The following is a 115343-nucleotide window of genomic DNA, read 5'->3' on the forward strand; positions in this document are numbered from 1 at the left end:
CAGGATAGGACAATCTGGGCGCAGTGGCGGACCCAGCCGCTATATACTTGGCCTCACGCCCGCCGTCGGCGGGGACTTTCGGGGAGATATCGTATGTCCAGTCTCATCGGCTTGCTCGTCGCTATCGTGCTCGTTGGCGTTCCCGTCTGGCGCATTCTGACCCGGCTGGGCTTTTCACCGTGGTTCACGGTGCTGGCCTTCATTCCGGTGGTCAACATCATTTCTCTCTGGCTGCTCTCCTACGCCAACTGGCCCCAGCGCTCGTCCTCCTGAGCGCGCGGATCGCCGACTTCAGCGATCTGACTTAAATGGCCTGACTTCGATGGCCTGATTTCGGCCAGACAACACCCTGACTGCCGCGCGAGCGGCAGTTCTTTTTGCAAGATGCCGCACCTCACTGGCGAATAACGCGTATCACGCGAGTCGACGCTCGCCCGTGGTGCAGTGCGGTACGGTAGAATATTCGGCAAATTCCGAACACTGGACTGGCATGAGCACAGAGCTGACAGCGGCATCCAATTTCATCCGCAACATCATTGACGAAGACAACCGCTCGGGCAAATGGGGCCAGCGCGTCGAGACGCGCTTCCCGCCGGAGCCGAACGGCTACCTCCACATCGGTCACGCCAAGGCGATCTGCGTGAACTTCGGCATGGCGCGCGACTACGATGGCGTGTGCCATCTGCGCTTTGACGACACCAACCCCGAGAAGGAAGAGACCGAATACGTCGACTCCATCATCGAGATGGTGAAGTGGCTGGGCTTCAGCTACGACACCCCGGGCAAGGAACACCTGTACTTCGCCAGCGACTACTTCGAAACGCTCTATCAGGGCGCCGAGACGCTGATTCAGCGCGGCAAGGCCTACGTCGACAGCCAGAGCTTCGAGGACATGCGCGCCAATCGCGGCTCGCTGACCGAGCCGGGCAAGGATTCGCCGTTCCGCAATCGCACCGTCGAAGAGAATCTCGACCTGTTCCGCCGCATGCGCGCGGGCGAGTTCGCCGACGGCACGCACGTGCTGCGCGCCAAGATCGACATGGCGTCGCCGAACATCAATCTGCGCGATCCGGCCATCTACCGCATTCGTCACGCCCATCACCACCGTACGGGCGACGCGTGGTGCATCTATCCGATGTACACCTATGCGCACCCGCTCGAAGATGCCATCGAGAACATCACGCACAGCCTGTGCACGCTGGAATTCGAAGATCAGCGTCCGTTCTACGACTGGGTGCTCGGCGAGTTGGCCGACGCGGGCATGTTCACGCGCCCGATGCCGCAACAGATCGAATTCGCGCGTCTGCAACTGACCTACGCGATCACCAGCAAGCGCAAGCTGCGCCAACTGGTCGACGAAAAACACGTCGACGGCTGGGACGATCCGCGCATGCCCACCCTCGTCGGCCTGCGCCGTCGTGGCTTCTCGCCGGAAAGCCTGCAATTGTTCTGCGATCGCATTGGCGTAGCCAAGTCGGCCTCGTGGATCGACATGAGCATTCTCGAAGGGGCGTTGCGTGACGACCTCGACCCGAAGGCGCCGCGCGCCACGGCCGTGCTCGACCCGCTCAAGCTCATCATCGACAACTATCCGGAAGGCCAGCAGGAAGACTGCCACGCCCCTGTGCACCCGCACTTCCCGGAGCGAGGCATGCGCACGTTCCCGATCTCGCGCGAGCTGTGGATCGAGCGCGAAGACTTCCAGGCCGAGCCGGTCAAGGGCTTCTTCCGCCTGTTCCCGGGCAACAAGGTGCGTCTGCGCTACGGCTACGTCGTCGAATGCACGGGCTTCGACACCGATGCCGACGGCAACGTGACTGCCGTGCACTGCAACTACTTTGAAGACAGCCGTTCGGGCACCCCGGGCGCTGACAACTACAAGGTCAAGGGCAACATCCACTGGGTGAGTGCACTGCATGCGCTGGGTGCCGAAGTGCGCATCTATGATCGTCTGTTCATCGATCCGAACCCGGATGCCGGCGATAAGAACTTCCTCGACGCGATCAACCCGAACGCCAAGCGCGTGACGCAAGCCTATGTCGAACCGGGGCTGCTGAACGTGGCGCCGGAAGACCGCGTGCAGTTCGAGCGCCACGGCTACTTTGTGGCCGATCGTCACGACTCGGCACCCGGCAAGCCGGTGTTCAACCGGATCGTGTCGCTCAAGGACAGCTGGGCCGTCAAGCCGGCCAAGGGCGGCGGCAAGTAAGTTCGCTGAACGCCACTCGTTTCAAGCAAAACCCGCGTCGTCGTACGCGGGTTTTGTGTTTTTGGGCCCGATATTCCTGAACACCTGATACGGACTATAACGAACGGATGCGCTGCGGGCGGGGCGTTCGGCGTAAGCTCGCGCCAATCGTCCAATGGCTGGCGCAGTTCAGTGCAATTCGCCGGATTTCGCGGCGGCTTGCTGCCCCTCCTCGCTGGCCAATGACATCGCACTCATCGCACGAGCCGCCGCATGCCACCGTCCCGCTCACCGTCGTTTCCCGTGCCGCTTTCTGCGCCGCCTTCTCCGGCCGCGCCTATGGCCGAGTCACGCGCCCTCGCCGCATACCGCTGGCTGGTTGCCGAACTCCACGGTCTGACGGCCAACTTCGCGCAGATTTACTTCATTCCGTCAGCAGGCATCGGCCTGCTGCTGTTTGCCGTACTCATGCTTGCCGATCGTCCGGCTGCGCTCGCGGGGCTGGCGGCCAGTGTGGGTGCGTCGCTCGTCGCGCTGGTCCTGCGTTTGCCGCGTGACGCCCGGCGCAGCGGTTTGTTCGGCTACAACGCCGCGTTGACGGGCATCGCGTTCGGCGCCCTGTGGCAACCCGACCTCACGTCGGCCGTGTGGCTGTCGGTGTGCGTGTGCCTGACGGTCATCGCATCCGCCGAACTCGTCCGCCACCGACTGCCGGCACTCACCGGCCCCTTCGTCGCCGTCATGGCCCTGTCGTGGGCGATGCAGCCGTGGCTCGGGCTGCTGCCGCGCACGGGGGCACTCGCCTGCGATACGGGCACGCCGGGCTTCGTCTTCTGTTCGGTCGGTCAGGTCGTGTTCGTCGCCCCGCTGGTACTCGGCTTGCTCACTTGGTACGTACTGGCCCTGTGGAACGCCCGTGCGACGGTCTGGGCGCTGGCTGCGGGCGTGGTGGTATGGCTGGGCATCGCGCTACTGGCGCAGCATTGGCCCGCGTTGGCAGGGCAAGCGGGCGGCATCGGCGTGAATGGGTTTCTGGCGGCACTCGGGCTGGGCGTCTTCCATCGCCGCCCGGGAGTGCGTCTGGCGGGGGCTGCCCTTGCCGGCTTGTTCTGTATTGTTCTGGGTGCCCTGCTGGGGCCACTCGGCTGGCCGTATTTCACGCTGCCGTTCAACCTTGCGGTGTGGACGTTGCTCGCCGTCACGCGGGCCGGCAGCCCTTCGCCCCGACACCCTCGGCCCCACGACGCTGAAGCCTCCCTGCGGCCTTGAGCGCAGGCAAAAAAAAGCCCGAAACCGTAAGGTTCCGGGCACTCGCATGTCGCTAACCCCGTGATTCGAAGCTGCCATCTATGCGGCAAAGGTGTTTAGCTTCCCCGTAGTGTGGTTTTGGCCTGCCCTCGCTCGTATTCCGAGCACTTCCATCCGTCTTGCTCTGCTTCCTCCCTGACACCGGAGGCAATGGCAAACGCCCCCCGACGTTTCCGCTCGCTACCGAAGCCCAGACCTCTTTCGTGTCTTACCTGTATCAACGGATAAGCGTGAAGAAAGTTGACCGGGGTATACGCGAATATATGAGGAAATATACGTAAATTCGACTGCGTGTGTTCGGCGCCGGCCTCATTCAGCCGCATCAGTCGGCCGCCACATCCTCCGCATTGCCCTCCGACGTCGCAGGCGTTTTGACCACGGCATAGCGTGCGAGCGTTTCCTTGCGCGCCACATCGTGCGCCACGCGCGGCTGAGGGTAGTCGCGGCCAAGTTCGACTTTGGCGAGCGCCAGCACTGGCGCGTCGACGCGCCAGGGCGCATGAATGGCCTTGTCGGACAGGTTGGCCAGTTCCGGCACGTATTTACGGATAAAGCGCCCCTGTGGATCGAATTTCTCCGACTGTGTCACCGGGTTGAAGATGCGGAAGTAAGGCTGCGCGTCGCACCCCGTCGAGGCGGCCCACTGCCAGCCGCCGTTGTTCGCGGCCAGATCGAAATCATTGAGCGCCAGCGCGAAATAAGCCTCGCCGCGTCGCCAGTCGATCCCCAGATCCTTCACCAAAAAGCTCGCCACGACCATGCGCAAACGGTTATGCATGTACCCCGTCTGGTTGATCTGACGCATCGCGGCATCCACCAGCGGATAGCCCGTGCGCCCCTCGCACCACGCCTCGAAATCGTCGTCCGCCGCCGGCCCCGTCGCCCATTGAATCGCGTCATAGGCGGGCTTGAACGCGTTGCCGACCACTTCCGGATGGTGATGCAGGATCATGAAGTAGAACTCACGCCAGATCAGCTCGCTCAGCCATGTCTGTGCGCCCGCCCCGGCATCGCCGCCCCGGAGCATGGCGGCGTGCGCTTCGCGGGCGAGCGTGCGGATGGAAACGGTGCCGAAGCGCAGATGCACGGAGAGATAGCTCGGCCCGCGTACCGCCGGATAGTCACGGCGTTCGCGGTAATGCGCCATGCGCGGCAGGAAGTCGTCGAGCAGTTGCCGAGCACCGGCCTCGCCCGCCGGGATCGCCATGCGGCGCTCAGCAGGCACGTCGAAGCCCAGTTCGGCCAGCGACGGGATCTCGGTGGTTGCCTCCGACGCCGCTTCCCCGGAAATCGCCCCGGGTGCCGCCAGCCGGTGCATGTCGGCGCGACGGCCATGGGGCGCGAGATCGACAGGTCGCACCTGCTTGAGCCACGCCCGCTGGTAAGGCGTGAAGACGCTGTAGGGCTCGCCCTGCGCCGTCAGCACCTCATTCATCTCGAAGACGACCTGATCCTTGACGTGCTCGAAGCCAATGTCCGCGTCGTCCAGCAACCGGCTGACCTGACGGTCGCGCGTCACGGCGTCCGGCTCATAGTCTCGTCCTGCGAATACCACCTGTACGCCAAGTGTCTGCGCCAGTGACGGAATCACGTCGACCGGGTCACCGTGACGCACGATCAGTGCCCCGCCAGCGGCTTCAACGCTTTGCGACAGCGCCGCGACGCTCTCATGGATGAATGCCACCCGCCGGTCATCGCGCGGCAGTCCCGACAGAATCGCCGTGTCGAACACGAACACGACATAAACCTGTCCGCACGTCGCCAAGGCTTGCGCCAGCGTCGCGTTGTCGGTGCAGCGCAAGTCTCGCCGCAACCACACCAGTCCCTTTTGAAATTCAGTCATGTCAGATCGGCGCGACACTCTCGTGCCGGTATCGGTTTGGTCCGTCAAATCCCGTACCATAGCGGCATCGCGGACTTTATGCCATCGGCGTCGATTACCTCATGTCTCGGACGTTTCCGACTTTGGCCTGCGCTCGCGCGGGCCGGCTTGCTGCCTTCCCCTCTGCCCTCCTCCTTGTCGCCAGCTTGCTCGCCGGCTGCGCCACGCCATCGAAAGCACCGCCAGCGGGGTCAAAGGCCACCCAGCCTGCTCCCGATGCCGCCACCTTGCGTGAGCGCCATCTGGCCGCCGCCAACGCGGCCGCAGATCAGTACCGGACTTGTTTGTACGGACACGTCGCGCGCTACGTCAATCTGGTGCCCGATCCGGTTCGGCTTGCCGACGAAGCGGCCGTCGAATGTGCGCCTATCACCGAGCGATTCCGGCGCGAGCGGCAGGCCGCCATCGTGACCTACACGACGGCCACCGACGCAGCACAACAAGCCGACGCCGCGACAGCTACGCTACAGGCCGACGGCCAACGCGTGGCGCGGGCCCGTGCCACGGAGTTACGTGCACTTCAGTGATGGGACTCGGGAGGGTGCCGGGTCATCGGGCTTGGCCACCGGTCTGAGCCACGTTGAAATGGCAAACGCCAATCAGCGGAAGGCACCCCCAAACAGCCGTTCGTTGCCGCTACCCGCCGCATAAGCGTTCTCCCGAGCGTGCTTTCCCTAATCGGGCAAGCCCCGATTGGCGAACGGTACTCGGTTGACCAAAATGAAATCGCCCTCTTACGTCCTTTTGGGGGTACTGCGACAACGTCATTTGCCCGCTTCGGCGGGCATTTTTCTTCGGTATCCGCAGGAATTTGTCCGCCGCATCCTTTGCAAGGGGGGCGCGATGTGCATCTTTTCCAGACGTCAGATGGAAGTCACTTGCCGTCGGGCCCACGCGGCGCCGACGCGTCCCCGGCAGCCGCCTCCGGCGATGGATCGTCGTGGCCCAGCCAGCGGTGTGCGAGGGCTTCGATTCGCCCGCCGACCGCCAGCACGATAAGCAGCAGCACCATCGCCACGAGTGCGATGTGCCAGCGCCCCAGCCCGCAGATGATGCCGATGCCGGTCGTACTCCAGAGCGCGGCCGCCGTGGTGAAGCCATGCACGTTGGCACTGCGCCCCGAGCGCACGATGCACCCCGCACCCAGAAAACCGATACCCGCAACGATGCCTTGCACGACGCGCCCCACCGACGATGCGTCCGTCGCTACGTCAGAACCGGGGAACGGCACCACGGCCAGCACGAACAGCGCCGAGCCAAACGAGACGATGGCGAGCGTGCGCAACCCCACCGATTTGTGATGCAAGTTGCGATTGAGTCCGACCAGACCGCCCAACAACAAGGCGGCCGTGAGCCGCAACGTCACTTCGATGATCTCCGTCATCCGCTTTCTCCCTACCCGCGTACGCAAGTGTGATGCCGCATTATGGCGCGCTTATGCGCTTGCTGCGTCCCCTGAGTTCACCGAGTTCGCCGCGCCTTCTGCGTGACCTGCATTTCCGGTGCTCCCGGCATTCGCCTCCTGCACCGTGACAGGCACATCGTCCCAGTCGTCGAACAATCGCAGCTGACGCGCTGCCTGCGCTTCCAACAGACGCACACCGACACCCATCAGACGCACCGGGCGACGACGGCGCCCCACCGCTTCGGCGAGTAGCTGGCGGCATTGCTTGGCGTCGACACCAAGCGCTCCCGCCTCAGCGGTCGTACGAGAAAAATCTGCGAAACGCACCTTGACGAAAACTTTGGCAATGGCGACCGGTTCGCCGCGTCGTGCGCGTGCAATCCGCTCGTGCAACTGGCGCATCAGCGGCTCGAATGCCGCCTCGCAATCGGCCAGCGTCCGAAGGTCGCGCGTGTAGGTCGTTTCCACGCTGATCGATTTTCGCTCCCGGTCAGGCGTCACTTCCCGCGTATCGATACCCCGGCAGCGCTCATGCAGACGCTGACCAAACACGCCGAAACGCTCGGTCAGCTCCGTGAGCGAGTGGTTGCGAAGATCGCCGCAGGAATCCACGCCAAGCGCACGCAGTTTCTCGGCCGTGACCTTCCCGACACCGAACAGGCGCTCGACCGGCAGCGCGGCAACAAAGGCGTCGATCTCGGCCGGGCGCACCACGAACATGCCGTCCGGCTTGCGCCAGTCGCTGGCAATCTTCGCAATGAATTTATTCGGGGCTACGCCAGCGGACACCGTCAGCCCGACCTCCGCCGAGATGCGCGCCCGAATCTCGCGGGCGATCAACGTGGCAGACCCCTCGCATCGCTCGCTATCCGTGACGTCCAGATAAGCCTCGTCAAGCGAGAGCGGTTCGACCAGATCGGTGTAATCGCGGTAGATCGCCATGATGCGTTGCGACGCTTCGCGATACCGCTCCATCGTCGGCGCAATGATGCGCAGATCGGGGCAAAGCTTGACCGCCTGTGCCGACGGCATGGCGGAGCGCACGCCGAACGCGCGAGCCTCGTAGTTGCAGGTGGCGATGACACCGCGCTGATCGGGCTGCCCGCCCACCGCCAATGGAATGCCCCGCAACGACGGATCGTCACGCATCTCGACCGAGGCATAGAAGCAATCGGCGTCGCAGTGGATGATTTTGCGTGTGAGGGGCAGCATGGATAAGGGCAGAAAACACTGTGCAAATATACAGCATTCGCCTATTTATCGCAGCCTATGAGGCACATCTCCGAGATGCCACTGCCAACCACCGCTACCTCACCGGCAGGAACTGAAGAAACTGCGCACCGAGCAGGTTTTGCACATAGCCGATGCCTGCCCGCCGGTACTTCTCGTCAAGCATCTCGGCGAGCAGATCCAGCCGGCCGATGATCTTGCCGAATTCACGCTCGAAGCTCACGTTGGTCACATCGGCCACTTCATTAGCGAGCAGCAGCGGCCGTCCGGCCAGATCGCGACGGCTGGCCAGCAGCCACGCGGCGATTTCCACATTGCGCGCGGCGTTGTAGATACGCTGCGCATCGAGACCGTCGCTCAGATAGAACACCGTGCTGCCGCCGTGCGCCGTGATGATCGTGTCCGACAAGCTGAAGACGAAGGCGGCCACGCGATCGCCATCAAACGCCGGATCGAGGGAGCGCGACAGCGCCCTGACGTCACGCAAGTCTTTCAACTCAGCCAGATTGCGCCGCCCTTCGACCGCCGCACGCAGTTGCGCCATCGCTTGCGCTTGCGTGGCGGCACCGCTCTTGCGCCATTCGCGCGGGTTGCGCTTGTAGAGCTTGTCGGCCAGCAGGTAGAGACTCTCGAGATTGGCCCGCATGCCGAGGGTCGCCATACGGTTGATGTCGGTCTGCGCAAGGTCGGCCGTCGTCATTGACGTGGAGCGCACCTTGCCGTGATCGACAGGGGACTCCTGATACGACGCGCAGGCGCCACACAGCGAGGTCATCGCAACGACGCAGGCCAGGCGACGTGTCTTGCGCAGGGTGTCGAAGTCAGGCAATCGAATCATGGGCGGGTTGTGATCGGCAAGCGACGACTCTACGCGATCAATGGACGGTGTTGCGCCACGACGCTACGGAATTTTGTGACATTCGGTAACGCCATCGCCTCAGGCCCTCAGCACATCCGCCGCCCCGGCAAACAACGGATGCGCCATCGCCTCTTCGAGTCTCAGCACCGGTGTGACACAGCAATCGGCGTTCGCAAACCGAGCCGTCCAGTCAGCTTGCGACGCGCTTGCAAACACCGCCGCCAACTCGGCCTGCAAGGCGCGGGCATCGTCGCCGCCGACCGGCTGCCCGAGCATCCAGTGCCGGTCTCTCCATCCGGGGCGATCCAGCACGTCACACAACGTCTGCCAGAATTTGAGTTCGAGTGCGCCAACCGCCATGTACCGCCCGTCCTTCGTGCGATACACCTGATAGCACGGCACGCCGCCATTGAGCAGGTCTTCACCCGCACGCGCAGCGCGCCCCTGTCGATGCACCGCCACGGCCGGTACCAGATTGGCGCGAAAGACTTCGTGCGTCATCGACACGTCGAGCCACCGCCCACGCCCGGTCCGTAGTGCAGCAAAAAGCGCTGCCAGCACCGCTTCGACGCAGGCCTGCGCACCGCCGAACAAATCGCCGATCTGGAAGTTCGGCACGATCGGCGCATCGCTCGCATCACATAGCTGATCGAGCACACCTGCGTAACCGATGTAGTTGATGTCGTGACCCGCTGCCTGCGCCAGCGGTCCCTGCTGTCCGTAACCGCTGATCGACGCCATCACGAGCGATGGGCGATGTTTGGCAAGCGTCTCAAAGCCAAACCCGAGCCGGTCCATCACGCCGGGACGAAAGCCTTCAAGCAGCACGTCGGCGCGTGCCACGTGTTCGAGAAACACCGCGCGATCGGCGGCTTGCTTGAGATCGAGCCGCTCCACCGATTTGCCGCGATTGAGCAACCGCCAGAACGCACTGGGCGGTGCCTCTCCCTCGCGCAGCATCATCTCGCGGGCATAGTCACCCGCGCCGGTGTCTTCGATCTTGATGACGTGCGCGCCCATCTCTGCGAGACGCAGGCCGGCCAGCGGACCGGGGAGCAAACGGGTGAGATCCAGTACGGTAACGCCGGCCAGCGGCGCATCTTGAGAGGCGGTCATGGGGTAGCGACAGTAGGGTTATCGGGCGACGATCCGGCCAACGCACGACGCGACGATCCACACATCAACGCGTCCGCACGTCGGTAGTCTGGCGTATCAGCCTATCGGCACGTCGGCACGTCGGCAACTCGGCGTATCGGCATATCGCCAAGTGTCGAAAAGCAACTGCCTGCTACCGTATCGCGCCTCACCCTCCGCCCGCAACCAGACGAACCCTCATTCGCCCTCGGACTTGTCTGAATTCGTCGCCGTGCTGCCGACTGTCGATGCCATCCCGCCGCTGGCATCAGCGGTGGCTGACCTCGTCGCCTGTCCGTCCGAATGCCCGTCATGCCCCTCATCTCCGGGAGCGCCCGACGGCCACGCAATCACGCCCTCCGCCAGCAAGCGGGCAATCTGCACGTCGCGATATCCGATCTCGCGCAGAATCTCGCCGGTGTGCTCGCCGACCGCAGGCAATGGCATGCGCGCCGGCAGCCGCTGCCCCGCCATGGTGATTGGCAGCAGAGGCACGGCTGTGTGCTCACCGTCATCGGTGGTCAACTCGCCCAGGCCGCCGCTCGCTTGCAGATGCGGGTCGTCGAACAACGCCTGCGGCGTGACGATGGGCGCGAACGGCAAGCCGTGGCGCTCGAACGCGGCCGACAGGTAATCGGCGTCGTAGCCCTGCACCATCTCGCGCAGCAGTGGCATCAGCCAGTCGCGCGCGAGCACACGGTCATTGTTGGTGGCGAGCCTCACATCGTCGGCCAGATCGCTGCGCCCGAAGACGTCGCAGAAAATGCGCCACTGCGTATCGCTCACCACCGCCAGAAAGATCTGCACGCCATCGCGCGCCGTAAATACGTCGTAGATGCCCCATGCCGAGACGCGTGCCGGCATCGGCGCTGGCGCCACGCCCGTGACGGCGTACTGCTGCATGTGCTGCGCCGCGAGCAAGACGCAGTTCTCGAAGAGCGCGCCCTGCACTTCCTGACCACGCCCCGTGGTCTTGCGCTCGTAAAGCGCCGCGAGCGCCGCCAGTGCGCCGAACACACCACCCATGATGTCGTTCACCGATGCACCAGCGCGTAACGGCTGCCCGGGCGGCCCCGTCATATACGCCAGTCCGGCCATCATCTGCACGACTTCGTCGAGTGCCGTGCGCGCGGCGTACGGTCCCGGCAGAAACCCCTTGAGCGAGACATAGACCAGCGCGGGGTTGAGCCGCGCGAGCGTGGCATAGTCGAGCCCGATCTGCCGCATGCGTCCCGGTTTGAAGTTTTCTGTCACCACGTCGGCCGTGCCCACGAGCCGCAGCATCAACTCCCGCCCTTCCGGACGCGTGACATCGACGGCCAGACTGCGCTTGTTGCGGTTGAACGTGCGAAAGAACCCCGCACCAGTGCCGAGCAGCCGGCGTGTGGCGTCACCGCTTACCGGCTCGATCTTGATGACGTCGGCGCCGAGATCGCCCAGCACCATGCCGCACGTCGGGCCCATCACCATATGAGAGAACTCCACCACGCGGATGCCTTGCAGTGGCATTGGCGTCGCGCGAACGGCATCCTGCATGTGCTGCCTCCTCTACTGCGCCGCACATCGCCGGACAACCGGGCCATGCGGGGCGCCTTGTCTAGCGCGCGGGTAAGTGCCCGCCTGCCGGATGGTTCGACGCGAGGCGCGCGGGCGGTACGCCGCGGGCGTTGCGTTGCAATTGATCGAAGCCGACGATGTAGCCCGCCAGCGCGCTCGCCGCAACGGTCGCCGGACTGCCGAGCCACATCTGGCCGGGGCCCGAGCGTCCCGGGAAATTCCGATTCTGTGCGCTGATCACCACGTCGCTTGCGTTGCTCGACGCCCCGGGGCCTGCGTTCACGCAAGCGCCGCAACCGGGCGACAACAACGTGACACCGGCCGCTTCGAACACTCGGGTGTAGCCCTGCGACTCGCACCACGTGCGCACGTCCTCGCTGCCGTATTGCAGGTAGAACCGCACGCCGTCGGCCACATGCATGCCACGCGACAATCCCCAGGCGAGCACGTCGTGACAAGCACGCAGATCGTCTCGCTTGCTGCCGGTGCACGAGCCGCCATAGGCGATGTCGATGCGCACGGGCGCCGCCAGCGCGTTGAGGGCGACGCCGTTGCCCGGATCGCCAGGGCTGGCCACCATCGCGCCCACGCGTGCGCAGTCGATCTCGATGACGTGGGCATATGACGCCTGCGCGTCGTTCGTCATCCACGGTTCGAGCGCCATCGCCGACCCGCGCCGTTCGTTCAGATACCGGACCGTCTCGGCGTCGGGCACCACAAGGCCCGTGAGGCCGCCGATCTCGGCCACCATGTTGGTCAGCGTCGCGCGCTCGTCGGTCGACAGATGCGCCACCGCTTCGCCTGCAAACTCGATGATCTGGCCAATAGCACGGCCGTCGCGGATGTAGGGCAGATGCAGCACGTGCAGTGCGAGATCCTTGGCGCCCACACCGGCCGGCAACTGCGCGCGAAGCTGCACAAGGCATGTGCCCGGCACAACCAGCCGTGCATCGCCCGTGAGCCACGCATTGGCCATTTCCGTCGCTCCGACACCGAAAGCAAACGCGCCGATGGCACCGCAGTGCGGCGTGTGCGAATCGGTGCCGACAATCACCTGCCCCGGCAACGCATAGCGCTCCAGCATGATGGCGTGGCAAATGCCTTCGGAGCCACCCCCGGGTATGCGGCCGTGCAGACGCAATTGATGTTTCGCGCAGAAGTCGCGTTGCACCGCACCGAGTTGATGCGCGGCCTCAATCAGCGCCGGCGGCCGATTGCCGCCCGTCATCGCGTCGAGATGCGTCAAGTGATCTTCAAAGCAGAGAATCGATGCCGGGTCGTGCAGCGACGGCGTATCGGCACCGGCCCCCTCGAATGCGTGATGCAGAAAACTCACGGCCATCGGCGTGACGTATTCGTGGGAAAAGCGCCAGTCGGCGGGCACGAAGACGGCGTCCCCCGCGCGAACACGCGCAACACCCAGCGCACGGGCGATGATCTTCTCGCCATACGTCATGGGGCCCGGCGCATGCGCGGGGCGCGGCGGCACGACCTCTCCTGCCAGCCGCCGCCGTGTGTAGCCGAACAACCCGCCGCTACGCACGATGGCTTCGCCAAGCACGTCGCAGTCTTCCAGAAACGCCTCGACGGGAAGCTCTTCCCCCGCGAGCAGACGCTCGACAAGCGATTGATCGGTCGACGTCAGCAAGCCCAGGTTCTGGCAATTCTGCGCATAAATGCGCTCCAGACTGTCGGCAATCACGAGCCGGATGCCCGCGCACCACTCGGCAAACGGACTCGCTTCACGCGACGACCCCTTGCCCCGCCGCGTGCCGGAGACCGACAACGCAAAGCCACCCGAGCGCACCGATTTCGGCTTGACGGGGAAAACGCCCGTCGGATCGGCATCGCCATCACTGCATCGCAATCCGACATAAACGTAGTCACCCAGCGTGTCGTCGAAAGTGAGACACGCCCACGCCGGGGTCATTTCGTCGGTGGAAATCTGGTCACGCAGCGTGCCGGCGTCGGCGCGCGTCAGATCCTCGCCCGCCAATTGCCGCGTCATCGCCTCGGCGCTGTCGCTCAACCAAAGCACACGTCCGGTCAGTCGCACAGTGGTTTGCATGTGATCGCTCCTGGAATGTTCCCGCATCGGGTCACCCGTTCGGATCGCAAGTTCCGTGCCCAAATCGGGCCTCGGAGACGTAGCGGCGGCTGAATTTCGAGGGCATGACGTCTAAACGCGCGTTCGTCAGGGGTACTGGCGATTCGCCTGCGTGGCAAAAGTGTTGGTCCAGGTATCGCCGAGACGAATCTGCGCCGGCTTGACCTCCGGCGTGAACGACGCCAGCGCACGCAACGCGGTGGCAGGACCATCGGCCGGCATCAGGCCGTCGGGCGAAAACGCTTCGCGGCAGTTCGCGAAAGCCTTCAGGTAAAGCGTCTTGTCCCCCAGCAGATAAGGTTCCGGCACGGTCTTGAGCAGTTCGGCCGCCGACGCGTGTTGCAGCCACTTGTCGGCACGTACGATGGCGTTGGCCAGCGCCTGAACCGTGCGGGGGTTCTTCTGGATGAAGCTTTGCGGCGCATACATCACGGCCGCCGGCATCGGTCCGCCGAACATGGCACGCGTGCCTGCCTGCGTGCGCGTGTCGATCAGTACCTTGATGTCGCCCGACTCCTGAAGCAGCGTCATCATCGGATCGACGTTGGACACCGCGTCGACTTGCCCGCCGCGCGCGGCCGCCACCACGGTGGCATTGGTACCGACACCGACGATGGACACGTCAGACGGCTTGAGGCCCGCCTTGGCGAGCGCCACATTGACCAGCATGTGCGTGCTGGAGCCGGGGGCACTCACGCCGATGCGCATGCCCTTCAGATCCTTCACGGACTTGACGTCGTTGTTGTGGCTTTTCACGACGCCAAGCACCAGTTGGGGTGCAGCGCCAAGTACAACGAACGATTGATACGTCAGCCCCTTGGTCTGCATCAGCAAGGTATGTTCGAAGGCCCCGGTGCCGATGTCGGCACTGCCGCCCACGACCGCCTGCAACGCTTTGGAGCCGCCCGCGAAATCGTCAATGGTGACGTCAAGCCCCTCGTCCTTGAAGTAGCCAAGTTGCTCGGCGATGGTCAGGGGCAGGTAATAGAGCCCGGGCTTGCCGCCCACGGCGATGGTGATCTTGGGTTTTTCCAGCGGCTGGGCCGGTGCGGCGCGCGCCGTACTGCTCAGGCTCAACGCTATGAGGCCGAGTGCCATCAGGGCAAGCACAAGCACCAGACGGCCCACTACATCGCGCACGCGGCGCGCTTCACTTTGTGTCATCGCGAGTCTCCTCCCGTGGGATCGGGACGCAGGCGCGCTCCGGCTCGTCGGCCAGAATCGCTATCGGCTCCCAGAGCATCCGCCGCCAGGGTGGCGGCGACAAGATGTGTTTCGGCATGCCAGACATCGCCGTTCACGATGTCTCTGTACTCCCGCGCGCGCAGAGGTGATCCACCAGCATGCGTGACGCCACCGGCAACGCGTCGTAACGCCGAACGCACACGATTAGCCGCCGTTGCGCCCAGCTGTCGGTGAGCGGCACCACGCGCAGCGCTTCGCCGTCCGGTACCTGCGAGTAGACGCCCACCGCCTCGCGCGGCGCCACGGCCATGCCGAGGTTGGCGCGCACCATGCGGCACACGGCCTCGAACGTCGATACGTGAATGCGGAATTTGACAGTCTTGCCCTGCTCGGCCGCGATGCGCCGCAGGACGGTGTACATGGCGCTATCGGGATGCACGCCGATGTGGTCGAAGTCGAGCGTTTCGGTGAAGGCCAGCTGGCTGGCATTGGCGAGCGAATGCTCCCGATGCAGGACGGCCACGATCTGGTCGTGCCGGTAGGGGAAGACTTCGACGTCGCGCGTGTCGACAGCGTCCCAGCAGATGCCGATGTCGGTCGCCCCTTCTGCCACGCCGCGCACCACCTGCGCGCTGGTGTGCTCTTCGAGATCGACCTTCACGCCCTCGTGGCGGCGCAGGAACGCGCCGAGTTCATCGGGCAACGTCTCGACGATGGACGACACATTGGCAAAGATGCGAATGTGGCCGCGCACACCGCTGGTGTATTCGGACAAGTCGCCCTGCATCTTCTCGAGGCTGCGCAGCACATTGCGCGCGTGGTGAAGCAGCGCTTCGCCGGCCGGCGTGGCGCGCACCCCCCACTTGTGCCGTTGCAGCAGCGCGGAGCCAACCAGCGACTCCAGATCGTTGATGCGCTTGCTGACCGCCGATGGGGCGATGAACTCGCGCTCGGCGGCGCGGGCAATGCTGCTTTCCTCGCAAACGGCAACGAACAGACGCAGCGACACCAGATCGATCCGCCAAAGCGCCATGCCAGTCTCCCGAAGGCACTGCATTGACCGCGATTGTGCGACGCAAGGGGTAAAAACGCCACTTCGATACCGCTTTCCCCCGGTTCGCCGGTACATGAAAACAACACTGAAGCCCCGCTGCGACGCCTTGCACTGAGTTGACGGTTGCGGCGCGAAACGGTGAGTCGGGGGGATGGAAGGTACGGCAAGACGCCAGGTTGCGAGAGTCCGCCGGACGCCCAAGCGTCCGTCTCGGTAAGCCGGTGCCGGTCCCTCCCAGGCGCCGCTAACGCATCGCTCCGGACACCAGAACGGCACTCCAGCCGCCGTCTGCCGTGTTGAACGATGCCTCAGGCGGCGGTGCCGACGCCATGGCCATGAACAGCCAACATTTGCAAATGACGATCGCAATCATTTTGTTGACGCTCAGTCTCCCCGGTAACGTTGCCGGGTCTGATTCGACTATAGTGCGGCGCTATCGCAGCGGCAACTGTTAAACGTTTCAGTATTTTTCAAGCACGCCGGGCGATCGCCCTGGCCAGCACCAGCACCGGCAGCAAGCCGACGGCCACGAGCGTGAGGGCCGGCACGGCGGCCTCGGCCAGCCGTTCGTCGGCGGCCAGATGACTCGTGACCACGGCGAGCGTGTCCATATTGAAGGGCCGCAGCGCCAGCGTGGCGGGCAGCTCTTTCATGACGTCGACAAAGACGAGCAGCGCGGCCGTCAGCACACTGCCGCGCAGCAACGGCAGATGCACGCGCCGCAGCATGGCCCAGCCGCCCACGCCGAGACTGCGCGAACTGGCGTCGAGATTGGGGGAAATTCTGGCGAAGCCTGCGTCCACACTTTGCAAGGCGGCGGGCAGGAATCGCACGAGATAGGCATAGATCAGCACGCCGGCCGTGCCCGCCAGCACCAGACCGTCTGCACCGAACAGGTCGCCAAGCCAGGTGTCTACCCGCAGCACGGGTGTGAGGATACCGAGTGCGATCACCGCGCCCGGAATCGCATAGCCCACGCCGACGAGGCGTACCGCCGCCCGCGTGGCCCGGCCCGGGGCCTGCCGCTGCGCGTAGCCGAGCACGATCGCGAAGACGCTCGCCACCAACGCCGCCGCGCCCGCCAGCCGCACGGTGTTGTAGACCCATTCTCCATAGCGCGACCACGGCACCTGATCGAGTTCCGAGACCGCCAGCCGAAGCATGATGACCGCCGGGAGAAGGAAACCGATGACCAGCGGCAACACGCAGACGAGGGTGGCCAGCCAGCCGCGTCCGCCCCTGAGCACCGTGCGGCGCGCCGTAGTCGGTGCCCGGCCCGGAGCCCCGTAGTAGCGCAGGCGTGCGCGGCCGCGCGCCTCCAGCATCAGCAGTACCAGCACGGCGGCCAGCAGACAGACCGAAAGCTGCGCGGCGGCAACGCGGTCGCCCATCGACAGCCACGCACGATAAATGCCGGTCGTGAACGTGGGCACCCCGAAGTAGGCGACGGCACCGTAGTCGGCGAGCGTCTCCATGAGGACGAGGGCCACGGCCGCCACCAGCGCCGGCCGCGCCAGCGGCAACGCCACGCGCCAGAACGCCTGCCACGGGGTGCAGCCCAGCGTGCGGGCCGCTTCGAGGAAGCGCTGGCTATGGTCGAGGAACGCCGTGCGCGCCAGCAGATACACATAGGGATAGAACGCCCCGGCGAAGACCCACGCCGCGCCGTACCACGAGCGGATCTCGGGGAATGCGCTCAGGCGGTCGACGCCCAGCGCCCGACGCAGCGCCGTTTGCACCGGGCCGGAAAACTGGAGGAAGTCGGTATAGGCGTAGGCCGTGACGTAGGCCGGCATGGCGAGCGGCAGAATCAGCGCCCATGCCAGCACACGCCGCCCGGGGAACGCGTAGTGCACGACGAGCCACGCACTCGACACGCCCATCACCAGCACGCCGACGGCCACGGCCAGCGAAATGCGCAGCGAATTCAGCGCGTACTCGGGCAAGACCGTGTCGAGCATGTGCAACAGGATGGCCCGCGTGTTGGCATCCCCGGCGCCCAGCGCGGCCACGATGCCGAACATCGGGACGAGGACGACCAGCGCCGGCAGCCAGGCGGCGAGCTGCCATACCCCTTTGCCGTGGCCCAGACGCAGACGTGCGACGCGCGGTGCACTCGGGGCCTCGTCAACGATGGCAGTCGATACCGCAGCGGATGCCGCAGCCCCGTCAATCGAACGGTTCTCCCGGTCGGCAGTCGGCCCGTGGGTGCGTTGGGCGAGGTCGGAAGCGGCGCGCGGCGGGGGCGTCGAGGGCATCGGCAAATCGAATTCAGTGGGTCGGTTGACGGATCAATCGGAACGTATGGGACACGTGGCACGGTCAGCACAGATGCCGATGCCCGCCCCGTGAGGGAACCGGCAGACGTTCACCGGTCTAAACGTGCTGTAAATTATACGCATTCGCAATCGCGTCTCTGACGCCCGGGTTGGCGGAAAGTGCCCGGCACGCATGGGGCGCGATTTCGGCTTGATGATTTGCCCGGACGATTTGCCCCGATAATTTGCCCGGATAACTGGCGTCGCGATTGTCTGCGCGTCTGTGTTGTTTTCCTCCTGAGCCCCTCGCCCTTCATGTCTCTGCCCTACCTGCTGCTCGATCACATCACCGTCACGTACGACACCGCCGGCCATGCCCACACGGCCGTGCGTGATCTGTCGCTGTCGCTTGCGCGTGGAGAAATCGGCTGCCTGCTCGGCCCGTCGGGCTGCGGCAAGACCACGGTGCTGCGCGCCGTGTGCGGATTCGAGCCGCTGGGCGGCGGACGTATCGTGCTCGACGGCCACGAAGTCGCCAACGCGCAGGCCAGCGAACCTCCTGAACGCCGGCACGTCGGTGTGGTGTTTCAGGATTACGCGTTGTTCCCGCATCTGAACGTGGCCCAGAACATCGGTTTCGGGCTGGGACGCATGCCGCGTGGCGAGCGAAATTCGCGGGTGGAAGACCTCGCCGAGCGCGTCGGCCTTGCCGGGGCGTTACGCAAGTATCCGCACGAGCTCTCTGGCGGCCAGCAGCAGCGTGTGGCGCTCGCCCGCGCACTCGCGCCTTCGCCAGCCCTGCTGCTGCTCGACGAGCCATTCTCGAATCTGGATCTCGACTTGCGCGAACGCCTTGCCGTGGAAGTGCGCGAAATCATTCGCGCCAGTGGTGCCACGGCCATTCTCGTCACGCACGATCAGCACGAAGCCTTCGCCATGGCCGACCGGATCGGGGTGATGCACGCGGGCGCCATTGCACAATGGTCACCGGCCCGTGCGTTGTGGCAGACACCCGCCAACCGCGTGGTGGCCGACTTTATCGGTCGCGGCACGCTGGTACCGGGGTCGTTTCGACAGCATGGCGGGAATAGTGAGCGCGGTGAGCATGGCGAGGCGGGCAGCATCGCTCTCGAAATCGGAGAAATCGCCACCACGCCTGCGCTGGCGGCGCAGTTGCAGCGTTCGGCATCGGGAGAAACGCCGTTTGCCGTCGATGTGCTGTTGCGGGCCGACGACATTACGCACGACCCGGCGAGTCCGTTCGAGGCCACGCTCGTGCGGCGGGCGTTTCGCGGGGCCGATCAGCTCTATACCCTGCGCCTCGCCTCGGGGCATGAAATCATCGCCCGCGTCGATGGCGATCTGACCCATGAACCGGGCGAGCGCGTGGGCCTGCGGCTCACCGTGCGGCACCCGGTGGCGTTTGCGGCGACCACTTCGGGGACACCGTCACCCGGAGGCTGGTAAAATCCGCCAAAACGGATGGACTTATGAAACAGTACCTCGACTTCATGCGCCATGTGCTCGACCATGGCACCGAAAAGACCGATCGCACCGGCACGGGCACGCGCTCGGTCTTCGGCTATCAGATGCGCTTCGACTTGCAGGCCGGGTTCCCGCTCGTCACGACCAAAAAGGTGCACACCAAGTCCATCGTGCACGAACTGCTGTGGTTCCTTCAGGGCAGCACGAACGTGCGCTACCTTCAGGAAAACGGTGTGTCGATCTGGAATGAATGGGCCGATGCGGACGGTGAGCTTGGCCCCGTCTACGGCGCCCAATGGCGCTCGTGGCCGACGCCGGACGGCAGTCACATCGACCAGATCACCCAGTTGGTCGACCAGATTCGCAAGAACCCCGACTCGCGCCGCCTGATCGTCTCGGCGTGGAACGTGAGCGAGATTCCGCGCATGGCGCTGCCGCCCTGCCACGCGTTCTTCCAGTTCTATGTGGCGGACGGCAAGCTGTCGTGTCAGTTGTATCAACGCAGTGCCGATATCTTCCTCGGCGTGCCGTTCAACATTGCGAGCTATGCGTTGCTCACGCACATGATGGCGCAGCAGACCGGGCTGGAAGTCGGCGACTTTATCTGGACCGGTGGCGATTGCCATCTGTACAACAATCACCTCGAACAGGTGCGCACGCAGCTCGCCCGCGAACCGTTCCCGCTGCCGAAGCTCGAAATCTCGCGCAAGCCGGACTCCATCTTCGATTACCGCTACGAAGATTTTCATATCGTCGGATACGAAGCGCATCCGCATATCAAGGCACCGGTGGCCGTATGACTTTGTTGACACTGGTGGTAGCCCGCGCCGAGAACGGCGTGATCGGGCGCGACAATCAATTGCCGTGGCGCCTGCCGGAAGATCTCGCGCACTTCAAACGCACCACGCTCGGCAAGCCGGTCGTGATGGGCCGCAAGACGTACGATTCGATCGGCCGTCCGTTGCCGGGACGCCGCAACATCGTGGTGTCGCGCAATGCCGACCTGAAGATCGAGGGTTGCGAGGTGGCAGGATCGCTGATCGACGCGATGCGGCTGTGTGTCGGTGCGGAAGAGATTTGTCTGATTGGCGGCGCGCAGTTGTATGCCGAGGCGCTGCCGAGCGCCGACAAGGTGATCGTCACGGAAATCGCGAAGGCGTTCGACGGTGACGCGCACTTCCCGGCGTTGGCCGCCGGGCAATGGCGCGAGACGGCGCGTGAAACGCACCACTCGCCGGCACCGAATGACTTCAACTACGCATTCGTGACCTACGAGCGGGTTTGACGCGGGCGTTGGTGCCTCTGTTTGACGCCACTCCCCTTATCGGTTCATCGCTTCACTGCTTCATCGCCCCATTCAGCCATCACGCGCTAAGGTTGCCGCGCTGCGCGTCGATGGCTGGGTTGGCGGCACTTCCCTCGCTCCCAGTACTCCCTGAATTGCCCGCGCTGTCGTCAACGCGTACCGCTATATGAATGCGGTCGCGTCCGAGACGTTTTGCCGCATAGAGCGCCCCGTCGGCCTGCGCGATCAGGCGCTCCGGCGTGTCACTGGCGTCGTTCGCTTTCGGCACGTGGGTCGCGCAACCGACACTCACCGTCACATAACCGAGCGGGCCGGGGCCGGGTCGCGCCAGCGCACGAACACTCTCTGTCACGCGCGTCGCCACGAACTGCGCACCGTTCACGTCGGTGTCCGGCAACACGATCACGAACTCCTCGCCGCCATAGCGCGCCACCAGATCCGTCGGGCGATGGGTCGCCCGCATGAGCGCCACGGCCACATTTTCCAGACACTCGTCGCCTACCGGGTGACCGTACAGATCGTTGTATTTCTTGAAGTGATCGACGTCGACCATCAGTAGCGACAACGGCCGTGCGGTACGGCGGGCCAATTCGAAATCGTGGGGAAACCGTTCGTTGAAATAACGACGGTTGAAGATGCCGGTCAGCGCGTCTCGATTGCTGTATTCGATCAGGCGCAGGTGCGCACGCGTCAACTCGCGATAGAGCCGCGTCACTTCCCATACCAATACACAAACGAGCAGTCCCGGTGCCGACATGCTGAACAAGCGCGCCAGATACCAGCCCAGCGAGAAGCGCACCGTGCTCATCAGACTGAGGAGCGTATCGGTCACGCAGGCGAGCACGGCAAGGGCTACCCATACGTCGAGCACCGTGCGCAGGCGCCCCAACGACAGCACGCCGCCAAGCGCCGCCAGATTCAGCAGCAGCAGGACGAACGCGGCACCGCTATCGGAGAAATCGCCGGGAGCGGTCGCCGGGGCCAGCGCCGGCGGCAGCGGTACGGCAAGGGCCGTCAGACACAGCAGCGCCGCCACGATGAGCGGCAGGCCGACGAACATCCATGTGGCCCGCCCGGGCGGCGGTAACTGCGTGATCGACTGCGGTGTGAACAGACGCCGCGAGACCATCGCGACGAGCACCAAAATGGGGAAACCGGCGTGCCAGAACACCCAGATCCAGCCGGACGTGCTCGGGCGGGCGCCGAACAGGCCCTGCGGCGAAAACAGCCCCGGATAGGTCAGCAACTGCATGGCCACGGTGAGTGCGGCGAAGGCGTAGGCACCTGCCAGCAACCCGTAGACGGGCAAGCGGCTGACTTGGAATTGTGCGGCGAGGAGAAACGAGACGATAGTGGCCGTCGTGAAGACGGTCAGCCCGCACATCGGCAGGAACGGCGCCACGGCCGGCAACGGCGACGTCGCCTGCGGGGCAGTGAGCACGAGTGCGCAGAGAATGACGAGCGCCAGACAGCCAGCGAACGCTAGTTGCGCACGCGACGCACGCTCCATGAGAAAGCCGTCCATGAATGTCCTTTCTGCCCGTTTTCACGCAGCATGCACCAATTCTGGTTGGCTGCCAATTGGCACACAGGCAATCGCCTTTCCTTACCCTTAGCGGCACGGCACGCGATCCGTTACCCGTCGCCGCCCTCGCTCCCGTCAGCGCCGAACAATATGAAAACGGCATCGACGGCGGGTGTTTCACCCACCGTCGATGCCGCTGACGTGGCCATCCAACCGACGACGAGAGATCGACGTCATATCGGTGCCACCCGAGCATGGGGGACGGGGCAAACGCCCCATGCCCCGTGCCCCGTCGCATCAACCGCCCAAATACGCCTCCAGCACACGCGGGTTGTTGAGCAGATTGCGACCGGTGTCGTCGAGCACAACCTTACCGGTCTCAAGCACGTAGCCGTGTTGCGCGATCTTCAGCGCCTGACGCACGTTCTGCTCCACAAGGAAGATTGTCAGCCCGTCGGCGTTGATTTCCTTGAGCGTGTTGAAAATGCCCTGCACGATGATCGGCGCCAGCCCCATCGACGGCTCGTCGAGCAGCAGCAACCGCGGACGCGCCATCAACGCACGGCCGATCGCCAGCATCTGCTGCTCGCCGCCCGACAAGTTGCCGGCCATCTGCTCAAGGCGCTCCGACAGACGCGGGAATCGCTCCAGCACCTTGTCGAAGTCCGCCTTGATGTTCTGCCGGTCGCGGCGCGTGTACGCCCCGAGCTCAAGGTTCTCGCGCACCGACATCGTCGTGAGCGTGGCACGGCCTTCGGCCACCTGCACCAGCCCGCGCTGCACGATCTTGTTCGGGGCCAGACCACCGATGTCCTCGCCTTCGAACACAATCGTGCCGCCTTGCTTCTTGATCAGACCGGACAGCGCGAGCAACGTCGTCGACTTGCCCGCCCCGTTGGCGCCCACGAGCGAGGTGATCTCGTGTTCGCGCAACGAGAAATCGACGCCCTTCACGGCCTCGATGTGCCCATAGCCCACCTTCAGGCCCTTCACTTCGAGCAATGCGCTCATACCTTGTCCTCCCCGCTGGCTGCGAGTGCGGCGATATCTTCATCGTCATCGCGGCCCAGATAAGCCTCGATCACTTGCGGGTTGTTCTTGATCTCGTCCGGGTTGCCTTCGGCGATGATGCGGCCGAAGTTCAGCACCGCGATACGCTCGCACAGGCCCATCACGAAACGCATGTCGTGCTCGATCATGAAGATCGTGTAACCGCGCGCCTTGATGTTCTCGATCTCGCTCATGAGATCGACCTTTTCACCCGTGTTCATGCCGGCCACCGGCTCGTCGAGCAGCAACAGCTTCGGCTCGGTTGCCAGCGCGCGGGCAAGTTCGAGCTTGCGCTGATCGCCGTACGACAGGTTGTCGGCGATGTCGTACGCCTTGTGATCGAGCTTCACCCACGAGAGCAACTCGTGCGCACGTTCGCGCGAGCGCTTCTCCATATCGCGAAAGCCCGGCAGCGAGAGCAGCAACCCGGCCGGTCCGTACGTGAGATGGCGGTGCATCCCCACCACCACGTTCTCGATCAGCGTCATCTCCTTGAAGATGCGGATGTTCTGGAACGTGCGGGCAATGCCGCGTTGCGTGATCTTGTGCGGCTTCTGCCCCACCAGACTCTCGCCGTTGAACGTGATGCTGCCGCCGGTCGGCTGCAACAGGCCGGTGATCAGGTTGAACACCGTCGTCTTGCCGGCGCCGTTCGGTCCGATCAACCCGAAGATGGTGCCCTGTGGCACCTCGATATTCACGTCCTGCAATACGTGCAGGCCGCCGAATCGCTTGGAAATATTAGTCAGCTTGAGCATGTCGTATCCCCTGTCCGCTTACGTGGAAGAGGCCGAACGCGTCTTGCCGGCGCGGAACCACCGGCGAAAACGTGTCGGGTCCCAGATGCCCTTGGGCAGGAACAACACGATCAGCACCAGAATCAGCCCGTTGACCACAAGACGGAAATCGTTGAACGCGCGCAGCATCTCCGGCAACAGCGTCAGGATCGTGCTGCCGAGCACCGGGCCCACGAGACCGTTGATACCGCCGAGAATTGCCATCGTCAGAATCTCCACGCCACGATCGAAGCCGTACTCGTTCGGGCCGATGAAGAACGTCAGATGCGCATTGAGTGCACCGGCCAGACCCGCCAGCACGGCACCCAGCACGAACGCCAGCATCTTGTAACCGGTGACGTTGATGCCCATGAGGCCCGCCGCCGTCTCGTCTTCCTTGATGGCTTCGAACGCACGGCCGATCTTGGAGCGGCGCAGACGCCACAGCACGGCCAGCGTGATCACCACGGCGCCGGCCACATGCCACCACTGCGTGAGTTGCGGGATGCCGTTCAGGCCGAGCGCGCCGCCGGTCAGGTCTTCGGTGTTCAGGATCAGCACACGCACGACTTCGCCGAAGCCGAGCGTGGCCATCGCCAGATACACACCCGACAGGCGCAGCGTCGGCTTGCCGATGATGAACGCGACGAGTGCCGGTGCGGCCATGCCACCGGCGAGCGACACCGCGAAAGGCATCTCGTAGTTCATCGTCAACAGTGCCGCCGTGTAAGCGCCAATGCCCATGAACGCCGCATTCGCCATCGCGAGCATGCCGCACGAGAGCGTGAGGTAAATCGACAGCGCCAGCAGCGCATTGGTGCCCAACGTCAGCACCAAATTGCTGTACACCGCCCAGAAATTATTGAACCAGTCCATTGCGCCCCCGTAATTACGCTTTGCGTTCGAGCACTTTGCCGAACAACCCCTGCGGACGCACCAACAGGATCAGGAACAACAAGCCGAACGCCACGGCGTCGCGCATGTTCGAGCCGATATAGGCCACCGACATCACCTCGGCAAACCCGAGGAACAGGCCACCGATCATCGCGCCGCGAATGTCGCCCATGCCGCCCAGAATGATCACCGCGATGCCCTTGTGCAGCATCGGCTGGCCCATCAGCGGGAACACCGCGTTCGAGTACAGCCCGATCAGCACGCCGGCCATACCGCCCAGCCCGGCTGCCGCAAACGACGTCGCGAGGAACAGGCCTTCGACGTTGATGCCCAGCAGGTAAGCGGCCTTCGGCGACTCGGCAATCGCGCGCAACGCGCGGCCCAGTTGCGTCTTCTTGATCGTGGTGATGAGCAGCGCCATCAGTGCGAACGAGACGAAGATGATCACCAGTTCCAGCACGGTCATGTGCACGCCGGCCACCGTGAGGGTGTCTTGCGGAACCAATTCGTACGGGAAGCGCAGGTTCTCTGCACCGAAGATGCCCTGAATACCGTTGTTGAGCAGAATGCCCACGCCGATGGTGGCGATCATCGGAATCAGGTGAGGCGCACCGCGCTTGCGCAGCGGCTTGAGCACGAGCACGTCGATGAGCAGCCCGAGCAGACCGCTGACGATCACCGCCGTGATGATGGCCGCCCACAGCGGCAGATGCAGACGTGCGACAGCCTGAAGGGCGGCGTACGCGCCGACCATGAAGACCGCGCCGTGCGAGAGATTGATGACGCCGAGAATGCCGAACACGAGTGTGAACCCGAGCGCGAACAAGGCGTACACGCACCCGAGGGAGAGCGCGTTGACGAGTTGCTGTTCCAGCATGGTGTGTATTCCAGCCTGAGGGACGAAGACGCCTGCCGAGAGGGGGCGCGGCATGCGCCAGAAACGCCGATGGGCGTAGCGCCTTTCGGCCCTACGCCCATGCGGACTTCTTCAAGTACTGCCGGGCTGCTTACTTCTCGATGACGTACTTGCTGCCCTTCGTCACGCTGACGATCGGCGCTTGTTTTGCGTCATAGCCAGCCGGCTTGCCGTTCTTGCCCATTGCCTGGCGGAACGCGAAAGCACCGGTCGCGCCTTCGTGCGTCACGCTCGGCAGCGCGTCGCGCAGTGCCTTGCGGTCGGCGTCCAGATTGCCCGAGATCTTCACGTTCTTGAGCGCGCCAGCGGCGATGTACATGGCGTCGTAGGCTTGCGCAGCGAACTGGTCCGGCGACACCGAGTACTTGGCCTTGTAGGCTGCGATGAACTTGGTGTTGGCCGGCGTGTTGTTCTCGATCGACCACGGGCTACCCACCCACAGGCCATCCGAGCTGCCCTTGGCCAAATCGAACACCTTGACCGAGTTCATGCCGTTGCCGCCGATGAACGGCACGTTGATACCCAGTTGACGGGCCTGCACCATGATCGGCGCGCCTTCAGCGATCAGTGCCGACAGCACGATGGCGTCCGGGTTGCTGGCCTTGATCTTCGTGAGCTGCGCCTTGAAGTCCACGTCGCCCTTGGCGAACGTCTCGGTCGTCGTGACCGGGATCTTCAGGTCTTCCAGCGCCTTCTTGAAGTTGTCGTAGCCGCTCTTGGTGAACACGTCGTCGTTGCCGTACAGCACCGCGACCTTCTTGATGCCCGCGTGCTTGGCCGCGACCTTGATGGTCTCCGGCAGCACGTCGGCTTCGGTCACCGAGTTACGGAAGATGAAATCGCCGATCGACGTGATGCCGTCAGCCGTGTTCGACGTGCCGAAGGCGACCGTCTTGCCGGCTTGCGCGATCGGATCGGCAGCCTGTGCCGAGTTCGACAGCGTGGGGCCGAACACCATCAGCACCTTGTCCTGGAAGATCAGCTTCTTGAAAACGTTGATCGCTTCTTCCTTCTTGCCTTGCTCGTCTTCGACTTGCAGTACAAGTTTGTTGCCATTGACGCCGCCGGCGGCATTGATCTCGTCAGCCGCGAGCTGGAAACCGTTCTTGATGGCCGCGCCATATTGCGCAGCGCCGCCCGACAGTGCTTCGGCCACGCCGATCTTCAGATCGGCTGCGTGGGCCGCAGCCACCATCCCCGTGGCGACAAGTGCAGCCAGCAACTTGGTCATGGTGCTTTTCATGAGTGCTCTTCCTCCAATACCTAGTCTCTAGTTATGAGAAGGCGCGCCTTGTGAGCGCGCCCATTACCCTAACTACCGTATTCGTTCTTAAACCATGGCTTAAGAAAACCCCTAAGGATAACGCAAACTATCGCGAACGGACACGGCAATTGGGTTTTTGCCCCGTCCTGGCGCATAAATGCAACGCGTTTGTGGCGCCAGAATGAGATTTCGCAGCATCAATGACCGGCAATGGTCATTTGTTCAATCAGGATTGACCCCACCTCTTTGGTGCCACGCACGAGCGTGTCGGCACCGATGGCGACGATCTGACGGAACATGTCGTTCAGGTTGCCGGCCAGCGTGATTTCTTCCACCGGGTACTGGATTTCGCCGTTCTCCACCCAGAAACCCGACGCGCCACGCGAATAATCGCCCGTCACGTAGTTCACGCCCTGCCCCATCAGTTCCGTGACCAGCAGGCCCGTGCCGAGCTTACGGAGCATGGCGCGGAAATCGTCGGCCGGCGCGGTGAGCTTGCTATACATCCGCAGGTTGTGCGAGCCGCCGGCGTTACCGGTCGTCTGCATACCGAGCTTGCGTGCCGAGTACGTCGAGAGGAAGTAACCTTGCACCACCCCATCGGTGACCACGTCGCGGGCGCGGGTTTTCACACCCTCTTCGTCGTACGGGGCACTGCCCATCGCGCGCGGCACGTGCGGGTCTTCATGAATACCCACGTGATCGGCAAACACCGGCTTGCCCAGCGTGTCGACGAGGAACGTGGCTTTGCGATACAACGCGCCACCGCTCACGCCCTGCACGAAGGCGCCCAGCAGACCGGCGGCGAGCGGTGCCTCGAACAGCACTGCGCACTTGCGGGTCGAGAGCTTGCGAGCATGCAGGCGCGCCAACGCACGTTCGGCGGCGTAACGGCCCACGGCTTCCGGCGACGCCAGATCTTCGGCGGCGCGCTTGGACGTGTACCAGTCGTCACGTTGCATGTGGCTGCCGGAGCCCGCAATCGGCGAGACCGACAGATAGTGACGCGAATACGGGTAACCCGACAGGAACCCGCGCGTAGTGCCGAGCAGGAACTGGGAATGCTGCGCCGAAACGCTCGCCCCTTCCGAGTTGCGGATGAGCGGGCTCACGTCGAGCGCGCTCTTTTCCGCGCGGCGAGCGAGTTCGACGGCGTCGTCAGCCGTGATGCGCCACGGATGGAATAGCGACAGGTCCTGCGGGTGTGTTTCGAGCAGTTCTGCCTCGGCGAGGCCCGCACAGTCGTCTTCTGCGGTGAATCGGGCGATATTGAAAGCGGCGTCGACCGTGTCGTGCAGCGCTTTGCGCGAGAAGTCCGAGGTGCTGGCATTGCCACGGCGCTGGCCGATGAACACCGACACGCCGACGAGCTTGTCGCGATTGCGCTCGATGGTCTCGACCTTGCCGCGCCGCACCGAGACCGACAGGCCGTCGCCCTCGGAAATCTCGGCGGCCGCGTCGGTAGCGCCTAGCGAACGGGCGTATTGCAGTACGTCGCTGACGATTTCCTTGAGTTGATCCTGGGTATGCGTGAAGTGCTGGGTCGCTTGGGACATCGGCGCGATTGGGTCAGTAGCTGAATAGGAACCGCCATCTTAGCGCGACTTCCGTACCGTCGTACGAGGGGGTTGCAACTATTTGGACGGCGTGAGCCGCGTTACAATAGCGCCCATGACGCACAATCACCGCAATAACCAACCCGCCGAGTCCGAACTTCTCTACGAAGGTCCGAGTAAATCCCAGCGCAAGCGCGAGTCGCACGCGTTGCAGGATCTTGGCGCAGAACTGGTCAACCTGTCCAAAGACGCGCTGGCGCGCGTCCCCATGTCCGAAAAACTCGATCAAGCCGTGCGCGACTGCCGCAAGATCACTGCGCATGAGGGCCGCCGCCGTCAGATGCAGTACGTCGGCAAGGTCATGCGCTCGCTCGATGAGTCTGAAGTCGAAGCTATCCAGCGCGCCCTCGACGTGATCAATGGCGTGTCGAAAGCCGAAACCGCCAAGCTGCACGCCCTTGAGCGCTGGCGCGATCGCCTGCTCGCCAAGGACGAGGCGCTGACGGAACTGCTCGCCCAGCACCCGGACGTCGATGGCCAGCACCTTCGCACCCTCATTCGCAACGCCCGCCGCGAGCAAGCCGCACAAAAGCCGCCCAAGGCCTTCCGCGAGCTGTTTCAAGCGCTCAAGGATTTGCTGTCCAGCAGCGCGGACAGCAGCGACAAGTCGGACGACGCCGATGACGATCTGCCGGAATTCCCGGTGCGTGAGGACGATCGATGATCACGCGCGCGCATCCGGATGAGCTGCGCGTCGGGCTGGTCTCGATCAGCGACCGCGCCAGTCAGGGCACGTATGAAGATCAGGGCATTCCGGCATTGCAGGCCTGGCTCGGCAGCGCCCTGACGTCGCCGTGGGTGGCCGAGACGCGCCTGATTCCCGATGACGCCGATGGCATCACTGCCACATTGATCGAACTCATCGACACGATGCAGTGCGATCTGGTGCTCACCACCGGCGGCACCGGCCCGGCACGTCGCGATGTGACGCCCGAGGCGACGCTGCGTGCCGGCACGAAAGAGATGCCGGGTTTTGGCGAGCAGATGCGCCAGATCAGCCTGCGCTTCGTGCCGACGGCGATTCTGTCGCGTCAGGTCGCCGTGATCCGCGAAACACCGGCGCACGCCGCGCTCATCATCAATCTGCCGGGTCAGCCGAAGTCGATCAAAGAGACGCTGGAAGGTCTGCGCGATGCCGACGGCAAGTCGATCGTGCCGGGCATTTTTGCCGCCGTGCCGTATTGCATCGACCTGATCGGCGGGCCGTACATCGAAACCGATGAGGCCGTTTGCAAGGCGTTCCGCCCGAAAACCGCCATTCGCGCGCCGAAGCCGGCCTGAGCCGGCCCGCGTCGGCTTGCGTCGACATGGGGCTGCGACGGATTCTCCTCACCGTTCCAACGGAAAACACGATAAAAAAACGCCAGCATTTCGCTGGCGTTTTTGTTTGGCCGTGTGACTGAGATGGATCAGGCAGCCGCGTCGCTACCGGGCACGGTCGTTTTCAGGAAATGTTCGCGGTAGTACACGAGTTCGTCGATCGACTCATGAATATCGGCCAGCGCGGTATGCGCCGCGCGCTTGCTGAAACCCTTGTACACCGTGGGCTCCCAGCGGCGGCACAGCTCCTTGAGCGTGCTGACGTCGAGATTGCGGTAATGGAAGAAGGCTTCCAGCTTGGGCATGTAACGCGCCATGAAGCGGCGATCCTGGCAGATCGAATTGCCACACATCGGCGACTTGTTGGGCGGCACGTACTGCGACAGGAACTCAATCAATTGCAATTCTGCCGAAGCTTCATCGATCAGTGACGCCTTGACGCGATCGATCAGCCCCGAGCGGCCATGGGTGCCCTTGTTCCAGTCGTCCATACCGTCGAGCACGGCGTCGGACTGATGGATCGCGAAAACCGGGCCTTCGATGCGACGCGTCAGTGCCGAATCGGTCACAACGACGGCGACTTCGATGATACGGTCGCTATCCGGCTGCAAACCGGTCATTTCCATATCGAGCCAGACCAGATTGAACTCGGCACGCGCGAGCGTCTTTTCGCCTTCGGCAGATGCGGAATTTTGGGACGGAATGGCAGACATGATCGGAAGACTCTTTAAAACGCGTCGGTTGGCGACCGGTAAGGCGCCTGGCCGGTCGAAAGAACTTATAATTCTCGCATACTTCAGTTTCCTCTTAGGCGCATGTTCACTTATCTCTTCGTGATCTTCCTGCTGGCCATGGTCATGACCAAGTTGTGGCTGGCGGCCCGTCAGATCCGCCACGTGGTCGCCCATCGTGCCGCTGTCCCCGAGCGTTTCGCCGGCACGATCACGCTGACCGATCACCAGCGCGCGGCCGACTATACGGTCGCCCGCACGCGGCTCGGCATGGCCGAAATCTTCGCGCAGGCCGTGCTGCTGGTCGCACTGACGCTGCTCGGCGGCCTGAACCTCCTGCATATCGGCATCACCGAGTGGCTGGGCGACGGTTATCTGGCCCAGATCTCGCTGATCGGCGCCGTGCTGCTCATCTCCGGCCTCGTCGATCTGCCGTTCACGTACGTGCGCCAGTTCGTGATCGAGCAACGGTTCGGCTTCAATCGCATGTCGATCGGGCTGTTCATCGTCGATCTGATCAAGGGCACCGCCGTTGGCGTCGTGCTGGGTCTGCCGCTGCTCTTCGTCGTGCTGTGGCTGATGGAGCGCGCCGGGCCGCTGTGGTGGCTGTACACCTGGGTCGTGTGGGTTGCCTTCAACCTGTTCGTGCAGTTCATCTTCCCGCACGTCATCGCGCCGATGTTCAACAAGTTCGAACCGCTGGCGGACGTCTCGCTGGCCGAACGCATCGAAGGATTGATGAAGCGCTGCGGTTTCGCCGCACGTGGACTGTTCGTCATGGACGGCTCCAAGCGCTCGGCCCACGGCAATGCCTACTTCAGCGGGTTCGGACGTGCCAAGCGGATCGTCTTCTTCGACACGCTGATCGAGCGCCTCTCGCCTGCGGAAATCGAAGCCGTGCTTGCCCACGAGTTGGGGCACTTCAAGCGCCGCCATATCACCAAGCGTCTCGTCGTCGCCTTCGCCCTCTCGCTCGCGTTCCTGGCCCTGCTCGGCTGGCTCACCGGCCGCACATGGTTCTACACCGATCTGGGGGTGATGCCGTCGATGATGGGCAGCAACAACGCCCTCGCGCTGGTGCTCTTCTTCCTGGTGTTGCCCGTGTTCGGCTTCTTCGCGAGCCCGTTGAGCAGCCTCACGTCGCGCAAGCACGAGTTCGAAGCCGATGCGTTCGCCGCCAGCCAGACACAAGCCAGCGACCTCATCAACGCGTTGGTGAAGCTGTATCAGGACAATGCGTCGACGCTCACGCCCGATCCGGTCTACACCGCGTTCTACTATTCACACCCGCCCGCCTCGCAGCGCATCGACCGACTGCTGGGGCACGCATGAAGCGCGGCGCAAAAGTGAAGGCGGCCCTGCCCGCCACGACCGCAGAAGCCCGCCGACTCGGCCGGGTCGCCGCCGCCCACGGCCGACACTACGTGGTCGAAGCCGACGATGGCGAGACGGTGCTGTGCTTCCCCCGGGGGAAAAAGAGCGAGATTGCCGTGGGCGATGAAGTGGCTTGGGCACGCACGGGCGATCAGGGTGTGATCGAAGAAATTCTGCCGCGCCGTAATCTGCTCTACCGTTCGGATCAGTTCAAAAGCAAGCTGTTCGCGTCGAACATCGATCAGTTGGTGATCATGCTCGGCACCGAACCGTATTTCAGTGAAGACCTGCTCGGCCGGGCACTGGTGGCCGCCGAGGCCAACGAACTGCACCCGCTCGTCGTGCTCAACAAGACAGACGTCGCCGCCGCATTGCCGGCGGCACGCGAGCGTCTCGCGCCCTACCGGGCGTTGGGCTATGAAGTGCTGGAGTTGTCGGTACGCGCCGATCCGGAGGCCGCCCAAGCGATGCTGCTGCCGCGACTGGCGCACAAGGCTTCGCTGCTGCTGGGGCAGTCGGGGATGGGCAAGTCGAGCCTGGTGAACCTGCTGGTCCCCAACGCCGCTGCGGCCACGCGTGAAATTTCGACGGTGCTCAATTCCGGCAAACATACGACGACGTTCACGCGGATTTTCCATCTCCCCGACGGTGGCCTGCTGATCGACTCGCCGGGGTTTCAGGAATTCGGCCTGCACCACCTCAAGGAGGGCGTGCTCGAGCGTGCGTTTCCGGAATTCCGTCCGTTGCTCACCGGTTGCCGCTTCTACAACTGCCACCACCTGAAAGAGCCCGGTTGCGCCATTCTCGCGGCTGTTGCCGATGGCCGAATCTCCCAGCAACGCCATGCCCTGTATGCCCAACTCGTGCATGAGTCGGAGCAGGAAGTGCCCTATTGAGTCGGGCAACTGACTCGATGCCGAGAAATGAAAAACCCCGCCGAAGCGGGGTTTTTTCACGGATAGCCGTTCGTCCGCAGTTCGCCCGCAGTTCTCCTCAACCGAGCCAGACGGCGAGCGTCAGCAGCAAGAGCAACAGCATCCACAGCAAGACAGCACGCCACACCAATCCGACAGCAGCCTGAAGCGTACGTGGCGTGCATTCGCCACCGACGGGCAGCACGGCATCATCACCTTGATTGAGCGCATCGATGCTCGAGACCTCTGCCAACGGGCCGGTCAACCGGGCGCCCAAGGCACCACTGCCTGCGGCCAGCAAAATACCCTCATTCTCGTTCGGCCACTGCTTGGCGTAGTGGCGCCAGGCGTAGATGGCGTCTTCGAAATTACCGACGATGGCAAAGCCGATGGCCGTCATGCGGGCCGGCACCCAATCGATCACATAGAAGGCTTTACGGGCAAACGCGCCAAATGCCGGGCTGCGGTCCGGGGCAGGCTCGGTCCAGCGGCGTGACAGATATTCCGCCAACCGGTACAGCACGGCGCCTGCGGGGCCGATCGGGATGAGGAACCAGAAGAACACGCCGAATACGTGGCGGTGCGATGCAATCACGGCGTGCAGCAACGTATGACGCACGATCTCGTCGACCGGCATGTCGACCGTGTCGATACCGATCCACTGGCGGAGAATTTCGCGCGCTTCGTTGACGTTGTCGTTGTTGAGCGCGACGTGAATGTCGGTGAAGTAGTGGCTGAACTGGCGAAAGCCCATCGTCAGGTAGACGATCAGCACGTTCCACGCAAAGCCCAGCAGGATGTTCACCCGCATGAGCAGGTAATAGACCACGCCGACCACCAGCACGAACGGCACCACCACGACCAGCCACGCCAGCACGCCATGACGCGGTTGACCCGCGTCGAACGATTGGGAGGTGTGCGTCGCGTGGGAGCGAATCAGGTTGTAGATCGGGTTTTGCGTGGAGAGCGCACGCACCTGCTCGAGGATCAGCGCGAGGAGTACCGAAAAGAATGTCATGCGTGCGATCGGGTCACCGGACGGAATGACGTAACGATAGCACAGCTTCTCGCGAATGCCCGTGCCATGCGCCTTCGCGACGCATTCGAACTGCGTTTCACACAAGCGAATTGCGCAACTTTGGTCCGAGTACGTCAGGCGCGCAGCAGTTGATAGAAATTTCGCAGCATGCCGGCCGTCGCGCCCCAGATGAAATACTCGCCGCCGGCCGGTCTCGGATACGGCATCGCGTAAAAGCGTCGTTCACCGACTTGATAGTTGAAGACCCGAATCTGGTGATGCGCCGGGTTCATCAAAAAATCGAGCGGGACTTCGAAGATCTCATCGACCTCACCCGCGTCGGCCACGAGTTCGATCGACGGCCTGACCAAGCCGACGACAGGCGCAACACGAAACCCGGTGCCGGTAACGTAGTCCGGCAATCGCCCGATCACTTCGACGGCGCCGGAGTCGAGCCCGATCTCTTCACGCGACTCGCGCAATGCCGTCGCGATCGGCGTCGGATCATCCGGCTCACGACTCCCGCCGGGGAAACTGACTTGCCCGGCGTGGGTGCTCAGGTGTTGCGTGCGCTGGGTGAGCAGCACCGTCAGGCCCTGCGGACGCATGACCAGCGGCACCAGCACGGCGGCAGCACGTGGCGTAAAAAGCGCAGGGGAGACAACTTCGATAGCACCCGCATCGGGTGTCCAGACTGGCGGGCTGGCGAGACGGTCACGCAGGGCCATGGGGGTCAGTCGCTCAGCCGGCACCGCAGCCTCCCCCTCGCCTGTCGAGACGATGGGCAATGCTTCAGGATGCAGGATAAGAGGTGGCGCCACGTAGGCCTTTGAGGGACGTATAACGTTGCTATTTTACCGGGGAAGCGTCGACCGCGTATGCGCGAAGAAAAATCCGATTCTCTGCGCAATTCGAGCGATTCGACCGTGGTGATGTGCTGCCACATACGAAAAAAGCACCCCAAGGGGTGCTTTTTCCATACGACTTTTGCTGTGCCCGGCCACGAGGTCGCCAGGCACGGCAGCGTCCGACTTACTGCGCAGCGACGGTCTTGCTCTTGTACGTGAGCTTTTCCTTGATACGTGCCGACTTGCCCGAACGCTCACGCAGGTAGTACAGCTTGGCGCGACGAACGTCACCACGACGCTTGACTTCGATGCTGGCGATCAGCGGCGAGTACGTCTGGAACGTACGCTCAACGCCTTCACCCGACGAAATCTTGCGAACGATGAAGGCCGAGTTCAGGCCACGGTTACGCTTGGCGATCACGACGCCTTCGTAAGCCTGCACACGCTTGCGCGTGCCTTCAACAACGTTCACGTTGACGATCACGGTGTCGCCCGGGGCGAATTCGGGAATCGTCTTCGACGCGGTCAAACGCGCGATTTCTTCTTGCTCGATCTGTGCGATCAGATTCATTTACCACTCCTTGTGCCATCGTATCGGCGTTCTACCGGCAAGCCGGCCCCGACAGAGGATGGGTTCAAACCGAATGCCGCCCCCATGGCGACACCCGTTGCCTACTTCGCCGACGAATCGGCGGCGAGGCTTGCCAGCCATGCCTCATCGGCACGACTGAGCAATCCGTTGGCACGCGCGCTCTCGATCATATCGGGGCGCTTGCGCCAGGTATTGGTCAACGCCTCGCGGCGCCGCCACTTCTCAATCTCGGCGTGGTGCCCGCCCAACAGGACGTCGGGCACGCGCACACCTTCGTATTCTTCAGGCCGCGTGTAGTGCGGGCAGTCGAGCAAGCCATTCACAAAACTGTCCTGCTCGGCCGATTGCGAATCGTTCAGTGCGCCCGGCAGCAGCCGGATTAGCGAATCCATCAGTGCCATCGCCGGCAGCTCACCGCCCGACAGCACGAAGTCGCCAACGCTGACCTCTTCATCCACCACACGATCGACCAGACGCTGATCGATGGCTTCGTAACGGCCGCACAACAAGATCAGACCCTGCTCCTGCTCGCGCAACTCGGTCACCCGGCGATGCGTGAGCGGCTTGCCTTGCGGCGACATCAACAGCACGCGTCCACGCGCCACACCGGCTTCGGTCTGCGCAGCTTTCGCCGCAGCGATCGCGTCTTCCAGCGGCTTGGCGAGCATGACCATGCCCGGCCCGCCACCGTACGGACGATCGTCGATCGTGCGATAGCTGTTGTGCGTGAAATCACGCGGATTCCAAAACCGCAGGTCGTAACGCGACTGCTTGAGTGCCCGGCTGGTAACGCCCCAGTCGGTCAGTGCCCGAAACATCTCGGGAAATAGCGTGACGACGTCAAACTGCATCAGGCCGGTTCCGTCCAGAGTTGCCCGGGTCAAAACGGCCCCGGGCGGTCATTCGGTCATCTCAGTAGTCGAGACCCCAATCGGCCACAATGCGCCCCGCCTCGGTATCGACGGTCTGCACATACTGGCCAACAAAGGGAATCAGGCGCTCGGCAGTTTTTGCCGGTTTGCCATCAGCCGCCGGCACGTCGTAGGCCACTCGCAACACGGTATGTACCCCGTTATCGAGCAAACCGACAACCTTGCCGAGCGATTCGTCCTGGAGATTCGTTACCTGAGCGCCAATAAGGTCGACCCAGTAAAACTCGTCTTCGTCTGCCGTCGGAAACGCACTGCGCGGCACCCACACCTGAAAGCCCTTGAGGGCTTCGGCGGAGGTACGGCTGTCGCTGCCGCGCAAGTGCGCTACAACAGTGCCGGAGTGTCCCCGGCTTTGCAGCACTTCGGCCGTGCGGAAGGTCGTATCACCGGGACGCTGGAGATACCAGGTGTCGGCGGTCAACAAACCTTCACCATCGCCCCCGTGCGGCTGCACCTTGATCCAGCCTTGAATCCCGTAAGCGTCGCCAATATAGCCAAGCTCGACAAGATCGTCGGGGACTTCGGTAGCAGGCGCGAGCACCTGCGCCGCGTCCGTGCCAGCGGCACTTCGCGCGTCAGCACCGATTTTCAGCGGTACCCGCGCACCTGCGGGTCGAACGGAACGAACCATGCCAATCCAACGTTAAGACGAACACACGGCGATGCCTGTCCCGAATCGCTCCGGAACAGGCATCGCCGTTCAATTCTTATGCCGCCAGAAAACCGACAGCAATGCGTACTGCTTGATCAGCAAAAGCTTAGGCAGCAGCCTTCGGAGCTTGCTTGATCAGGCGAGCCACGGTCGGCGACAGTTGTGCGCCAACGCCTTGCCAGTAGGTCAGACGGTCTTGAGCGATGCGCAGACCTTCCGTGCCTTCAGCGGCGACCGGGTTGTAAAAGCCAATACGTTCGATGAAACGGCCATCGCGACGATTACGCGAATCGGTAGCAACGATGTTGTAGAACGGGCGCTTCTTCGCGCCGCCGCGAGCCAGGCGGATAACGACCATAATAAATCCTTGAATCCAGAAGTGTTCGGACAGAAAACGCGTGATTATAGCGCAAAAACCTCGTCAAAACAAACACATCCCCGGGAACCGTCGAGAGCGGGCCGCGCGTCGCCCGTGTTGTGTTGCGCATTGGACACCGCCGAGGCGCCATGTTGCTGGTCTACAATGTGCGCATCCTGTGCGAGAAGCGAGTCCGGCATGCGACGATTTCCCGATGGATGGCAGCCCTCTTTGCGCCGGCAACGGCCTGTGAAGACCGCCCCGACACCCACCTTATCGACCTTACCCATCTTATTCGCCCGGCCCACCATATTCGCCCGGCGCATCAGACTCAGCCAGTTCCCCCGGTTCGCGCAGCACCTCCTTTACCTGCTGGCCGGCCTGCTGGCGATGACACCGGCCTTCGCCAAGGCGCGCGACGCCCTCCCCATCGAACAACTTGTCCTGCCTCCGGGTTTCTATGTCGAAGTCCTGTCCGATCAGGTGCCCGGTGCACGCGGCATGGTACTCGGCCCCAAAGGCACGTTGTTTGTCGGCAGCCGTGGCGAAGGTAATGTCTACGCGATCACCCTCGACCCATCGCGCGCCTATGCGGCCAAAGTGCGAACCGTGGCGTCGGGCCTGAACATGCCGGTCGGCGTCGCGATGCGCGACGGTGCGCTATATATATCAGCGGTCTCGCGCATCCTGCGGCTCGACAACATCGAAGATCGCCTCGACAACCCCGGCCAGCCTGCCGTTGTCTACGCCAAACTCCCGTCCGAAACCCACCATGGCTGGCGTTACATTGCCTTCGGCCCGGACCAGCGCCTGTATGTTGGCGTCGGCGCACCATGCAACGTCTGCAAACGCGATGAAAGCCGGTACGCCATGATCGGCAGCATGCGGCCCGACGGCAGCGACTGGCGCGTTGTCGCGCGAGGCGTGCGCAACACGGTCGGCTTCGACTGGCAACCGGGCACGAATACGTTGTGGTTCACCGACAACGGCCGCGACATGATGGGCGATGATGTTCCCGACGACAAACTCAACCGCCTTACGCGCGCCGGCGAGCATTTCGGCTTCCCCTACTGCCACGCCGGCAACGTCGCCGATCCTGAGTTTGGTCGCGAGAAATCGTGCACAACATTCACACCGCCCATGGCCAAGCTCGGCGCGCACGTCGCGGCACTCGGCATGCGCTTCTATACAGGCAAGCAGTTCCCGGAAGACTATCGCGGCAATATTTTCATCGCGGAGCATGGCTCCTGGAACCGGTCGCGCAAAGTCGGCTACCGCGTCATGCGGGTCGTGCTCGATGCCAAAAGCAACGTCGTGAAGCAGGAAGTTTTCGCGCAGGGCTGGCTCGGTGCCGACGAGTCTGTCTGGGGCCGCCCGGTTGACCTGCTGACGCTCCCCGATGGCTCACTGCTCATCAGCGATGATCATGCAGGCGCCATCTATCGCATTACGTACCGCAAACCGTAAGGGGCTGCGATGACGCATCAACATCGTTTGACGCTCACACCCAGTCAACGCTTCCCGGTCAGGGAAGGAACTGACCTCGGCCACTATCTGTCAACATCCCATGGTATTCACGGCACCGCCCGGGCGTTTCACCCCGTGCCCCGCGCGACGCTTGCGCCGTCCCTGCCCTCTCCCTCACTCCGCCCATTCAAAATCATGACCCAACGCCTACCCTCCTCATTTGCCTCATATCTCGCCATGTTGCTCGTGCCCGCCGCGATGTTGGCCGGCTGTGCCGCCCCCTCAGGCGGCGGCGCCACGCCTCCGACGACCGGTGACAGCAACGTGACGGCAGCCGCGACAACACCGGCCGATATCCTCGGCACTTGGCAGTTGGTCCGTTGGGAAGGCGCCAATGACATTCCGAGCTTGCCGGAAGGTCGCGTGATCAATCTCACGTTCAACGACAAGGGCGCGTTCTCCGGCACCGGCGGATGCAATCGTATTTTCGGCCAGTACACGGTCGGTCCAGCCAACGGACAGGTGAGCCTGAAAGCGCCGGCAGCGACCCGCATGGCTTGCCCGGACTCGATGGCGTTTGAAGACCGCTATCTCAAGACGCTGCCGCGCGTCGCGCGCTTCGAGCGCCGCGACACCCAACTGATTCTGAGTGCGCCGGGCGGCGAGACGCTGACGTATGCATCGCAGACCTTGCTCAATCGCCCGGTTGCCGGGACCACTGGCGCGTCCAAGACGGAAGATCGCGTGCTCGATGTCGACTCGCAAATGGCAGACTGTGTTGGCGTTGGGCCGCGCAAGTGCCTTCGTGTGCGCACGGCCGACGATTCCGGCAAAGCCCCGTGGGAACTCTGGTACGCGCACATCGATGGCTTCGACTGGAAGCCCGGCGTAGAATACCGCGTGAAAATTCACGGCGAGCCTGTCGACAATCCGCCCGCCGACGCTTCGAGCATGCGCTGGACGCTGGTCGAAGTCATTCGTCAAACGCCCACCCGATAACCGTCCCTGATGAGCGCTCTCACCTATAAATCCAAAACCCTGACCGCCGGCCTGGCGATGCTGTTCGGCACGCTCGGTCTGCACCGCTTCTATCTGTATGGCCTGCGCGACCCGTTTGGCTGGGCGCACATCGTGGGCTCGGCCTGCGGCGTGGCGGGGTGGGGTTTGTTGGTGACGAGCGATCTCGGTTCCACCGCAGGCTGGGTGCTGACGATTCTGGGGGCTATCTCCCTGTTCTCGGCGTTTCTCTCGGCCATCGTCTACGGGCTTCGTCCTGACGAGCGCTGGGACCAGCAGTTCAACCCGGGGGCGACGATCCGTTCGCGTTCGGGCTGGACTGCGGTCATCATCGTGAGCGTGTCGCTCTTCGTTGGCGCCATGCTCATGATGGTAGGTTTCGCTGTCGCGTTTCAGACGTACTTCGAGACGCACGACACGCCCAACCGCCTGTCGCAGTAACCGCATCCGCTTCGGCGCGTCAGCACGATGAACTCCTCCCCCCCGAATGATCGACGGCCAACGCTGGGCTTCATCGGCGCTGGCCGCGTCGCGAAAGCCCTGTCGACCGCGGCGGCGCATGCGGGATACGAAGTGACCGCTGTCGCGAGCCGCAACGCCGGCACCGCACAAGCCCTCGCGGCCCAATTTCCGCAGTGCAACGCTATCGCCGCCGACGACGCGCGTGGTGTGAATGCTGTTTTCGATCACGCTGACCTCGTTTTCCTGACGGTGCCCGACGACGCGCTTGCGTCCTGCGCAGCGACGCTCTCGCCTGCCGACAACCAAGCCCTCGTTCATTGCAGCGGCGCCTCGGAAGTCGAGTTGCTGCGGCCCGCAGCGAAGCACGGCGCGCATATCGGCGGCTTCCATCCGCTGTTCCTTTTTGCCGGACTCGCCGACGACGCCACGCGCATGGCCGGCAGCGCCATCACCGTCGAAGCCGACCCCGCACTCGCGACGACCCTGCGTGTGCTGGCCAGCGCCATCGGCTGCCGCCCGCTGGAAATTCCGGCCGGGGAACGCATGCGATATCACGCAGGCGCCAACTACGCGGCGAGCTTCCTGCTCTGTCTGCTGGAAGAAGCGACGGAACTCTGGCGGGCTATCGGCATGCCCGAGAACGATGCCAAAGAGGCAATGTGGCCGCTCGTCATGGGCACCCTCAATGCCGCGCGTGAGCGTGGACTTTCGGGTGCACTTGCAGGCCCCGTCTCTCGCGGCGACGCCGGCATCGTGACCCGCCACACCGAGGCGCTCGCCAGCATGGGCGGCAATCACGCCACGCTGTACTCGTTGCTGACGCTTCGTGCGATTCGGCTCGCGCGGCAGCGCCCCAACGCGGACGACGCCGCGCTCGACGCCATCGCCCGCGCCATCGCCCCCTACGTGCCGCCGGTCTCGCCGGTCGCCCCCAAAGACACGCCGTAGGCCTATCCATCTGGCCCACGCCTGCGCCCAGTCGACCATTAGCGCCCCGCCCCATCCGCAGTTAGTCATCTTCGCCCCTCCGCCAAATACTGTATAAAAACACAGTATAATGACAAGCATTCCCTATGGATTCCCGTCAACAGGAATCCGGACTGCAAGCAAGGAGACTGGCCATGGCTTCTTCATTCGCGCCGCCCCCGGCCCGCCGAGGCCGAGGCGCTGTCGCCAACCTGGAATCGCGCTTTTCCGAGTTCCGGAGAGAGGCAGACGAGACCCGCCATGAATCGGACATGGCCCATGAAACCGAGGTCAAGTTCGTTACGCAGGTCGCGCTGGAAACGGCCCGTACGATCATCTCGCGCAACACTTCGTCCGACATCCCCTTCGACCGCTCCATCAACCCGTATCGTGGCTGCGAGCACGGCTGCACCTACTGTTTCGCGCGGCCGACTCATGCCTATCTCGGACTCTCGCCGGGCCTCGACTTCGAAACGCGCCTGTATGCCAAGACCAACGCCGCCGAGCGGCTTGACGCCGAATTGCGCAAGCGGGGTTATCAACCGGCGTTGCTGGCGCTCGGTGCGAACACCGACCCGTATCAGCCGATCGAGCGCGAGTACCGGATTACGCGCAGCGTGCTTGAAGTGCTGGAGCGTTTCGGCCATCCGGTCGGTATTACGACGAAATCGGCGCTGGTGACTCGCGACATCGACATCCTGTCGCGCATGGCGCAACGCGGGCTCGCGCGCGTATTCATTTCAGTGGGAACGCTCGACGCAGACATCGCCCGCAAGATGGAGCCGCGGGCCAACACGCCACCGAAACGCATCGAAGCGATTCACAAGCTCACGCAGGCCGGCATCCCGACCGGGGTCATCGTCGCGCCGATCGTGCCGGCGCTCACCGATTTCGACATCGAGCGGGTATTGACGACGGCCGCCGAGGCCGGGGCCACTTACGCCGGATACACCATGCTGCGTTTGCCGCGCGAGGTGCATGACGTTTTCGTCGAATGGCTGGAGGTGAACTATCCGATGCGCGCCCGCCACGTGATGAGCCTGATCGAGCAGGTCCGTGACGGCAAACACAACAGTGCAGAGTTCGGCACGCGAATGCGCGGGACCGGGCTGCATGCCGAACTCATCCGGCAGCGCTTTCTTCTGGCCGCCCGTAAGCTCGGGCTCAATCAGGCGCGCCCGCCGCTTCGCAACGACCACTTCAAGGTGCCTGAACTTCCTGAGCCGCACGGTGCCGCTGACGGCACCACCCAAGGCACCGCGATGAGACGAGGTCGGCCACGGCAAACCGACCCCGCGACGGCCGACACCCCAAACGGGACCGTCAACCCGCAAATGCCGCTTTTTTAAGCCACCGTACCGCTCACGCTTTTCACTCTTCGACGTTAACCGTGAGCGTCTCTTTGATTTCTTCCATTACGACGTAACTCTTCGACTGCACGGCGCCCGGCAATTGCAGCAGGATGTCGCCGAGCAATTTCCGGTATTCGGACATTTCACGAATGCGCGCCTTGATCAGATAGTCGAAGTCGCCCGAGATGAGATGACACTCCATGACCTCGGGAATACGCAGCACTTCGCGACGAAACTGATCGAACATGTTCCCCGATTTGTGATCGAGCGTGATCTCGACGAAGACCAGCAGCGCCGCGCCCAGCGCCGCCGGATTCACGCGCGCGAAGTAGCCCATGATCACGCCGTCGCGCTCCATGCGTTTCACCCGCTCGATGCACGGCGTGATCGACAGCCCCACCTGCTCCGACAGGTCTTTCATCGACATTCGACCGTCTTGCTGAAGCAACGTGAGGATGCGCCGGTCAAGCCGGTCCAGCGTCCGAATCGATTGCTGCTGCATTCGCATGATTTTTTCCTGTATTCAACCGATATTCATTAACTAAACCTAGCTATCCGAGAATAGCATGCCATTAATTACTGCATAACTACGGATTTACAGGAGTCCACGCAATGAAGGTCATCGTTCTCGGCAGCGGCGTCATCGGCGTTACCAGCGCCTACTACCTGGCAAAGGCCGGGCACGACGTCACGGTGCTTGATCGTCAGGTTGGCCCTGCGCTCGAGACCAGCTTCGGCAACGCCGGCCAGATTTCGCCGGGCTACGCCTCGCCCTGGGCTGCCCCGGGCATTCCGACCAAGGCCATCAAGTGGCTGTTCCAGAAGCACGCCCCGTTGGCGATTCGTCCGGACGGCTCGCTCTCGCAGCTGAAGTGGCTCTATCAGATGCTGCGCAACTGCACGCCGGAGCGTTACACCGTCAACAAGGAACGCATGGTGCGCATTGCGGAATACAGCCGCGATTGCTTCCGTGCCCTGCGCGCCGAGACGGGTATCTCCTATGAAGGCCGTCAAGCCGGCACGCTGCAACTGTTCCGTACCGACGAGCAACTCGCCAACGCCGCACGTGACATCGCCGTGCTGGAAGAAGCCGGCGTGCCGTTCGAACTGCTCGACCGCACGGCCCTCGCCAGCGCCGAACCGGCCTTGGCTGCCGTCGCGCACAAGCTCACGGGCGGTCTGCGCCTGCCGAATGACGAGACTGGCGATTGCCAGCTCTTCACGACGCGTCTGGCCGCGATGGCCGAAGCGCTCGGCGTGAAATTCCGCTACGACATGCCGATCGACGGCCTGCACGTGGTCGGCGACAAGATCGAAGGTGTGGTGTGCGCCGGCATGATGCAACGCGCCGACGCCTACGTTGTCGCGCTCGGTTCTTACTCGACGCCGTTCCTGCGTGGCATCGTCGACATTCCGGTCTATCCGCTCAAGGGCTATTCGATCACGGTACCGATCGTCGATGCCGAACGCGCACCGGTCTCGACCGTGCTCGACGAAACCTACAAGATCGCCGTCACGCGTTTCGACGATCGCATTCGCGTCGGCGGCATGGCCGAAGTCGTGGGCTACAACAAGGCACTGAACCCGGCACGCCGCGCCACGCTCGAAATGGTCGTCAACGATCTGTATCCGGGCGCGGGCAACACGGCGGAAGCGTCGTTCTGGACCGGCCTGCGTCCGATGACGCCGGACGGCACGCCGATTGTCGGCGCTACTGCGCTGCGCAATCTGTTCTTGAATACGGGGCATGGCACGCTGGGCTGGACGATGTCGTGTGGCTCCGGCCAGTTGCTGGCCGACCTGATGTCGGGCCGCCGGCCGGCCATTTTGTCCGACGATCTGTCGGTGGCGCGCTACAGTGGCGCGCCGGAAGCGCAGGCCCAACCGGCCTTCGCCTGATGCATCGAACGGCACCTTCGGGTGCCGTTTTTGTTTAGGGGGCTCACATGGATCGCAAGCGTGCGACCGATGCGGGCCATGCGATGAGACGCGACACCTCGATGCCGCGCCCGCCCCGCCTGATGACTGGTTCGATAGCGTTTTTTTGCCGTCACATCACAACAGGAGACACATCATGAAGATCGGCGTACCGAAGGAGATCAAGAACCACGAATACCGCGTAGGCATGACGCCCGCAGCCGTACGCGAAGTCGTGGCACGCGGGCACGAGGTATGGATCGAGACGCAGGCCGGTGCAGGCATCGGCATGGACGATACGGTCTACGCTGCGGCGGGTGCACGCATTGCCGGCAATGCCGTCGACGTCTTCGACCGTGCCGAGTTGATCGTCAAGGTCAAAGAGCCGCAGGCCGTTGAGCGTGCGCGTCTGCGCCCCCATCACACGCTATTCACGTATCTGCATCTCGCGCCTGACCCGGACCAGACCCGCGACCTCATCAAGAGCGGTGCCACGTGCATCGCCTACGAGACGGTGACCTCGGCCACTGGCGGGCTGCCGTTGCTCGCCCCGATGTCCGAAGTCGCCGGCCGCATGTCGATTCAGGCCGGGGCGACGGCGCTCGAAAAAACGCACGGCGGCCTTGGTCTGCTGCTCTCGGGGGTGCCCGGGGTGGAAGCGGGCAAGGTCGTGATTCTCGGGGGCGGCGTCGTCGGCACCAATGCCGCGACGGTGGCGATCGGCATCGGTGCGCAGGTCACCGTCATCGACAAGTCGGTGGATGCGTTGCGACGGATCAGCGCCCAGTTCGGCGGACGTGTGCAGACGGTCTACTCGACGCAGCACGCCATCGAGCAACATCTGCGCGAGGCGGACCTCGTGATCGGCGGCGTGTTGATCCCCGGTGCGGCGGCACCGAAGCTGATCACTCGGGCGATGCTCGGGCTCATGCGCAAGGGGTCGGTCATCGTGGACGTGGCGATCGATCAGGGTGGCTGTTGCGAGACATCGCATCCGACCACGCACGCCGATCCTGTCTATATCGTGGAAGGCGTCGTGCACTACTGCGTGGCGAATATGCCGGGCGGCGTGCCGCGCACCTCGACGTTTGCGTTGAACAACGTGACGCTGCCGTTCATCCTGCAACTGGCCGAGCATGGCGCCGTGGCGGCGATGCGCTCCGACCCGCATCTGCTCGCGGGTCTGAATGTCGCACGCGGCATGGTGACGAATCGGGGTGTCGCCGAGGCGCTCGGGCTGACCTATCACGATCCGCACGCCGTATTGGCCAACCTGCCGGCGGCGGCTTAAGCAGCAAAGCGGCACGGCGGTGCATGGGGTACCGCCCCCCGTCAAACCGCACCGCCCAAAGTGTCGACGACTCAAGGGTCCGGATAGCATTGTCTGGACCCGCCTTCCACCTTCCGCCTTCCGCCCTCCCCGCTCCACCGCTCCACCCTCTACACCCTCTACGCCTTTACCCAGCGCCTATTTCCTCACAGCGCCCTACCCGCGCGCTTCGCCTCCCGCCGACGCCGATACCACTGACTCGCCCGATCAAGGTAGAGGTACACGACCGGCGTGGTGAAGAGCGTCAGCGCCTGCGAGAGCAGCAGACCACCGACCATCGCGTATCCCAGCGGACGCCGCAATTCCGAGCCCGCCCCGCTCCCCAGCATCAACGGCAAGCCCGCGAGCAACGCGCACATCGTCGTCATCATGATCGGCCGAAAGCGCAGCAGGCACGCCTGATAGATCGACTCCTCGGGCGAGAGCCCCTGCTCGCGCTCTGCCGTCAGCGCGAAGTCGACCATCATGATCCCGTTCTTCTTGACGATCCCGATCAGCAAAATGATGCCGATCAGCGCGATCACGCTCAGATCGTGTCCGCCGATCATCAGGATCAGCAGCGCGCCCACACCTGCTGATGGCAACGTGGAGAGAATGGTGAGCGGATGGATATAGCTCTCGTAGAGCAACCCAAGCACGATGTACACCGCAATCAATGCCGCCAGAATCAGGTACGGCTGTGTCGCGAGCGAATCGCGAAACGCCTGCGCCGTGCCCTGAAAGGTGCCATTCAGCGAGAGTGGCAGATTCATCTCGGCCTGCGTGGTTCGAATCGCATCGACCGCCTCACCCAGCGACACCCCCGGCGCCAGATTGAACGAGAGCGTCACCGCCGGAAACTGGCTCTGGTGACTGATCAGCAGGTAATTGGTCTTGCTGCGGTCCACGGAGACGAACGTCGAGAGCGGCACCCGCTGGCCCGTGATCGGCGACGTGAGATAGAGCTTGTCGAGCAACGACGGATCGGACTGCAATGCCGGCGTGACTTCCATGATCACGTGATAGCTGTTGATCTGCGTAAAGTACTGCGCGATCTGGCGCTGCCCGATGGCGTCGTATAGCGTCGACTCGATGACCGCAGGCGAAATGCCGAAACTCGACGCCCGGTCGCGGTCGATGGTCAGTGTCGCCGTGGGCGCGTTGCTCTGCTGGTCGGTCGCGAGATCCGTGAGCTGCGGTAGCTTCCGCAAACGCTCCAGCAAGCGCGGCGCCCACACGTTGAGCTCATTGATGTCTGCATCGGTCAACGTGTACTGATACTGCGTGCGCGCGAGACGGCCTCCGACATTGATGTCCTGCCCGGCTTGCAAGAACAGGTTGATACCTTCGAGTTGCGCAAGTTTGGGGCGCAACCGTGCGATCACCTGATCGGCCGAGAGTGTTCGTCCAGCCGACTTCGGCTTGAGGTTGATGTAGAAATTTGCCGTGTTCGCGGTGTTATTGCCGGTATTGGCCACAAAACTCAGCACGGCCGGATCTTGCCGCACCACATCGGCCACCTTGACCACGCGCTCGCTCATCAGCTTGAACGACGTGTCCTGCGACGATTCCGCAAAACCGAACACGAAGCCAGTGTCCTGTTGCGGGAAGAAGCCCTTCGGGATCACGACGTAGAGCAACGCTGTGAGTGCCACCGTGGCAATGAACACCAGCAACGTCACGAACTGGTGTTCAAGCACGATATGCAGTCCGTGCCGGTAGCCATCCTGCATGCGCGAGAAGCCAGTCTCGAACCAGCGATACAGACGGCCATGCTGCACGTTCGACGCGTCGCGCAAAAATCGCGAACAGAGCATCGGCGTGAGCGTGAGCGAGACGATCACCGAGATCGCGATGGTCAGCGTCACCGTGATCGCAAATTCCCGGAACAAGCGGCCGACGATACCGCCCATCAACAGCAACGGAATGAATACCGCCACCAGCGACACAGAAATCGACACGATCGTGAAGCCGATTTCGGCGGCCCCGCGATAGGCCGCCTCCATCGGGGCCATGCCGTCCTCGACGTGGCGGTAGATGTTCTCGAGCATCACGATGGCATCGTCCACGACAAAGCCGACCGAGATCGTCAGCGCCATGAGCGACAAGTTGTCGAGACTGAACCCGATCGCGTACATCACGGCAGCCGTCCCCATCATCGCGAGCGGAACGGTCACGGCAGGAATGAGCGTCGCGGGCAGATTTCGCAGGAACAGGAAGATCACCAGCACGACGAGCACACCGGTCAACACCAGCGTGAACTCCACGTCCTCGACCGATGCCCGGATGGTCTGCGTGCGGTCGGTGAGCACGTTGACCTCCACCGCCGGGGGAATCGACGCCTGCAAGCGCGGCAACGCCGCCTTGATGCGCTCGACCGTGGCAATCACGTTCGCGCCCGGCTGTTTGGTCACGGCGAGAAACACCGAGCGCCCGCTCTTGAGCGGTTCACTCTCCGGCATGGCCGCACCGCGATACGCCCAGCCGGCAAAGCGGGCATTTTCCGGACCGGCCACGGCCTGCCCCAAGTCACGCACACGCACCGGCGCCCCGCCACGGTACGCAACGATTACGTCGTTCCATCGCACCGGATCGAGCAACTGGCCGTTGTCGTAGACCGTCACACTCTGACGAGGTCCGTCGAAACTGCCTTTGGGTGTGTTGACAGTCGCACTCGCGAGCGCGCCGCGCACCGTTTCGAGATCGAGTCCCAGCGCCGCAACTTTGTCGGGGTCGAGTTGCACGCGAATCGCAGGCTTCTGCGTGCCCCCGATGTTCACTAGCCCGACACCATCGATCTGTGAAATCTGCTGCGCCAGAATGTTATCGGCGTAGTCGTTCACTACCGTGAGCGGCAAGGTGTCCGACTTGACCGCCATCAGCATGATCGGCGAATCGGCCGGGTTGACCTTGCGATAGGTTGGCGGACTCGGCAGATTGTTCGGCAACTGGCCGCCGGCCGCGTTGATGGCCGCCTGCACGTCCACGGCTGCCGCGTCGATATTGCGGTTCAGATCAAACTGCAACGTGATCGACGTGGTACCCAGCGCACTGGTCGACGTCATCTGCGTGAGGCCCGCGATCAGCGAGAACTGCCGCTCCAGCGGCGTGGCCACATTCGACGCCATGGTCGACGGATCGGCACCGGGCAACGTGACGGAGACCTGAATGGTCGGAAAATCGACCTGCGGGAGCGGTGCGACCGGCAACAGTGGCCACGCGGCAACACCCACGAGAAAGAGCGCCGCCGCCAGCAGCGACGTGCCGATGGGACGTTTGATGAAGGCGGCGGAGATGGACATGGGTTATCGGGCCGCCGCTGCACTTGCTGAACTTGCCGCGCTTGCGCCACTCGCCGTGCCTGCCCCAGCCCCCGTAGTGGCACTGCGCGCTTCCACCACCGACACGCCGGGACGCAACTTGAGCTGCCCCTCGACCACCACTCGCGCGCCTGGTGCCAGACCGCTTTCGATGATGGCCCGGCTGCCCTGCGTCATGCCGACCTTGACCGGTTGCACGGCGGCACGCCCATCGCCCCCCACCACGTACACGAAGGTGCCGTTCGGCCCGTTCTGGATCACCGACGCATCGAGTGCGATGGCCTGCGTGATGACGCCAAGCGTCAGGCGTGCATTGACGTATTGGCCGGGCCACAGGCGGTGATCGGCATTGGCGAAGGTCGCCTTCAACTGCACCGTGCCGCTCGTGTTGTCGATCTGGTTGTTGATCAGGGTGAGCTTGCCGGAGGCCAGCATCTCGCTGCCCGTGCGCGGAAATACGTCGACCGCCAGCCCTTGACTGCCGGCGGCTTGCATGGCGGCATTCACCCGTCCGACCGCCTCTTCCGGCAGCGTGAACAGCACGGTGATCGGGTCGATCTGATTGACGATGACAATGCCGTTGGCGTCTGCCGCGTGCACGATGTTGCCCACATCGACCAGCCGCACGCCGGTTCGCCCGGTGACCGGCGAACGAATCGTCGTGTAGTCGAGTTGCACGGCAGCGAAGTCGATTTGCGCCTGATCGGTCATCACGGCGGCTTCGAGTTGCTTGACGAGCGCCGCCTGCGTGTCGGCCTGCTGTTGCGGCGACGCGCCTTGCGCGGCCAGTGTCTGGTAGCGCTTGAGATCGACGCGGGCGTTGACGAGTTGTGCCACGTCGCGTGCCTTGGTCGCGCGTGCCTGTTCCAACTGCGCGCGGTACGGACGCGGATCGATCTGCACGAGCAGGTCGCCGGCTTTCACGTCCTGCCCTTCGTTGAAGGCGATTCGCTCGATCTGGCCGTCCACCCGCACGCGCACCGTCACCGACGTGGTGGCTTGCACCGTGCCGATGCCTAAAACGTAGCGCGGCAGATCACGTGCCGACGCGATGGTCGTGATCACCGCCACCGGTGCCGGCGGCGGCGCCGCGGGCGGCTTCCGGTTGGCGAACCAGCGCCAGATCAGCAGCGCGACGATCACCAGCAGCAATAGCGCCAACCAGCGCCAGCGGTGGGATCTTCGAGGGGATTCCGGTGGCGAAGCGGCGTCGGCGCTATCTCGTGCCGAGGATTGCGTCATGGCGCCTCCCTGGGGAGTCCGATCCAAAACGGCCGGGTATTTGCCGCCATACGGGGTGGATGCGGTGCGGACGCGGGACCAACCCGCTGCCCGTTCCACAACCCCGGCGGCAAACACGAATCGTCCCCGACCACTCCAAGGGACGTGCCCCCGAGTGTGTCGTATCTGCCCGGGGCTCGCAGTCCGCATTTTCCCTGCCCGGACTGGCTTGCCATGCGGCCGCCACGTGCCGGACAGCGTGACGCCATGGTGCCGTCATCCACCTCGCGCGGTGACCGATGACCTGTCAAAACGCCTGTTTGAGTCCGGCCAAGGTGGTAACCCGATGCCCTCCGGGCGTTATTCCCGCCCCATCGGTGACGCGCGGCGGGCACGCCGCAAACTCACGCCAGGCCTTGCGCTTTGGACATGGGCGCACTCACTTCGTTATACTTGCCCCATCTCGACGGCGCCCGCCGGTCCCTGCCCGGTCGACGGGCACGCGCCGCCGCCCGGCATCCTGCCTGCGCAAGCCGTCAATGTCTGTGACCAATCGATGAACGCCGACCCCCAAGAAATCAGCAAATTCAGTGAGCTGGCCCACCGCTGGTGGGATCCGCACAGCGAATTCAAGCCGTTGCACGAAATCAACCCGCTACGTCTGGACTGGATCGAACAACACGTGCCGTTGCAAGGCAAACGTGTGCTCGACGTCGGTTGCGGCGGTGGCATCCTGACCGAATCGATGGCGCGTCAGGGCGCACGCGTCAAAGGCATCGACCTCTCGACGAAAGCACTGGGTGTGGCCGATCTGCACAGCCTCGAAGCCGGCCTGCCGATCGAGTACGAAGAAATTGCCGTCGAAGCGCTGGCCGCGCGCGAGCCGGGCACCTACGACGTGGTGACCTGCATGGAAATGCTCGAACACGTGCCGTCGCCGGCCTCGATCGTGGCGGCCTGCGCCACGCTCGTCAAACCGGGCGGTCATGTGTTCTTCTCCACGCTCAATCGGAATCCGAAGGCATGGCTGCTGGCCGTGGTCGGTGCGGAATACGTGTTGCGCATGTTGCCGCGCGGCACGCACGACTACGCCAAGTTCATCCGCCCGTCAGAACTCGCGTCGTTCACCCGGACGAACGGCTTGACCGTGCGCGATCTGCGCGGGTTGACGTATAACCCGATCAACAAGCGCTACGCGATCAATCGCGATACCGACGTCAACTACATGGTCGCGTGCACGCGCGATGCCTGATATGTTCGAGCCCCCTGTGCCTAACGTCTCCGCCGCCAATACCGCCAATGCCGACGTCAACGACGGCACACTGCCCCTGCTGAGTGGCGATGTGCGCGCCGTACTGTTCGATCTTGATGGCACGCTCGCCGACACGGCACCGGACCTCGTCGCCGCCGTCAACAAGGTCCGCACCGACCGCGGCTTGCCGCCCGGCCCCTACGAAACACTGCGTCTGCAAGCGTCGCATGGGGCGCGCGGTCTGATCGGCAGCGCTTTCGGCGTAACGCCGGACGACGCGGCGTTCCCAGCCCTTCGCGACGCCTTCCTCGCTAATTACGAAGCGGCACTTTGCGTGCAAAGCCGTCTGTTCGAAGGCGTGCCCGAGCTGCTCGCGGCATTGACCGAGCGCGGCATACCGTGGGGCATCGTGACGAACAAGGCGGCATGGCTGACCAATCCGCTCGTCAAGCTGATCGGGCTCAGCGAAGGTGCCGCCTGTGTCGTATCGGGCGATACCACCCCGCATAGCAAACCGCATCCGGCACCGCTGCTCTACGCGGCAGAGTGCATCGGCATTTCGCCGGCACATATCGTGTACGTCGGCGACGATCTGCGCGATGTGCAGGCAGGCAAGGCGGCTGGCATGGCAACCATTGCAGCGGCCTATGGTTATTGCGGTGACACTCTCGCGCCTGCCCAATGGCAGGCCGACGCTGTCGTCGAACGCGCGGGCGCGATCGCCCCGCTGGTGATGTCCCGAGCCTGATCGGCCGCAGGGGCGTCACCTTCCGGAGCAGGGCCGCTGGCGCAGCGGGCCCGCTCCGGGTCTATTCCGCCGCGCACAACGGTGGCGCGGCGAGTGCTTCACTGGCTACTTACGGGAGACCGCATGGCCGAGCAAGCGAACGATCGCAAACCTTCTCCGGATATCCCCCCGGGCAATTCCCGCCTGCAACAGGGACTCGCGCGCGCTCAGGCGCTCGGCCGCGATCCCGTGGTGCGCCGGCGCGCACGCAAGACAGGTCTCTGGACCGTTGGCGTGCTGGCCGTCTTTGGCGTCGTGGGCTACTTCACGGTACCGGCGGTGCTCAAGCATTACGCCATCGAAAAGCTCTCCACCTATCTCGAACGGCCGGTGAGCGTGGGTGACGTGAGTTTCAATCCGTACACGCTGCGTCTCGACCTTCATCAGGTACACATCGGCGACAAAGCGCCGGGGCAGCCTTTCGTTGATGTTGGCATGCTGCGCGTGAATGCGTCGTGGGGCTCGTTGTTCCGGTTCGCCCCCGTCGTCGACGAACTCTACGTAGATACGCCCGTCGTCAACATCGTGCGCACGGCGCCTCAACGCTTCAACTTCTCGGACATCATCGACAAAGCCACGTCCGGGCCGCCCTCGCCGGAGCCGTCCAAACCGACGCGCTTCGCGCTGAACAACGTGCAGATCAAGAACGGCTCCATCCGTTTCGACGACACGGTGCAAAACGAGAAGCACGTTGTCGACAATCTGCAAGTGGGCGTGCCGTTCATCGCGAACCTGCCGGCAGACACCGACATCTTCGTGCAGCCGCTGCTCAAGGCGTCGATCGACGGCGCACCGCTCAACATCACGGGCCAGACGAAGCCTTTTGCCGACTCGCTCGAATCGACGGTCGACATCAAGCTCGACCGCCTCGACGTGCCCAAGTACCTCGGCTATTCGCCGGTCTCGGTGCCCGCGCAGATCAAGAGTGCGGCCGTGAGCACCGATCTGAAGCTGCGCTTCACGCGCGACAAGGACGGCAGCAACCATGTGACGCTGACCGGCACGGCCACGCTGGCGGATGCCGTCGTCCACGAGCCGGACGGCTCACCGATGGTGGCTGTCAAGCAAGTCGACGTGAAGCTCGGCAAGGTCGAGCCGCTGAATAACGTCTATCACATCGACAGCGTCCGGATCGACGGTCTCGATCAGCAAGTGACGATGGAGAAGAACGGCACGCTGAATGTGACCAAGGCGCTGCTGCCGCAGCGCACGGTCATCAAGGCCGTTGGCAAGGCAGTTGGCGAAGCGGCAGCGTCGCCGCAAGCGAATGAAGCGGCCAAGTCGGCCCCGAAGGTCGCCGCCGAGCAGACGGCTCAGGCGGCCACGCCGGCGTCGGCTGCCGAAGCGGCGCAGGCCAAGGCCGCCGCTGCGGCGCAACCGAGCCCCCTCGACCTGATCGTGGGCGAAGTCGCGGTGGTCAACAGCAAGGTCCGCTTCACCGATGAGCGCGGGGCGAAGCCTGCGAGTATCGCGCTGGAGAACATTCAGATCGGTGTGAAGCAGTTTTCGACACTGGGCAAGGAACCCGCGACCTACGACGCGTCGATGGGTGTGCAAAGTGGCGGTACGTTGAAGGCACAGGGTCAGTTCAGTCTGCCGGCGTACAACGCCAGCGGCGATCTCGATGCCGAGTCGATTGCCCTCACCCCGCTGCTGCCGTTTGCACAGGGTGCACTGGCGGGCGATCTGAAGAGCGGCACGGTCGGCGTGCAGGCGAAGTTCAGCGCCGCATTCGCGCCGGACAAACAGCCGAACGTTCAGATTTCGCCCGCCACGGCCACGCTCGACAAGATCGAATGGCTCACCGGCATCAAGGGTGACGCGCCGCTCAAACTCGCCCACGCACAGGCGAAGCTCTCGCGCTTCGATCTCGGTGCGCAGCAGGCAGTGCTCGACGAGTTGACGGTCACGGGGCTGGATGTGGCGGCACGTCGCGACAAGGACGGCAAGATCAACCTGCTCGCGCTGACCGGTAACGGTCAACCAAAGACGGCCGCTGCGGCGGGTGGCGTGGGTAGCGGGGGCAGCGATATCAATACGCGCGTAGGCACCGAACGGGGTCGCCGTACGTCGGCCAAGGCGCCTGCCAAAGCCGCGCAGGCCGGTGGATGGCAGTGGCAGGTCGGCAAGGTCTCGATCGAGAACGCGAGCATCGGGCTGGAAGACCGGGCCGTCAAGGGGCGTCCGATCAACGCGAAGCTGGCACCGCTCAATGTGCGCGTGCAAGGCGCCTCGCAGGACATGGGCAAGCCCCTGCAACTTGAGGTCAACGGCACGCTGAACAAGAAGGGTTCGCTGAACGTCACCGGCAACATCACGCCGCAACCGCTCGCTGGCGACCTTCAGGTCAAGACGCAGCAACTCGATCTGGCAGCATTCGACTCGTATCTCAGCGACGAACTGAATGCGAGCATCGCCAGCGCCCTGCTGTCGAGCAACGGCCGCGCCACGTTCGCGATGAAGGGCGACACGCCGCAAGCCACCTACCGAGGCGACGCCACGCTGGGCAACGTTCGCCTGTTGGACAAGGTGACGGCCGACGACTTCATGCGCTGGAACGCGCTGTCGGTGCAGCAGATCAACATGGCGGTCGGTAGCGGCAAGCCCAACGTGCAGTTGGGCAGCATTGCGTTGTCGCGCTTTTATGCACGGCTGATCATCAACCCCAACGGGCGGCTGAATCTGGCCGATGTGGTCGGCAACAAGGAAACGGCACCACGCTCGCTGACGCGTGCGAATGGCGGTGTGCCGCTCGACGGCAGTTCTGCGAGCGCTGCCGCGGCCAATCCTCCGCTCGATGCTGCCGCCTCGGCGGTGGAAGCCGGTCAGCCGACCGAAGTCGAGAAAAAGGAGCAAAAGCCGGGCGAGACTACTGTTGAACGCGGCCCGGGTTACGGCACGGGCAAGGCGTTGCCGGCGGACGTGCACATCGGCCGGATTACGCTGCAAGGCGGCAACATCAACTTCACCGACAACTTCGTCAAACCGAACTACACGGCCAATTTGACGGATATCGGCGGACGCATCGGGGCCTTCGGCACGGCGACGACGGAGCCTGCGGATGTGGCGTTGCAGGGCAAGGTCAACCGCAATTCGCCGATCGACATTTCGGGCAAGATCAATCCGCTGGCGCCGATGGCGTTTGTGGATGTGAGCGCGAAGGCTGACGGTATCGAGCTGACCAATCTCACGCCGTACTCGACCAAGTACGCGGGTTACCCGATCGAGAAAGGCAAGCTCACGGTGGACGTGCATTACTCGCTCGATCAGGCCAAGCTCACGGCGAACAATCACATCTTCATCGACCAGTTGACGTTCGGTGACCGCGTTGAGAGCCCGACGGCGACCAACCTGCCGGTACGTCTGGCGGTCTCGTTGCTGAAGAATTCGCGCGGTGAGATTGACGTGAACATTCCGATTTCCGGCTCACTCGAAGATCCGCAGTTCAGCTTGGGCGGCGTGATTTTCCGGGCGTTCGTGAACCTGATTGTCAAAGCGGCGACGGCACCGTTCAGCCTGTTGGCCTCGGCGTTTGGCGGCGGCGATGAAGAACTGGGTTACGTAGAGTTTGCACCCGGCAGCGCGCGGCTTACGCCGGAAGACGAGAAGCGTCTCGATACGTTAGTGAAGGCGCTGAAAGACCGTCCTTCGCTCAAGCTCGACATTGTGGGCCGCGTCGATCCGGCGAAAGATACCGATGGCCTGCGCGAAGTGGCGGTTGATCGTGCAATCAAGGCGCAGAAGGTCAAGTCGATGGTCGGCCGCGGCGAGAGTATCGACGTGGACAGCGTGAAGGTGACGCCTGAGGAGCGCAGCAAGTATCTGACGGCGGCCTACAAGGCGGCGGACTTTTCGAAGCCACGCAACATGATCGGCTTTGCGAAGTCCTTGCCCGACGACGAAATGGAGAAGCTCATGGAAACGAACATCAAGGTGGGCGATGACGATCTGAGAGCGCTGGCCGAGCGGCGTGCGCAGCAGGTACGCACCTGGCTGGACGGCAAGATCGAGTCGGAGCGGTTGTTCGTGGTGGCCCCGAAGCTCAATGCGGAGGGCATCAAGGACAAGGGCGCGACGACACGGGTTGACTTCGCACTCAAGTAGGGCATTTGTGTCATAATCCGTTTTACCACTGGGGCCGACATGGTTTCGACGTGGGTAGCGAAGCGATTCAGGGCATACCGAGGACCCGTCACCTCGTTAATCAATGGGAAAATTAGTAACTGCAAACGATAACTCGTACGCACTGGCTGCCTAAGGGCGCCTGCCTCGCACTAGCTCTCTGACGGGTTAGGGTAGCAATACCTCGCGAGGTCATTTACGTCAGATAATCTCCGGTGGTGCCATGGCGCCGGGGCCTAAAATTAAATGGATCGCTGTTGCGTAGCGTGTTCGTCCGCGACAAAACAGTTAAATCAAATGACTGAACTAAGTATGTAGAACTGGTCGTAGAGTACTTGCGGACGCGGGTTCGATCCCCGCCGGCTCCACCAAAACATAGCGTATCGACGACAACGAAAGATGCGCTGATCGATTGAAAAACGGACCTTCGGGTCCGTTTTTCATTTCTGCACCGCTATCCCTGATACCGCACAACAAACAACGTCGCGGCCACCAACGCCGGACAGACCGTCAGCAACGTGCCAATGATCCAGCGCGTTTGCGACATCATCATCTGACTCATTGTCGTGAATCCGGCGTGCATCTCCGAACGGACGGCTTTGAACTCGGTGTGCATCTCGGAGCGCAGTGATTGAAGACCGGTATGCATCTCGGTACGAAGCGATTGAAAGCCGGTATGCATTTCCGTTCGAACTGCCTTGAATTCGGCATGCATCTCCGTACGCACCGCTTTGAACTCAACGTGCATTTCATTTCGCACAGCCTTGAATTCAACGTGCATCTCACTGCGCAGCGCGCCGACCTGTTCATGCAATTCGACGCGCAAAGCGCCAGTCTCTCGTTGAAGATCGGTCTTCGTGCATAACGTCGGCAGCACTGCGTCGATGTGTGTAACGCGTTTCGCTAAGGTCATGGGTGCTTTACCTCTCGGTGCGGCGCCTGCGCCCGAATCGTCGCGTAGTGAAGTGCGGAAAGGGGCAACGGAGAGTTTACGGAGTGTTCCCAACATAATTTCGACTCAGGCCGGTCCGGCCTTCGCTCGCCTCGACATTCAGATACGGTGAAATCAACCCGTCAGTCGCGAAACAAAGGCCTTTGCAGCACATTCGCCCACACGCTTACTGACGGCATTCCGTTACCGTATCGCAGAAAGTCACAGCGTTGCAGGTGCGTAGCTCTCGCCAAACCCTCCCCTTCCAAGCACCTGCCCGGCAGTCACCCTGCTTTTCGTCATGGAAACAAAAACGGCCGCGACGCCCTACACCGCATCAATCCACGAGAATCGGGTATAGCGAAACCACCAGTAGCGCCGCAGCCACACCGTTGAAGATGCGAACCGAACGGGCATCTGTCAGCACGCGGCGCATGGCCGTGCCAAACCCTGCCCAAAGGCCGATGCAAGGGGCACCCAGAACGCCGTAGATAGACGCCAGCAGCAACACATCCAGCAGATTCGAGCCGTTGGGCAAATACGTGCTGATCGCCCCCACGGCCATCACCCAGGCTTTCGGATTGACCCACTGGAAGGCTGCGGCACCGAGAAACCCCATCGGCCGCGCCCGCTCGCGACGCTCATCGTCCATTGGCCCCGAGCGCGCCAGATGCCACGCCAGCCACAGCAAATAGGCCGCGCCGACAAACTTCAATACCGTGTGAATGATGGGGAACTTGATGAAGACCGAATGCAAGCCGGTGCCGGTGAGGAACACCATCAAAGCAAAGCCGCAAGCGATACCCGCCAGATGCGGCAACGTGCGCAGAAAGCCATAATTCAGGCCCGACGCGAGCACCATCATGTTGTTGGGTCCGGGCGTCACCAGCGTGATCACCGCGAAAGCGCAGAAGGCCAGCAGTTGTTCAGTCGTCATGTTCGAATACGGATTGTCGCTTTGCTGCGAGGCATGTCAGGCCAGAATGCCAGCCCGAGGACCACGGTGAGACAGCATAGGCAGTGCATCCGGGCGAATCCCGGTACAGTTCGCCAAAATCGAACAGGCCTGTACCGCCCGCCAACCATGACAGTTCGTCCCACTCACACAGACCCCGCAGTGTCATGCGAAAATCGACGCCATCCGAAGCCCATTAAAAGCCCGTCCGAAGCGCGCGAATGTCAGGTGTGCGCCGACCGATGAAAGACGCCTAGCCATGCCGCCTCGCCTGCCCCCGCTCTCCGCGCTGCGTTTGTTCGAAGCTGCCGGACGGCATCAAAGCTTCAAGCGCGCCGCCGCCGAACTGCACCTCACCCCCAGCGCTGTGAGCCATGGCATCGTCGGGCTGGAGCAGACGCTGGGCATCGCTCTCTTCACGCGCTCACCGCAAGGGCTCTCGCTCACGCCTGAAGGTGTCGACTATCTCGCCTACGTGACCGAGGCGTTCTCGCTGCTCATGACCGGCACGCGTCGCCTGCCGACCCGGGACTCGACACGTGCCATCGCCCTCACCTGCGCACCCACGCTCGCTTCGCGCTGGCTGCTACCGCGCCTGCCACGCTTTACCCAACGCATGCCCGATGTCGACGTGACACTGGACACCTCGCGCCGGCAGGTCGGTTTTCCGACCGATGGATTCGATTTCGCCATCCGTCTGTCGCGCGCCCCCGTCGCCAGCGACACGTGGCACCGGCTCTTCGGCGAACAGTTTGTGCCCGTATGCAGTCCGGCCTATCACGCCGCCCACGCGGATGCGCACGGCAAGATCGACCTGCAAGCCATCACGCGCATTCACGTGAGCAGTGCCAGCGAAGACTGGCAAGGCTGGATCGAAGGGGCGGCCGTAGAAGACTTCGACGCGCGCGGCGGTCTGAGCTTCGACAGCATTCAAATGGCCTTCGACGCAGCCATCATCGGGCTCGGTGTGGTGATCGGCCGCCGTCCGCTGGTCGACGAATATCTCGCGAACGGCGCGCTGATGCCGGCACACGACATCACCACCACGTCACAGGGCGCCTACTGGCTAATCTGCGCGGACGATATCGAACCCCATCCGGCATGTACCGCCTTCCGCGACTGGGTCATCGAAGAAGCCGCTCACGCTTTGGACTCGCCCGAAATATCGCATCAAGTGAATTAAATTCACTCGCAATATTGCATTACTCCTTTGCCATACGGAGCTTCCGTTGCGAAACTTCGGTGAGGAGGATTCACCACCATGACACAAACCGCATCGCCCTCACTGCAAGGCCGCGTCACACTGATCATTCTGGCCGGGGCGCTCGTGCTGAGCGCCGCCATGGGCACCCGCCAGACGTTCGGGCTCTTCATCAATCCGTTTTCCTACGACCGTGGTGTGCCCGTCACCTTGGTCGCCTTCGCCATTGCGCTGCATAACCTCGTGTGGGGTTTTGCACAGCCGTTCGCGGGTGCGATGGCCGATCGACATGGCCCGGCACCGGTGGTCGCCTTCGGTGCCTTCGCCTTTGCGGGTGGACTCGCGATGGCCGCCCTCGCCCCCTCGGGTGTCTGGCTCGTCATCGGGCTGGGCATACTGGTCGGGCTGGGGATCAGTTGCACGACGTTCGGCGTCGTCCTGCCCGCCGTGAGCCGCGCTGTGGCCCCCGAAAAGCGCTCCATGGCGATGGGCCTCGTGAGTGCGGGCGGCTCACTCGGGCAGGTCGCCCTCGTGCCCGTCGCACAGGGACTGCGTCAGGCGTACGGCGTATCGACATCGCTGTTCGTCCTCGCCTTGATCCTGTGCTGCGCCGCACCGCTCGGCCTCTTCATGACACTGCACCGGCGCAAGGCGAAGTCGGCGAAAACCGGTGCTGCGTCGTCAACGCCCGCCTCATCAGCCACGACGAAGACGACCGCACAACATAACGATGGCGAACACGTCTCCTTACGCGACGTCCTCCATCAGGCGCGCACCCATCGCGGCTTCCAGTTGCTCACGCTCGGCTTCTTCACCTGCGGCTTCCAGCTCGCCTTTATCGCGACCCATTTGCCCGGCTATCTCCTCATGTGTCACATGCCGATCGGGCTCGGCGCCACGGCACTCGCTCTTATCGGCCTGTTCAACATGGCCGGAAGCTGGGCCTGCGGCTGGCTCGGCGGACGCTATCGTCAACACCACGTGCTCGGCTGGCTGTACCTGATCCGGGGCGGTGCCATCGCGTTGTTCTTCCTGCTGCCGAAATCCGATACGAGCGTGGTGATTTTTGCGGCCGTCATGGGGTTGACGTGGCTCGGCACGGTGCCACTGACAAGCGGTCTGGTCGCCAAGGTATTCGGCGCGCGACACTTGGGCACGCTCTTCGGCGTGTGCTTCATGAGCCATCAGGTGGGCTCGTTCCTCGGTGCGTGGCTGGGCGGCTACGTGCTCGACGTCACCGGCTCGTACAACCTCATCTGGGCCGCCACCGCGATCCTCGGGGCCGTCGCCGCGGCGCTGCACTTCCCGATTGACGACGCCAGCGTCGTGCCGCCCATGCGCCAGCCGGTGCCCGCAACAGCGTAGCGGCATAGCGGCATGACGGCATAAAGACACACGGTCATTACCTCCGAGGTAATCGACCGTGTGCACACCGCCCGAGACAATGGCTTCACCTTCTGCCGGATTCCCCGGCCTTGTGGAGCCTGATCATGCTGACCCGCCTGCCGCTGTCCTCGAATACGCTCACTGCCCGCGAACTCGCTGCCGACCACGACGCCGGCATGACGAGCCCCGGCAACACGCCGCCGATCACCGCCTCCGGCTACCTCGCCGGCAGCGACGGCACCGCGCTCTTCTACCGCGACTGGGGACACGGCAAGCCGGTGGTGTTTCTCTCCGGATGGACGCTCGCCAGCGACATCTGGGCCTATCAGATGACGGCCCTCGCCGGTGACGGCTTTCGCTGCGTGGCGTACGACCGTCGCGCACACGGACGCTCGGCGGACACCGGGCGCGGCTACGATTACGACACCCTCGCCGACGATCTGCATGCCCTGTTGACTGCCCTCGATCTGACCGATGTCACACTCGTCGGCCACTCATTCGGGGGCGGAGAAATCGTGCGCTATCTCACGCGTCACGGCAGGCAGCGCGTCTCGCGGATCGTCTTCGTCTCACCGGCAGCGACGCCCTATCTTGTGAAGACCGCCGACAACCCCACTGGCGTGGACGCGCAGTACTTCTACGAATCCCTCGACGAAATGCTCACCTCGTTTCCCGACTGGATCGAACGCCGCGCCGCGCCCTATTTCGCGCCGGGCACGTCGGACACAGTGATTCGCTGGACATCAGATCTGATGCTGCGTACTTCGCTGGATGCCGCAGCCGCGCTCAATCGCGTGCAAACGTCGACCGACTTCCGGCCCGAGATGGCCGCGCTCGACATTCCGGCGCTGGTACTTCATGGGGATTGCGACGCGAGTGCGCCGCTGGAGGTCACCGGCCGCCCGACGGCGCAGGCGATTGCGGGGGCCGTCCTCAAGGTCTACGAAGGCGGCACGCACGGCATGTACTTCAATCAGGCCGCCCGCATGACGAGCGATATCCGCGAGTTCGTGAATCGCTGATCGTCAGAACGGTATGTCCGAGCGCCGCCGCGCGCGACGAACGCACTGAACGGCGAGACTTACAGACGATGGGAATTCGCCAGTCGAAAGATCTTCGTCCAGCGTTGCGCGAGTGTGCGGTTAGGCATGGGTACCGCCCACTGCGCCTGTGCGTTATGGGCGAGTTCAAGTACGAGCGTCCACCGGCCGTTGTCGGTCACCGGATGTGCAGACGTCACATCGGAGAACACGAAACGTGATGCGCGCTCGCCCACACGAATCGTGCCCATCTTGCGATCCGCGTCGAGGCGAAGTGCGCCCCACTCGCCCTCGATGCTCACAACACGCTCGCCATTGCGCCGCACACCGTGCACCGCCCGATAGCGACGCACCGCATCGACCACGAGCCAGATGACGATCAGCACGCACACGGCAATCGTCACGACCGCCGCCGGCGTGCCAAAGCGCATGGCGACCTCGCCATAGAGCCGCACCGCCCCGTAGACGATCCCCGCCAGCACCACCAGTCCCAACAAAATGAACGGCACGACAACCTCCTGCATTCCACGCGATCGATAGCGCGATAAAAAAGCCCTGCCGGCAGCGCCGCCCGGCAGGGCTCCATTTCACCACAGGCGCATGGCGCTTGCCCGCGAGGGCAAGCACCATTACACCATCACACCATCACCGTGCAGGCTGCGGTGCCGCGCCCACGTCCTTGCGCACCTTCGCGACCTGAGCGGCCGTCACGGCGGGTGCCGTGTTGCCCCAGCTCGTACGCACGAACGTCAGCACATCGGCCACGTCCTGATCGGTCAGACGATCGTCGAAGCCCGGCATCGCGTAGTGCGTCGGCGCCGACTTCGTCCACGGCATTTCGGCACCGCGCAGCACGATATGAATGAGCGATGTCGGATCCGCCGAATTCACCGTCGAACTGAGCGCCAGCGTCGGGAAGGTCTGCGTGTAGCCCTTACCGGTGCTGCGGTGGCAGGCCGCGCAGTTGTCGATGAACGTCAACGCCCCGTTGCTCTTGTCAGACCCGGCACGCAGCGCCTTGGCCGCTGTCTCGTCATACGCGAGTGCCTTGGCGTTCGGGTCGACGGGTTTCAACGTCTTCAGGTACTTTGCAATCGCCGTCAGGTCGTCGTCGCTCATGTACTGCGCACTGTGCTGCACCACATCGGTCATGCCGCCGAATGCTGCGGAATGATCGTTACGCCCGCCCTTGAGGAACGCCGTGATATCGCCTTCGCTCCAGTTGCCCAGACCGTCGGTCACGTCGCCCCGCAAGTTCTTCGCGAGGAAGTTATCGACCACGCCACCCGAGAGGAAGGCGGTGCCGTCATCGGTCAGTGCCTTCTCCTGCAACGCGACACCACGCGGGGTGTGACATGCGCTGCAATGGCCCAGCCCTTCGACGAGATAACGGCCGCGTGAAATCGGGTCGTTATCGGTCGACGCGGCATCCGCCACCACGGCCGGCGCAAACATCTTGCGCCAGAACGACAACGGCCAGCGCATCGACATCGGCCACGGAATATCGGTCGCCTTGTTCGCCTGCGCCACCGGCTGCACGCCCGACATGAAGTACGCGTAGAGCGCCTTCACGTCCGCCGGACGCACCTTTGCGTACGACGTGTACGGCATGGCCGGATACAGCGTCGAGCCGTTCTTCGCAATGCCGTGACGCACGGCCTTGTCGAAGTCTTCGAGACTGTAATTGCCGATGCCGGTGTCCTTGTCCGGCGTGATGTTGGTCGAATAGATCGTGCCGATGGGCGACGCAATCGGCAGACCGCCCGCGAACGGCTTGCCCTTGGGTGCCGTGTGACACGCCGCACAATCGCCCACGCGCGCCAGATACTCACCTTGCTTGATGAGTTGCGCCTGCGGATCATTGGCAGCAGGTGTCTGCTCCACCACGGCAACCGGGCCCGGCGTCGGAACCCGTGTCACAGCAGGCGCCGCCGCCTCTTGCGCCCATGCGTCGAGTGCCACCAGTGCGCCGAGGGTCAGTGAGCCTGCGGCCAGAACCAGAGCGGAGCGCTTGAGCATTGATTTTCGGATCATGGTCGCTCTCCTCAGGCCTGCACCAGCGGGCCGGCGTTCTTGAGGTACTGTTCGCGAATCGCCTTCGCGGACCAGTACGCCAGCGCCGCCACCACGCCTGTCGGGTTGTAGCCCATGTTCTGTGGGAAGGCCGAAGCCCCCATCACGAACACGTTCGACACGTCCCAGCTTTGCAGATACCGGTTGACCACGCTGTTCGACGGGTTCGTGCCCATGATGGCGCCGCCCGTCGTGTGCGTGCTCTGATAAACGCGCGTGTCGTAATGACTGCCCTTCTTGCGGATGGCGCGGAACACCTTCTCGGGGTTCATCGCACGGCCGACCTCTTCCATGCGGTCGCCCATGTAGCCGAGCATGTTGTATTCGTTGTCATGCCAGTCGAACGTCATGCGCAGCAGCGGAATACCGTAGGCGTCCTTGTACGTCGGATCGAGATCGAGGAAGGCGTCCTGATACGACATGACCGAGCCCGAGATACCGATGGTCATGTAGCGCTGATAAGCATCGGCGATACCCGCCTTCCACTTGCTGCCCCATGACGGCGTGCCCGGCACGGTCGGTGTCATCTTGATCGGACGCCCGCCGTAGCGGATGTGACGAATGCTCGCGCCACCGAGGAAACCGAGTGGCCCGTGATCGAACTGGTCGCCGTTCAGGTCGTCCATCGACACCCCGCCCGCACCCGTGCCGACAAACGGATTCAACTGCGTGCCCTTGGGCAGCAGCACGTTGACCGCACCGTTCATCTGGTACGCGTAGTTCTTGCCGACCACACCCTCGCCCGTCTTCGGGTCGTACGGCTTGCCGATGCCCGAGAGCAACAGCAGGCGCACGTTGTGCATCTGGTACGCGGCCATGATCACGATATCGGCCGGCTGCTCGACCTCGCGGCCCTGCGCGTCGATATACGTCACACCCGTGGCCTTCTTGCCGTCGCTGTCGAGATTGACCTTGGTGACGTACGAATGCGTGCGCAATTCGAAATTCGGCTTTTTGAGCAACACCGGCAGAATGGTCGTCTGCGGCGAGGCCTTCGAATACATGTAGCAGCCGTAGTTCTCGCAGAACCCGCAGAAGTTGCACGGGCCGAGACGCACCCCGTACGGATTGGTGTAGGGCTCTGATGTATTGGCCGCCGGCGCCGGATACGGGTTGAAGCCGACCTCTTTCGCCGCCTTTTCAAAGAGCGTGGCGCCGTAGGTGTTTTGCAGCGGCGGCGTCGGAAACTCGCTGGAGCGCGCCCCTTCGCGCGGGTTGCCGCCCGGCACGATCTTGCCGTTCAGATTGCCCGCCTTGCCCGACGTGCCGAACACTTTCTCGGCGAAGTCGAAATGCGGCTCAAGTTCTTCATAGCTCACGCCGAAGTCCTGAATCGTCATGCCCTCGGGGATGAACTTCTTGCCGTAGCGTTCTTCGTAGTGACTGCGCAGCTTCAGCTCTTCGGGCAGCGCGCGGTAGTGCATACCGTTCCAGTGGAAGCCCGCACCGCCCACGCCATTGCCCAGCAGAAACGAGCCGTTCTGGCGATACGGCACGGCCAGATCGTCCGGCGCATGGCGAATCGTCACGGTCTCACGCGCCAGCTCCTGAAAGAGCTTGCCGCGCACCGAGTATTCGAGTTCGTCGATGACCTTGGGGTACTGCGCATCGGTGGGCGTGTCGCGCATCGCGCCACGCTCCAGCGCGACAACGTTCAAGCCGGCGTCGGTAAGCTCCTGACCGAGAATCGCCCCGGTCCAGCCGAAGCCCACGATGACGGCGTCGACCTTATCTTTCTTGATCGCCATGACTTAACCCCGCTTTCCGGAAATCGACACAGGCCCGTACGGGTACTTGACGTTCGGTTGGTCGACCCAGTCCATGAAGTCGGCACGTGCCCCCGGAAAGCCCACGAGCTTCCAGCCCACCATGTCTTTGTTGCCGCCGTGAATCGGGTCGGCCAGAAAGCCTTCCTTGGTGTTGGCCAGCAGGTAAGAGAAGAAGGTGCGCGCGGGCACGCTGTCGAACTCGACCTTGGCGTGCTCCATGTCGCCAAGCACCGTCTCTTGCGTGGCGTGGTCCAGATCGGCAAATGCTTTGTTGTACTGCTTCTTGCAGTACGCATCGCAAGCCGCAATGCCGTGACGATAGATGTCGCGCGGCGCCAGGCTCAGTTGATAACCCAACTCGGGCGGTTGATCGGTATGGAACGGCCCCTGCATGTACCAAAGCTTGCCGTGGCCGAACGGCGTTTCCATCTGGCCGTCGATGAACCGGGGGACATCGGCTTGCAAGGCGCCCGGACCGAGTTCGTCGGCGGGAATCAGACGGTCGACCGCAGCACTGACAAAGCGCCACTCGTCGGCGGTGAAGTACTTGGGCTCGTAGGGGGTGTTCGAAGCGGCGGGCGTAGCAGGCTTATCGCTGCTACAGGCGGACTGTGTGAGCGTCGCACCGGTGACAAGCGTCGTGGCGGGCACGATCGCCAGCACCTGACGCAAGAAGCGCCGGCGCGGTTCCTTGTCCTGTGACATGGAATTCTCCGTTTTTGTGGGGACGAATCACGCATGACAGTCAAGCGATAGCTCGCCATGCGTGAGGAAAACCTGACAGGCTATTCACCTCGCGTAGCGCATATGACGCGGGTCATTCTACCCACAAGCTACGTACATGGCAAAGCAAGAGACTATTGCGCAAAACGCGCAACATATTGATTGGAAAGGCTTGCAAATAATTAAAATATTTACTATTACGCACGCGCGATCTGTTTTGAATCGCAAAACATGCGGCGCATCGACGCGACAGCGTGTCGTGAAAATGAGAACGCGCGCCGCAGAGGGCGCGCGTTTTTTGAGCGCTGGAGGACATTGAACTCGCCGGTGACATCCCCCATGCAGCCGTCTCTCAAGAACGGTCCCACGCCCGCAGGGTGATATTGAGTCCGAGGGCGTTGCCCTGCCGTACAGAAGCCGATGGGTTGGCCAATGCGCCAGTGAAGTCATCGAGAAATTCGTCACGCCGGATATCGTGTCTCGTCGTGTAGCCCGTAAGTACCACATCCGGCTTCGTGCGACGTTGCACGGATGGCGAACGCTTTGCGGTGAGGCTGTCGAGCACTCGGATGAGCCCATCGATCTGGTCTCGCCGCTCCCTGAGAATCGAAAGCCGGTCGTCGGAAAAACGGGATCCGCCCGTGCCCCCGGCAGCAGAGAGGGTGCCGGGCTCGGCATCGGTCTGGCCAAAACCCAGCTCGCTCAAGCGCCGGAACGTCACAGGCGCATCCGCCGGCAGTCCGACCAGCACGGCCAGATGTTGCGCCTGCGCGCGAGCCGCTTTCTGCTTGATGGAAAGTAATGAGTGGCTCACCGCGGGCTTCAGAAAATAGTCCGCCGCCTTTCTGACGATGCGCAGCGGCGTCTCGTCGCCGCATGCCGCAGGACGATGCTGAAACGACGCCTGCACGCCCCTGAGTGCGGTGATCTGCGCGGCAATCTCCTGAGCGGCGTCGACCAACGCCTGGCGGGTGTATCTGGACATCTCTCCGGCAAGACACAGGGAGGATTTGCGATGAGGTTCGATGCCAGTCACTCGCGGTGCGCCCCGGTTATCGGAGAAAAAGCGGCAGATTTCCTCCACCTGCCTGTCGAGCCCGTCGACACCGATCGACGCGGGGTTGACCATCATCTTTCCAGGCCGATCCGACGGCGCCGAAGTGCCCGCCAGCGGCGGTCTGACCCACGGGGCGCTATCCGTCGCATGCTGTCTCACAGCCAACGCCCAAGAGACGGAACACGGTGAGGCCCGCGGATAGTTGCCGTGACTCCCCAGAATCTCGTCGGCAAAGCGGAGACGCCGAGTGGTTTGCCTAGACATATCGCCAAGCGCGACGTCCACCCCCAGCTTTCGTTGCTGGACCGACGACCCGCCGTCTGCGTGAATGGTCTGCGTAGGTAACGACGTTGAGATCGGACCGGCGCTCGGCACCAAATTTGCCGCACGGAAACTCTCCTTGAATGCTGGGCCGACTGCCGCTCGGCAATGGCCGCCGTGTGGCATCGCGCTGCCTGCCGCCGGACTCGTCACACTCACCGGCAAGCCGGTCCCCGGTATGCCTCTCATGCCGTTACTCATATCGAACAACTCCACGCGGGCGAGCCGACGGGCTCGCCACCTCACGCAAGGCTATGTCGATACTCGGGGAGCGATTTTGGAAAACGGGGCGTCAGTTGCGCAGACGCCCCGCAAGAGGTCATTGCCTAAGGGAAGCCATGATCAGGTCCCCGCCTCGCCCGGCAAGCGCTGCCGACCGGTCAATGCGTCGCGTGCGCCGGGCTTCGATGTCGGCACGACCAGCGACTGGTAGGCAATATCGACAGGATCGATACACTCGGCGGCTTTCAGCAGGCAGCCGGACAGATCATCAGGCGTCCGGCATCGATCCAGGTCCTCGAACAACGCCACACCGAAGTCGCGCCACAACGTCTCTGTCGCCATGTCCCGAACACGTTTCTGAACGGGCCCTTGCTCGAAACCGTCAACCCATTCGTTCAGGAGGTCGACGCGGCTCACGATCGTATGGATCACCTTTTCGCTGAGCGCATAGCCCGCATCGACCACGTCGAGCAAGCGCTCGAAGTCAGCGCGGCGCGCCTCGCTCCTCGTCGCGAATGGATCCGTCTTGGCCGATATCAGATTCGAGGCGATACGGCAGCACCGGCCGGCAATGGCAGGCGGCCGCCCCGAAGACAGATCTAACTGCAAGCGGGCATGCTGGATGACCTTGTCTCGTGAGCCTTCGGTGTCCCAAAACACGGCAAGCGGCCTGCACAGCGCCGAAATCCACTCATGCTTCTCACGCTGCGCTTTCGAAAGGGGTGGATTCACCAGATGGCCGAAACGATCGTAACGGGGCGGTGGCGGACTTTTGGGGAGTGGTGGCGGAACATCCATGTCGGCGCCCTGCGTCGTGTCAACCTCTCCCCGCGGGGGGTCTCCGGCATCCGCGTTGTCGGTGGTCTCAACAACCGTCTCGATCACCGTCTCAATGGCCCTCTCGATCTCAATCTCGACGTCCGACGGCATCTCCGATTCCGCGTCGGCCTCGACATCGCCTTCCTCGTCCGTATCGACGTCCGTCCCATACGCTACTGTGCCCTCGCTACTTGCCTGGTGCACCTGCACGACGGCGCGATGCAACGGCGTGATGCGTCCCTGTTCCGTACGCGGCGCTTCATTGCCATCCGTACTCCATCGCCGCACGTGCAGCCCTGCGGCAAGCCTTGGCAGCACCTCCGGTTGTTCCTCAGGCCGCGCCTCGAAGGTCACGGCTGGCGTGTCGTCGATCTTCGCGTCGTCCGGCACCATGCAGGGGACATCGACGGCGCATCTCCCGGCGCGCACATCGTCCACGACCGCCAGAAGTCTCGTCGCTTCGTCCTTCCAGTACATGAGATCGCGCGCACGGGCCAGCACCCATTGCCGGCCATCGCCGTCCCCTTCGTAAATCGGCGCGTCGGCAAGCAGGAAAGTGTTTTCCTGGCAGCCGAATCCGCGATCGCGCAGCCCGTCCAATGTGATGGCGGTCGACGCCGGGAGGCCGAGCAATAACGAGAGACTCGCGGCCTCGATACGGGCTCGCCTTTGCTTGCTCGCGAAGACAGAGCGCGTCGCCGCTGGCTTCAGCACATACCGGTCGCCACGCCTCGCCAATCGCAACGGCACGCGCTCGCCACCGGTCAAGCGTTCTCGTTGCGCGACAGTGGTCAATTCATTCAATACCTTGACCTCGGCGAGCTCGCGATCCAGTAGCGCCAGTCGACTGCGCAGTGAGATTTCAGTCGTATCGAGCGCCTTGTCCCGCAGGTCTGACAAATGCTGCCGGGTTTCTGCCCACGTGACACCATCGGGTGCGTCGTCCGCGCCCTTCACGAGGGCTTCGGCAGCATTGACGGCATCGTCCAACGCACTGATCGCCCCCAGTTGCTTGATATGCGAATCCACGCCGAATGCGCGCAAATGCGTCGTGTGTACGAGTTCGTCCTTGCCCGCGCGTAACAAGGTCCGGTAACGCGAAAACTCGGACATCAGCACGGCGCGCTCGTACCCTACGAAATTCTCGTTCCACGTACCAAGGGTGTTACGTATCGCGTCCGGCATCGAAGCGTCCGCCTTGATGCCCTGCGCCACTTTCTCCTGCCCCTCGCGCTGTTTGGCCCACTCGCCAAAAGACACGCAGACGTCTCCGTCCGGGGTTCGATAAGTGCGCTCGGGGTATTTCACCCACGCTTTACCCGCAAGCTTTGGCGGCGCTTGTCCCACGGCGGCAATATCACCGGCCAATGATCCGGCGTCATCGAACGGCCTCGTTACGTGCCTGATGAGAACCGGTGTTGATCCGCGGGGTGCCCCGACACCCAATGCATGCTCACTCATGAAATTAGTCTCCTTGTCATCCGACCGGACGGTCTTCATGGCACGGCAGACTAAATGTCTTCTCAAGTGCGGGATATCGTCCGCGAACGCGGACTTTTGTATTTCGACAGCACCCGGGGTTTTGCGGTACGAAGATGGCGGCGCAGGAATGCGCCGCGCGGGGTGTGCGCTCAGAAGTGCGCGTTCAGAAACGCGCCAGCAATTGTCCCAACAAGGCCGCGCCTTCCTTGCCTTTAGCGGAGTCTGCCCACAAGCGGTCGATCATCGCCCGGTACATGCCCACGCCATCGGGCGAGGTCGTGATGGTGGCGATGCCGGTACGCAGGTTCGGCAGTTCGCCCAGACGGAACGGCGACACCGCGACATACGCCTCCCCTTCCGCCTCGAAGATCTGGAAGGACTCGTTGGGCATGTTGTCGCTCACGATACCGATCTGCACGCCCGACGTGTCCGCCTCGAGAAACTCGATGATGCGTGTCACTTCGCGGCGCGCTGCCATCTTGCGTTCCAACTGCACGCCCGGTGGCAGCCCAAGCCGCCCCACGAGACCGTGGTGCAGAAACTGCTCGATCTGGCGCAGCCCGATCAGGCTTGTGACGGCCAGACGATGGCGCGAAAAACTCGCCTTGCGCTCTTGCAGAATGCCCAGCACACGATCGATCGTCGTTGCCCAGTGCTTGTCGGACAGACGCGGGGGAATGCTCTCTTCGAGCATGTGACGCAGCCACACGTCGTAGTCGCTCGACGTCAGCAGAAACGAGATCGGGTCGAAATGCGCGACGATGCGCTCCGAACGGCCTTCCAACTGGCGCATGCGCTCGAAGTAGCTCACCGCCGAATCGTGATACTCGACCTCGACGCCCAGCAGGTTCGCCAGCGACACGCCCAACAACGCCGCGAGCCGCTCCAGCGTATCGATCTTCACGATCTCGCCGCGTTCGAGCTTGTAGATGGCCGCGCGCGAAATATCGAGCCGCTCGGCAACGTCTTCGCTGCGCAGTTCGGCGGCCAACCGGTAGGCGCGCAAGCGCTCGCCAATGGCCCGGAAGTTGAAACGCGCGCCTCTCGGCGCCCGGGATGTCGTCGCGGTTCGGTTCAAATCTCCCCCTGTTGGAATGCCTCGTCATGCCGCGCCGCTTCAGGGCGCTACATCTGCTGTGTCGACGGCGCACGACGTCATCTCACGCCCTCGCAATATCGTGCCGGGATTATACCGACGCACTCCCCCCCCGTGACGCCCGGGACCCGCTCACTTTCATCGCACCGTCGTTGCCCCCTCGCCAAGCCACCGTGACATCGCCGCCACGCCAATATTTTTCCGATTGTCTATTTTTTTAGACATCGGCACGATGCCGTGCAGGTCTGCCCCACACCACGGGAATGGCCGGTAGGGATCGACGTCCAGCGCAATTTTGGGGATGACCGGGCGAGCCGGCAGTGATAGCCTGCGCGCCGTCCAGAAATTTGTACACATAAAAGAGGGAATGATGAAAACCTGGCACAAGGTGGCAAAGGTAGCGAAGGTGGCTGGCGCCGCCGCATTGGGCGCGGCCGCACTCGCGACGACTGCCCATGCGCAATCGAGTGTGAGCTTCTACGGTCTGGCCGACGCTTACGTCGGCTCGGTGAAGAACCCCGGCGGCCAGGCGGCCACGGTGCAGCAAGGCGGCGGCATGACCACGTCGTACTGGGGCATGGCCGGCACCGAAGACCTCGGCGGCGGCAACAGCGCGCTGTTCGTGCTCGAGAGCTATTTCCAGCCGAACAACGGCACCTACGGCCGCTTCTCCGGCGACAGCTTCTTCTCGCGCAACGCCTACGTCGGCCTGTCGAACACCACCGCCGGCACGCTGCGGCTCGGGCGCATCACCACGCCGCTGTATCTGGCGACGATTCAGTTCAACCCGTTCAACAACTCGTACACGTTCTCGCCGATGATCTTCCACACCTACAAGGGTCTGGGGACGCAAGGCGTGGTGGGCGACTCGGCGTGGAACAACGCCATTGCGTACACGTCGCCGGGCTATGCCGGTCTGGCGGGCACGCTCATCTACGCGACCGGCAACAGCGCGACGGACCACAGCGCCAAGAAGTGGGGCGCTGCCGTGACCTATGGCAACGGCCCGTTCGGTATGGCCCTGAACTATCAGTACGTGAACTTCAGCAACGCCCCGGGTGACTTCGGCACCCAACTGCCGGGCGTGACGGGACTGACGAACCAGAACACCGCGCAGCTCGGCCTCTCGTACGACTTCACCGTCGTGAAGCTGTTTGCGCAATACATGCTCGTCGCCAGTCAGGCGGCCAGCGGCAACTTCCATAGCAACACCGGGCAGTTGGGCGCCTCGGTGCCGCTCGGTCGCGGCAGCGTGCTCGCCTCGGTTGCCTTCACCGGCTCGAACGGCTCGGGCGACAACCAGCGCCGCACCACTTGGGCTCTCGGCTACGACTACCCGCTCTCCAAGCGCACCGACATCTACGCCGCGTACAAGTACGACCACATGAGCGACTTGTCGACCGGCCAGACGTACGGCGCCGGCTTGCGAATGAAGTTCTGAGTCTTGCCGGGGGGCGCCTCGCGCGCCCTCATCCGCGACGGTGCACGCCACCATTTGTGCCGTCGCGGCGCCCTCTGTATCAGGGTTTCACCCAATAATTTTCGCCTTGCCTGACCCTTTGGGTTCGTTTAGTCTAAATATTTAGACAAATGGAGCATGTGATGGATTTGAAGCTCGCTTGTGCCTGGTTGCAGCGCGACACCGTCGGCCTGTCCGACATCGAAGACTTTGCCGCACGCTGCCTGAACGCGTCGCGCACCGCCACCCGCGAATCGGCTGCGCTGCTCTTGCTCGCCCAGTCTGCGCAGGCATTTACGGAACGCCAGTCCGGTATTGCGACGAACGGCGAAACCTTTCACCTGTTTCTCGCCCGCAGCAAGGCCTATGCGACGAAGCTGCGTGATGCGGCCGAGTCGTCGGATGCCAGCTTTCTCGCCACGCTCAACGATTTTGCCGCACAGTTCACGACCGACGTTTATGTCTGAACATTCGGGCCACCTACCGATGGCGCACGGTGCGCGATGCCTGACCCGGGCGCGGTACCGTGGCGTGATCGGATGGCCCGCTACTGACAGGGTCATCGGACTGTCCGCCGATTTTTTTATCTTGCTCGTCTAAATATTTAGACAATTTTCGACGATCACTGCGGCGGCACAGCTTCGGGACTCGTCCATTCGTTCATTCGATCACTCGCCGCCCCACAGGACACGACCATGGAAGTCAACCTGAATACCCCGGGTTCGCAGCGCACTGCTGCTGCGCCGTCCGACACCGTGACGCCCTACGCATGGAAAGCGCTCGCCGGGTCCGCCATCGGTTATGCGATGGACGGGTTCGACCTGTTGATTCTCGGCTTCATGCTGCCGGCGATCACGGCCGGGCTGTCGCTCACGCCCGGACAGGCGGGCGCGCTGGTCACATGGACACTCATCGGCGCAGTCGCCGGCGGCATCCTGTTCGGCGCGCTCTCCGATCGCTATGGACGCGTGCGCATGCTGACGTGGACGATCCTGCTCTTTGCCGTCTTCACGGGATTGTGTGCGTTTGCTCAGGGCTTCTGGGACTTGTTGGCCTATCGCACCATCGCCGGCATCGGCCTTGGCGGCGAGTTCGGCATCGGCATGGCACTGGCCGCCGAAGCATGGCCTGCCGCCAAACGCGCCCGCGTGTCGTCGTATGTAGCGCTCGGCTGGCAGACCGGCGTGCTCGCTGCCGCCCTGCTCACGCCAATGCTGCTGATCCATATCGGCTGGCGCGGCATGTTCCTCGTCGGCGTGCTGCCGGCGCTCGTTGCTTGGGTACTTCGCAACAAGCTGCACGAGCCGGAAGTGTTCGTGCGCCGTACGGGCAATACCGGGGCAAACCGATCGAATGCGTTCCGCCTGCTCGTGAAAGACGCCCAAACCACGCGCGTCAGTCTGGGCATCGTGATTCTGTGCTCGGTCCAGAACTTCGGTTACTACGGGATCATGATCTGGCTGCCGACCTTCCTCTCGCAGAAGCTCGGTTTCTCGCTGACGAAGTCGGGGTTGTGGACCGCCGCCACGGTCGTCGGAATGATGTTCGGCGTGTGGGCGTTTGGCCAACTCGCCGACCGTATCGGGCGACGCCCCACATTCCTTATTTATCAGGCAGGTGCCGTCGTGATGGTGCTCGTCTACGCGCAACTGACCGACCCGACCGTCATGCTGTTTGCCGGCGCGCTCATGGGCATGTTCGTGAACGGCATGGTCGGCGGCTACGGCACGCTCATGTCCGAGGCCTATCCGACCGCCGCCCGCGCCACCGCACAAAACGTGTTGTGGAACATCGGCCGCGCCATCGGCGGCCTGGGACCCCTCGTCGTCGGCGCACTCGCCGTGCGCTACTCCTTCCAGATCGCCATCGCATTGCTCGCGAGCCTCTATGTGCTTGACATGATCGCCACGCGCTTTCTGATTCCCGAACTCAAGGGCACCGACCTCGAATGATTCAAGACGCACCCTGCCACTCGCCCACGGTCGCGACACATCGCTGCCGCGTGGTGACCCATCGCGCTGTGAATGCCCGCTATCGTTATCTGCGTCTGCACGCCGACGCGCCGCTTGCCGACACCACGCGCCCCGGCCAGTTCTATCAACTCAAGTGTCCGGTGACCGATCAGGAAGCACCGTTCCTGCTGCGCCCGATGAGCGTCTACGGCACCGGCCCCGAGCCCGGCACCATTGAGTTTCTCTACAACGTCACGGGCGTGGGCACGCGTGCGCTCGCCTCGCTGGCGGAAGGCGCATCGCTCGATATCGTCGGGCCGCTCGGCAATACCTTCACGCTCGACACGCGCTGGCGGCGGGTGATGGTGGTGGCGCGCGGCGTCGGTCTGGCCACGATGGCACCGCTCGTGCAGCGCGCGGCGGCAGCGGGCATTCGACTCACCGTGGTGATGTCGGCACGCAGCGAAGCCGATCTGATGCGCGACGAATTCCTGCGCAGCGATATGGCCCGCGAACTGGCCGACGTGCATTGCGTGTTCGATAGCGACGGCTCGTCATCCGTCGAAGCAGTGGAAGCGCGCGTGCGCGCCTTGCTCAGCGCCGCCCCGCACGACGCCGTCTACACCTGCGGCTCGCACCGGTTGCTGATGCTGTTGCAACGCGTGGTGGCCGAACACCCGCAGATCGTCGCGGAAGTGGCGATGGAGCAGCGCATGGCCTGCGGCATGGGCGTTTGCCTGTCGTGCGTACGCCTGTTCGATTGCGATGGCGACAAGCAATTCCTGCGCGTGTGCCGTGAAGGCCCCGTGTTTCCGATTCGCGATGTCATCGGGGAGGTGGATTTTGGCTGATCGTCAAATGACAACACGGCGCTCGCCGGACGCTGACCCACGCGGTCTTGCCGTGCCGGATCTGAGCGTTCGTATCGGCGCGCTCACGCTGCGCAACCCGGTGATGCCAGCGTCAGGCTGCTTCGCCATCGAGTACCGCGAGGCACTCGATCTCAATCGACTCGGCGCGCTGGTGATCAAGAGCGTGTCGCCCGCCACCCGCGCGGGGAACCCGACGCCGCGCGTGGCCGAGACACCCGCCGGCATGCTCAACTCCATCGGCATTCCGAGCAAGGGGCTCGACGCCTATCTGCGCGACGTTCTGCCGCCGTACACGCAATTCGACACGCCTGTCGTGGTGTCTGTCTCGGCCGATACCGCCGAGTCGTTCGCCGAGGCCTGCGAGCGGTTGTCGCTGCCTGAGGTCGCGGCCATCGAAGCCAACATCTCGTGCCCCAATCTCGAAGCGGACGGCATGGCCTTTGCCATGCTGCCCGAGACCACCTACAAAGCGGTGAGCGCCATTCGGCGGCGCACGAAGCATCCGCTCTGGGTCAAGCTCACGCCGAATGCCGGGCAGATTGCCCAGATCGCGCGGGCCGCGGAGGATGCCGGGGCCGATGCCATCGTCATGGGGAACACCGTGCTCGGCATGGCCATCGACGTGCACACGCGCCGCCCCAAACTCGGCAACGTCATGGGTGGCCTGTCGGGCCCGGCGATCAAGCCGCTCGCCGTTCGGCTCGTCCATCAATGTCATCGCGCCGTGCGTATTCCGATCATCGGCTGCGGCGGCATCGAGACCGCGGATGACGCCGTCGAATTCATGCTCGCGGGCGCCACGGCCGTGCAAGTGGGTACGGCTTCGTTTCGCGATCCGGCCGCGATGGGGCATATCGTCGACGGCCTTACCGCCTATTGCGCGCAGCATCAGATCGACAAGCTGGCTGCGCTCACGGGGGCCGTCGCCCTCGACGCGCAACTCACCGATCGCTGGCTGCGCTTTGCCCAGCAGTCCGGGTGACAGGGGACCCCATACGCACGCCCTCGTGATGTTTTGCGGGGCGTGCGTTGCCCCCTTCCCCATTGATTTCGTCATTGCAGAAAACACGCTCATGAGTCTTACCGCGCTGGCCTCGCTGGCCGATCAACTTTTTACCGACCTGCGCCGTCTCGGCGACGACGGTGTCGGCGTCTCTCGCGACAGCTATGGTGCAGGCGAGAACGCTGCGGCGTCGTATCTGACCGAATGGGCCGGTCATCAGGGGCTGACGGTCACGCGAGATCGCGCGGCCAACCTGATCTTCTCCCTGCCGGCCGATGCCGGTGAGCGGGACAAGCTGCCTGCCACATGGATCGGCTCGCACCTCGACTCCGTACCGCAAGGCGGCAACTACGACGGCATGGCCGGCATCATTGCGGGCCTGCTATGCCTTGTCGAACAGCAACGCAGCGCTCGCCCGACGGCGACGCCGGTGCGCGTGCTCGCGTTGCGCGGCGAAGAAAGCGCATGGTTCGGGAAGGCCTACATGGGGTCCGGCGCGCTGTTCGGCAAACTGAGCGACGCCGATCTGGCGATGCCGCATCGCACGCATGGACGCTCGCTCGCCGAATGTATGGCCGAAGCCGGGGCCGATGTCGATGCGATTCGTGAAGGGGCGATGCTCTTCGATGCGTCGCGTGCCAAAGCGTGGCTGGAACTGCACATCGAACAAGGGCCGGTGATGATTGCCCGCGACATGCCCGTGGCCATCGTGCCCGGCATTCGCGGCAATGTGCGCCACAACCGTGTGTCATGTGTGGGAGAAGCGGGTCACTCGGGCGCGGTGCCGCGCTGGCTGCGGCACGATGCGATGTTTGCCGTTGCCGATCTCATCACCCGGCTCGATGAACATTGGCGTGCCCTGCTGGAGCGCGGTATCGATCTCGTGGTGACGACAGGCATCGTCGGCACCGATCCCGCAGAGCATGCGATCTCGCGCATTCCGGGTCGCGTGGACTTCAGCCTCGAAGTACGCAGTCAGAGCGCCGATACGCTCGATGTGTTCTATGAGTTGATGCGGACCGAATGCCGCGCCATCGAACGCGATCGCGGCGTGCAATTCGTGTTCGACCGGCGGCTGGCGTCGGCGCCCGCGATCATGGATGCACAGGTGTCATCGCTGCTCACTGACGCTTGCCGCGCGCTCGACCTGCCGCAAGAGCGCGTGCCAAGCGGCGCCGGTCACGACGCCGCGATCTTCGCCAATGCGGGTATTCCGAGCGGGATGGTGTTCGTGCGCAACGCGAACGGTTCGCACAATCCGCATGAAGCCATGGATATCGATGACTTCATGCGGGGGGTACAAGTGCTCGAAGCGACAACGCATCGTCTCTGAGCCCTACGATCAAGCGCCGTAGTTACGGCGCCAGCGCAATCACTTCGGCAACGGCGGCGGTCAGCTTCTTCGCGTAGGGCACGTGCAGGAATTCGTTCGGACCGTGGGCATTCGACTTCGGACCGAGCACGCCGCACACCATGAACTGTGCGCTCGGGAAGCCCGCTTGCAACGTATTCATCAGCGGAATCGTGCCGCCCTGCCCGATGAATGCCACGTCCTCGCCGTAGTGGCGCTGCGAGGCCGTGTTCAATGCGGAAGACAGCCACGGTGCCACTTCCGGCGCATCCCAGCCGGAGGCCGCACCGGCATCGGACTTGAACGTCACCTTCGCGTTGTACGGCGGGTCGAATTCGAGCAACGCCTTGAGCTCGGCCACCGCCTGCGCGGCATCGATCAGCGGCGGCAGGCGCAGCGACAGCTTGAACGCCGTGCGCGGGCGCAGCACATTGCCCGCGTCAGCCAGTGCCGGCAGACCCGCCGCCCCGGTCACCGACAACGACGGGCGCCACGTCGAATTCAACAGCGCTTCCTTCGGATCGGTGGTGGTCGGCAGCACCGACAGGCCGTCCTGACCGCAGGCCCACGGCATTTTCTTCCAGACGTCGTCGCCGAGAATCGCCGCGGTCGCTTCGGCCTCTTTCAGGCGTTGCAGCGGGATCGGGCTGTGAAAGCCCTTGGGCAGCACATTGCCGGTGCCCGCGTCTTCGAGCCGCTCGAAAAGCTGACGCATGATGCGAAAGCTCGACGGGGCGATACCGCCATAGCCGCCCGAGTGAATGCCTTCGTCGAGCACCTGCACTTCCAGACTGCCCGAGATCAGACCGCGCAGCGACGTGGTCAGCCACAACTGGTCGTAGTTACCAGCGCCAGAATCCAGACAGACGACCAAACTTACCTTGCCCAGCCGATCGCGCAATGCGTCGACATACGGCAGCAAGTCATAGCTGCCCGACTCTTCGCACGTCTCGATCAAGCCGACGCAGCGCGGACGCTCCACACCTTGCGCATCGAGCGCGGCGAGCGCCGTCACGCTGGCATAGATGGCGTAACCGTCATCCGCCCCGCCACGGCCGTAGAGCTTGCCGTCTTCAAATTTGGGTGTCCACGGGCCAAGGTCTTTGCGCCAGCCATCGAATTCCGGCTGCTTGTCCAGGTGACCGTAGAGCACGATGGTCTCATCGCTGCCCGAGCGCGTAGCCGGTGCTTCGAAGAAGATCACCGGCGTGCGGCCTTCCAGACGAATCACTTCGAGCTTGAGCCCCTTCACGGGCTGACGTTCGGCCCATTGGGCGGCATCGCGCACGACGCGGTCGATGTAGCCGTTGCGCGCCCAGTCGGCATCGAAGCCCGGGCTCTTGGCAGGTACGGCGATGTAATCGGTGAGTGCGTGCAGGATTTCGTCGTTCCACTTGCGTTCGACGAATTCACGCAAAGCGGCCGTGTCGAGCGACGGCTGGGTCGAGGTGACGGAGTCGTTCATGGGGGGTCCTCGAAGGGTGTCCTTGGCGGATCGAGTGTCTCGGGTGCGCACGTGCGCCGGTGCAGTCAGCGTCGCTCGCGAGCGAGCGGCATGGCGTCATGATAGCCATTCCGGACAACTGTGGCGACCGGTCGGCCGGTCAGTTGCCGGTTCCCGGCGGGCCGAAGTGGAAGATGATCTCCCCGGCGGCACCCGTGGCCTTCACGCAGGTGGCGAGTTGGGTGCCCTGACCTGCCGCGTCGAGCGAGTGCTCGGTGTCGGCACTGTTGCAACGCCAGCTAAAGGTAATGGGCCGCTGGCAGCGGTTCGTCACCTCGTAGCGGTAATTGGTCACGTCGGCGGGCAGTGCGCGAATGTTGCCACAGGCTTGTCCGGCGGCGTCGAGCGGCTCGGCAGCCATCGGCATGACGGGCGGCGGCGGGGCTGGCTGAAGTGGCTGAAGTTGCTGCGCATACGCCGACGCGCCCGCCATGGCGGCGAGCAACGCCAGCATCCCTGTAGTCCGAATGTGGTGAAAACGGCCGGCAGGCATCAGATCCAGCGCCACGCGATGGCAACAGCGCCCACCGCGACAGCGACCGAAATGGCGATGCCGAACCACGCCAACTGCGCTCGCCGTGCCCGGCGGCGGCTCGATTCCGAAGTGTCGTAAAAACGACCCAATCCGCCCGAATACAACTTTTCCCAGCGAATTTCCATGGCGCACCTCACAAATCAAACAAACCGGCCCGCAATGCTTTTCTTTTCTTCTTTATCGAAAATTTAGAGACGCAAGGCAATTCGGACAAATCCTCAGAGCCAACTACCTTGAATTCCTACATCCCGACGTCGCTTCAAGATGTCACTATTCTTGGGGAATTGCAATAGCGTCAACTTACAGGATGCCGCGCCAAAACGACGTCAGCCGACGTTTATCACGATGAGTGAAAACGTGCTTCACGCGGCATTGCGATTGTTTCCAATGGATTTTTTACGATTTGGCGGGACCAGCGTGATTCAACCCCTTCGACACTTCAAACATCTGTAACAAAACGTTTCAAAACGGCACGGGCGTTCGCTTTGATCCGTTGGAAGTGGCAGGCGCAGTCAAGCCGCCTGCGGGAGCGGGTGCGCTCAAATCAGAAGGGGAATGCAACGATGCGCGGCAAGCCGTCGGAAGGCGGTGCCGCGCGCGAAAGGAAGATAGGGGACTTTAGCGCCCTAGGAAGGCCGCACCAATTGACAGGAGAACGAATCCGCCGACACTACAGGCGATCGCTACCGCCAGAAGGCGTTGAAAGAGTTGCTCGCGCTCAATGGCGCTGCGGTTCGAACGGGGTTGAATGTGATGAACCGAACCCCATCCACTCGAATACACTTTTTTCCAACGGATGTGCATAAGTAACCTCGCGTTGTTTAGTGCTCGTGGCCTTTCCCATCACCGACTCCCTGATATCGGAATCGACGGGACGCAGGGCTAGTATGCGCTTCGCAAGAAAGTCGTAAACCCCTTATCGGTGTTGCGTCGCCACAAGAAAACCGCCCGCTTCGAACGATTTTCGAGACGAAAAAAGACCTCACTGAAAAACGATCGAATGACGCGAAACCGGATTTTTGACCAAGAGTGTCAATGCGACACTTTGTCGCAGGTGCGACAAGTTGTCGCGCAACCCGCATGAATGGGGGAACGACGAGAAATGACGGGGGTGCGCACGGTCATCGCGACACGCGCGATGCCGCACGATGAATTTCGAGGCGAGGCGGCCGTTGCGGCAGGTGATCCGCTGAACCGAATCACTTAGTGCGCCGCAACATCAAATGTTTGAATAAAGCATCAACACCGGGTAAATCCGGAGCGATCAGTCTGCGAAGGGATTCTTCACCTGGCGCGAGGGGACGTCGGCGACGGGCTCGGCATGTTCCGGCAGCTTGCCGGCCGACAGCGCGCCCACCACGGCATCGAGCACCGCCTTCAGCGCCTGCGCTTGGCGCAGCCCTTCGGCATCGCGGCGAATCGTCAGACTTCCAAAGATGGCAACGTTGTCCGTATGGTTCTCGACATTGAGCTCACCGAGCGAGAGCGCATCGGCGTCGTTGGCGAACGGTTGAAAGGTCGTGCTGGCCGGGGACGAAGCGGTCATCGAAGACTCCTGTGTCGGGGGAAACATCGGTTAGCGAATGATCGTGCGCAGAAAATCGAGCACCGTCTGCACTTCTCGGTACGAAGGCACCTCGGGGTCACGCTTGCGTTTGCCGCCGCCCGCAGCCTTGGGTGTCGGCAAGCGCATTGCGGTGGCCTTCACCGAGGTCGGCATGCCGGGAAAGAAGTCGATACCCGCCAACTTCTCCAGCTCTGCCACGCTCACTACCGAATAGTCGCCGGTTGCTTCGTTGGCGACAAGGTAGGCACCGGCCTGTCGCCGCTTCGGGTCGTAGACCACCTTATAGAGCTGCGTGGGCACCATCACCCGGTTACCGATTTGCGTGACCGATTGCCCTTTGTAGAGCGGCCCCGTGATCACGAACAACTCGCCGCGGTCTTTTGCCAACGTCCGAACACTCGACTCGATGCCTGCCCAGAGATAGCGATTGTTCTCGCTGTTCTGCGGCACCATGTTCGACAGCGAGAAACTCTCGGATTGCGCACGCGCATCGGGCATATCCGCCGACGGCGCCATGTGCCCCCGGTCGTAGCCCGAGCTACGGTAATCGCGCAATTCGGCGCGCTCGCTGGCGGGCAAATTCGATTCGGCGTGGAAATTGTTGACGCGAGTCATTTCGCGCGCGTCGGCCAACCGATCGCGCGTGAGATGTTCGGCCGACCAGAGCGGCGTACGCGTGACGCCAGAGTGCATCACACCGAACGCACTGAAGCACACTTCACGTGCCGCCCGCGTCATCGATGCGTTGGTGATATCGGGTGCGGTGCCCGAAAAGTAGTGATCGCCGCAGGCGGTCGTCGCGGCAAATGCACTGCCGGAGATCGCAAAAAGAGGGCTGACTGCGAGTATTGCCAATTGCCGGGCCATCGCGCGCAAGCGAGTTGCGCGCACTGCGGTGGCCGTCCGTTCAGACTGCTTCATCGCACTGCTTACGGTAAGACTTGGGGGTGCGATTGTATCGGAGGAACGCTATTCGGGGGACACGTTTCCCACGCCATAGGCGGCGCATTGCAGTGTCTGGGCCGGTGCGAGATTGCCGCACTCGTCGGCTTGCGCGCTCGGCACGTCCCCCTGCTCCAGCAGGAAGAGGCAGAGCAACAGCGCAAGCATGGCGAGCAATGTTTTCATCGCGGCACCTGAGTCGGGATGCCGCATTGTATGCGGGGACACGGACGGCAAACCTGTCTGAAACCCGCGAAATTGTTTCCTTTCGTTACTTTCGCGATGGCGGAGCGTCCGGCCGGACGCTCGCGCTATCACGTCTTCGGCACGTCGCCACGCTGCGCGACGAGGGTCGCCATCGGCTCGCTCAACGGCCCTTGAGCGCGAAGCCCGTCGACCACGCCAACGCGGTCTGCCATGGCCCGGTTTTGCGTCGCCTTGAATTTGCCTTCGATGCGACGAATCGGAATTTCCACGCCGACAATCGCACGCAGCATGCCGTCGATGAAGTCGGCCGGCGCATCTTCCACCGCCCACGGCGCAGGCCTGCCCTGCTCCTGCGACGTCGTGAGATCGCCGACCAACCGGCGGACCCACGCGGCGTCGTCAATCAACCGTGGCTTGCCCCAGACATGCACGGCGGCGTAGTTCCACGTTGGCACCACCTTGCCATGCTCGGCCTTGGCCGCGTACCACGATGGCGTGATGTAGGCCTGTGCACCGGTGAATGCCACCAGACAATCATCGACGTCGTTTAACGTCGGGCCATGCGGATTGGCGCGCGCCAGATGGGCACGCAGCGTGCCGAACTCGCCTTCATCGGGATAGATCAAAAACGGAATCGGATCGGCCACCAGCCCAAGCGCACCGGCGCTCACGAGCAGGCCAAGCGGATTGGCACGAATCAGGTCGTGCATGGCCTCGGGACGATCGTCGGCAAATGCGGCGGGTAAATACATCGATGACTCCGGACTCAGGCAGTGGGGTGGGAATAACGCTTAGCGTACGCCCGGGCGTGGCCCATCGCAAAGACCCAAATTCGATGAATTTTTTGGTACCACCGAGCGGTGGGCAAGACGCGGCGGGCATCCATTTCAATGACACCCGCCGTGAGGAGATGAGGTCCGGCGTCCATCAGACGCCAGCCATGAGCCGTTACCCGTTACCCGTCAGCCGCTGCGCGGTCAGAGGAACGACTTCGCCTGATCGAGCACCTTGTCGCAGACCTGACGCGTGAGTTGCTCCTTGAGCCCGCCGCCGTTCAGATCGACGGTTTTGCCGTCTGGCGAGGACAGCAGCCCCTTGGCACCATCGAGATAGCCCGGGCTGGCCGCCGCAGAGCCTGACTGCGTGCCGATCTTGCCAAGCAGCTTGTCCTTGACGTCTGTCGCCGAACTCAGGTTGCCGCCGTTGAGGTAGTTGTTCTTGATGCAGAACTGCAACACGCCGGTCGCGTTGCCGATGCTGCCCGACGTCATCGAGCTCGCCGAGCCGAGTCCGCCCAGACTGCCGGCCAGACCGCCCGAATTGGACCCACCGGAATTTCCGCCGCCGATGGCGTTCTTCAGGGCATCGAGTTGTGCGTGTGCCAGCGTGGGCGCGCCGAGTGCCAGCACAAGGGCCGTGCCCATGGCGCCCATCGTGCTCAGGACTGAAAGTCGTTTCGTGCGTCGCGACATACCAACCTCCGTAATGGCCTAATGGCTTTGACGTGGGAAAGTCCGGCCCACTATAGCAGGCCGGTCTTTCGCCGACGATCTCGCACATCCTCGCTCAGCGCGGGAGTTTGTCGCGCCGATCAGGCGTCTCGCTTACACCGACGCCGTGGCGGCCCCGGTCGCACCGGCAGATTCCGGCGCCACCACGCTCGCATCGACGCCTGCGTTTTCCTTCAACTGGAAGACGAGATGCTGACCGCCGAGCAGTTCGATACGACGGTCGCGGGCAAACTCCGCCACACCGTCTTCGAATTCCCCCGTCGTAATCAGCATCCCTCGCGCGGCACCGATCTGCTGCATTTCCGCCAGCATGGCGCGCGCGGCGCCCATCCCCAACTGGGGGGTATCGCGGCGGATATGCACCACCACATCACCGCCGAAAATCGGGTGCGGGTCCCACGCGCGGCAAGCCAGCATGCCGTCTTCAGCAGGCAGCAACGGCGGCCCTTCAAAGCCGTGAGAGCGCAGCAGATGGAACATCACTTGAGTGAAGTCCTTGTCCGACAGCGTCATCAGATTGAAACGGCGATCGACGGCGACGTCTGCATCGGTGACCGCTTGCGTCATATCGACACCGGCCACCGGCGTGACGGCCTGCAACGCCTCAGGACGTGCCGACACGCGTGCACCAAGCGTCGTCAGATGCGTGGCCGCGTCGCCCTCGGTCAACACGAGCGCAGCGAAATCTGCGCGTGATACGTGCGCACTCGCCAGGCAAAGACGCTCGTCGCCCGCGTTGACATAGATGTTGAAGACGATGGCATTGACGTGGCGCAGCGGGTCGGCCGCGAACAACTCGTACAGCGAACGAAGCAGGATCTGGCGCAACGCACTGGCGTACACCTGCGCACGCAGTGCGTCGCCGGCCGGCACGCCCTGAAGCGCCTTCTCGATGCTGTCGTAACGATAGTCGAGTGCGATCGGCACGGCAGCGTCGAGCGTGGGCACGTCGTAGCCGATGGCGAGCAGCTTGTGATTCTCGACATAGTGCGCCGCGAGCGTCTGTTGAAACGCCTCGGGATACGGACTGCGGCTAAGCACAATGCGCGCGTAGCCGGTCACGGCCGCCGCCTCGCCGCGCAACAGTGCACCTTCGAAATCGGCAACGGCGGCATTGTGGAGCGACGCTTCGGCCCGCGCGGCCTCGGTAGCCTTTTGCTGCGCGATTTGCAGAATCATCGAGCCCTGCGTACGGCGGATCTTCGAGCCCTCGTATTCGCGCTCGGCGTGTATGAACTCGCTGCGCGCCTTCGACACCGCCTGTTCGTAACGTGCCGACGCGCCGGGCATGGCGAGCGAGAGCCGGCCGGGTTTCTCCGGCGCGAACGTTTCCCATTCGGGCTTGGCAAGAATCTTCGGCAGATGGCGAGTGTCGAGGACCGGGGGCGTGTTGCGCGCGCGCAGGTCGGCAGGCGGGATGCGCAAGTCGCGCGTGAGTCCGTCGGCCAGCAGGCGCTCCAGCCGTGCCACTTCGAATTTGGCGCGGGCGCCCTCGGCGGTGGCCTCGGCTTGGCGCAGGGCCAGATGCAGCCGCTCTCGCGCCACGGCGTCGGCGGCCGGTGCGTCGTCAAAGGCGCGCTGGGCCTGATCGACGGCACGGACTTCCGCCAGACTTCGCATTTGCGACTGGGCGTGTTGCTGCTCGCGCGTATGCGCGGCGCGCCAGAAGTCCCGCGCCAGACGGTCGATGATGCTGTTGAATCCCCGAATCACTGCTGCCCCCGCATGCGTTATTGATTTTGTTTTGACTGGCGAACTACTCACACGAAAACGATGGCACCGGACGACCTGCGTCACGGCCTCTCATGGCCCGCGCCATGCAGGGGACGATTGTAGGACGATGGGCATCAATCTCGCAAAAAATCTTTCCATTCCTTGCGCCAGAACAATGTCCCGAGCGCAACGCGCGCGCACTGATCGTCATCAAATCGCCACGCCGCTGCCTCAGGCTTGCGCCCGGAAGTTGCATTACCGCCCGATTTACCCGAACCTGCGTCATGACTGAATTCACCCCCGGCCACGCCACCCCCGCCTCCCCTGCCTCACCGCCGGTCACGCCTCGCCTCTGCCTGCGCGCCGCCTGGCTCAGCGCGTTCGGCTGCCTGCTGCTGGCGCTCGTTGCCATTCCATGGCTTGACCGCCCCATCGTCGAATTCGCGCATCTGCACACGCAAGGCACGCGCTGGATGCAGCACATGGCCGAACTGCCCTCGCCGCTGTTCGTGGCGGGCTGGCCGGTGTTTGTCGTGCTGGGCGCCGCACTGATGTGGCGCCGCACGTTGCCCGACTGGCTCATCACGCTGTGGCTGGCGGGGGGCGCCGTGGGCGTGGCCAGCGTCGCAAAGCAGGGGCTGAAGCGCCTGTTCGGCCGCACGTGGCCCGACACATGGACACACAACAACCCGTCGTATCTGCATGACGGTGTGTTCCAATTCCGGCTGTTTGGTGGCGATGGCGTGGCGTATGCCTCGTTCCCGTCCGGCCACCTGACGGTCATGCTCGCCTTCGCGACGGTCGTCGCGCTGCGTCACCGCGCGCTTCGCCTGCCATGTGCACTGGCCGTCGCCGCGACCGGCTTCGGGCAGATCGCGTCGGCCTACCACTGGACGAGCGACGCGCTCGCCGGTGCCGCGCTCGGCATTTCCATGGGTACGATTTTCGTCGCGGCGTGGGCGAAGTGGTCGCCGGCGGTGTTGGGCAAGCGCTGACGTAAGCGTTGAGCGAATCGGCGAGATCACCGCATAATGCCGCCTTGATCTGCTGCACGGCAGAGGCCCGCACCGGGCCCGGCAACACTGTGCGCTCGCCCGATTCATGACATTCGATCCCGTACTTCCTCTTATCGCCGGCGCGTGCGTGGCCGGCTTCGTTCAAGGCCTGTCGGGCTTCGCGTTCGGTCTGGTCGCGCTGTCGTTCTGGGCGTGGTCGCTCCCGCCCACGCTCGCAGGCCCGCTCGTCGCCTTCTGCTCGCTCATCGGACAGATTCTCGGGCTGCGCGCCGTGCGCCGATCCGTTCCGCTCGATCGGTTGGCGCCCTTCGTCGTGTGCGGCCTCGTCGGCGTGCCAGTCGGCGTATGGATTCTTCGCTATCTCGACCCGGTGTGGTTTCGCGCGGGCATCGGGGCCATTCTCGTCGTGTACTGCACGATCTTGCTGCTCTCGGCCCATCTGCCTCGCATCACGCGCGGCGGGCGTGCGGCCGACGGTGTGGTTGGCTTCATCGGCGGATTGATGGGCGGCATCGGCGGCCTCGTGGGTGTCGTGCCCACGTTGTGGTGTACGTTGCGCGGCTGGGACAAGGATTTGCAGCGCGCCGTCATGCAGCTCTTCTTCATCGTGATGCACACGCTGACGATCATCATGTACACGGTGCACGGCGTGATCACCACGAAGACGCTGCACCTGTTCGCGATTGCCGTGCCATCGATGATCCTGCCGACGCTGGCGGGCGCATGGGCCTATAAATTCCTCTCGGATCACGCCTTCCGCCGCATGGTGCTCGCGCTGCTCGCCTGCTCGGGTGTGACGCTGCTGGTCGGCACCGTGCCCGAACTCCTCGCGCGCTAATCAAACGGGCATCAGGCTGCGGCGTTACGATGGCAGAATCGTCCCTCCTGCCGGGCTTGCCCCCGCCGCCGTCATGCCGTTCCTCGATCGCGCCGCTGCCGGCAACGCCCTCGCCGAAGTTCTCGCCTCGCACGCCGTACTCTCGCGTTGCGCCCCGCCGCTCGTGCTGGCCATCCCGCGTGGCGGCGTGCCCGTCGCCCTGCCCATCGCAAGACAGTTGAACGGCACGCTCGACGTACTGCTCGCCCACAAGCTCGGCGCGCCGCATCAGAGCGAACTGGCCGTGGGCGCGGTCGACGAATTCGGCGGCATCTTTCTCGCCGACCATGCCTTGTCGCTCGGCGCTACCGGCGTCTATCTCACACGAGAAACGGCGCGTCAGCGGGCGTTGTTGCAACAACGCCGTCAGGCCTACACACCGGGACGCGGCGCGCCGCGCGTCTCGGGGCAACCGGTGGTGGTAGTCGACGATGGCATCGCCACCGGCGCGACCATGACCGCCGCGTTGCGCGCCTTGCGACGGCTCGGCGCGGGGCCGCTCGTCGCCTGTGCGCCGGTCGGCGCGCACGACGCCGTGGCACGACTCCAGCCATTAGCCGATGCCGTCATCTGCCTTGAGATGCCGCAACCGTTTTACGCGGTCAGCATCGCGTACAGCGATTTCGCGCAAACCGACGACGCCACCGTCATCGCGTTGTTGCGCATGGCCGAAGCGGGGCCCTGAGCGCGCCGTCGCCATGATGGCGGCCAAGCGCAGCCATAGCGGCGAACGGTGCGATTGCACTACACTTGAGCCTCGCGCGCTAATTCGACGGAGCCTGCTATGACGACGTCCCTGATTCTCAACGTGATCGGCCCGGACCGCCCGGGGCTGGTCAACGCCATCGCCGATCGCGCCACCGCCGCCGGCGCCAACTGGCTCGAAAGCCGACTCGCCAATCTGGCCGGGCAGTTCGCCGGCATCGTGCATCTTCAGGTCGCCGACGAGCGCGTCGCCACGCTCACGCAAGCACTGCAAGCGCTTGAAACCCACGGGCTGCGCATCTCGGTCACGCATGCGCAGAGCGCCGCCGAAGATCCCGGCGCACGTCTGCTTCAGCTCAATCTCGTCGGTCAGGATCACCCGGGTATCGTCAAGGAAATCTCGCACGTGCTCTTTGCACGCGGCATCAGCATCGATGAACTCGACACCGAGTGCGTCGAAGGGTCGATGTCCGGCGGCACATTGTTTCGTGCCACCGCACGCCTTCGCGTGCCGGCCAGCGTCTCGACCGATGCACTGCGTCAGGTACTGGAGGGGCTCGCCAACGACCTGATGGTCGACGTTGAACTCGATTCGCCCGCCGGTGCCTGAGCGCGCGCCGATGAAGAGAGCCTTCCTGATCGTTCTCACCGCCGTTGCCATCCTTGCCGTTCTGTCGCTCGCCCCGTTGCCGTTCGAGCGCCAGACGCATGTGACCAACGTGATCACCCTGCGCCAGCCGCCGCAGGTCGTCTACAACTACGTGACCACCCCTGCCAACTGGCCCAAGTGGCATCCGGCATCGCTGGCGGTGGAGGGTGCGACAGATCATCCGCTCACGCTCGGCGAAGAAGTCGCGGAAGAATTCCGACTCGCCGGGCGCCACGGGATCATTCATTGGAAAGTGGTCGAAGCGCAGCCGCCGCTGGAGTGGCGCATTGAAGGCGAAGTCAACCGCCGCCCGTCAGGGGAGGTGCGCTACAAGCTCACGCCCGACGGCACGGGCACGCGCTTCGAACGCGACTTCGTCTATCGCACACCGAATCTGCTGTTTCTGGTGCTCGACCCGATCTTCATCGGGCCTCGCATTCGGGCGGAATCGGCACAAGGTGCCTTGCAGTTGACGCAGGCCTTCGATGCCATGGCCCCTACGGCGGCCGAGCCTGCCAAACCTGCTGAATCTGCCGAGCCTACTCGTTGAACGTGGCGGCCATCGTCTCGGCGGCGGCCTGAAGTTCGGGCAGATAGGTCATGAGCTTGTCCAGCGTCGAGTGCTCGGCGCTGGCTTGCACCGCGATCGCCGCACAGGCGCGGTTGCGGTCGAGCATGACCGGCACCGCGACTGCGATCATGCCCGGCACATGTTCCTCGTTGTTCGTGCCCACACGGCGCTTGCGCGTCTCGGCCAGTTCGGCCCGCAAATCCTCAAGATCGGTAATCGTGTTCTCCGCCCGCGGACGCAGCGGGAGATGCGCGATCAGCTTCTCGCGTCGCGTGCGGGGCAAAAACGCCAGCAGCAGCTTGCCGCTCGCCGTGCAGTGCAACGGCACCCGCGAGCCCGGTGAGAGCTTGAGCTGGCGCGACCATTCGGTCTCCACACGATCGAGATAGACCAGATCGTCGCCCGAGAGCATCGACAGGTTGCAGGTCTCGCCGAGCTTGTCGACCAGTTGCTGGAGAATGGCGTGCCGAGCCGCGGCCGGGCCGGCATGCATCAGCGCATTGACCGCCAGCGCACGCACGCGCGACGACGGCTCGTAATGCCGACTGCCCGCCTCGCGGGTCACCAGCCAGGCGGCTTCCAGTTGCTTGAGAATGCGGTGCACGGTCTGTTTGGGCAGACCGATGGCGGCGACGATCTCCGCCAGTGTCATGGGCGCGCCTGCGGCGCAGAGAATTTCGAGAATGCGGAATGCGCGGACGGCCGCGGCGTTCGACTGATTGCTCATGCCGGTTTTCGGATCTTTGTAAGTGTCGTTATCAATCGCGGCGGTCTCCTCCCGCACGACACCGGCCTCGCACACCTACCGCGTTACCCGCCGCCGTGCCGTCGCACCACGACGTCCCGTTTTCCGCATTCTAGTGCCAACCGGCAGGTGCTGACGATTGGAGATAAACCCGAAGGCTGGCTCCAAAACAACACCTGCGCATTCGTGCGTGAGCTACCGGACAATCGGTCAGGCCTTGCCCGACAGCACACGCAGACGGTGAATCAGGCTGGACGTGTCCCAACGGCGGCCGCCCAGCGCCTGCACATCGCCATAGAACTGATCGACCAGTGCGGTGACCGGCAGCGACACACCATTGCGCTGCGCTTCCGCCAGACACAGGCCGAGATCCTTGCGCATCCAATCGACTGCGAAGCCGTAATCGAACTTGCCGTCGATCATCGTCTGGCCGCGATTGTCCATCTGCCAGCTGGCCGCCGCCCCCTTGTTGATGACGTCGAGTACGGCCTTCATGTCGAGACCGGCTTGCTGACCGAAGTTGATCGCCTCGGACAACCCCTGCACCAGCCCGGCGATACAGATCTGATTGACCATCTTGGCCAGTTGCCCGGCGCCCGCTTCACCAATCCGGGTGACGGCACGGCCATAGGCATGCAGCGTTTGCGCCACCTGATCGAAGGCATCGGCATCGCCACCGCACATGATCGTGAGCACACCGTTCTTTGCACCGGCTTCGCCGCCGGAGACCGGCGCATCGACGAAATGCAGGCCCTTCTCGCGGGCCACGGCATAGAGTTCGCGCGCCACGTCGGCCGACGCTGTCGTGTGATCGACGAACACCGCGCCCGGCTTCATGCCGGCAAACGCGCCGTGCTCACCGAGGACCACGCTGCGCAGATCGTCGTCGTTGCCCACACAGGCGGCCACGATGTCGACGTCGCGTGCGGCTTCGGCCGGGGTGGCCGCGTGCTTGCCGCCGTAGTCTTTCGCCCACTGCTCGGCTTTGGCGGCCGTGCGGTTATAGACAGTCACCGTGTGACCGGCGCGTTGCAGATGACCGGCCATGGGATACCCCATGACGCCCAGTCCGAGAAATGCGACGCGAAGGGGGCTAGGGCTGACGGGAGCTTGCGTTTCGGGGGAAGTCACTTCGAAGGGCCTCGCAGGTAGTTTTACAGACTGAAATCCGGCGCTTGCATGATGCATGCATGCGCGTGCCGGATTCGTTCGAATATCAGGGGGCTTGCGAGCCGTCATTATAGGGACGCCCGGCCCGGGCGCGCCAGCGTGATCGCCCACCCGACGGGGCCTTGAGACGATTTCGCCCCACTTTGGTGCGCACCGGCGGCGGATTGAATCGGGCGTTGAAGCACCGTTGTTGCACGTAGTTGAAAAATTCTGTTTCCGTGACTGGCGTTGTTGCCGCGTTCCGATACAATGCGCGGCATGGCTGATTTTGATACCAGTTGGTCAATCCGCGTTTACTACGAGGACACTGACGCCGGCGGCGTCGTGTTCTACGCCAACTACCTTAAATTCTTTGAACGGGCCCGCACCGAGTGGCTCCGTTCGCTCGGCATCGAACAACTCCAATTGGCCCGCGACACCGGCATGATCTTCATCGTGCGTGCGACAGCGCTCGACTACCTGAGCCCCGCCCGACTGGACGATCTCGTGGTCGTCAGAAGCCGAATCGAGCACCTCGGCGGCGCGACGGTGGAGTTTCTGCAAGAAGCCTGGCGCGATGCGTCCGACGGCAGCAGCGAACTGTTGGCGCGCGGCAGCATCAAAATCGGCTGTGTGTCGGCCGACACGTTGCGTCCGGGCAGAATTCCGGCGAACGTGCGGCTCGCCATGCAATCGGCCATTGTTGCCAACAAGTCCGTCAGTGTTGCTGCACACGCCGGGAGCGGCGCGGCAGCCGCCTGATCCCAGGGACAAGAATTCCGGTCAGTCAATAACCACACCATGCCCGATCAAGACCTTTCCATTATTACGCTGGTGCTGCATGCCAGCGTGCTCGCACAGGCCGTGATGGCCCTGCTGTTGCTGCTGTCGTTGATGTCGTGGACGCACATCTTCCGCAAGATCTTCGCGATTCGCCGCGCCCGTGCCCAGACCGAACGTTTCGAACGTGACTTCTGGTCGGGCGGCGATCTTCAGGCGCTCTACCAGAGCGCGCTGAACAACCGCCATCAGACGGGTGCCCTCGAGCGAATCTTCGAATCGGGCATGCGCGAATACATGAAGGCGAGCGAAAAAGGCCTGAACGATCCGCATGCGATTCTCGACGGTGCACGTCGTGCCATGCGCGCTTCCTTTCAACGTGAAATGGACTCGCTCGAAGCCAATCTGCCGTTCCTCGCGTCGGTCGGTTCGGTGAGCCCGTACATTGGTTTGTTCGGTACGGTGTGGGGTATCATGAACGCTTTCCGCGGCCTGTCGAACGTGCAACAAGCCACGCTCGCCAATGTGGCGCCGGGTATCGCGGAAGCGCTGGTGGCGACCGCCATCGGCCTGTTTGCCGCGATCCCTGCCGTGGTTGCCTACAACCGCTTCGCCACCGACATCGACCGGCTGGCGATCCGCTTCGAAAGCTTCATCGAAGAGTTCTCCAACATCCTGCAACGGCAGATTCACTAAGCATTCCGGGAGCGCCGAGACATGGCAGGTTCAATGCGCAACGCTCGCCGCGGCCGTCGCGCCATGGCAGACATCAACGTCGTACCGTACATCGACGTGATGCTGGTGCTGCTCGTCATCTTCATGGTGGCCGCCCCGCTGGTGGCCCCGTCGATCGTCAATTTGCCCAGCGTCGCCAACGCAAGTCCGCAGCAACAAACGCCGCCGGTCGTCGTCAATATCGAGGCCGACAACCGCGTGCTGATTCGCTATAAAGATGGTCAGAACACCATCGAACAACGCATGAGCGCGGGCGATCTGACCGGGTTCCTGCAAGGCCGTCAGGCGGCCAACCCGGATCAACCGGTCGTCATCGCCGCCGACAAGTCGGTGCGCTATGAAATCGTCATGAACGTGATGTCCGATCTGAAGGCCCAGGGTGTCAAGCGCGTGGGCCTGCTCGTCAAGCAAAAATGAGCAGCTCCGTAGCCCGTTCCGACCGCCCCATTGGCCCGCGCAAAGATGAGCGCGGCACGGGGCGGGCATTCCTCCTCGCGCTGTTCATGCACGCGCTTCTGTTTGCGCTGCTCTTCTACGGCATGCGCTGGCAGAACAGCTCGCCCGCAGGTTCCGAAGCCGAATTGTGGACCCCGACCGAAGTCGCCGAGCCGACGCCGCCGGTGGTGACACCGCCGCCGACGCCTGCGCCGCCCGCCATCGCGGCCCCGACGCCGCCGGCCGAAGACGCCGACATCGCCCTCCAGCAGAAGAAGCGCAAGCAAGAGCAGGAAGCCGCCGAACAGGCGCGCCTGCTCGAAGCGCAGCAGGAAAAAGCGCGTCAGGAAGCCCTCAAGCAAAAGCAGTTGGCCGATCAGCAGGCCGCCGCCGACCTCGCTCGCAAGAAGGCCGCCGCCGATGAAGCGGCGCGCCAGCAAAAACTTGCCGACCAGAAGAAAGCCGACGACCAGAAGCGTCAGAAGGAAGACGAGGCCAAGAAGGCAGAACAACAGAAGCAGCAGCAACTCGCCGACGCCCAGAAGAAAGCGGACGCCGAGAAGAAGGCCGCTGAGGAAAAAGCCGAGAAGGCGAAGGCGGCGCAGCAGGCCGCCGCACAGAAGGCAGCAGACGCCGCACGTGAGCAACGCCTTTCCTCGCTGCGCGGGATGGCCGGTGGCACGCCGGGCGCGACGGGCAATGGCCTGGGTTCGCAAGCGGGCGGCACGGGTTCGGGCGCGGGCGGCACGGCGTCTGCCGGTTATGCTGACCGCGTGCGCGCCAAGGTCAAACCGAATATCGCTTATGGCGGCGACACCGATGGCAACCCCACGGCCGTCGTCGCGGTACGTCTTGCTCCGGATGGCAGCGTACTTTCAATGCAGTTGGTGAAGTCGAGCGGCAACCCTGCCTGGGATGCCGCGGTTCAGGCCGCCATCAGCAAGTCCGACCCCTTGCCGCGCGACACTAACGGCAAAGCCCCCCCGAGCGTCAACCTTCGCTTTAGTCCGAAAGGATGAGTATGTTGTCCAACGGGAACGAAAACCGAGCGTTGCAGGTCCATTTCCATCTGAGTATGGTAAAAATGGCGCTTGCACCGCGCAACTGACCAATCGAACGCATGCGAATTTCCAGTAAATATGCATGGCGTGCGGTGGTGGCCACCTGGCTCACCGCGGCTTGCACGATCGCCCATGCGCAGACACCGCTGACTGTCGACATCACCGGCGTGGGTACCAATCGGTACCCGATCGCCGTGTCGAATTTCAAGGGCACAGCGCCGACGGACATCGTTGCCGTCGTCAAGTCCGACTTGAGCAATAGCGGCCGCTTCAATCAGATCGATACGGGCGGTGCAACGGTTGGCGTCGACGACTCGGTCGATCTCGGCACGTGGAAAGCCAAGGGCGCCAACGCGTTCGTCTCGGGCACCATCGCCCCCGCCGGCAACGGCAACTTCCAGGTGAGCTTCCGTCTTTACGACGCCGTGAGCGGCCAGCCTCTGGGCGGCCTTGCACTCACTTCGTCGGCGGCCAACCTGCGCCTGACCGCGCACAAGATCGCCGACTATATTTATCAGAAGCTGCTCGGCGATCGCGGCGTGTTCGCGACGCGTCTGTCGTACGTGCTGCATACCGGCTCGACCTACCAGCTCCAGATTTCGGACTCCGACGGCCAGGATGCCCGCGTCGCGCTGAACAGCCGCGAACCGATCATCTCGCCGGCGTGGTCGCCGGACGGCACCAAGGTCGCGTACGTCTCGTTCGAGAAGCGCAAGCCGGTGGTGTACATCCACGATCTGCCGACGGGCCGTCGTGCCGTGCTGGCCAACGAGAAGGGCAACAACTCGGCACCGTCATGGGCGCCGGACGGCAGCCGTCTGGCCGTAGCCCTTTCGCGCGATGGCAACACGCAGATTTATCAGGTCAACGCCAATGGCGGCGGCCTCAAACGTCTGTCGCGCAGCGGCGCGATCGATACCGAACCGCAGTATTCTCCCGACGGTAAATGGATCTACTTCACGAGCGATCGTGGCGGTGGTCCGCAAATCTACAAGATGCCGGCCGGGGGCGAAGGTGATGGCGCTGCACAGCGCGTGACCTTCAAGGGGAGTTACAACGTCAGCCCGCGAGTGAGCCCTGATGGGAAGTTGCTCGCGTTCATCGCTCGCCAAGGCGGCGGGTTCAAGCTGTGCGTGCAGGACATGAGTACTGGCGATGTTACGGCTCTGACCGACACCAGCCACGACGAGTCACCGAGCTTTGCCGCGAACGGCAAGTACATTCTTTATGCAACGCAATCCGGGGGCCGTAAGGTTCTCGCGGCAGTTTCGGTGGACGGGCAAACCCGGCAGATTCTTCAGGTTCGGGGAGGGGAAGTTCGCGAACCCTCCTGGGGCCCTTTCATGCAATAACATCAACAGCAACATCAATGGAGGCTCATATGAGTTCCCTGCTTCGTAATATCCTCGCCATCTCTTCGCTGGCCGCTCTGGCAGCTTGCTCGTCGGGCGTGAAGCTCGACGACCAGGCTAACGCCAACAAGGGTCAGACCACCACGGACGCCCGCGCTGTCGCCCCCGTCGACGCATCGGCTGACGAACTGAACAACCCGAACGGCCCGCTCGCCAAGCGCAGCGTGTACTTCGGCTTCGACGCGTACTCGGTCGATGCACAGTACACCCCGCTGCTCCAGGCACACGCTGCCTTCCTGGCCAAGTACGCACAACGTCACGTGCTGGTTCAGGGCAACACCGACCCGCGCGGCACGAGCGAGTACAACCTGGCCCTGGGCCAGAAGCGTGCTGAAGCTGTCGTGAAGGCCATGTCGGCACTGGGCGCCAACACCAACCAGATGGAAGCCGTTTCGCTGGGTAAGGAAAAAGCCACCGGTACTGACGAAGCTAGCTGGGCGCAAGATCGTCGCGCCGATCTGGCTTATTGATTGAATCGCCATGACGTCTCGTTTGCTTAAAAACCTGATCTGTGCAGCGACGCTCGGCACAACGCTGCTGAGCCCGCTCGCACATGCCGGATTGTTCGACGACGACGAGGCGCGCAAAGCGATCCTCGATATCCGCAGCCGTCTGGATTCAGACAAGCAGCGGATCGAGGGGCTCACGCGCAACGTGCTGGATTTGAACAACCAGATCCAGCAGTTGCAGCGTGATCTGGCCGACCAGCGCGGTCAGAACGAAGATCTGAAAAACCAGCTTGCGAACCTGCAACAGAGTCAGAAGGACTTCTACAACGACCTCGACGGTCGTCTGAAGAAATTCGAACCGCAGCAGATGACCGTCGGCGGCGTGACAGGCACCGTCCAACCGGGCGAGAAAGATGTCTTTGACGCTGCACTGGCGAAATTCCGCAACGGTGACTACAAGGGTGCGCAAGTGGCATTCCGGACCTTCGCGGCCAAGTATCCCGACAGCCCGTATCAGCCCGAAGCACAGTTCTGGCTTGGCAATGCGCAGTATGCCAACAAGGATCTGAAGGGCTCGACTGCGACGCTGCAAGGGGTCGTGGCGAAGTATCCGACGAGTCCGAAGGCGGCCGAATCGATGCTGGCAATTGCCAGTAATCAGGCCGAATCCGGGCAGACGGCGGCAGCTAAGAAAACGTTGCAGGATCTGGTGGCCAAGTACCCGGACACCGAATCGGCAGCGGAGGCCAAGAAGCGTGCGGCCAAGCTGAAGTAAGACGCCCCTCGGGAGGTTGTGCGAACCTGCTTCCCGTGTCAGGTCACTCGTCAAAACGTATGACGCCGCCCCAGGGCGGCGTTGTCGTTTCAAGGCGCGACACACTAGCTCAAGTAGAATACGGACTTTCCAAGCGTACGAGGCGCGGCGTCTCAGGGGATGCGCACAGGCCAACGGCCTGCGCGACATGGCGACCGCACCCGCGACGTGCAATCACCGAGTGTGAAATGCGCGTCAGATAACAACAATAGCCGGCTGCGCCCCGCGGCTCGCGACCATGCATTGAACGGCCGGGCACGGCCGGTCTCGCCTCATGACAGACGTCGATCTCACTGCCCTCTCCCACACCGTTGTGTGGCTCACCTTCGGCCTGGCCTTCGTGTTCGGCGCCGTCTTGCAACGCACCCACTTCTGCACGATGGGGGCTCTTTCCGACATCGTGAACATCGGTGACTGGAACCGCATGCGTATGTGGTGGCTGGCCATCGGTGTGGCCACCATCGGCACGGGTGTACTGGCCTCGCTGGGCATCATCGACCCGATCAAGGCGATCTACACGACGCCGCGCTTCACATGGCTCTCGTATCTCGTCGGCGGCTGGCTGTTCGGCTTCGGCATGGTGTTGGCATCCGGCTGCGGCAGCAAGACACTCGTGCGCATCGGCGGCGGCAACCTGAAGTCGCTGCTCGTATTCGTGATGATCGGTCTGTCGGCGTACATGACGCTCAAGGGCTTGTTTGCGGTCTGGCGTGTTGCGGCACTCGACAGCGTGCAGACGACGTTTGCCACGTCGCAGGATCTGCCGACGTTGTTGAGCGGCGTGTTCGGGGGCGACCTGCATCGTGCACAACTGGTGCTGGGGTTGGTGATTGGCGGTGCGTTTGTGATCGCCGCACTCGCGCGCCGTGAATTCTGGACGTTCGACAACTTGCTGGGCGGCCTCGTCGTGGGCGCCATCATCGTGGCGCTGTGGTACGTGTCGGGCAAGATCGGTTACGTCGCAGAAAATCCGAACACGCTGGAAGAGAGTTTCGTCGCCACCAACTCCGGCAAGATGGAAGCGTTGTCGTTCGTCTCGCCGCTGGCCTACTCGCTGTACTGGTTGATGATGTGGAGCGACACGAGCAACGTGATCACGTTGGGCATTGCGAGCGTGCTGGGCGTGATCGTCGGTTCGTTCGCCTATGCGCTCGCATCGCGCACGTTCCGCTGGGAAGGTTTTCACGGCACCGAGGACACCGCCAATCATATGGTGGGCGGCGTGTTGATGGGCTTCGGTGGCGTGACGGCGCTGGGCTGCACGGTGGGCCAAGGGTTGTCGGGCGTGTCGACGCTGGCGTTGGGCTCGTTCGTGGCGATCGTGGCGATTCTTGTGGGCGGCGTCTGCGCGTTCAAATATCAAATGTGGCGTATTGAGCGCAGCGTTTGAGGAAATTCCGCGCAGTATGCGAGAAATCGTGCGCGAACTGACATATTCGCGCCACACAAGTATTGACACTATAGCGAAGTCATCGCTATAATCTTTTTCTTCGTTGGGTCGTTAGCTCAGTTGGTAGAGCAGCGGACTTTTAATCCGTTGGTCGCAGGTTCGAGTCCCGCACGGCCTACCAAACGAATTCAAAGGGCTTGCAGAAATGCAAGCCCTTTTCTATTGGTTCTCCAGACAAGTCTGCTGCTCCGCAAGAATCATTTCGCCGGAGTAACGCGGGCACCTTCTTCCGCCTCCTCCGCTTGATCTCAACGTTTTGAACGGCTGGCCGCTATCATGCGCCGCAGTCACGCGATCAATGCACGAACAGTGCGATCAGGATAATGATTGGAATCGGAACACCGAGAAACAGGAGAAGAAGCGAACGCATGGCGGCCTCCGTAGGCGAGATGTCGGGATCGGGATAAGCGGGGATAGGCGGGGATAGGCGGGGCAGCGAGGTAACGGCATTGCGGCGTTATCGACCATCGCGTTGTCGACCGCCGAACGTGGCTGCCAGGCTCGCAAAGAACGCACCGATGAGTAGCGAAATGAAAAGCCACAGCGCCGCGTAGGCCGATGCCTTACGCGCCTTGTTGGCAGCATCTTTTGCCGCAGCCTCGGCCGCGACCAGCTTCGATTGCATGCCGGCATACGCGTCACTCACCCGCTTTTCGGCATCTTGCGGCGTCAGGCCGGTGTACTGCGCGACACGTTGCGCGGCGTATTGCATATCGCCGGCTGGCAGTGGCCCCGTACGGATGCTATGCAGAAAGATGCGGGCGACCTCGGCCTTTGCAGACACAAGCGTTGCTGCCGCTGCCCGCTCCGGCGGCGTGCTGCCGTCGGCAGGCGCCACTGCCGCGACAGTGGCGACGGCGGCGCCAGGTGCGGCCCGGAACAACGAATCCATGACATACCCAACGCCACCCGCTGATCCCGTCGCGCCACGCTCCCCGTCCGACGCCGTCGTGGCGCCCCCTGTCAGCGCGACATCGGCCAATGCAGGTGCGGCGGCGGGGACGCCCGCGTTGACGATCGAACCAATCACTGATGTCAGCAACACGGCGCTCGCCAGCGACGCAACCGCCCACGCCAGAAAACCATGCGCCGTATCGCGAAAGTAGCTTTCGTCCCTGTGAACGTCAGGCCACGGCGTGCGCAACCGACCCGCGAGATACCCCCCCATGCCGGCAGCAACCAACTGGGTCAGCGTGACCCAGAGAATCGTCGAGACACCGAAAGCCTTGGCGCTCAAGCCCTGATGCACCCAAGGAGACACCGACGAGAGCCCCAGACCGGCCCCCAGCATTAACAGGATCAATGACAGCGCCGCGGCGCAGAGCCCTCCCGCGAAAATCGCGCTCCACGAAACGGCACTGGCGGCAGGCAGCGCAAGAGCATTCACATCGCCTGCCGCGTCGGCGGGTGAGTTCAGTACGTTACGTTCGGTTAGCTGATTCATGAGGTCCTCTCGTCAACCATTGGGGTCAAGTCAAGGTTATAGGCGCCAGCAAGATTGACTTCAGTCGGATAGCGTACCGACGAGATCGACCTGCCTGCCTAGTGTGGCCGAGACAACCCGTCAGTCGCTTTCAAGGTGGACATCGTGCCGCTCGCCCCCAACGCACTCCAGAAGAATCAATCGCTTTGGGAAAAGCTCGGACCCGGCTTGATTACTGGCGCAGCGGACGATGACCCGAGTGGCATCGCAACCTACTCTCAGGTCGGCGCCGCCTTCGGCTACGGCTTGTTGTGGACCGCGCTGGTGACCTATCCGCTCATGATCGGCATTCAGATCGTGAGCGCACAAATCGGACGAGTCACAGGGCATGGCATCGCGGCCAACATACGAAAGCACTACCCGGCATGGTTGCTATACAGCCTGGTTGGCCTGTTGCTGCTCGCCAATACGATCAATATCGCGGCGGACGTCGGGGCCATGGGCGCGGCGTTGAAGCTGCTAATCGGTGGCCCGGCCGTTGGGTATGCGGTCGCGTTCGGGGTGATCTCGCTCACGCTTCAGGTCTTCATTCCGTTTCCCCGTTACGCTCCGATCCTCAAAGTGCTGACACTCGCCCTGCTTGCCTATGTCGCCACCGTGTTCAGCGTCAAGATTTCGTGGGCAGAAGTGCTGTACCGAACCGTGATTCCCCACGTGACATTCAACGTCGGCTACATCGTGGCGGTCGTCGCGGTTTTCGGCACGACCATCAGCCCTTACATGTTTTTCTGGCAAGCGTCTCAGGAAGTCGAAGTGCAGCGCGCGACCGACGGTCAGGAGCCACTGACTCAGGCCCCCTGGCAAGCATGGCGAAATCTGCGGCGGATCAAGCTCGATACGTATGTCGGCATGGCGTTCTCGAACGTGATCGCGTTTTTCATCATCCTGACGGCGGCAGTCACGCTTTACCAGCACGGGGTCAGAGACATCCAGACATCGGCGCAGGCGGCCGCGGCGTTGCGGCCGCTCGCCGGTGAATTTGCATTCCTGCTGTTTTCCGCCGGCATCATCGGCTGCGGCTTGCTGGCAGTCCCTGTGCTCGCGGGGGCATCCGCCTACGCGGTGGCCGAGGCGTTCGAATGGCGTATCGGTCTTGGCCGCGAAGTCATGCAGGCGCGTGGCTTTTATACGATATTGACGCTCGCCACCCTGCTCGGCGTTGCACTGAATTTCACCGCCATCGATCCGATCAAGGCGCTCTTTTGGAGCGCCGTGATCAATGGAGTGATTGCCGTACCGATCATGGTGATCGTCATGCTGATGGCGGCGAGGCGCGATGTGATGGGCAAATTCACGATCCGCTGGCAGTTGAAGGCGCTGGGGTGGTCGGCCACCGGCATCATGGCCTGTGCGGTCATCGTCATGTTTGCCACGTGGGGGCAGTGAGGTACGACGCACCCAGTCGATATCTGAACCGACTACCGGTCTCGCCATTGCCCGTTGTCGCGATCATGATCGTGATCGTAGCCACCGCGCCCCCCGCCGTGATCGTAACCGGGGCCAGGGCCCCACCAGCAACCGCCCAGTGTGAGCACGACGAACATTAACAGCAAACCTCGAACGACTTTCATGACGTCCTCCGTCCAGAGTTGACATCGGTACCGTCGATCGCCGGCACAGACGTCTTCAGTACCTCATCAAGGCACCTTGCGCGCCGACGCCGCCAATATCCGTCCGGTATCGCACACGGCGCGAGAAACACCTTGCCGCAACGGGGCGCGCCGACGACCTCACGGCCCAAGCCGCTAAAGTTTCCATCGCACATGCCGAAGTAACGTTCTGGCTCCGGACGACGTGTCGGTAAATATCAGGCCGTCTGATGGGGAAGCGGGTGCGGGAAGTCACCCCGATGAATCAATGCTGCGGAGAATAGGCATGTCGGTAAAAGCGGTACTGGGGGTTCTGATGGGCGTTGCTGTCGTCAACACGGCGGGCGCCGCCGATTCGGGAAGTTGGATCACGGCGGCGGAGTCGCCCGGTTACACGTGGCAGGCGAAGAAAGGCAGCGGCGGCCTGATGAACGTCGATGGCAAGAAGAACAACGGCTACAAATATCTGTACCAGACCCGCAACAAATCGAAAGGCACCTACGAATACGGACAGGCCTTCGTTCTGCTGGAATCCTGCAAGAAGGGCTACGGCTACGTCTACTACAACGGCATGGAAGGTCAGTTCTTCGGCAAGGATGCTTTCGTGCGCTTCGGCCCCTCCGTCGCCGACAATCTCGGCAGCCTCGCCTGCCTGAGTTGGGATGACGATACCGGCAAGGTGTCGAGAAAAGACAACGACAACGTCTGGGAAGTGGGTTCGGTCGCGGAGAAATCCGGCAATCGCTACATGCTCAAGACCGATACGGTCCAACGCCGCAGCTTCAAAGGCAAACCGTCGATCGCCGCGCTGTCCCGCAAGGATGACCTGAGCAAGAAGACCTTCTCGTACAGCGAATACGTGATCGCAGTTGCCGACTGCCAACGCGGCTTCGGCACGATGTACGAATTGAATTTCGACGGCACTGTCATCGATAAATCCGACGTCGCTCTCAACGGTGACTCCGTGATCTCCGGCCTCACCGGCACACTTTGCGGCAAGCTGTAATCCCCACCTTTCAAACTGCCGGCCACCGCATCACCCGGCCGGCAGCCCCATCAGAACAGCCGTGCCGGCAACCCGCCACGACGGCCTCGCAGATAACCTAATACGCAAATATTGGTTTGGTTCATGTACCGCGCTCCCTATAGTGCGTCGGGTGGCTGTTCACGCCTGTTCAGGCCACCCCGGACTATCAGACAAGCATCAGACGAGTAGTGGAAGCATGGATGAGCCTTTCCTTGACGAATGGGTGCCAGCACACCCATTCGGTGAACACGCAGCAGCAGTCATCGCCGTCGCGAACGCGCTGAGATCTTCGGCAGCGCAACGCGATCGAGACGGCGGTACGGCCTGGCACGAGCGAGAAGTGCTTCGCGACAGCGGCCTTCTCGCCCTCGCCGTCCCGCGCGACTTCGGTGGTCTCGGTGCCGACTGGCCGTTGATCCTGCGCGCAGTACGGCGTCTCGCCGTCGAAGACAGTTCACTCGCCCATCTCTTCGGCTTCCAGCATCTGCAAGTCGCGTCCATCCGCCTGTTCGCCTCGCCCGAACAGCAGACTCACTATCTCGGCAGCACCACCGAACATCGCTGGTTCTGGGGCAACGCCGTCAATGCCCGCGACACGCGACTCACCGTCACACGCACATCGACGGGCTTCGAGCTCAACGGCATCAAAAGCTTCTGCTCGGGCGCGAAAGGCTCCGACATGCTCAACATCTCGGTCACGCTGGGCGACGCCCCCGGCGATCGCCTCTTCCTCGCGATCCCAACACAACGCGCCGGCATCACCGTCAATGACGATTGGGACAACCTCGGGCAACGACAGACCGATAGCGGCACGATCACCTTCGATCGCGTCGCCGTCAGTGCCTCGGAAGTACTCGGCCCTCCCGGTGTCGCCAGCAGCCCGCGCGCCACGCTGCGCAATCTGATCGGGCAACTCATCCTCACGGAAATCTATCTCGGCAATGCACTGGGCGCGCTAAGAGACGCCATCGGCTACGTCAGGGAACGTGCTCGCCCGTGGGCCATGGCGGGCGTCGCCACCGCGAGCGACGATGCGTTGCTGCAACTCCGCACCGGTGGCATGTGGCCGCGCCTGAAAGCCGCCGTACTGCTCGCCGACGACGCCCTCATCGAATTTGAACGCGCTTGGCAAACAGGCCTCGATCTGAGTGCACAAGCGCGTGGCGACGTTGCCCTGCGCATCAGTGCAGCACGCCTGCACGCCGGGCGCATCGCGCTAGACATCACTGCCGACATCTTCGAACTCATGGGCGCGAGCGCCACCACGCGTCGGGACGGCTTTGACCGCTATTGGCGCAACGTGCGCGTGCACACGCTGCACGATCCCCTCGACTATCGACAGAAAGCGCTCGGACAGTGGCTGCTCACGGGGCAGCTTCCCGACCCTTACGGCTAAAAGCCGCGCCTATGAATCGACATATCGACATATCGACATGACAAGAGAACAGCCCATTCCGGGCTGCGATGACTGACCACGGTAACGACAAAGAAGGCTGATCATGAATGAGAAGTTGAGCATGGATCGTCGGGGATTCGTCAAAACGCTGGGCGCGCTCGGCATGGGGCTGAGCCTCACGCCAGCCGCCCGCGCGGCAGACAAAATTGTGGTCGCGGAAAGCCAGGGCTTCAGCTGGGCGATCCCGTATCTGGTCTCGAGCAAGAACTACTGGCAGCCGCAGGGCATCGAGGCAACAACGTTGGCCTTCACGTCCGGCCGACTCGCGTTCGACGCCGTGCAGGCAGGCAAAGCCCAGTTCGCCACCACCACGGACAGTGTCGTCGGCCTCGCGGGCGCCAACGGCGTCAACACCGTCATCGTGGCGGAGTTCACGCGACTGTCGAGCGGCATGGTGGTCGCGGCCCGCACCGATCGCGGCATCGACACGCCCGCGCAGCTCAAAGGCAAGCGTATCGCCACCCCGCTTGGCACCAGCGGGCACTACTTCCTGTCGCGCTATCTTTCGCTGTGGGGTCTCAGTCTCAAGGACGTAACGCTGGTGAACGTGGGCGGTGGCGATGTCGTCTCGGCCATCGGGAAGAACGGCGTAGACGCCTTCGCATGGGGCTTCGATTCAGGGCAAAAGGCCGTGGCCGATTACCCCGGACTGGTTCGCCTGCTCCCCGACACGGGATTGGAAAAAGTCTTCGTGAGCCATTACGTGCTGACCGCCCCGGAATCGGTCGTGCGTCAGCAGCCCAAGCTGGTGGAAGGCGCCGTGCGCGCGCTGCTGGCGGCGGAGAAGTTCTATCGCGGACAACCGCAGGAAGCCGTCGCACTGGTAGCAGAACGCACGAAGACCTCAGTGGCCGCCACACAGGCAGGTTTCGGCACCATGCAAGTCGGCGTGCGCCTCGACAATCGCCTGCTCGACGACCTCGTGCTCAACGGCGAATGGGCGATCAATGCCGGTTTGGCCCAGCGCCCGAAGGAAGATTTGCGGACGCTGTACAAGAAGCTCGTCTACACCGACGCGCTCAAGGCCGTGGCACCAGACCGGGTGACGCTGTCGTGAGCGCCGCCCCGCGCGCCGCATCGCTTGCGCCAGCGACGCCTGCGGTCTCGATACAAGGCGTTTCGCAGCTATACACGACGCGGACCGGAGACCTGAACTGGGCGCTGACCGACGTCGATCTGGAAATCAACGACCGCGAGTTCGTGTGCGCCATTGGCCCCAGCGGCTGCGGCAAGACCACGTTGCTCAACATGATTGCCGGGTTCATCAAGCCGACCTTGGGCACGGTCTGCGCACATGGCCAACCAATCGATGGCCCCGGACCGGATCGCGGTGTCGTGTTTCAGGAATACGCGCTGTTCCCGTGGTTGTCCGCACGGCGAAACGTGGAATTCGGCTTGAAGCAGCAAGGCGTCGACCGTTCACAGCGACGCGCTCGCGCAGAAGCGCTACTCAAGCTCGTCGGACTGGCGCATGCAGGCGATCGCTATCCCTTCGAGTTGTCGGGCGGCATGCGCCAACGTGTCGCAGTTGCACGCGCGCTGGCCACCGAACCGCGCGTCCTGCTCATGGACGAACCCTTTGCCGCCATCGATGCACTGACGCGTGCGCTTCTGCAAGACGAACTGCTGCGCGTCTGGCGAGAGCTGGAGCTTTCGATCTTCTTCATTACGCACAACATCGAAGAGGCAGTATTCCTCGCACAGCGCGTCGTCGTCATGAGCCCGCACCCGGGGCGCATCCACGAAATCATCGACGTGCCCCTGCCCTACCCGCGCGAGCGCGGCGACCCGGCGTTTGGCCATATCTACGAGCGCATCAGCCGGGCTTTCGAATCATTGAACACGACGGAGAGCGGAGCGTGAGCGCCAACCCTCAATCCAACACCGCCAACCTCGCTCACTTCACCGACATCCCGGAAGTGCGAGCGAACCCGGCACCCTCGAAACAGGCGAGCCATCAGGACGCGCTCAAACGCCGTGCCATCGAAGACGCCGTACGGCAAAAGCGCCGCACCCGCCATTGGAGCGCCATTGGCAGGCAATCGTTGCTGGGCGTGCTCGGCTGTCTGATCTTTCTGGCGATCTGGGAGGTCGGCCCCCGCCTGATCCCGGGCATCAATCTCAACATGTTCCCGCCGCCGTCTCGCGTCGCGGGCGTGTTCGCCGAAATGACTTGGGGAACGGGCGAAATATGGCCGCACATCGCCGCGAGCCTGCAACGCGCGCTGTGGGGTTTCCTGCTCGGCTCATCGCTCGGCGTCATCGCGGGCGTACTGACCGGCCATTTCGCCACGCTGCGCCACCTGAGCGATCCGGTGCTGCACGGGCTGCGAGCCATCCCGTCCATCGCCATCGTGCCGCTGGCGATCGTGTGGTTCGGTCTGGGCGATCTCTCCAAGGTCATGCTGATCGCATGGGGCGCGTTCTTCCCCGTGTGGATCAATACGTTTTTCGGCGTGCGCGATATCTCTCCGGCGTACCTTCGTTCGGCGGCATCCCTTGGCACGCGTCCGATCGCGATTGCGCTTCAGGTGGCCTTGCCGGCAGCACTGCCGTTCGTGTTCGCCGGACTCCGGCAGGCGACGTCGGTCTCGTTCGTGGTCCTCGTCGCGGCCGAGCTGGTCGGTTCCGAGAAAGGGTTGGGCTACCTGATTTCGTTCGCGCATCTGGTGTTTCGCGTCGACATCATGTTCGTCGGCCTGATCTATCTCGGCGCGGTGGGTTTCGTCGCCGATCAACTGTTTGCGTGGCTGCTGCACCGGATGTTCCCGTGGTACGGGGCGGAGGCGAAGCGATGAGCGCCAAGGCCGATCTCATCCTGCATGGGGGGCAAGTCCTCACCATGGAGCGCAACGCCGCGCCTGCGCAGGCCGTTGCCATCGCAGGCGATCGTATCGTCGCCGTGGGCACCGACGCCGAGGTGCGAGCGCAATCGCAAGCGCCCCACACCCAATTGATCGACCTCGATGGCCGGACCGTCATCCCCGGCGTGATCGACGCGCATGCGCATATGGAGCGCGAGGGGCTGAAGACCTTGCGCCCGTCGCTCGCCCACGCACGCCAGTTGTCCGACGTACTCGACGTCATTCGACACGAAGTACAACGCGTTCCCAAAGGCGAGTGGATCATCACCATGCCAGTGGGCCAGCCGCCGTTCTATTTCGACGGCCCGCTGACGCTCGCGGAAAAGCGCATGCCGGATCGCTACGAACTGGACGCCGTCGCGCCCGATCATCCGGTGTACATTCCCGGCCTGTTCGGCAACTGGGGCGTCCCGCCGGGCTTTAGCGCGCTCAACTCGCTGGCGCTCGCGCGCAATGGCATCCATGCCGACACGTGCCCTGATTGCGATGGGATCAACATCGAGATCGGTGCCGACGGCAGGCCTTCCGGCGTGATCGTAGAGACCAACAAGCGGCCGTTGATCGAGTTCTCCGTGCTGTCTCAGGTGCCCGCCTTCAACTTTGCCGATCGGCTCGAAGGATTGCGCCGCTCGCTGCCGCTGTACCACGCCTTCGGTACGACGAGCGTGTACGAGGGCCACGGCTCCGCGCCGGAAAGCATCGCCGTCTATCGCGCGCTGTGGGAGGCGGGTGAACTGACGATGCGCACTCGCCTGTGCGTCAGCCCCACGTGGAACGATGCGGCCGAAGCCCGTCTGGCCATGCGTGACTGGCTATCATTTGCACGAGGTAACGGACTGGGCGACCCGTGGTTCTCGGTTTCCGGCGTATTCATCGGACTGGGCGGCTCCCCGGCGACCGCACGTGCCGTGCGCAAGGTGCTGCCGAATACCGGATGGTCGGGCTTTGTCGAATGGGCCAACCGGATTGAAGATTTCAGCGACTACGCGTGGCTCGCTGCCGAATTCGATCTGCGCGTGCACAGCGTCGTGATCGATCGGTTGAGCGAGGTGCTCGACGTGTTCGATGCCATCGACAAACACTTCCCGTTAGCGGGACGGCGCTGGGTCGTGGAGCATGTGGGACGCACCGATCCGGCAGATTTCGCGCGCATCAGGCGCCTTGGCCTGCGCGTCACGACCATTCCGTTTTACATGCTCTGGAAGAACGGCGCGTCACGTCTGCAAGAAGACGGCAACGGCAATCACTTCGTTCCGCAGCGCGCGCTGCTCGAAGCGGGCATCGACATCGCCTCAGGGAGCGACAACATTCCGGTGAGCCCCTTCAGCGCGGTATGGGCCAGTGTCGTCAGAACGGAACGCACTACCGGCCAGATCATCGGTCCCGACCAACGGCTGACTCGCATGCAGGCGCTCGAGACGGTCACGCGCAACGGCGCCTACCTGAGCTACGAGGAATCGCTGAAAGGCACCCTCACGGTCGGCAAATGGGCCGATCTGGCTGTGCTGGACACCGATCCGCTGACAGCCTCTGACGAAGCACTGCTCACCGTGCAAGCCAGCCTGACGCTCGTCGGCGGCCAGGAAGTGCATCGCACCGGCGAATAAAAAGAGGGGGCATGCTCGCGCTTGCCCCCTCTCGCTACACAACCCGCGACCTTCAGGCCGCCGGCTGCACCCCCTTCACCGTCACCGAAGCGCGCCCGGCGGCGTCACCATGCCGGCGCCCTGCCACTTCGCTGCTCCCCGGATCGTTGGCCGGCAGACGATGTTGTTCGATCCCCTGCACCACCTGAATCGCGGTCGCATCGATGCCGTCCGTCAGCGGCTTCGGATCAAGACCGATAGCCAGCACCATCACCGCCATGGCGCCTAGCAGCGCAAATTCGCGACGGCTCACATCCTTGAGCGACGCCACGCTCGCATTGCCGACACGTCCGAAGATCACGCGCTTGTACATCCAGAGCGTGTAGGCCGCACTGAGCACCAGCGTCAGCGAGGCGAGCGCACCGATCCAGAAATTGGCCTTGATGGCGCCCATCAACACCAGAAACTCGCCGACGAAACCCGACGTGCCCGGCATGCCCACGTTCGCCATCGAGAACAGCATCGCGAACGCGGCAAAGCGCGGCATCGTTGCCGCCACACCACCGTATGCGTCGATCGACGAGCTACCCGTGCGGTCATACAACATGCCCGTGCACAGCAGCATGGCCCCCGAGACGATGCCGTACGAAATCATCTGCATCACCGCGCCGTCGGTGCCCATTTCCGAGAACAGGAACAGGCCGAGCGTCACCAGCCCCATGTGCGCCACCGCCGAATACGCCAGCAGCTTGCGCAAGTCGGTCTGCACCAGCGCCACAAGGCTCGCGTAGATCACCGCGATCAGCGACAGCACCACCATCACCGGCGCGACGAAGTGGCTCGCATCGGGCAGCAGCGGCAGATTGAATCGCAGCAGGCCATAGCCGCCCATCTTCAACATACCGAGCATGACGGCCGCGCCCGTCGGACCATCGAGGTGAACGTCGGGCAGCCACGTGTGCACCGGCCACATCGGCACCTTGACCGAGAACGCACCGAGGAATCCGATGAACAGCATCACCTGCACCGCCAGCGGCAGATGCAGTTCGTGCCAGCGGGCGATATCGAAGCTCTGCGTCTGCATGTAGAGATACAGCATCGAGAGCAGCATCATCAACGAGCCGGTCAGCGAGAAGAAGAAAAACTTCACTGCCGCGCGCGTGCGATTGGCCCGCCCGTACACACCGATCAGCAGATACAGCGGCAGCAATGTGGCTTCGAAGAACACGAAGAACAACATGCCGTCCTGCGCGGTGAACACGCCCTGCATCAGCCCGGAGAGCACGAGGAAGCTGCCGAAGTACGCGCTCATGCGCGTGGTCACTGCGCGCCACGACGCCAGCACCACGATGATGGTCGTCACGCCGGTCAGCGCGACGAGCCAGAGCGAGAGGCCATCGATACCGACGTGCCACGACGCATCGAACGACGTGATCCAGCGGAAATGCTCAACGAACTGCATATCCGCCACGCGCGTGTGAAAGCCGCGCACGAGCGGAATGATCGGCAGCGCGGCAACCACCGCTGCCACGAGCGATGTCCAGCGTACGGCATTGGGATGGCGGTCCTGCCCGAGCAGCATGATGAGCGCGCCGGCCAGAATGGGTGTCCAGATAAGAAGCGACAGGATGGGAAACATGGGGGGAGAGTCCTGGTGTGCTGCAACAAAAACAGAGAGCAGAAGCTCTCCATCGACGCAGCCAGGCACGAATCGACCCCGCACGCATCACCCATGGCGATGCGCGCTAATCAAGGCATATCAATGCCCGCAGGAAGGGACGCCAGGCGCGGCGGCGTCAATGAAGGTCGCAAGCATACGCGGCTCGAAAACATTTTGCATCGCAGCAAATTTTACAAATGATTGCGAGCGCATTATCCGACGGCCGGTCGATGAATGAGGGCGTACGCGCAGCCCCGCCCCGCAACGTCCACCGGTGGACGCGACGAAACCCGCGACGGTGTCAATCGCGCGCCGCGTCGATTTCGTCAATAGCGCATTGCGGAAAATGCAGGGATTGGGAGAGATGGCGAGCGTTTGCAAGACGTGAGCGAAGGAACGCCCACGACTTGCAAACGATGCAAAGCGGGAGGATTACGCTTTCGGCCGGCGCAGATCGAACATCGGGCCGATTTCGGCATAGTCGCCGAGATAACCGGCGCGCATGACCGGATGCGCCTTGAGGGTATCGAAGGTGCCGTCGTCGCGCAGAAACTCGCGGCGGATATGCACACCGACCACCTGCCCGAGCGCCAGCCAGTTGTTCATCGGCTTGCCCTCGAGATCATGCAGGCGAACCACCTGCAACAGCTTGCATTCGAGCGATGCGGGCGACTCGGCGACGTGCGGCACGCCCACGTTGACGCCGGGCGCTTTCGTCAGCCCGGCCAGCTCGAACTCGTCGACATCGCTCGCCACCGGTGCAGAGGACTTGTTCATCTGCTCGACCAGCGACTTGCTGGTCAGATTCCAGACGAACTCGCGCGTCGCCTCAATGTTCGAGATCGAATCCTTGAAGCCTTCGCTACAGAAGCCGATGATCGGCGGGAACGTCGCAAAGGCACCGAAAAAGCTGTACGGCGCGAGGTTGACCTGCCCTTGCGCGTCGCGGCTGGAAATCCAGCCGATGACGCGCGGCGCAACGATCGCCTTGAACGGATCGTGCGAGAGGCCGTGGCCTTGGGCGGGGTCGTAGAAATGAACGTCGTTTGTCATGGGGGCGGAAGGTGTCAGCGCAATGATCTGACGATGCTAACGCATCCAGCCGGAGTCGGCATGACGCTGCACTAGCGCTGCCCGATCACCTGCGTCACACGGCGGCAAAATGCCTGTGCATCGCCATCGATCACCGCGCCACTGGGCAACTTGCCCGTGCGTGCCTTGGCATGACCGATGGCCTCCGCCAGCGCCTCGTCGCCCTGCACGGCATAGGCGAAGACGGCGAGCCGGGTATCGGCGGCGTCATCGAGCAGATACGGATTCGCGTCCATCGTGCGCGCGTCGACGTGCACGCCTGCGGGCAAACCCAGTTGCGCGACGAGGTGGTCCATCCATGCGCGATTGAGCACCGGCGCTTTCGAATGGCGCGCGACAAACTTCGTGAGCTTGTTCGATCCGGCCGCCTCGGCATTGCGTCCATCGAACACGATCAGCCCCATATAGCCCTGACGATCTGCCGTGCGGGCACAGCGCAGGTTCTGCAACAACCCGGACGTGAGGAACCAGTTGCCGTGCGGCACGCCCTGCTTCATTTGCGTGACCAGCCCCTGAATCGGCGTGCAGTTGCTGACCACCTCCTTGATCTCGGCGTTCAGCGTCTTGCCGGGAAAGGTGTTCGCGATGGCGAGCACATCGGCGAGGAACGGCGGCGGCTCGTTGGTCTGGCGGCCATTGAGCGTCATGCGCGCGTTGCGCCAATCCGCCTGCGTCAGTTGCGACACCGGTCGTGGCGCACCCGCCAACACCGAGCGTCCCGTCTGCAAGTCGTGATGCAGCACCCACGTGCCGTCGCTCAGTTGCTGCATGTCAGTCTCGACGCCGTCCCATGCGCCGGCATAACCGGTCTGCAAAGCCCGCGCCGAATTCTCGGGCGCGCTGGCCGAGCCGCGATGCGCATGAATCTGCATGCCCAGACACGAGGCAAACACCTGCGTGCTGAAGCCAATCGCGCCGATGCTGACGGCAAGCGCCGTCACGGCAGTGCGCCGCAAACGCGGCAAGGTGGAGAAGTTCGTCATGTCGCGTGCGTCCTTACATTGCCTTCTTCGAGGCGCTGACCTGCGGGTCGTAACCGTACTTGAAGCCCATCAGCACGTCTTGCCGAATGGCTTCGTTCAGCGGATAGCCGTAGCCCTGCCCGACCACCACGACATGTGCAATGTTGGTGAGCACGTGACCACCCGATGTGCCGCCGCTTGCCCACGCCATCATCTGATGGAACAGGTCGCTGCGCGTGATGACGTTCGACGAAAAGGAAAACGCAGCCCACACGCCGATCAACCCCGAGAGCAGCACCGCGAGCGTTGCACGCGAGGCGCGCTTGCTCAGCTTCCCGTCGGCAGCGGCGCGCGCGAGCATGACGCCCTTGGCCGAGAGGAACAGCAGCTTCGAGAAGTGACCGATGGCGCCCAGCAGCGAGAAGAACAGCGCCACCGCCGGCACGATGGCCGCACGCGTGGCGTCGAGGCCTTCCTTCGCCCACTTGCCGCCGTCCGCGTAATCGCTGGCGGGGGCATCGAGCTGCACCATCATCTTGCGCGTTTCTTCGTCGACCGCCTGCTCGAACAACTGCTCGAACGACGCCGCACTCGTGTAGCTCGCCTGCACCACGGCTGTCGCCGGCAGATGCATTTCTTCACGCAGCTTGTTCTGCACGCCCCGGCGCGCGACAAACGCCTCGTACGGCAAGCCCGGCGGAATCGTCTCGCCGCCGACCTCTACCGACTGCACGCGGCGTGCCGCCTGCTGGCGGTATTTCACCCCCACGGCACGATAGAAACTGACCATGTCGCCGGGATTCCAGTTCGACGGCAGCGCGGGCAGATCGCGCCGCACGCTCGCCGACACCTTGCCGCGCGCGTAGAACGGCACGGTCTCCGGCTGCCAGCCGCGACGGCTCAGGCGCGAGCGATAGTCGTTCCACGCGCGCTGTTGCTCCTTCAGCAGATCGGGGTCGCCATCTGAAATCACGGCGGCGTACTTGTTCCAGTCTTTGTGCAGTCGCTTCATGCCGTCGGTGTACTGGTCGTAATACGACTGCACACCGCCCATCTCTCGGCGCACTTTGTCGCGCACGAGCGTGGTCTTGACCGCACGCGTTTTCTCGTCAAGACGATCAACCGACACGGCCATCACCGGAAACAACGCGAGAAACGCCTTGCCCTCCGGGCGCGCGAAGCCCCCGTCGCCCACACCGAGGCCGTCCAGTTGCAGGCGGCCATCGACCAGCGAACGCTGCATCAGCACCGTGTTGGCCGCCGTGCGCCGAAACTGCGCGTCACGGGTATTGACGAGCACGTCGACCAGCGTCTTGATGGCGAGGAACACCACGACGATCGTCACCGCACACGCAATGACGATCGTGCGGTACGACGGCTTGCCCTGCCCGCCCTTGGCGCGGCGCGTGAGCATCAGTTGCAACACCACGAGCGCCGCCGCAATGCCCGAGAGCGTGCGGCCGAAGTACTCGATGTGATGCACGTCGTCGGGCGTCGCCGCCCCGCCGACCACATCGAGCAGGCGTCCATTGAAGCCGAGTTCGAAAATCAGATACACCACGGTGACGGCGATCAGAAAGGCCGTCTGCTTGAGCAAGGTAGTGCGCACGGTCAGTTCCGGAGGTCGACGCGAACAGGTTTGACTTCTTCAGTGGCGAACGAGAGCGTGTTCGACGCGACGGGGCCCGCAGGCGGCGCCGGAATCGTGCGGCCACCCGACGGCGCGTTGCTCGCGACAGCAGGCGCATTCGGTGCCTGCGCCGGTGCGGCCGGGACAGTCTTTTGACGGCGCTTCGGCGGGTTCGAGGCCGTCGCACGTGCGCCATTCGTGTTGGCGTTCTGCGGCGGCAGCGGTGCGAAGCGATTCGCGTCGGCCGGATCATCGATGGCCTTGAGCGATCCATCGGCGAACGGCTTGTGGCGGATGTCGACACCCGGCGGCACCGGAATGGCCGACTGAAGCAAGCGGCTGTCCATGTACGTGTGGCGCACGAGGCGGCCGTTGCCGGGAAAGTCGAACACGAGCGCACGGCCGTTGTCGACCAGATCGGCACGCGGACGATCCTGACAATTGCCGAAGGTCCAGCCGAGCACGTCGCTGCCCTGAATGGCATACAGCACGTACTTGAACGGGCAGTTGTTCTCTTGCGTTTCG

General features: G+C 63.3%; 104 protein-coding genes, 1 tRNA gene and 1 other RNA gene (1 of these 106 running past the window's edge). 52 read left to right on the forward strand and 54 right to left on the reverse strand.

What is annotated here, in order from left to right; all coding sequences use genetic code 11:
* The first annotated feature begins 93 nt into the window (after positions 1 to 93).
* From CDV46_RS13525 to CDV46_RS13535, 3 genes are all read left to right on the forward strand, one after another.
* Complete coding sequence (locus tag CDV46_RS13525) at positions 94 to 273, forward strand: hypothetical protein (protein WP_058379451.1); 180 nt, start codon at positions 94 to 96, stop codon at positions 271 to 273.
* Positions 274 to 490: 217 nt separating this feature from the next.
* Positions 491 to 2209 (forward strand): glutamine--tRNA ligase/YqeY domain fusion protein, encoded by a 1719-nt coding sequence (locus CDV46_RS13530; RefSeq protein ID WP_087688262.1) that lies wholly within the window; start codon positions 491 to 493, stop codon positions 2207 to 2209.
* Positions 2210 to 2527: 318 nt separating this feature from the next.
* Positions 2528 to 3457, forward strand: coding sequence for an urea transporter (locus CDV46_RS13535; protein WP_176399078.1), 930 nt, complete (start codon positions 2528 to 2530; stop codon positions 3455 to 3457).
* Between the two features lie 361 nt (positions 3458 to 3818).
* Here CDV46_RS13535 and CDV46_RS13540 read toward each other — a convergent pair whose 3' ends face one another.
* On the reverse strand, positions 3819 to 5339 hold the full coding sequence (locus tag CDV46_RS13540; RefSeq protein ID WP_087723001.1) for a cryptochrome/photolyase family protein: 1521 nt from the start codon (positions 5337 to 5339) through the stop codon (positions 3819 to 3821).
* A gap of 101 nt (positions 5340 to 5440) precedes the next feature.
* On the opposite strand from CDV46_RS13540, the gene CDV46_RS26815 reads away from it, so the two are divergent.
* Positions 5441 to 5905 carry a hypothetical protein gene (locus CDV46_RS26815; protein ID WP_140413361.1) on the forward strand — a complete coding sequence of 155 codons (465 nt, stop codon included), beginning with the start codon at positions 5441 to 5443 and terminating at the stop codon, positions 5903 to 5905.
* A 347-nt stretch (positions 5906 to 6252) separates the two neighbouring features.
* On the opposite strand, the gene CDV46_RS13550 is transcribed toward CDV46_RS26815, so the two are convergent.
* The 9 genes from CDV46_RS13550 to CDV46_RS13590 all read right to left on the reverse strand — a co-directional run bounded on the left by CDV46_RS13550 (position 6253) and on the right by CDV46_RS13590 (position 18167).
* Complete coding sequence (locus tag CDV46_RS13550) at positions 6253 to 6762, reverse strand: MgtC/SapB family protein (RefSeq protein ID WP_087688266.1); 510 nt, start codon at positions 6760 to 6762, stop codon at positions 6253 to 6255.
* Positions 6763 to 6813: 51 nt separating this feature from the next.
* Entirely contained in the window at positions 6814 to 7995 is a 1182-nt protein-coding gene (dinB, locus tag CDV46_RS13555) for a DNA polymerase IV (RefSeq protein ID WP_254916043.1), read from the reverse strand.
* 94 nt (positions 7996 to 8089) lie between these two features.
* A complete protein-coding gene (locus tag CDV46_RS13560; RefSeq protein ID WP_369597107.1) occupies positions 8090 to 8851 on the reverse strand; it encodes a hypothetical protein in 762 nt (253 codons plus the stop codon).
* A 99-nt stretch (positions 8852 to 8950) separates the two neighbouring features.
* The gene (locus CDV46_RS13565; RefSeq protein ID WP_087723003.1) at positions 8951 to 9988 is read right to left on the reverse strand and encodes a CaiB/BaiF CoA transferase family protein; all 1038 of its coding nucleotides are present in this window, start codon (positions 9986 to 9988) and stop codon (positions 8951 to 8953) included.
* Positions 9989 to 10204: 216 nt separating this feature from the next.
* On the reverse strand, positions 10205 to 11542 hold the full coding sequence (locus tag CDV46_RS13570) for a CaiB/BaiF CoA transferase family protein (RefSeq protein WP_254916044.1): 1338 nt from the start codon (positions 11540 to 11542) through the stop codon (positions 10205 to 10207).
* Between the two features lie 61 nt (positions 11543 to 11603).
* Positions 11604 to 13631 carry an aconitase family protein gene (locus tag CDV46_RS13575; RefSeq protein ID WP_087723005.1) on the reverse strand — a complete coding sequence of 676 codons (2028 nt, stop codon included), beginning with the start codon at positions 13629 to 13631 and terminating at the stop codon, positions 11604 to 11606.
* A 126-nt stretch (positions 13632 to 13757) separates the two neighbouring features.
* Positions 13758 to 14834 carry an ABC transporter substrate-binding protein gene (locus CDV46_RS13580; RefSeq protein ID WP_087688270.1) on the reverse strand — a complete coding sequence of 359 codons (1077 nt, stop codon included), beginning with the start codon at positions 14832 to 14834 and terminating at the stop codon, positions 13758 to 13760.
* A 133-nt stretch (positions 14835 to 14967) separates the two neighbouring features.
* Positions 14968 to 15888, reverse strand: coding sequence for a LysR substrate-binding domain-containing protein (locus CDV46_RS13585; protein WP_087688271.1), 921 nt, complete (start codon positions 15886 to 15888; stop codon positions 14968 to 14970).
* Positions 15889 to 16379: 491 nt separating this feature from the next.
* Entirely contained in the window at positions 16380 to 18167 is a 1788-nt protein-coding gene (locus tag CDV46_RS13590; protein WP_087723007.1) for an ABC transporter permease, read from the reverse strand.
* Between the two features lie 315 nt (positions 18168 to 18482).
* On the opposite strand from CDV46_RS13590, the gene CDV46_RS13595 reads away from it, so the two are divergent.
* Genes CDV46_RS13595 through CDV46_RS13605 form a run of 3 tightly spaced genes read left to right on the forward strand, consistent with a single transcriptional unit; the run spans position 18483 to position 20937 of the window.
* Positions 18483 to 19634 carry an ABC transporter ATP-binding protein gene (locus CDV46_RS13595; protein ID WP_087688273.1) on the forward strand — a complete coding sequence of 384 codons (1152 nt, stop codon included), beginning with the start codon at positions 18483 to 18485 and terminating at the stop codon, positions 19632 to 19634.
* A gap of 23 nt (positions 19635 to 19657) precedes the next feature.
* Positions 19658 to 20452: a thymidylate synthase gene (locus CDV46_RS13600; protein WP_058379463.1), complete on the forward strand. Its 795-nt coding sequence runs from the start codon at positions 19658 to 19660 to the stop codon at positions 20450 to 20452.
* Positions 20449 to 20937: a dihydrofolate reductase gene (locus CDV46_RS13605; RefSeq protein WP_087688274.1), complete on the forward strand. Its 489-nt coding sequence runs from the start codon at positions 20449 to 20451 to the stop codon at positions 20935 to 20937. The genes CDV46_RS13600 and CDV46_RS13605 overlap by 4 nt, the downstream gene beginning before the upstream one ends.
* Positions 20938 to 21016: 79 nt before the next feature.
* Here the strand turns inward: CDV46_RS13605 and CDV46_RS13610 are convergent, their stop codons facing one another.
* From CDV46_RS13610 to pmbA, 7 genes are all read right to left on the reverse strand, one after another.
* A complete protein-coding gene (locus CDV46_RS13610; RefSeq protein ID WP_087723009.1) occupies positions 21017 to 22483 on the reverse strand; it encodes a sensor domain-containing diguanylate cyclase in 1467 nt (488 codons plus the stop codon).
* A 297-nt stretch (positions 22484 to 22780) separates the two neighbouring features.
* Positions 22781 to 23494: an ABC transporter ATP-binding protein gene (locus tag CDV46_RS13615; protein ID WP_087688276.1), complete on the reverse strand. Its 714-nt coding sequence runs from the start codon at positions 23492 to 23494 to the stop codon at positions 22781 to 22783.
* The gene (locus tag CDV46_RS13620) at positions 23491 to 24291 is read right to left on the reverse strand and encodes an ABC transporter ATP-binding protein (RefSeq protein WP_087723011.1); all 801 of its coding nucleotides are present in this window, start codon (positions 24289 to 24291) and stop codon (positions 23491 to 23493) included. Before CDV46_RS13620 ends, CDV46_RS13615 begins: the two co-directional genes overlap by 4 nt.
* Before the next feature lie 18 nt (positions 24292 to 24309).
* On the reverse strand, positions 24310 to 25185 hold the full coding sequence (locus CDV46_RS13625) for a branched-chain amino acid ABC transporter permease (RefSeq protein ID WP_058379467.1): 876 nt from the start codon (positions 25183 to 25185) through the stop codon (positions 24310 to 24312).
* A 13-nt stretch (positions 25186 to 25198) separates the two neighbouring features.
* Entirely contained in the window at positions 25199 to 26080 is an 882-nt protein-coding gene (locus tag CDV46_RS13630) for a branched-chain amino acid ABC transporter permease (RefSeq protein WP_058379468.1), read from the reverse strand.
* A gap of 130 nt (positions 26081 to 26210) precedes the next feature.
* Positions 26211 to 27362: an ABC transporter substrate-binding protein gene (locus tag CDV46_RS13635; RefSeq protein ID WP_087688277.1), complete on the reverse strand. Its 1152-nt coding sequence runs from the start codon at positions 27360 to 27362 to the stop codon at positions 26211 to 26213.
* Positions 27363 to 27580: 218 nt separating this feature from the next.
* Positions 27581 to 28939 carry a metalloprotease PmbA gene (pmbA, locus tag CDV46_RS13640; protein WP_087723013.1) on the reverse strand — a complete coding sequence of 453 codons (1359 nt, stop codon included), beginning with the start codon at positions 28937 to 28939 and terminating at the stop codon, positions 27581 to 27583.
* Between the two features lie 115 nt (positions 28940 to 29054).
* Here pmbA and yjgA point away from each other — a divergent pair, with 115 nt between their 5' ends.
* Both yjgA and mog read left to right on the forward strand, forming a co-directional pair.
* Positions 29055 to 29663 (forward strand): ribosome biogenesis factor YjgA, encoded by a 609-nt coding sequence (gene yjgA / locus CDV46_RS13645; protein WP_087688279.1) that lies wholly within the window; start codon positions 29055 to 29057, stop codon positions 29661 to 29663.
* Positions 29660 to 30280 (forward strand): molybdopterin adenylyltransferase, encoded by a 621-nt coding sequence (gene mog, locus CDV46_RS13650; protein WP_087723015.1) that lies wholly within the window; start codon positions 29660 to 29662, stop codon positions 30278 to 30280. Before yjgA ends, mog begins: the two co-directional genes overlap by 4 nt.
* Positions 30281 to 30408: 128 nt before the next feature.
* Here mog and orn read toward each other — a convergent pair whose 3' ends face one another.
* A complete protein-coding gene (gene orn, locus CDV46_RS13655) occupies positions 30409 to 31032 on the reverse strand; it encodes an oligoribonuclease (RefSeq protein ID WP_087723017.1) in 624 nt (207 codons plus the stop codon).
* Between the two features lie 102 nt (positions 31033 to 31134).
* Here orn and CDV46_RS13660 point away from each other — a divergent pair, with 102 nt between their 5' ends.
* Together CDV46_RS13660 and rsgA are read left to right on the forward strand one after the other, a co-directional pair.
* Positions 31135 to 32382 (forward strand): M48 family metallopeptidase, encoded by a 1248-nt coding sequence (locus tag CDV46_RS13660; RefSeq protein WP_087723019.1) that lies wholly within the window; start codon positions 31135 to 31137, stop codon positions 32380 to 32382.
* Positions 32379 to 33320, forward strand: coding sequence for a ribosome small subunit-dependent GTPase A (gene rsgA, locus CDV46_RS13665; protein WP_087723020.1), 942 nt, complete (start codon positions 32379 to 32381; stop codon positions 33318 to 33320). The genes CDV46_RS13660 and rsgA overlap by 4 nt, the downstream gene beginning before the upstream one ends.
* Positions 33321 to 33417: 97 nt before the next feature.
* Here rsgA and CDV46_RS13670 read toward each other — a convergent pair whose 3' ends face one another.
* From CDV46_RS13670 to rpsP, 6 genes are all read right to left on the reverse strand, one after another.
* Positions 33418 to 34356 (reverse strand): CobD/CbiB family protein, encoded by a 939-nt coding sequence (locus tag CDV46_RS13670; RefSeq protein WP_058379476.1) that lies wholly within the window; start codon positions 34354 to 34356, stop codon positions 33418 to 33420.
* A 134-nt stretch (positions 34357 to 34490) separates the two neighbouring features.
* Positions 34491 to 35084, reverse strand: a complete 594-nt coding sequence (locus CDV46_RS13675; RefSeq protein WP_249277517.1) for a CoA pyrophosphatase — start codon at positions 35082 to 35084, stop codon at positions 34491 to 34493.
* Positions 35085 to 35388: 304 nt separating this feature from the next.
* Positions 35389 to 35775, reverse strand: coding sequence for a 50S ribosomal protein L19 (gene rplS / locus CDV46_RS13680; protein WP_058379478.1), 387 nt, complete (start codon positions 35773 to 35775; stop codon positions 35389 to 35391).
* A gap of 101 nt (positions 35776 to 35876) precedes the next feature.
* Entirely contained in the window at positions 35877 to 36647 is a 771-nt protein-coding gene (gene trmD, locus CDV46_RS13685; protein WP_087688283.1) for a tRNA (guanosine(37)-N1)-methyltransferase TrmD, read from the reverse strand.
* A gap of 61 nt (positions 36648 to 36708) precedes the next feature.
* Complete coding sequence (gene rimM / locus CDV46_RS13690; RefSeq protein WP_087723022.1) at positions 36709 to 37359, reverse strand: ribosome maturation factor RimM; 651 nt, start codon at positions 37357 to 37359, stop codon at positions 36709 to 36711.
* Between the two features lie 127 nt (positions 37360 to 37486).
* Positions 37487 to 37738 (reverse strand): 30S ribosomal protein S16, encoded by a 252-nt coding sequence (gene rpsP / locus CDV46_RS13695; protein WP_058379480.1) that lies wholly within the window; start codon positions 37736 to 37738, stop codon positions 37487 to 37489.
* A gap of 390 nt (positions 37739 to 38128) precedes the next feature.
* On the opposite strand from rpsP, the gene CDV46_RS13700 reads away from it, so the two are divergent.
* The 5 genes from CDV46_RS13700 (at position 38129) to CDV46_RS13720 (ending at position 42999) form a co-directional block, all read left to right on the forward strand.
* Positions 38129 to 39205 (forward strand): PQQ-dependent sugar dehydrogenase, encoded by a 1077-nt coding sequence (locus tag CDV46_RS13700; protein WP_087723023.1) that lies wholly within the window; start codon positions 38129 to 38131, stop codon positions 39203 to 39205.
* Positions 39206 to 39400: 195 nt separating this feature from the next.
* Entirely contained in the window at positions 39401 to 40204 is an 804-nt protein-coding gene (locus CDV46_RS13705) for an META and DUF4377 domain-containing protein (protein ID WP_176399079.1), read from the forward strand.
* A gap of 9 nt (positions 40205 to 40213) precedes the next feature.
* Positions 40214 to 40663, forward strand: a complete 450-nt coding sequence (locus CDV46_RS13710) for a hypothetical protein (RefSeq protein WP_087688287.1) — start codon at positions 40214 to 40216, stop codon at positions 40661 to 40663.
* 27 nt (positions 40664 to 40690) lie between these two features.
* A complete protein-coding gene (locus tag CDV46_RS13715) occupies positions 40691 to 41632 on the forward strand; it encodes a Rossmann-like and DUF2520 domain-containing protein (protein WP_087723027.1) in 942 nt (313 codons plus the stop codon).
* A gap of 173 nt (positions 41633 to 41805) precedes the next feature.
* Positions 41806 to 42999 (forward strand): PA0069 family radical SAM protein, encoded by a 1194-nt coding sequence (locus CDV46_RS13720; RefSeq protein WP_254916045.1) that lies wholly within the window; start codon positions 41806 to 41808, stop codon positions 42997 to 42999.
* Between the two features lie 22 nt (positions 43000 to 43021).
* Here the strand turns inward: CDV46_RS13720 and CDV46_RS13725 are convergent, their stop codons facing one another.
* Positions 43022 to 43510 carry an Lrp/AsnC ligand binding domain-containing protein gene (locus CDV46_RS13725; protein ID WP_058379484.1) on the reverse strand — a complete coding sequence of 163 codons (489 nt, stop codon included), beginning with the start codon at positions 43508 to 43510 and terminating at the stop codon, positions 43022 to 43024.
* Between the two features lie 104 nt (positions 43511 to 43614).
* Here CDV46_RS13725 and CDV46_RS13730 point away from each other — a divergent pair, with 104 nt between their 5' ends.
* Positions 43615 to 44901 (forward strand): D-amino acid dehydrogenase, encoded by a 1287-nt coding sequence (locus tag CDV46_RS13730; RefSeq protein WP_087723029.1) that lies wholly within the window; start codon positions 43615 to 43617, stop codon positions 44899 to 44901.
* Positions 44902 to 45076: 175 nt separating this feature from the next.
* Entirely contained in the window at positions 45077 to 46210 is a 1134-nt protein-coding gene (ald, locus tag CDV46_RS13735) for an alanine dehydrogenase (RefSeq protein WP_087723031.1), read from the forward strand.
* A 185-nt stretch (positions 46211 to 46395) separates the two neighbouring features.
* Here the strand turns inward: ald and CDV46_RS13740 are convergent, their stop codons facing one another.
* The gene (locus CDV46_RS13740; RefSeq protein WP_087688291.1) at positions 46396 to 49530 is read right to left on the reverse strand and encodes an efflux RND transporter permease subunit; all 3135 of its coding nucleotides are present in this window, start codon (positions 49528 to 49530) and stop codon (positions 46396 to 46398) included.
* Between the two features lie 3 nt (positions 49531 to 49533).
* Positions 49534 to 50790 carry an efflux RND transporter periplasmic adaptor subunit gene (locus tag CDV46_RS13745; protein WP_087723033.1) on the reverse strand — a complete coding sequence of 419 codons (1257 nt, stop codon included), beginning with the start codon at positions 50788 to 50790 and terminating at the stop codon, positions 49534 to 49536.
* A 535-nt stretch (positions 50791 to 51325) separates the two neighbouring features.
* On the opposite strand from CDV46_RS13745, the gene ubiG reads away from it, so the two are divergent.
* From ubiG to ssrA, 4 genes are all read left to right on the forward strand, one after another.
* Positions 51326 to 52021: a bifunctional 2-polyprenyl-6-hydroxyphenol methylase/3-demethylubiquinol 3-O-methyltransferase UbiG gene (ubiG, locus tag CDV46_RS13750; RefSeq protein WP_058379489.1), complete on the forward strand. Its 696-nt coding sequence runs from the start codon at positions 51326 to 51328 to the stop codon at positions 52019 to 52021.
* A 1-nt stretch (position 52022) separates the two neighbouring features.
* Complete coding sequence (locus CDV46_RS13755) at positions 52023 to 52769, forward strand: HAD-IA family hydrolase (protein ID WP_087723035.1); 747 nt, start codon at positions 52023 to 52025, stop codon at positions 52767 to 52769.
* A gap of 123 nt (positions 52770 to 52892) precedes the next feature.
* A complete protein-coding gene (locus CDV46_RS13760) occupies positions 52893 to 56912 on the forward strand; it encodes a DUF748 domain-containing protein (RefSeq protein WP_087723037.1) in 4020 nt (1339 codons plus the stop codon).
* Between the two features lie 30 nt (positions 56913 to 56942).
* Positions 56943 to 57301: a transfer-messenger RNA gene (gene ssrA, locus CDV46_RS13765) on the forward strand.
* Positions 57302 to 57384: 83 nt separating this feature from the next.
* Here ssrA and CDV46_RS26820 read toward each other — a convergent pair.
* The gene (locus CDV46_RS26820) at positions 57385 to 57843 is read right to left on the reverse strand and encodes a hypothetical protein (protein ID WP_140413362.1); all 459 of its coding nucleotides are present in this window, start codon (positions 57841 to 57843) and stop codon (positions 57385 to 57387) included.
* A gap of 355 nt (positions 57844 to 58198) precedes the next feature.
* Positions 58199 to 58798, reverse strand: coding sequence for a LysE family translocator (locus CDV46_RS13780; RefSeq protein WP_087723043.1), 600 nt, complete (start codon positions 58796 to 58798; stop codon positions 58199 to 58201).
* Positions 58799 to 59075: 277 nt separating this feature from the next.
* Here CDV46_RS13780 and CDV46_RS13785 point away from each other — a divergent pair, with 277 nt between their 5' ends.
* The 3 genes from CDV46_RS13785 (at position 59076) to CDV46_RS13795 (ending at position 62425) form a co-directional block, all read left to right on the forward strand.
* Positions 59076 to 59999 (forward strand): LysR substrate-binding domain-containing protein, encoded by a 924-nt coding sequence (locus CDV46_RS13785; protein ID WP_087723045.1) that lies wholly within the window; start codon positions 59076 to 59078, stop codon positions 59997 to 59999.
* Between the two features lie 78 nt (positions 60000 to 60077).
* Positions 60078 to 61382, forward strand: a complete 1305-nt coding sequence (locus CDV46_RS13790; protein WP_087723047.1) for an MFS transporter — start codon at positions 60078 to 60080, stop codon at positions 61380 to 61382.
* A 125-nt stretch (positions 61383 to 61507) separates the two neighbouring features.
* Positions 61508 to 62425, forward strand: a complete 918-nt coding sequence (locus CDV46_RS13795) for an alpha/beta fold hydrolase (protein WP_254916046.1) — start codon at positions 61508 to 61510, stop codon at positions 62423 to 62425.
* Between the two features lie 59 nt (positions 62426 to 62484).
* On the opposite strand, the gene CDV46_RS13800 is transcribed toward CDV46_RS13795, so the two are convergent.
* The 7 genes from CDV46_RS13800 to CDV46_RS13830 form a co-directional block, all read right to left on the reverse strand.
* Entirely contained in the window at positions 62485 to 62952 is a 468-nt protein-coding gene (locus CDV46_RS13800; protein WP_087723298.1) for a hypothetical protein, read from the reverse strand.
* A 136-nt stretch (positions 62953 to 63088) separates the two neighbouring features.
* Positions 63089 to 64477 carry a c-type cytochrome gene (locus tag CDV46_RS13805; protein WP_254916047.1) on the reverse strand — a complete coding sequence of 463 codons (1389 nt, stop codon included), beginning with the start codon at positions 64475 to 64477 and terminating at the stop codon, positions 63089 to 63091.
* Positions 64478 to 64488: 11 nt separating this feature from the next.
* Positions 64489 to 66264 (reverse strand): GMC family oxidoreductase, encoded by a 1776-nt coding sequence (locus tag CDV46_RS13810; RefSeq protein WP_087688298.1) that lies wholly within the window; start codon positions 66262 to 66264, stop codon positions 64489 to 64491.
* A 3-nt stretch (positions 66265 to 66267) separates the two neighbouring features.
* Positions 66268 to 66990, reverse strand: a complete 723-nt coding sequence (locus CDV46_RS13815; RefSeq protein ID WP_087688299.1) for a gluconate 2-dehydrogenase subunit 3 family protein — start codon at positions 66988 to 66990, stop codon at positions 66268 to 66270.
* A 370-nt stretch (positions 66991 to 67360) separates the two neighbouring features.
* The gene (locus tag CDV46_RS13820; protein ID WP_140413363.1) at positions 67361 to 68140 is read right to left on the reverse strand and encodes a hypothetical protein; all 780 of its coding nucleotides are present in this window, start codon (positions 68138 to 68140) and stop codon (positions 67361 to 67363) included.
* 588 nt (positions 68141 to 68728) lie between these two features.
* Positions 68729 to 70888, reverse strand: a complete 2160-nt coding sequence (locus tag CDV46_RS13825; RefSeq protein ID WP_140413364.1) for a hypothetical protein — start codon at positions 70886 to 70888, stop codon at positions 68729 to 68731.
* Between the two features lie 184 nt (positions 70889 to 71072).
* Positions 71073 to 71987, reverse strand: coding sequence for a helix-turn-helix domain-containing protein (locus tag CDV46_RS13830; RefSeq protein ID WP_058379501.1), 915 nt, complete (start codon positions 71985 to 71987; stop codon positions 71073 to 71075).
* Positions 71988 to 72375: 388 nt separating this feature from the next.
* Here CDV46_RS13830 and CDV46_RS13835 point away from each other — a divergent pair, with 388 nt between their 5' ends.
* From CDV46_RS13835 to CDV46_RS13860, 6 genes are all read left to right on the forward strand, one after another.
* Positions 72376 to 73446, forward strand: a complete 1071-nt coding sequence (locus CDV46_RS13835; RefSeq protein WP_441339336.1) for a porin — start codon at positions 72376 to 72378, stop codon at positions 73444 to 73446.
* 161 nt (positions 73447 to 73607) lie between these two features.
* On the forward strand, positions 73608 to 73931 hold the full coding sequence (locus CDV46_RS13840; RefSeq protein WP_087723055.1) for a hypothetical protein: 324 nt from the start codon (positions 73608 to 73610) through the stop codon (positions 73929 to 73931).
* Positions 73932 to 74159: 228 nt separating this feature from the next.
* Positions 74160 to 75416: an MFS transporter gene (locus CDV46_RS13845; RefSeq protein WP_087723057.1), complete on the forward strand. Its 1257-nt coding sequence runs from the start codon at positions 74160 to 74162 to the stop codon at positions 75414 to 75416.
* Complete coding sequence (locus CDV46_RS13850) at positions 75413 to 76267, forward strand: dihydroorotate dehydrogenase electron transfer subunit (RefSeq protein WP_087688305.1); 855 nt, start codon at positions 75413 to 75415, stop codon at positions 76265 to 76267. Before CDV46_RS13845 ends, CDV46_RS13850 begins: the two co-directional genes overlap by 4 nt.
* A 52-nt stretch (positions 76268 to 76319) precedes the next feature.
* Positions 76320 to 77270 carry a dihydroorotate dehydrogenase gene (locus tag CDV46_RS13855; RefSeq protein WP_087688744.1) on the forward strand — a complete coding sequence of 317 codons (951 nt, stop codon included), beginning with the start codon at positions 76320 to 76322 and terminating at the stop codon, positions 77268 to 77270.
* Positions 77271 to 77361: 91 nt separating this feature from the next.
* Positions 77362 to 78624, forward strand: coding sequence for a hydantoinase/carbamoylase family amidase (locus tag CDV46_RS13860; RefSeq protein ID WP_087723059.1), 1263 nt, complete (start codon positions 77362 to 77364; stop codon positions 78622 to 78624).
* A 22-nt stretch (positions 78625 to 78646) separates the two neighbouring features.
* Here the strand turns inward: CDV46_RS13860 and CDV46_RS13865 are convergent, their stop codons facing one another.
* The 9 genes from CDV46_RS13865 to CDV46_RS13895 all read right to left on the reverse strand — a co-directional run bounded on the left by CDV46_RS13865 (position 78647) and on the right by CDV46_RS13895 (position 86621).
* Positions 78647 to 80107, reverse strand: a complete 1461-nt coding sequence (locus CDV46_RS13865) for a M20 family metallopeptidase (protein ID WP_087688307.1) — start codon at positions 80105 to 80107, stop codon at positions 78647 to 78649.
* A 139-nt stretch (positions 80108 to 80246) separates the two neighbouring features.
* A complete protein-coding gene (locus CDV46_RS13870; RefSeq protein ID WP_087723061.1) occupies positions 80247 to 80600 on the reverse strand; it encodes a hypothetical protein in 354 nt (117 codons plus the stop codon).
* A gap of 38 nt (positions 80601 to 80638) precedes the next feature.
* Entirely contained in the window at positions 80639 to 80806 is a 168-nt protein-coding gene (locus CDV46_RS27125) for a hypothetical protein (RefSeq protein WP_157125820.1), read from the reverse strand.
* A 1139-nt stretch (positions 80807 to 81945) separates the two neighbouring features.
* Complete coding sequence (locus CDV46_RS13875) at positions 81946 to 82227, reverse strand: hypothetical protein (RefSeq protein WP_087688309.1); 282 nt, start codon at positions 82225 to 82227, stop codon at positions 81946 to 81948.
* A gap of 30 nt (positions 82228 to 82257) precedes the next feature.
* Positions 82258 to 83169 (reverse strand): DNA/RNA non-specific endonuclease, encoded by a 912-nt coding sequence (locus CDV46_RS13880; protein ID WP_254916048.1) that lies wholly within the window; start codon positions 83167 to 83169, stop codon positions 82258 to 82260.
* A 48-nt stretch (positions 83170 to 83217) separates the two neighbouring features.
* Positions 83218 to 83376: a hypothetical protein gene (locus tag CDV46_RS27130; RefSeq protein WP_157125821.1), complete on the reverse strand. Its 159-nt coding sequence runs from the start codon at positions 83374 to 83376 to the stop codon at positions 83218 to 83220.
* Positions 83377 to 83504: 128 nt separating this feature from the next.
* Positions 83505 to 84149 carry an FMN-binding negative transcriptional regulator gene (locus CDV46_RS13885; RefSeq protein WP_087723063.1) on the reverse strand — a complete coding sequence of 215 codons (645 nt, stop codon included), beginning with the start codon at positions 84147 to 84149 and terminating at the stop codon, positions 83505 to 83507.
* 225 nt (positions 84150 to 84374) lie between these two features.
* Positions 84375 to 84830, reverse strand: coding sequence for a DUF2501 domain-containing protein (locus tag CDV46_RS13890; RefSeq protein WP_087723065.1), 456 nt, complete (start codon positions 84828 to 84830; stop codon positions 84375 to 84377).
* Positions 84831 to 85001: 171 nt separating this feature from the next.
* A complete protein-coding gene (locus CDV46_RS13895; protein WP_087688313.1) occupies positions 85002 to 86621 on the reverse strand; it encodes a restriction endonuclease in 1620 nt (539 codons plus the stop codon).
* 284 nt (positions 86622 to 86905) lie between these two features.
* Between CDV46_RS13895 and CDV46_RS13900 the strand changes: the two genes are divergently transcribed.
* From CDV46_RS13900 to CDV46_RS13920, 5 genes are all read left to right on the forward strand, one after another.
* A complete protein-coding gene (locus CDV46_RS13900) occupies positions 86906 to 87616 on the forward strand; it encodes a phosphatase PAP2 family protein (RefSeq protein ID WP_176399080.1) in 711 nt (236 codons plus the stop codon).
* 106 nt (positions 87617 to 87722) lie between these two features.
* Complete coding sequence (locus CDV46_RS13905) at positions 87723 to 88475, forward strand: sulfite exporter TauE/SafE family protein (protein ID WP_087688315.1); 753 nt, start codon at positions 87723 to 87725, stop codon at positions 88473 to 88475.
* Positions 88476 to 88548: 73 nt separating this feature from the next.
* Positions 88549 to 89199: a phosphoribosyltransferase gene (locus tag CDV46_RS13910; protein WP_087688316.1), complete on the forward strand. Its 651-nt coding sequence runs from the start codon at positions 88549 to 88551 to the stop codon at positions 89197 to 89199.
* A 99-nt stretch (positions 89200 to 89298) separates the two neighbouring features.
* Positions 89299 to 89829, forward strand: coding sequence for a glycine cleavage system protein R (locus tag CDV46_RS13915; RefSeq protein ID WP_087723069.1), 531 nt, complete (start codon positions 89299 to 89301; stop codon positions 89827 to 89829).
* A gap of 10 nt (positions 89830 to 89839) precedes the next feature.
* Positions 89840 to 90418 (forward strand): SRPBCC family protein, encoded by a 579-nt coding sequence (locus tag CDV46_RS13920; protein WP_087723071.1) that lies wholly within the window; start codon positions 89840 to 89842, stop codon positions 90416 to 90418.
* Here CDV46_RS13920 and CDV46_RS13925 read toward each other — a convergent pair.
* Both CDV46_RS13925 and CDV46_RS13930 read right to left on the reverse strand, forming a co-directional pair.
* Entirely contained in the window at positions 90408 to 91166 is a 759-nt protein-coding gene (locus tag CDV46_RS13925) for an IclR family transcriptional regulator (protein WP_058379519.1), read from the reverse strand. The genes CDV46_RS13920 and CDV46_RS13925 overlap by 11 nt on opposite strands.
* 228 nt (positions 91167 to 91394) lie before the next feature.
* Positions 91395 to 92315 (reverse strand): NAD(P)-dependent oxidoreductase, encoded by a 921-nt coding sequence (locus CDV46_RS13930; RefSeq protein ID WP_254916049.1) that lies wholly within the window; start codon positions 92313 to 92315, stop codon positions 91395 to 91397.
* 288 nt (positions 92316 to 92603) lie between these two features.
* On the opposite strand from CDV46_RS13930, the gene ybgC reads away from it, so the two are divergent.
* The 9 genes from ybgC to CDV46_RS13975 all read left to right on the forward strand — a co-directional run bounded on the left by ybgC (position 92604) and on the right by CDV46_RS13975 (position 99590).
* Positions 92604 to 93095 carry a tol-pal system-associated acyl-CoA thioesterase gene (ybgC, locus tag CDV46_RS13935; protein WP_087723074.1) on the forward strand — a complete coding sequence of 164 codons (492 nt, stop codon included), beginning with the start codon at positions 92604 to 92606 and terminating at the stop codon, positions 93093 to 93095.
* Between the two features lie 39 nt (positions 93096 to 93134).
* The gene (gene tolQ / locus CDV46_RS13940; protein WP_058379522.1) at positions 93135 to 93809 is read left to right on the forward strand and encodes a protein TolQ; all 675 of its coding nucleotides are present in this window, start codon (positions 93135 to 93137) and stop codon (positions 93807 to 93809) included.
* 21 nt (positions 93810 to 93830) lie between these two features.
* Positions 93831 to 94265 carry a protein TolR gene (tolR, locus tag CDV46_RS13945; RefSeq protein ID WP_058379523.1) on the forward strand — a complete coding sequence of 145 codons (435 nt, stop codon included), beginning with the start codon at positions 93831 to 93833 and terminating at the stop codon, positions 94263 to 94265.
* The gene (gene tolA / locus CDV46_RS13950) at positions 94262 to 95302 is read left to right on the forward strand and encodes a cell envelope integrity protein TolA (protein WP_087688322.1); all 1041 of its coding nucleotides are present in this window, start codon (positions 94262 to 94264) and stop codon (positions 95300 to 95302) included. The genes tolR and tolA overlap by 4 nt, the downstream gene beginning before the upstream one ends.
* 101 nt (positions 95303 to 95403) lie before the next feature.
* Positions 95404 to 96696, forward strand: a complete 1293-nt coding sequence (gene tolB / locus CDV46_RS13955; protein WP_058379525.1) for a Tol-Pal system beta propeller repeat protein TolB — start codon at positions 95404 to 95406, stop codon at positions 96694 to 96696.
* Between the two features lie 29 nt (positions 96697 to 96725).
* Positions 96726 to 97226 carry an OmpA family protein gene (locus CDV46_RS13960; protein WP_087688323.1) on the forward strand — a complete coding sequence of 167 codons (501 nt, stop codon included), beginning with the start codon at positions 96726 to 96728 and terminating at the stop codon, positions 97224 to 97226.
* Between the two features lie 10 nt (positions 97227 to 97236).
* A complete protein-coding gene (gene ybgF, locus CDV46_RS13965; RefSeq protein WP_170935967.1) occupies positions 97237 to 97980 on the forward strand; it encodes a tol-pal system protein YbgF in 744 nt (247 codons plus the stop codon).
* Positions 97981 to 98293: 313 nt separating this feature from the next.
* Positions 98294 to 99409, forward strand: coding sequence for a YeeE/YedE family protein (locus CDV46_RS13970; protein WP_087723076.1), 1116 nt, complete (start codon positions 98294 to 98296; stop codon positions 99407 to 99409).
* Between the two features lie 105 nt (positions 99410 to 99514).
* Positions 99515 to 99590, forward strand: a tRNA-Lys gene (locus CDV46_RS13975).
* A 336-nt stretch (positions 99591 to 99926) separates the two neighbouring features.
* Here CDV46_RS13975 and CDV46_RS13980 read toward each other — a convergent pair.
* Positions 99927 to 100913 carry a hypothetical protein gene (locus CDV46_RS13980; protein ID WP_254916050.1) on the reverse strand — a complete coding sequence of 329 codons (987 nt, stop codon included), beginning with the start codon at positions 100911 to 100913 and terminating at the stop codon, positions 99927 to 99929.
* A gap of 144 nt (positions 100914 to 101057) precedes the next feature.
* Here CDV46_RS13980 and CDV46_RS13985 point away from each other — a divergent pair, with 144 nt between their 5' ends.
* Positions 101058 to 102338: an NRAMP family divalent metal transporter gene (locus CDV46_RS13985; RefSeq protein ID WP_087723306.1), complete on the forward strand. Its 1281-nt coding sequence runs from the start codon at positions 101058 to 101060 to the stop codon at positions 102336 to 102338.
* Positions 102339 to 102370: 32 nt separating this feature from the next.
* Here CDV46_RS13985 and CDV46_RS27135 read toward each other — a convergent pair whose 3' ends face one another.
* Positions 102371 to 102523 (reverse strand): hypothetical protein, encoded by a 153-nt coding sequence (locus tag CDV46_RS27135; protein ID WP_170935969.1) that lies wholly within the window; start codon positions 102521 to 102523, stop codon positions 102371 to 102373.
* Positions 102524 to 102827: 304 nt separating this feature from the next.
* Between CDV46_RS27135 and CDV46_RS13990 the strand changes: the two genes are divergently transcribed.
* From CDV46_RS13990 to CDV46_RS14015, 6 genes are all read left to right on the forward strand, one after another.
* Positions 102828 to 103547 carry a hypothetical protein gene (locus tag CDV46_RS13990; protein WP_087688325.1) on the forward strand — a complete coding sequence of 240 codons (720 nt, stop codon included), beginning with the start codon at positions 102828 to 102830 and terminating at the stop codon, positions 103545 to 103547.
* A gap of 217 nt (positions 103548 to 103764) precedes the next feature.
* Positions 103765 to 104964 carry an acyl-CoA dehydrogenase family protein gene (locus CDV46_RS13995; protein WP_087688326.1) on the forward strand — a complete coding sequence of 400 codons (1200 nt, stop codon included), beginning with the start codon at positions 103765 to 103767 and terminating at the stop codon, positions 104962 to 104964.
* 121 nt (positions 104965 to 105085) lie between these two features.
* Positions 105086 to 106081 carry an ABC transporter substrate-binding protein gene (locus tag CDV46_RS27425; RefSeq protein ID WP_249277524.1) on the forward strand — a complete coding sequence of 332 codons (996 nt, stop codon included), beginning with the start codon at positions 105086 to 105088 and terminating at the stop codon, positions 106079 to 106081.
* Complete coding sequence (locus CDV46_RS14005) at positions 106078 to 106887, forward strand: ABC transporter ATP-binding protein (RefSeq protein WP_254916051.1); 810 nt, start codon at positions 106078 to 106080, stop codon at positions 106885 to 106887. The genes CDV46_RS27425 and CDV46_RS14005 overlap by 4 nt, the downstream gene beginning before the upstream one ends.
* Complete coding sequence (locus CDV46_RS14010) at positions 106884 to 107822, forward strand: ABC transporter permease (protein ID WP_087723079.1); 939 nt, start codon at positions 106884 to 106886, stop codon at positions 107820 to 107822. Before CDV46_RS14005 ends, CDV46_RS14010 begins: the two co-directional genes overlap by 4 nt.
* Positions 107819 to 109495 (forward strand): amidohydrolase, encoded by a 1677-nt coding sequence (locus CDV46_RS14015; RefSeq protein ID WP_087723081.1) that lies wholly within the window; start codon positions 107819 to 107821, stop codon positions 109493 to 109495. Before CDV46_RS14010 ends, CDV46_RS14015 begins: the two co-directional genes overlap by 4 nt.
* Before the next feature lie 52 nt (positions 109496 to 109547).
* Here the strand turns inward: CDV46_RS14015 and CDV46_RS14020 are convergent, their stop codons facing one another.
* The 5 genes from CDV46_RS14020 to CDV46_RS14040 all read right to left on the reverse strand — a co-directional run.
* Positions 109548 to 111113 carry a complex I subunit 4 family protein gene (locus CDV46_RS14020; protein ID WP_087688331.1) on the reverse strand — a complete coding sequence of 522 codons (1566 nt, stop codon included), beginning with the start codon at positions 111111 to 111113 and terminating at the stop codon, positions 109548 to 109550.
* Positions 111114 to 111566: 453 nt separating this feature from the next.
* Positions 111567 to 112187, reverse strand: a complete 621-nt coding sequence (locus CDV46_RS14025; protein ID WP_087723083.1) for a flavin reductase family protein — start codon at positions 112185 to 112187, stop codon at positions 111567 to 111569.
* Between the two features lie 71 nt (positions 112188 to 112258).
* Positions 112259 to 113209: a glycerophosphodiester phosphodiesterase gene (locus CDV46_RS14030; protein ID WP_087723085.1), complete on the reverse strand. Its 951-nt coding sequence runs from the start codon at positions 113207 to 113209 to the stop codon at positions 112259 to 112261.
* A 13-nt stretch (positions 113210 to 113222) separates the two neighbouring features.
* A complete protein-coding gene (locus CDV46_RS14035; protein WP_087723087.1) occupies positions 113223 to 114797 on the reverse strand; it encodes a hypothetical protein in 1575 nt (524 codons plus the stop codon).
* A gap of 2 nt (positions 114798 to 114799) precedes the next feature.
* On the reverse strand, positions 114800 to 115343 hold the 3' portion of the coding sequence (locus CDV46_RS14040) for a hypothetical protein (RefSeq protein ID WP_087723089.1). It continues 338 nt past the right edge of the window; only the last 544 of its 882 coding nucleotides appear in the window; its start codon lies beyond the right edge, outside the window; it ends in the stop codon at positions 114800 to 114802.

This window comes from Pandoraea sp. PE-S2T-3, from assembly GCF_002179965.1.
GTDB lineage: Bacteria > Pseudomonadota > Gammaproteobacteria > Burkholderiales > Burkholderiaceae > Pandoraea.

Coding starts and splice junctions, on each gene's coding strand:
- CDV46_RS13525 (WP_058379451.1), top strand. CDS start 94: ATGTCCAGTCTCATCGGCTTGCTCGTCGCTATCGTGCTCGTTGGCGTT.
- CDV46_RS13530 (WP_087688262.1), top strand. CDS start 491: ATGAGCACAGAGCTGACAGCGGCATCCAATTTCATCCGCAACATCATT.
- CDV46_RS13535 (WP_176399078.1), top strand. CDS start 2,528: ATGGCCGAGTCACGCGCCCTCGCCGCATACCGCTGGCTGGTTGCCGAA.
- CDV46_RS13540 (WP_087723001.1), bottom strand. CDS start 5,339: ATGACTGAATTTCAAAAGGGACTGGTGTGGTTGCGGCGAGACTTGCGC.
- CDV46_RS26815 (WP_140413361.1), top strand. CDS start 5,441: ATGTCTCGGACGTTTCCGACTTTGGCCTGCGCTCGCGCGGGCCGGCTT.
- CDV46_RS13550 (WP_087688266.1), bottom strand. CDS start 6,762: ATGACGGAGATCATCGAAGTGACGTTGCGGCTCACGGCCGCCTTGTTG.
- dinB (WP_254916043.1), bottom strand. CDS start 7,995: ATGCTGCCCCTCACACGCAAAATCATCCACTGCGACGCCGATTGCTTC.
- CDV46_RS13560 (WP_369597107.1), bottom strand. CDS start 8,851: ATGATTCGATTGCCTGACTTCGACACCCTGCGCAAGACACGTCGCCTG.
- CDV46_RS13565 (WP_087723003.1), bottom strand. CDS start 9,988: ATGACCGCCTCTCAAGATGCGCCGCTGGCCGGCGTTACCGTACTGGAT.
- CDV46_RS13570 (WP_254916044.1), bottom strand. CDS start 11,542: ATGCAGGATGCCGTTCGCGCGACGCCAATGCCACTGCAAGGCATCCGC.
- CDV46_RS13575 (WP_087723005.1), bottom strand. CDS start 13,631: ATGCAAACCACTGTGCGACTGACCGGACGTGTGCTTTGGTTGAGCGAC.
- CDV46_RS13580 (WP_087688270.1), bottom strand. CDS start 14,834: ATGACACAAAGTGAAGCGCGCCGCGTGCGCGATGTAGTGGGCCGTCTG.
- CDV46_RS13585 (WP_087688271.1), bottom strand. CDS start 15,888: ATGGCGCTTTGGCGGATCGATCTGGTGTCGCTGCGTCTGTTCGTTGCC.
- CDV46_RS13590 (WP_087723007.1), bottom strand. CDS start 18,167: ATGCCCTCGACGCCCCCGCCGCGCGCCGCTTCCGACCTCGCCCAACGC.
- CDV46_RS13595 (WP_087688273.1), top strand. CDS start 18,483: ATGTCTCTGCCCTACCTGCTGCTCGATCACATCACCGTCACGTACGAC.
- CDV46_RS13600 (WP_058379463.1), top strand. CDS start 19,658: ATGAAACAGTACCTCGACTTCATGCGCCATGTGCTCGACCATGGCACC.
- CDV46_RS13605 (WP_087688274.1), top strand. CDS start 20,449: ATGACTTTGTTGACACTGGTGGTAGCCCGCGCCGAGAACGGCGTGATC.
- CDV46_RS13610 (WP_087723009.1), bottom strand. CDS start 22,483: ATGGACGGCTTTCTCATGGAGCGTGCGTCGCGTGCGCAACTAGCGTTC.
- CDV46_RS13615 (WP_087688276.1), bottom strand. CDS start 23,494: ATGAGCGCATTGCTCGAAGTGAAGGGCCTGAAGGTGGGCTATGGGCAC.
- CDV46_RS13620 (WP_087723011.1), bottom strand. CDS start 24,291: ATGCTCAAGCTGACTAATATTTCCAAGCGATTCGGCGGCCTGCACGTA.
- CDV46_RS13625 (WP_058379467.1), bottom strand. CDS start 25,185: ATGGACTGGTTCAATAATTTCTGGGCGGTGTACAGCAATTTGGTGCTG.
- CDV46_RS13630 (WP_058379468.1), bottom strand. CDS start 26,080: ATGCTGGAACAGCAACTCGTCAACGCGCTCTCCCTCGGGTGCGTGTAC.
- CDV46_RS13635 (WP_087688277.1), bottom strand. CDS start 27,362: ATGAAAAGCACCATGACCAAGTTGCTGGCTGCACTTGTCGCCACGGGG.
- pmbA (WP_087723013.1), bottom strand. CDS start 28,939: ATGTCCCAAGCGACCCAGCACTTCACGCATACCCAGGATCAACTCAAG.
- yjgA (WP_087688279.1), top strand. CDS start 29,055: ATGACGCACAATCACCGCAATAACCAACCCGCCGAGTCCGAACTTCTC.
- mog (WP_087723015.1), top strand. CDS start 29,660: ATGATCACGCGCGCGCATCCGGATGAGCTGCGCGTCGGGCTGGTCTCG.
- orn (WP_087723017.1), bottom strand. CDS start 31,032: ATGTCTGCCATTCCGTCCCAAAATTCCGCATCTGCCGAAGGCGAAAAG.
- CDV46_RS13660 (WP_087723019.1), top strand. CDS start 31,135: ATGTTCACTTATCTCTTCGTGATCTTCCTGCTGGCCATGGTCATGACC.
- rsgA (WP_087723020.1), top strand. CDS start 32,379: ATGAAGCGCGGCGCAAAAGTGAAGGCGGCCCTGCCCGCCACGACCGCA.
- CDV46_RS13670 (WP_058379476.1), bottom strand. CDS start 34,356: ATGACATTCTTTTCGGTACTCCTCGCGCTGATCCTCGAGCAGGTGCGT.
- CDV46_RS13675 (WP_249277517.1), bottom strand. CDS start 35,084: ATGGCCCTGCGTGACCGTCTCGCCAGCCCGCCAGTCTGGACACCCGAT.
- rplS (WP_058379478.1), bottom strand. CDS start 35,775: ATGAATCTGATCGCACAGATCGAGCAAGAAGAAATCGCGCGTTTGACC.
- trmD (WP_087688283.1), bottom strand. CDS start 36,647: ATGCAGTTTGACGTCGTCACGCTATTTCCCGAGATGTTTCGGGCACTG.
- rimM (WP_087723022.1), bottom strand. CDS start 37,359: ATGGTTCGTTCCGTTCGACCCGCAGGTGCGCGGGTACCGCTGAAAATC.
- rpsP (WP_058379480.1), bottom strand. CDS start 37,738: ATGGTCGTTATCCGCCTGGCTCGCGGCGGCGCGAAGAAGCGCCCGTTC.
- CDV46_RS13700 (WP_087723023.1), top strand. CDS start 38,129: ATGACACCGGCCTTCGCCAAGGCGCGCGACGCCCTCCCCATCGAACAA.
- CDV46_RS13705 (WP_176399079.1), top strand. CDS start 39,401: ATGACCCAACGCCTACCCTCCTCATTTGCCTCATATCTCGCCATGTTG.
- CDV46_RS13710 (WP_087688287.1), top strand. CDS start 40,214: ATGAGCGCTCTCACCTATAAATCCAAAACCCTGACCGCCGGCCTGGCG.
- CDV46_RS13715 (WP_087723027.1), top strand. CDS start 40,691: ATGAACTCCTCCCCCCCGAATGATCGACGGCCAACGCTGGGCTTCATC.
- CDV46_RS13720 (WP_254916045.1), top strand. CDS start 41,806: ATGGCTTCTTCATTCGCGCCGCCCCCGGCCCGCCGAGGCCGAGGCGCT.
- CDV46_RS13725 (WP_058379484.1), bottom strand. CDS start 43,510: ATGCGAATGCAGCAGCAATCGATTCGGACGCTGGACCGGCTTGACCGG.
- CDV46_RS13730 (WP_087723029.1), top strand. CDS start 43,615: ATGAAGGTCATCGTTCTCGGCAGCGGCGTCATCGGCGTTACCAGCGCC.
- ald (WP_087723031.1), top strand. CDS start 45,077: ATGAAGATCGGCGTACCGAAGGAGATCAAGAACCACGAATACCGCGTA.
- CDV46_RS13740 (WP_087688291.1), bottom strand. CDS start 49,530: ATGTCCATCTCCGCCGCCTTCATCAAACGTCCCATCGGCACGTCGCTG.
- CDV46_RS13745 (WP_087723033.1), bottom strand. CDS start 50,790: ATGACGCAATCCTCGGCACGAGATAGCGCCGACGCCGCTTCGCCACCG.
- ubiG (WP_058379489.1), top strand. CDS start 51,326: ATGAACGCCGACCCCCAAGAAATCAGCAAATTCAGTGAGCTGGCCCAC.
- CDV46_RS13755 (WP_087723035.1), top strand. CDS start 52,023: ATGTTCGAGCCCCCTGTGCCTAACGTCTCCGCCGCCAATACCGCCAAT.
- CDV46_RS13760 (WP_087723037.1), top strand. CDS start 52,893: ATGGCCGAGCAAGCGAACGATCGCAAACCTTCTCCGGATATCCCCCCG.
- CDV46_RS26820 (WP_140413362.1), bottom strand. CDS start 57,843: ATGACCTTAGCGAAACGCGTTACACACATCGACGCAGTGCTGCCGACG.
- CDV46_RS13780 (WP_087723043.1), bottom strand. CDS start 58,798: ATGACGACTGAACAACTGCTGGCCTTCTGCGCTTTCGCGGTGATCACG.
- CDV46_RS13785 (WP_087723045.1), top strand. CDS start 59,076: ATGCCGCCTCGCCTGCCCCCGCTCTCCGCGCTGCGTTTGTTCGAAGCT.
- CDV46_RS13790 (WP_087723047.1), top strand. CDS start 60,078: ATGACACAAACCGCATCGCCCTCACTGCAAGGCCGCGTCACACTGATC.
- CDV46_RS13795 (WP_254916046.1), top strand. CDS start 61,508: ATGCTGACCCGCCTGCCGCTGTCCTCGAATACGCTCACTGCCCGCGAA.
- CDV46_RS13805 (WP_254916047.1), bottom strand. CDS start 64,477: ATGATCCGAAAATCAATGCTCAAGCGCTCCGCTCTGGTTCTGGCCGCA.
- CDV46_RS13810 (WP_087688298.1), bottom strand. CDS start 66,264: ATGGCGATCAAGAAAGATAAGGTCGACGCCGTCATCGTGGGCTTCGGC.
- CDV46_RS13815 (WP_087688299.1), bottom strand. CDS start 66,990: ATGTCACAGGACAAGGAACCGCGCCGGCGCTTCTTGCGTCAGGTGCTG.
- CDV46_RS13820 (WP_140413363.1), bottom strand. CDS start 68,140: ATGATGGTCAACCCCGCGTCGATCGGTGTCGACGGGCTCGACAGGCAG.
- CDV46_RS13825 (WP_140413364.1), bottom strand. CDS start 70,888: ATGAGTGAGCATGCATTGGGTGTCGGGGCACCCCGCGGATCAACACCG.
- CDV46_RS13835 (WP_441339336.1), top strand. CDS start 72,376: ATGAAAACCTGGCACAAGGTGGCAAAGGTAGCGAAGGTGGCTGGCGCC.
- CDV46_RS13840 (WP_087723055.1), top strand. CDS start 73,608: ATGGATTTGAAGCTCGCTTGTGCCTGGTTGCAGCGCGACACCGTCGGC.
- CDV46_RS13845 (WP_087723057.1), top strand. CDS start 74,160: ATGGAAGTCAACCTGAATACCCCGGGTTCGCAGCGCACTGCTGCTGCG.
- CDV46_RS13850 (WP_087688305.1), top strand. CDS start 75,413: ATGATTCAAGACGCACCCTGCCACTCGCCCACGGTCGCGACACATCGC.
- CDV46_RS13860 (WP_087723059.1), top strand. CDS start 77,362: ATGAGTCTTACCGCGCTGGCCTCGCTGGCCGATCAACTTTTTACCGAC.
- CDV46_RS13865 (WP_087688307.1), bottom strand. CDS start 80,107: ATGAACGACTCCGTCACCTCGACCCAGCCGTCGCTCGACACGGCCGCT.
- CDV46_RS13870 (WP_087723061.1), bottom strand. CDS start 80,600: ATGCTGGCGTTGCTCGCCGCCATGGCGGGCGCGTCGGCGTATGCGCAG.
- CDV46_RS27125 (WP_157125820.1), bottom strand. CDS start 80,806: ATGGAAATTCGCTGGGAAAAGTTGTATTCGGGCGGATTGGGTCGTTTT.
- CDV46_RS13875 (WP_087688309.1), bottom strand. CDS start 82,227: ATGACCGCTTCGTCCCCGGCCAGCACGACCTTTCAACCGTTCGCCAAC.
- CDV46_RS13880 (WP_254916048.1), bottom strand. CDS start 83,169: ATGAAGCAGTCTGAACGGACGGCCACCGCAGTGCGCGCAACTCGCTTG.
- CDV46_RS27130 (WP_157125821.1), bottom strand. CDS start 83,376: ATGAAAACATTGCTCGCCATGCTTGCGCTGTTGCTCTGCCTCTTCCTG.
- CDV46_RS13885 (WP_087723063.1), bottom strand. CDS start 84,149: ATGTATTTACCCGCCGCATTTGCCGACGATCGTCCCGAGGCCATGCAC.
- CDV46_RS13890 (WP_087723065.1), bottom strand. CDS start 84,830: ATGGGCGCCATGGGCACGGCCCTTGTGCTGGCACTCGGCGCGCCCACG.
- CDV46_RS13900 (WP_176399080.1), top strand. CDS start 86,906: ATGACTGAATTCACCCCCGGCCACGCCACCCCCGCCTCCCCTGCCTCA.
- CDV46_RS13905 (WP_087688315.1), top strand. CDS start 87,723: ATGACATTCGATCCCGTACTTCCTCTTATCGCCGGCGCGTGCGTGGCC.
- CDV46_RS13910 (WP_087688316.1), top strand. CDS start 88,549: ATGCCGTTCCTCGATCGCGCCGCTGCCGGCAACGCCCTCGCCGAAGTT.
- CDV46_RS13915 (WP_087723069.1), top strand. CDS start 89,299: ATGACGACGTCCCTGATTCTCAACGTGATCGGCCCGGACCGCCCGGGG.
- CDV46_RS13920 (WP_087723071.1), top strand. CDS start 89,840: ATGAAGAGAGCCTTCCTGATCGTTCTCACCGCCGTTGCCATCCTTGCC.
- CDV46_RS13925 (WP_058379519.1), bottom strand. CDS start 91,166: ATGAGCAATCAGTCGAACGCCGCGGCCGTCCGCGCATTCCGCATTCTC.
- ybgC (WP_087723074.1), top strand. CDS start 92,604: ATGCGCGGCATGGCTGATTTTGATACCAGTTGGTCAATCCGCGTTTAC.
- tolQ (WP_058379522.1), top strand. CDS start 93,135: ATGCCCGATCAAGACCTTTCCATTATTACGCTGGTGCTGCATGCCAGC.
- tolR (WP_058379523.1), top strand. CDS start 93,831: ATGGCAGGTTCAATGCGCAACGCTCGCCGCGGCCGTCGCGCCATGGCA.
- tolA (WP_087688322.1), top strand. CDS start 94,262: ATGAGCAGCTCCGTAGCCCGTTCCGACCGCCCCATTGGCCCGCGCAAA.
- tolB (WP_058379525.1), top strand. CDS start 95,404: ATGCGAATTTCCAGTAAATATGCATGGCGTGCGGTGGTGGCCACCTGG.
- CDV46_RS13960 (WP_087688323.1), top strand. CDS start 96,726: ATGAGTTCCCTGCTTCGTAATATCCTCGCCATCTCTTCGCTGGCCGCT.
- ybgF (WP_170935967.1), top strand. CDS start 97,237: ATGACGTCTCGTTTGCTTAAAAACCTGATCTGTGCAGCGACGCTCGGC.
- CDV46_RS13970 (WP_087723076.1), top strand. CDS start 98,294: ATGACAGACGTCGATCTCACTGCCCTCTCCCACACCGTTGTGTGGCTC.
- CDV46_RS13980 (WP_254916050.1), bottom strand. CDS start 100,913: ATGAATCAGCTAACCGAACGTAACGTACTGAACTCACCCGCCGACGCG.
- CDV46_RS27135 (WP_170935969.1), bottom strand. CDS start 102,523: ATGAAAGTCGTTCGAGGTTTGCTGTTAATGTTCGTCGTGCTCACACTG.
- CDV46_RS13990 (WP_087688325.1), top strand. CDS start 102,828: ATGTCGGTAAAAGCGGTACTGGGGGTTCTGATGGGCGTTGCTGTCGTC.
- CDV46_RS13995 (WP_087688326.1), top strand. CDS start 103,765: ATGGATGAGCCTTTCCTTGACGAATGGGTGCCAGCACACCCATTCGGT.
- CDV46_RS27425 (WP_249277524.1), top strand. CDS start 105,086: ATGGATCGTCGGGGATTCGTCAAAACGCTGGGCGCGCTCGGCATGGGG.
- CDV46_RS14015 (WP_087723081.1), top strand. CDS start 107,819: ATGAGCGCCAAGGCCGATCTCATCCTGCATGGGGGGCAAGTCCTCACC.
- CDV46_RS14020 (WP_087688331.1), bottom strand. CDS start 111,113: ATGTTTCCCATCCTGTCGCTTCTTATCTGGACACCCATTCTGGCCGGC.
- CDV46_RS14025 (WP_087723083.1), bottom strand. CDS start 112,187: ATGACAAACGACGTTCATTTCTACGACCCCGCCCAAGGCCACGGCCTC.
- CDV46_RS14030 (WP_087723085.1), bottom strand. CDS start 113,209: ATGACGAACTTCTCCACCTTGCCGCGTTTGCGGCGCACTGCCGTGACG.